The organism is Anaerocolumna sedimenticola (genome assembly GCF_009931695.1).
Lineage (GTDB): Bacteria > Bacillota > Clostridia > Lachnospirales > Lachnospiraceae > Anaerocolumna > Anaerocolumna sedimenticola.
In genome coordinates, this window is the sequence record NZ_CP048000.1 from 2,973,257 (window position 1) to 3,088,599 (window position 115,343).

Annotated in this window: 103 protein-coding genes and 1 other annotated feature (2 of these 104 running past the window's edge); of the genes, 74 read left to right on the forward strand and 29 right to left on the reverse strand. The window is 36.0% G+C overall.

What is annotated here, in order from left to right:
* The 3 genes from Ana3638_RS13185 to Ana3638_RS13195 form a co-directional block, all read left to right on the forward strand.
* Nucleotides 1-53 carry the 3' portion of a MarR family winged helix-turn-helix transcriptional regulator gene (locus Ana3638_RS13185; RefSeq protein WP_161838439.1) on the forward strand. The gene continues 511 nt to the left of window position 1, outside the view, so the window shows 53 of its 564 coding nt (coding positions 512-564); its start codon lies beyond the left edge, outside the window; its stop codon occupies nucleotides 51-53.
* A 231-nt stretch (nucleotides 54-284) separates the two neighbouring features.
* Entirely contained in the window at nucleotides 285-1,829 is a 1,545-nt protein-coding gene (locus tag Ana3638_RS13190) for a glycoside hydrolase family 32 protein (protein WP_161838440.1), read from the forward strand.
* Nucleotides 1,816-2,844, forward strand: coding sequence for a LacI family DNA-binding transcriptional regulator (locus tag Ana3638_RS13195; RefSeq protein ID WP_246240203.1), 1,029 nt, complete (start codon nucleotides 1,816-1,818; stop codon nucleotides 2,842-2,844). The genes Ana3638_RS13190 and Ana3638_RS13195 overlap by 14 nt, the downstream gene beginning before the upstream one ends.
* A gap of 100 nt (nucleotides 2,845-2,944) precedes the next feature.
* On the opposite strand, the gene Ana3638_RS13200 is transcribed toward Ana3638_RS13195, so the two are convergent.
* Both Ana3638_RS13200 and Ana3638_RS13205 read right to left on the reverse strand, forming a co-directional pair.
* Nucleotides 2,945-3,385, reverse strand: coding sequence for a C40 family peptidase (locus tag Ana3638_RS13200; RefSeq protein ID WP_246240206.1), 441 nt, complete (start codon nucleotides 3,383-3,385; stop codon nucleotides 2,945-2,947).
* Between the two features lie 352 nt (nucleotides 3,386-3,737).
* Nucleotides 3,738-4,592, reverse strand: coding sequence for a helix-turn-helix domain-containing protein (locus tag Ana3638_RS13205; RefSeq protein WP_161838442.1), 855 nt, complete (start codon nucleotides 4,590-4,592; stop codon nucleotides 3,738-3,740).
* Between the two features lie 467 nt (nucleotides 4,593-5,059).
* Between Ana3638_RS13205 and kduI the strand changes: the two genes are divergently transcribed.
* From kduI to Ana3638_RS13245, 9 genes are all read left to right on the forward strand, one after another.
* Complete coding sequence (gene kduI, locus Ana3638_RS13210) at nucleotides 5,060-5,923, forward strand: 5-dehydro-4-deoxy-D-glucuronate isomerase (protein WP_161838443.1); 864 nt, start codon at nucleotides 5,060-5,062, stop codon at nucleotides 5,921-5,923.
* Between the two features lie 71 nt (nucleotides 5,924-5,994).
* On the forward strand, nucleotides 5,995-6,798 hold the full coding sequence (locus tag Ana3638_RS13215) for a gluconate 5-dehydrogenase (RefSeq protein ID WP_161838444.1): 804 nt from the start codon (nucleotides 5,995-5,997) through the stop codon (nucleotides 6,796-6,798).
* A gap of 20 nt (nucleotides 6,799-6,818) precedes the next feature.
* A complete protein-coding gene (locus tag Ana3638_RS13220; protein ID WP_161838445.1) occupies nucleotides 6,819-7,613 on the forward strand; it encodes a DUF7402 domain-containing protein in 795 nt (264 codons plus the stop codon).
* A gap of 206 nt (nucleotides 7,614-7,819) precedes the next feature.
* Nucleotides 7,820-8,260: a DUF3788 domain-containing protein gene (locus Ana3638_RS13225; RefSeq protein WP_161838446.1), complete on the forward strand. Its 441-nt coding sequence runs from the start codon at nucleotides 7,820-7,822 to the stop codon at nucleotides 8,258-8,260.
* 114 nt (nucleotides 8,261-8,374) lie between these two features.
* Complete coding sequence (locus Ana3638_RS13230; RefSeq protein ID WP_161838447.1) at nucleotides 8,375-9,421, forward strand: FAD:protein FMN transferase; 1,047 nt, start codon at nucleotides 8,375-8,377, stop codon at nucleotides 9,419-9,421.
* Between the two features lie 238 nt (nucleotides 9,422-9,659).
* Complete coding sequence (locus Ana3638_RS13235; protein ID WP_161838448.1) at nucleotides 9,660-9,923, forward strand: CD3324 family protein; 264 nt, start codon at nucleotides 9,660-9,662, stop codon at nucleotides 9,921-9,923.
* Between the two features lie 416 nt (nucleotides 9,924-10,339).
* Nucleotides 10,340-10,894, forward strand: a complete 555-nt coding sequence (locus Ana3638_RS25725) for a serine hydrolase domain-containing protein (protein WP_281352822.1) — start codon at nucleotides 10,340-10,342, stop codon at nucleotides 10,892-10,894.
* On the forward strand, nucleotides 10,834-11,523 hold the full coding sequence (locus Ana3638_RS25730; RefSeq protein WP_281352823.1) for a serine hydrolase domain-containing protein: 690 nt from the start codon (nucleotides 10,834-10,836) through the stop codon (nucleotides 11,521-11,523). The genes Ana3638_RS25725 and Ana3638_RS25730 overlap by 61 nt, the downstream gene beginning before the upstream one ends.
* A gap of 167 nt (nucleotides 11,524-11,690) precedes the next feature.
* Entirely contained in the window at nucleotides 11,691-12,242 is a 552-nt protein-coding gene (locus Ana3638_RS13245; RefSeq protein ID WP_161838449.1) for a GNAT family N-acetyltransferase, read from the forward strand.
* Between the two features lie 85 nt (nucleotides 12,243-12,327).
* Here Ana3638_RS13245 and Ana3638_RS13250 read toward each other — a convergent pair whose 3' ends face one another.
* Entirely contained in the window at nucleotides 12,328-13,059 is a 732-nt protein-coding gene (locus tag Ana3638_RS13250) for a 4Fe-4S binding protein (RefSeq protein ID WP_202621494.1), read from the reverse strand.
* Nucleotides 13,060-13,252: 193 nt separating this feature from the next.
* Here Ana3638_RS13250 and Ana3638_RS13255 point away from each other — a divergent pair, with 193 nt between their 5' ends.
* The 17 genes from Ana3638_RS13255 to Ana3638_RS13330 all read left to right on the forward strand — a co-directional run bounded on the left by Ana3638_RS13255 (nucleotide 13,253) and on the right by Ana3638_RS13330 (nucleotide 35,612).
* Nucleotides 13,253-14,752, forward strand: a complete 1,500-nt coding sequence (locus Ana3638_RS13255; RefSeq protein ID WP_161838450.1) for an extracellular solute-binding protein — start codon at nucleotides 13,253-13,255, stop codon at nucleotides 14,750-14,752.
* Between the two features lie 152 nt (nucleotides 14,753-14,904).
* Nucleotides 14,905-16,671: a sensor histidine kinase gene (locus Ana3638_RS13260; RefSeq protein ID WP_161838451.1), complete on the forward strand. Its 1,767-nt coding sequence runs from the start codon at nucleotides 14,905-14,907 to the stop codon at nucleotides 16,669-16,671.
* Nucleotides 16,672-16,690: 19 nt separating this feature from the next.
* Entirely contained in the window at nucleotides 16,691-18,277 is a 1,587-nt protein-coding gene (locus Ana3638_RS13265) for a response regulator transcription factor (RefSeq protein WP_161838452.1), read from the forward strand.
* Between the two features lie 414 nt (nucleotides 18,278-18,691).
* On the forward strand, nucleotides 18,692-20,206 hold the full coding sequence (locus Ana3638_RS13270; RefSeq protein WP_330587561.1) for a sugar ABC transporter ATP-binding protein: 1,515 nt from the start codon (nucleotides 18,692-18,694) through the stop codon (nucleotides 20,204-20,206).
* A gap of 1 nt (nucleotide 20,207) precedes the next feature.
* Nucleotides 20,208-21,173 (forward strand): ABC transporter permease, encoded by a 966-nt coding sequence (locus tag Ana3638_RS13275; RefSeq protein ID WP_330587562.1) that lies wholly within the window; start codon nucleotides 20,208-20,210, stop codon nucleotides 21,171-21,173.
* Nucleotides 21,174-21,237: 64 nt separating this feature from the next.
* Nucleotides 21,238-22,266: a sugar ABC transporter substrate-binding protein gene (locus Ana3638_RS13280; protein WP_161838453.1), complete on the forward strand. Its 1,029-nt coding sequence runs from the start codon at nucleotides 21,238-21,240 to the stop codon at nucleotides 22,264-22,266.
* A 237-nt stretch (nucleotides 22,267-22,503) separates the two neighbouring features.
* A complete protein-coding gene (locus tag Ana3638_RS13285) occupies nucleotides 22,504-23,544 on the forward strand; it encodes an NAD(P)-dependent alcohol dehydrogenase (RefSeq protein ID WP_161838454.1) in 1,041 nt (346 codons plus the stop codon).
* 336 nt (nucleotides 23,545-23,880) lie between these two features.
* Nucleotides 23,881-24,276 carry a LacI family DNA-binding transcriptional regulator gene (locus Ana3638_RS25220; protein WP_246240209.1) on the forward strand — a complete coding sequence of 132 codons (396 nt, stop codon included), beginning with the start codon at nucleotides 23,881-23,883 and terminating at the stop codon, nucleotides 24,274-24,276.
* 17 nt (nucleotides 24,277-24,293) lie between these two features.
* The gene (locus Ana3638_RS25225) at nucleotides 24,294-24,869 is read left to right on the forward strand and encodes a substrate-binding domain-containing protein (RefSeq protein ID WP_330588034.1); all 576 of its coding nucleotides are present in this window, start codon (nucleotides 24,294-24,296) and stop codon (nucleotides 24,867-24,869) included.
* A 77-nt stretch (nucleotides 24,870-24,946) separates the two neighbouring features.
* Nucleotides 24,947-26,689 carry an ABC transporter ATP-binding protein gene (locus tag Ana3638_RS13295; protein ID WP_161838455.1) on the forward strand — a complete coding sequence of 581 codons (1,743 nt, stop codon included), beginning with the start codon at nucleotides 24,947-24,949 and terminating at the stop codon, nucleotides 26,687-26,689.
* Nucleotides 26,637-28,505 (forward strand): ABC transporter ATP-binding protein, encoded by a 1,869-nt coding sequence (locus Ana3638_RS13300; RefSeq protein ID WP_161838456.1) that lies wholly within the window; start codon nucleotides 26,637-26,639, stop codon nucleotides 28,503-28,505. The genes Ana3638_RS13295 and Ana3638_RS13300 overlap by 53 nt, the downstream gene beginning before the upstream one ends.
* Nucleotides 28,502-30,220, forward strand: a complete 1,719-nt coding sequence (locus Ana3638_RS13305) for an ABC transporter ATP-binding protein (RefSeq protein ID WP_161838457.1) — start codon at nucleotides 28,502-28,504, stop codon at nucleotides 30,218-30,220. The genes Ana3638_RS13300 and Ana3638_RS13305 overlap by 4 nt, the downstream gene beginning before the upstream one ends.
* Before the next feature lie 2 nt (nucleotides 30,221-30,222).
* On the forward strand, nucleotides 30,223-32,073 hold the full coding sequence (locus Ana3638_RS13310; RefSeq protein WP_161838458.1) for an ABC transporter ATP-binding protein: 1,851 nt from the start codon (nucleotides 30,223-30,225) through the stop codon (nucleotides 32,071-32,073).
* 183 nt (nucleotides 32,074-32,256) lie between these two features.
* Nucleotides 32,257-33,096, forward strand: coding sequence for a DUF5685 family protein (locus Ana3638_RS13315; protein ID WP_161838459.1), 840 nt, complete (start codon nucleotides 32,257-32,259; stop codon nucleotides 33,094-33,096).
* Nucleotides 33,093-33,722 (forward strand): J domain-containing protein, encoded by a 630-nt coding sequence (locus Ana3638_RS13320; RefSeq protein ID WP_161838460.1) that lies wholly within the window; start codon nucleotides 33,093-33,095, stop codon nucleotides 33,720-33,722. Before Ana3638_RS13315 ends, Ana3638_RS13320 begins: the two co-directional genes overlap by 4 nt.
* Nucleotides 33,713-34,249, forward strand: coding sequence for a hypothetical protein (locus tag Ana3638_RS13325; protein ID WP_161838461.1), 537 nt, complete (start codon nucleotides 33,713-33,715; stop codon nucleotides 34,247-34,249). The genes Ana3638_RS13320 and Ana3638_RS13325 overlap by 10 nt, the downstream gene beginning before the upstream one ends.
* Before the next feature lie 223 nt (nucleotides 34,250-34,472).
* Complete coding sequence (locus tag Ana3638_RS13330) at nucleotides 34,473-35,612, forward strand: aldo/keto reductase (protein WP_161838462.1); 1,140 nt, start codon at nucleotides 34,473-34,475, stop codon at nucleotides 35,610-35,612.
* A 218-nt stretch (nucleotides 35,613-35,830) separates the two neighbouring features.
* Here Ana3638_RS13330 and Ana3638_RS24710 read toward each other — a convergent pair whose 3' ends face one another.
* A complete protein-coding gene (locus tag Ana3638_RS24710) occupies nucleotides 35,831-35,992 on the reverse strand; it encodes a CPC_1213 family protein (protein ID WP_202621495.1) in 162 nt (53 codons plus the stop codon).
* A 459-nt stretch (nucleotides 35,993-36,451) separates the two neighbouring features.
* Here Ana3638_RS24710 and Ana3638_RS13335 point away from each other — a divergent pair, with 459 nt between their 5' ends.
* The gene (locus Ana3638_RS13335; protein WP_161838463.1) at nucleotides 36,452-38,236 is read left to right on the forward strand and encodes a phosphoenolpyruvate carboxykinase (GTP); all 1,785 of its coding nucleotides are present in this window, start codon (nucleotides 36,452-36,454) and stop codon (nucleotides 38,234-38,236) included.
* Between the two features lie 364 nt (nucleotides 38,237-38,600).
* A complete protein-coding gene (locus Ana3638_RS13340) occupies nucleotides 38,601-40,034 on the forward strand; it encodes a serine hydrolase domain-containing protein (protein WP_161838464.1) in 1,434 nt (477 codons plus the stop codon).
* Nucleotides 40,035-40,127: 93 nt separating this feature from the next.
* Here the strand turns inward: Ana3638_RS13340 and Ana3638_RS13345 are convergent, their stop codons facing one another.
* Nucleotides 40,128-41,585 carry an MFS transporter gene (locus Ana3638_RS13345; protein ID WP_161838465.1) on the reverse strand — a complete coding sequence of 486 codons (1,458 nt, stop codon included), beginning with the start codon at nucleotides 41,583-41,585 and terminating at the stop codon, nucleotides 40,128-40,130.
* A gap of 14 nt (nucleotides 41,586-41,599) precedes the next feature.
* A complete protein-coding gene (locus tag Ana3638_RS13350) occupies nucleotides 41,600-42,031 on the reverse strand; it encodes a MarR family winged helix-turn-helix transcriptional regulator (protein WP_161838466.1) in 432 nt (143 codons plus the stop codon).
* 361 nt (nucleotides 42,032-42,392) lie between these two features.
* Between Ana3638_RS13350 and Ana3638_RS13355 the strand changes: the two genes are divergently transcribed.
* Nucleotides 42,393-43,646 (forward strand): ammonium transporter, encoded by a 1,254-nt coding sequence (locus tag Ana3638_RS13355; protein ID WP_334297115.1) that lies wholly within the window; start codon nucleotides 42,393-42,395, stop codon nucleotides 43,644-43,646.
* A gap of 41 nt (nucleotides 43,647-43,687) precedes the next feature.
* Nucleotides 43,688-44,026, forward strand: a complete 339-nt coding sequence (locus tag Ana3638_RS13360) for a P-II family nitrogen regulator (RefSeq protein WP_161838468.1) — start codon at nucleotides 43,688-43,690, stop codon at nucleotides 44,024-44,026.
* A gap of 157 nt (nucleotides 44,027-44,183) precedes the next feature.
* Here the strand turns inward: Ana3638_RS13360 and Ana3638_RS13365 are convergent, their stop codons facing one another.
* Together Ana3638_RS13365 and Ana3638_RS25735 are read right to left on the reverse strand one after the other, a co-directional pair.
* Nucleotides 44,184-45,392 carry a sodium ion-translocating decarboxylase subunit beta gene (locus Ana3638_RS13365; RefSeq protein ID WP_161838469.1) on the reverse strand — a complete coding sequence of 403 codons (1,209 nt, stop codon included), beginning with the start codon at nucleotides 45,390-45,392 and terminating at the stop codon, nucleotides 44,184-44,186.
* Nucleotides 45,393-45,444: 52 nt separating this feature from the next.
* On the reverse strand, nucleotides 45,445-45,573 hold the full coding sequence (locus tag Ana3638_RS25735) for a hypothetical protein (protein ID WP_281352824.1): 129 nt from the start codon (nucleotides 45,571-45,573) through the stop codon (nucleotides 45,445-45,447).
* 222 nt (nucleotides 45,574-45,795) lie between these two features.
* On the opposite strand from Ana3638_RS25735, the gene Ana3638_RS13370 reads away from it, so the two are divergent.
* The 4 genes from Ana3638_RS13370 (at nucleotide 45,796) to Ana3638_RS13385 (ending at nucleotide 50,438) form a co-directional block, all read left to right on the forward strand.
* Entirely contained in the window at nucleotides 45,796-46,689 is an 894-nt protein-coding gene (locus Ana3638_RS13370) for a LysR substrate-binding domain-containing protein (RefSeq protein WP_161838470.1), read from the forward strand.
* 85 nt (nucleotides 46,690-46,774) lie between these two features.
* Nucleotides 46,775-47,305: a phosphodiesterase gene (gene yfcE, locus Ana3638_RS13375; protein WP_161838471.1), complete on the forward strand. Its 531-nt coding sequence runs from the start codon at nucleotides 46,775-46,777 to the stop codon at nucleotides 47,303-47,305.
* Between the two features lie 160 nt (nucleotides 47,306-47,465).
* The gene (locus tag Ana3638_RS13380) at nucleotides 47,466-49,448 is read left to right on the forward strand and encodes an alpha-glucuronidase family glycosyl hydrolase (protein ID WP_161838472.1); all 1,983 of its coding nucleotides are present in this window, start codon (nucleotides 47,466-47,468) and stop codon (nucleotides 49,446-49,448) included.
* Nucleotides 49,449-49,562: 114 nt separating this feature from the next.
* A complete protein-coding gene (locus tag Ana3638_RS13385; RefSeq protein WP_330587563.1) occupies nucleotides 49,563-50,438 on the forward strand; it encodes an AEC family transporter in 876 nt (291 codons plus the stop codon).
* Nucleotides 50,439-50,654: 216 nt separating this feature from the next.
* Here the strand turns inward: Ana3638_RS13385 and Ana3638_RS13390 are convergent, their stop codons facing one another.
* Nucleotides 50,655-52,532 (reverse strand): right-handed parallel beta-helix repeat-containing protein, encoded by a 1,878-nt coding sequence (locus tag Ana3638_RS13390; protein WP_161838473.1) that lies wholly within the window; start codon nucleotides 52,530-52,532, stop codon nucleotides 50,655-50,657.
* A gap of 378 nt (nucleotides 52,533-52,910) precedes the next feature.
* On the opposite strand from Ana3638_RS13390, the gene Ana3638_RS13395 reads away from it, so the two are divergent.
* A complete protein-coding gene (locus Ana3638_RS13395) occupies nucleotides 52,911-53,615 on the forward strand; it encodes a hypothetical protein (RefSeq protein ID WP_161838474.1) in 705 nt (234 codons plus the stop codon).
* A gap of 110 nt (nucleotides 53,616-53,725) precedes the next feature.
* Nucleotides 53,726-54,589: a lipase family protein gene (locus tag Ana3638_RS13400; protein WP_161838475.1), complete on the forward strand. Its 864-nt coding sequence runs from the start codon at nucleotides 53,726-53,728 to the stop codon at nucleotides 54,587-54,589.
* Nucleotides 54,590-54,710: 121 nt separating this feature from the next.
* Here the strand turns inward: Ana3638_RS13400 and Ana3638_RS13405 are convergent, their stop codons facing one another.
* Complete coding sequence (locus Ana3638_RS13405) at nucleotides 54,711-55,880, reverse strand: MFS transporter (protein ID WP_161838476.1); 1,170 nt, start codon at nucleotides 55,878-55,880, stop codon at nucleotides 54,711-54,713.
* Between the two features lie 398 nt (nucleotides 55,881-56,278).
* On the opposite strand from Ana3638_RS13405, the gene Ana3638_RS13410 reads away from it, so the two are divergent.
* Nucleotides 56,279-57,085, forward strand: coding sequence for a MerR family transcriptional regulator (locus Ana3638_RS13410; RefSeq protein ID WP_161838477.1), 807 nt, complete (start codon nucleotides 56,279-56,281; stop codon nucleotides 57,083-57,085).
* Nucleotides 57,086-57,385: 300 nt separating this feature from the next.
* The gene (locus Ana3638_RS13415; RefSeq protein WP_161838478.1) at nucleotides 57,386-59,395 is read left to right on the forward strand and encodes an FAD-dependent oxidoreductase; all 2,010 of its coding nucleotides are present in this window, start codon (nucleotides 57,386-57,388) and stop codon (nucleotides 59,393-59,395) included.
* Between the two features lie 43 nt (nucleotides 59,396-59,438).
* On the opposite strand, the gene Ana3638_RS25740 is transcribed toward Ana3638_RS13415, so the two are convergent.
* Nucleotides 59,439-59,561, reverse strand: a complete 123-nt coding sequence (locus tag Ana3638_RS25740; RefSeq protein ID WP_281352825.1) for an NUDIX hydrolase — start codon at nucleotides 59,559-59,561, stop codon at nucleotides 59,439-59,441.
* Between the two features lie 82 nt (nucleotides 59,562-59,643).
* Complete coding sequence (locus tag Ana3638_RS26790) at nucleotides 59,644-59,733, reverse strand: NUDIX domain-containing protein (protein ID WP_161840555.1); 90 nt, start codon at nucleotides 59,731-59,733, stop codon at nucleotides 59,644-59,646.
* 162 nt (nucleotides 59,734-59,895) lie between these two features.
* Here Ana3638_RS26790 and Ana3638_RS13425 point away from each other — a divergent pair, with 162 nt between their 5' ends.
* Nucleotides 59,896-61,911, forward strand: a complete 2,016-nt coding sequence (locus Ana3638_RS13425; RefSeq protein ID WP_161838479.1) for a putative bifunctional diguanylate cyclase/phosphodiesterase — start codon at nucleotides 59,896-59,898, stop codon at nucleotides 61,909-61,911.
* A 78-nt stretch (nucleotides 61,912-61,989) separates the two neighbouring features.
* Here the strand turns inward: Ana3638_RS13425 and Ana3638_RS13430 are convergent, their stop codons facing one another.
* Together Ana3638_RS13430 and Ana3638_RS13435 are read right to left on the reverse strand one after the other, a co-directional pair.
* On the reverse strand, nucleotides 61,990-63,840 hold the full coding sequence (locus Ana3638_RS13430) for a right-handed parallel beta-helix repeat-containing protein (RefSeq protein WP_161838480.1): 1,851 nt from the start codon (nucleotides 63,838-63,840) through the stop codon (nucleotides 61,990-61,992).
* Between the two features lie 184 nt (nucleotides 63,841-64,024).
* Nucleotides 64,025-64,318 (reverse strand): hypothetical protein, encoded by a 294-nt coding sequence (locus Ana3638_RS13435; protein WP_161838481.1) that lies wholly within the window; start codon nucleotides 64,316-64,318, stop codon nucleotides 64,025-64,027.
* A 352-nt stretch (nucleotides 64,319-64,670) separates the two neighbouring features.
* On the opposite strand from Ana3638_RS13435, the gene Ana3638_RS13440 reads away from it, so the two are divergent.
* The 17 genes from Ana3638_RS13440 to Ana3638_RS13515 all read left to right on the forward strand — a co-directional run bounded on the left by Ana3638_RS13440 (nucleotide 64,671) and on the right by Ana3638_RS13515 (nucleotide 83,255).
* Nucleotides 64,671-65,843 carry a helix-turn-helix domain-containing protein gene (locus tag Ana3638_RS13440; protein WP_161838482.1) on the forward strand — a complete coding sequence of 391 codons (1,173 nt, stop codon included), beginning with the start codon at nucleotides 64,671-64,673 and terminating at the stop codon, nucleotides 65,841-65,843.
* A 129-nt stretch (nucleotides 65,844-65,972) separates the two neighbouring features.
* Complete coding sequence (locus tag Ana3638_RS13445) at nucleotides 65,973-67,778, forward strand: ABC transporter ATP-binding protein (protein ID WP_246240215.1); 1,806 nt, start codon at nucleotides 65,973-65,975, stop codon at nucleotides 67,776-67,778.
* Nucleotides 67,768-68,871, forward strand: a complete 1,104-nt coding sequence (locus Ana3638_RS25230) for an ABC transporter ATP-binding protein (protein WP_246240218.1) — start codon at nucleotides 67,768-67,770, stop codon at nucleotides 68,869-68,871. Before Ana3638_RS13445 ends, Ana3638_RS25230 begins: the two co-directional genes overlap by 11 nt.
* A gap of 20 nt (nucleotides 68,872-68,891) precedes the next feature.
* On the forward strand, nucleotides 68,892-69,539 hold the full coding sequence (locus Ana3638_RS25235) for an ATP-binding cassette domain-containing protein (RefSeq protein WP_246241138.1): 648 nt from the start codon (nucleotides 68,892-68,894) through the stop codon (nucleotides 69,537-69,539).
* A 184-nt stretch (nucleotides 69,540-69,723) separates the two neighbouring features.
* The gene (locus tag Ana3638_RS13455; RefSeq protein ID WP_161838483.1) at nucleotides 69,724-70,356 is read left to right on the forward strand and encodes a hypothetical protein; all 633 of its coding nucleotides are present in this window, start codon (nucleotides 69,724-69,726) and stop codon (nucleotides 70,354-70,356) included.
* A gap of 139 nt (nucleotides 70,357-70,495) precedes the next feature.
* Nucleotides 70,496-71,482, forward strand: a complete 987-nt coding sequence (locus tag Ana3638_RS13460) for a LacI family DNA-binding transcriptional regulator (RefSeq protein WP_161838484.1) — start codon at nucleotides 70,496-70,498, stop codon at nucleotides 71,480-71,482.
* Between the two features lie 227 nt (nucleotides 71,483-71,709).
* On the forward strand, nucleotides 71,710-71,889 hold the full coding sequence (locus tag Ana3638_RS13465; protein WP_161838485.1) for a hypothetical protein: 180 nt from the start codon (nucleotides 71,710-71,712) through the stop codon (nucleotides 71,887-71,889).
* An 89-nt stretch (nucleotides 71,890-71,978) separates the two neighbouring features.
* Nucleotides 71,979-73,049, forward strand: a complete 1,071-nt coding sequence (locus tag Ana3638_RS13470; protein ID WP_246241141.1) for an ABC transporter substrate-binding protein — start codon at nucleotides 71,979-71,981, stop codon at nucleotides 73,047-73,049.
* A gap of 173 nt (nucleotides 73,050-73,222) precedes the next feature.
* Nucleotides 73,223-73,975, forward strand: coding sequence for a carbohydrate ABC transporter permease (locus Ana3638_RS13475; RefSeq protein WP_246240221.1), 753 nt, complete (start codon nucleotides 73,223-73,225; stop codon nucleotides 73,973-73,975).
* A gap of 143 nt (nucleotides 73,976-74,118) precedes the next feature.
* Nucleotides 74,119-74,961 carry a carbohydrate ABC transporter permease gene (locus Ana3638_RS13480; RefSeq protein ID WP_161838486.1) on the forward strand — a complete coding sequence of 281 codons (843 nt, stop codon included), beginning with the start codon at nucleotides 74,119-74,121 and terminating at the stop codon, nucleotides 74,959-74,961.
* 18 nt (nucleotides 74,962-74,979) lie between these two features.
* On the forward strand, nucleotides 74,980-76,503 hold the full coding sequence (locus tag Ana3638_RS13485; RefSeq protein ID WP_161838487.1) for an alpha-N-arabinofuranosidase: 1,524 nt from the start codon (nucleotides 74,980-74,982) through the stop codon (nucleotides 76,501-76,503).
* 40 nt (nucleotides 76,504-76,543) lie between these two features.
* Nucleotides 76,544-77,515: a glycoside hydrolase family 43 protein gene (locus Ana3638_RS13490; protein WP_161838488.1), complete on the forward strand. Its 972-nt coding sequence runs from the start codon at nucleotides 76,544-76,546 to the stop codon at nucleotides 77,513-77,515.
* 189 nt (nucleotides 77,516-77,704) lie between these two features.
* Nucleotides 77,705-78,832: an ROK family transcriptional regulator gene (locus Ana3638_RS13495; protein ID WP_161838489.1), complete on the forward strand. Its 1,128-nt coding sequence runs from the start codon at nucleotides 77,705-77,707 to the stop codon at nucleotides 78,830-78,832.
* Nucleotides 78,833-79,073: 241 nt separating this feature from the next.
* Nucleotides 79,074-79,700 (forward strand): DUF4867 family protein, encoded by a 627-nt coding sequence (locus tag Ana3638_RS13500; protein WP_330587564.1) that lies wholly within the window; start codon nucleotides 79,074-79,076, stop codon nucleotides 79,698-79,700.
* A 99-nt stretch (nucleotides 79,701-79,799) separates the two neighbouring features.
* A complete protein-coding gene (locus Ana3638_RS13505) occupies nucleotides 79,800-81,275 on the forward strand; it encodes an L-fucose/L-arabinose isomerase family protein (RefSeq protein ID WP_161838490.1) in 1,476 nt (491 codons plus the stop codon).
* A 188-nt stretch (nucleotides 81,276-81,463) separates the two neighbouring features.
* Entirely contained in the window at nucleotides 81,464-82,264 is an 801-nt protein-coding gene (locus tag Ana3638_RS13510) for a polysaccharide deacetylase family protein (RefSeq protein ID WP_161838491.1), read from the forward strand.
* A gap of 202 nt (nucleotides 82,265-82,466) precedes the next feature.
* Nucleotides 82,467-83,255 (forward strand): TIM barrel protein, encoded by a 789-nt coding sequence (locus Ana3638_RS13515; RefSeq protein ID WP_161838492.1) that lies wholly within the window; start codon nucleotides 82,467-82,469, stop codon nucleotides 83,253-83,255.
* A gap of 94 nt (nucleotides 83,256-83,349) precedes the next feature.
* Here Ana3638_RS13515 and Ana3638_RS13520 read toward each other — a convergent pair whose 3' ends face one another.
* The 4 genes from Ana3638_RS13520 to Ana3638_RS13535 form a co-directional block, all read right to left on the reverse strand.
* Complete coding sequence (locus Ana3638_RS13520) at nucleotides 83,350-84,297, reverse strand: DMT family transporter (RefSeq protein ID WP_161840559.1); 948 nt, start codon at nucleotides 84,295-84,297, stop codon at nucleotides 83,350-83,352.
* A gap of 98 nt (nucleotides 84,298-84,395) precedes the next feature.
* A complete protein-coding gene (gene serS / locus Ana3638_RS13525; protein WP_161838493.1) occupies nucleotides 84,396-85,673 on the reverse strand; it encodes a serine--tRNA ligase in 1,278 nt (425 codons plus the stop codon).
* Between the two features lie 87 nt (nucleotides 85,674-85,760).
* Nucleotides 85,761-85,968: a binding site (T-box leader), on the reverse strand.
* 212 nt (nucleotides 85,969-86,180) lie between these two features.
* The gene (larE, locus tag Ana3638_RS13530; protein WP_161838494.1) at nucleotides 86,181-86,984 is read right to left on the reverse strand and encodes an ATP-dependent sacrificial sulfur transferase LarE; all 804 of its coding nucleotides are present in this window, start codon (nucleotides 86,982-86,984) and stop codon (nucleotides 86,181-86,183) included.
* Nucleotides 86,985-87,225: 241 nt separating this feature from the next.
* A complete protein-coding gene (locus Ana3638_RS13535) occupies nucleotides 87,226-87,651 on the reverse strand; it encodes a CBS domain-containing protein (protein WP_161838495.1) in 426 nt (141 codons plus the stop codon).
* 303 nt (nucleotides 87,652-87,954) lie between these two features.
* Here Ana3638_RS13535 and Ana3638_RS13540 point away from each other — a divergent pair, with 303 nt between their 5' ends.
* Together Ana3638_RS13540 and Ana3638_RS13545 are read left to right on the forward strand one after the other, a co-directional pair.
* On the forward strand, nucleotides 87,955-88,788 hold the full coding sequence (locus Ana3638_RS13540; RefSeq protein WP_161838496.1) for a sugar phosphate isomerase/epimerase family protein: 834 nt from the start codon (nucleotides 87,955-87,957) through the stop codon (nucleotides 88,786-88,788).
* Nucleotides 88,789-88,818: 30 nt separating this feature from the next.
* Complete coding sequence (locus Ana3638_RS13545; RefSeq protein WP_161838497.1) at nucleotides 88,819-90,168, forward strand: MATE family efflux transporter; 1,350 nt, start codon at nucleotides 88,819-88,821, stop codon at nucleotides 90,166-90,168.
* A gap of 153 nt (nucleotides 90,169-90,321) precedes the next feature.
* Here Ana3638_RS13545 and Ana3638_RS13550 read toward each other — a convergent pair whose 3' ends face one another.
* A complete protein-coding gene (locus Ana3638_RS13550; RefSeq protein WP_161838498.1) occupies nucleotides 90,322-91,227 on the reverse strand; it encodes a metallophosphoesterase in 906 nt (301 codons plus the stop codon).
* Between the two features lie 273 nt (nucleotides 91,228-91,500).
* Here Ana3638_RS13550 and Ana3638_RS13555 point away from each other — a divergent pair, with 273 nt between their 5' ends.
* On the forward strand, nucleotides 91,501-92,385 hold the full coding sequence (locus Ana3638_RS13555; RefSeq protein WP_161838499.1) for a radical SAM/SPASM domain-containing protein: 885 nt from the start codon (nucleotides 91,501-91,503) through the stop codon (nucleotides 92,383-92,385).
* Nucleotides 92,386-92,605: 220 nt separating this feature from the next.
* Here Ana3638_RS13555 and Ana3638_RS13560 read toward each other — a convergent pair whose 3' ends face one another.
* Entirely contained in the window at nucleotides 92,606-92,977 is a 372-nt protein-coding gene (locus tag Ana3638_RS13560; protein WP_161838500.1) for a DUF2512 family protein, read from the reverse strand.
* A gap of 332 nt (nucleotides 92,978-93,309) precedes the next feature.
* Here Ana3638_RS13560 and Ana3638_RS13565 point away from each other — a divergent pair, with 332 nt between their 5' ends.
* Nucleotides 93,310-94,944, forward strand: a complete 1,635-nt coding sequence (locus Ana3638_RS13565) for a glycoside hydrolase family 18 protein (RefSeq protein WP_161838501.1) — start codon at nucleotides 93,310-93,312, stop codon at nucleotides 94,942-94,944.
* 198 nt (nucleotides 94,945-95,142) lie between these two features.
* Here the strand turns inward: Ana3638_RS13565 and Ana3638_RS13570 are convergent, their stop codons facing one another.
* Nucleotides 95,143-96,060, reverse strand: coding sequence for an aldo/keto reductase (locus tag Ana3638_RS13570; RefSeq protein ID WP_161838502.1), 918 nt, complete (start codon nucleotides 96,058-96,060; stop codon nucleotides 95,143-95,145).
* A 241-nt stretch (nucleotides 96,061-96,301) separates the two neighbouring features.
* Between Ana3638_RS13570 and Ana3638_RS13575 the strand changes: the two genes are divergently transcribed.
* The 5 genes from Ana3638_RS13575 (at nucleotide 96,302) to Ana3638_RS13595 (ending at nucleotide 100,284) form a co-directional block, all read left to right on the forward strand.
* Nucleotides 96,302-97,108, forward strand: coding sequence for a DUF2935 domain-containing protein (locus tag Ana3638_RS13575; RefSeq protein WP_202621496.1), 807 nt, complete (start codon nucleotides 96,302-96,304; stop codon nucleotides 97,106-97,108).
* Nucleotides 97,109-97,393: 285 nt separating this feature from the next.
* A complete protein-coding gene (locus tag Ana3638_RS13580) occupies nucleotides 97,394-97,984 on the forward strand; it encodes a TetR/AcrR family transcriptional regulator (protein WP_161838503.1) in 591 nt (196 codons plus the stop codon).
* A 46-nt stretch (nucleotides 97,985-98,030) separates the two neighbouring features.
* Nucleotides 98,031-98,876: an ABC transporter ATP-binding protein gene (locus Ana3638_RS13585; RefSeq protein WP_161838504.1), complete on the forward strand. Its 846-nt coding sequence runs from the start codon at nucleotides 98,031-98,033 to the stop codon at nucleotides 98,874-98,876.
* Entirely contained in the window at nucleotides 98,873-99,556 is a 684-nt protein-coding gene (locus Ana3638_RS13590; protein WP_161838505.1) for a fluoroquinolone export ABC transporter permease subunit, read from the forward strand. Before Ana3638_RS13585 ends, Ana3638_RS13590 begins: the two co-directional genes overlap by 4 nt.
* Nucleotides 99,553-100,284, forward strand: coding sequence for an ABC transporter permease (locus tag Ana3638_RS13595; protein ID WP_161838506.1), 732 nt, complete (start codon nucleotides 99,553-99,555; stop codon nucleotides 100,282-100,284). Before Ana3638_RS13590 ends, Ana3638_RS13595 begins: the two co-directional genes overlap by 4 nt.
* 73 nt (nucleotides 100,285-100,357) lie before the next feature.
* On the opposite strand, the gene Ana3638_RS13600 is transcribed toward Ana3638_RS13595, so the two are convergent.
* From Ana3638_RS13600 to Ana3638_RS13620, 5 genes are all read right to left on the reverse strand, one after another.
* Nucleotides 100,358-100,867, reverse strand: a complete 510-nt coding sequence (locus Ana3638_RS13600) for a hypothetical protein (RefSeq protein WP_161838507.1) — start codon at nucleotides 100,865-100,867, stop codon at nucleotides 100,358-100,360.
* Between the two features lie 234 nt (nucleotides 100,868-101,101).
* Entirely contained in the window at nucleotides 101,102-101,593 is a 492-nt protein-coding gene (locus Ana3638_RS13605) for an NUDIX hydrolase (RefSeq protein ID WP_161838508.1), read from the reverse strand.
* 103 nt (nucleotides 101,594-101,696) lie between these two features.
* Nucleotides 101,697-102,272, reverse strand: a complete 576-nt coding sequence (locus Ana3638_RS13610) for a P-loop NTPase family protein (protein ID WP_161838509.1) — start codon at nucleotides 102,270-102,272, stop codon at nucleotides 101,697-101,699.
* Between the two features lie 16 nt (nucleotides 102,273-102,288).
* Nucleotides 102,289-102,735, reverse strand: a complete 447-nt coding sequence (locus Ana3638_RS13615; protein WP_161838510.1) for an HIT family protein — start codon at nucleotides 102,733-102,735, stop codon at nucleotides 102,289-102,291.
* Between the two features lie 339 nt (nucleotides 102,736-103,074).
* Nucleotides 103,075-103,983: a potassium channel family protein gene (locus tag Ana3638_RS13620; RefSeq protein ID WP_161838511.1), complete on the reverse strand. Its 909-nt coding sequence runs from the start codon at nucleotides 103,981-103,983 to the stop codon at nucleotides 103,075-103,077.
* Between the two features lie 251 nt (nucleotides 103,984-104,234).
* Between Ana3638_RS13620 and Ana3638_RS13625 the strand changes: the two genes are divergently transcribed.
* The gene (locus Ana3638_RS13625; protein ID WP_161838512.1) at nucleotides 104,235-105,455 is read left to right on the forward strand and encodes an OFA family MFS transporter; all 1,221 of its coding nucleotides are present in this window, start codon (nucleotides 104,235-104,237) and stop codon (nucleotides 105,453-105,455) included.
* Between the two features lie 201 nt (nucleotides 105,456-105,656).
* Here Ana3638_RS13625 and Ana3638_RS13630 read toward each other — a convergent pair whose 3' ends face one another.
* Both Ana3638_RS13630 and Ana3638_RS13635 read right to left on the reverse strand, forming a co-directional pair.
* Nucleotides 105,657-107,369 (reverse strand): WG repeat-containing protein, encoded by a 1,713-nt coding sequence (locus tag Ana3638_RS13630; protein ID WP_161838513.1) that lies wholly within the window; start codon nucleotides 107,367-107,369, stop codon nucleotides 105,657-105,659.
* A 195-nt stretch (nucleotides 107,370-107,564) separates the two neighbouring features.
* Nucleotides 107,565-108,371 (reverse strand): AraC family transcriptional regulator, encoded by an 807-nt coding sequence (locus tag Ana3638_RS13635; protein ID WP_161838514.1) that lies wholly within the window; start codon nucleotides 108,369-108,371, stop codon nucleotides 107,565-107,567.
* A 121-nt stretch (nucleotides 108,372-108,492) separates the two neighbouring features.
* Between Ana3638_RS13635 and Ana3638_RS13640 the strand changes: the two genes are divergently transcribed.
* The 5 genes from Ana3638_RS13640 to Ana3638_RS13660 all read left to right on the forward strand — a co-directional run bounded on the left by Ana3638_RS13640 (nucleotide 108,493) and on the right by Ana3638_RS13660 (nucleotide 114,945).
* Nucleotides 108,493-109,569, forward strand: a complete 1,077-nt coding sequence (locus tag Ana3638_RS13640; RefSeq protein ID WP_161838515.1) for a Gfo/Idh/MocA family protein — start codon at nucleotides 108,493-108,495, stop codon at nucleotides 109,567-109,569.
* 112 nt (nucleotides 109,570-109,681) lie between these two features.
* Nucleotides 109,682-110,398, forward strand: a complete 717-nt coding sequence (locus Ana3638_RS13645) for a sugar phosphate isomerase/epimerase family protein (RefSeq protein WP_161838516.1) — start codon at nucleotides 109,682-109,684, stop codon at nucleotides 110,396-110,398.
* 413 nt (nucleotides 110,399-110,811) lie between these two features.
* Nucleotides 110,812-111,267, forward strand: coding sequence for a MarR family winged helix-turn-helix transcriptional regulator (locus tag Ana3638_RS13650; RefSeq protein ID WP_161838517.1), 456 nt, complete (start codon nucleotides 110,812-110,814; stop codon nucleotides 111,265-111,267).
* A 50-nt stretch (nucleotides 111,268-111,317) separates the two neighbouring features.
* Nucleotides 111,318-113,048, forward strand: a complete 1,731-nt coding sequence (locus tag Ana3638_RS13655; RefSeq protein WP_161838518.1) for an ABC transporter ATP-binding protein — start codon at nucleotides 111,318-111,320, stop codon at nucleotides 113,046-113,048.
* A gap of 1 nt (nucleotide 113,049) precedes the next feature.
* Nucleotides 113,050-114,945 (forward strand): ABC transporter ATP-binding protein, encoded by a 1,896-nt coding sequence (locus Ana3638_RS13660; protein ID WP_161838519.1) that lies wholly within the window; start codon nucleotides 113,050-113,052, stop codon nucleotides 114,943-114,945.
* Nucleotides 114,946-115,091: 146 nt separating this feature from the next.
* Here Ana3638_RS13660 and Ana3638_RS13665 read toward each other — a convergent pair whose 3' ends face one another.
* Nucleotides 115,092-115,343 carry the 3' portion of a flavodoxin gene (locus tag Ana3638_RS13665; RefSeq protein ID WP_330587566.1) on the reverse strand. The gene runs 228 nt beyond the window's last position, so the window shows 252 of its 480 coding nt (coding positions 229-480); its start codon lies beyond the right edge, outside the window; its stop codon occupies nucleotides 115,092-115,094.

Below are 115,343 nucleotides of genomic sequence, written 5' to 3' on the forward strand. Positions count from 1 at the left end.
ATAAAAAGCAACAGGAAAGCAGACAGAGCAACATGCCTTCCTATTTGTTATAACGTAATTTCTCAATTATTTATATTCAGTTTAAATATCATTGATATTATATAGGGTATTATTTTGCGTTACGCCCTCATTTTATTTAGTCGGAGCTGCTCTGGGAGAATGATTGACTTAATAATTGCAGTATAGTAGTATGTATGAAACGATTCATTTTTTATCAGAGATAAAAATAAATCAGTGAAAATAAAAACGGGAAACAAATATCTTTTAAAATGGGAGGCTTTAGCTTGAATTTAAAAGTTACAAATCAATTTTTATGGTTGCCGGTATCCGTAAATTCAAAACAGGTTAAGCTGCATTTTTATGCAGAAGGGGAAAAGTTTCAGGAAATAGATATTTGTTTAGGAAACAGGGAATGTGATTTTTACGTTTCACTGGAGGTATCTAAGTGGATAGGTAAGGAACTCACTATATTAAGTGAAAATGGGGAAGTATCTGCCGGATCATTTCTTTTCAGAGAAGAAAAACCGGATTACTCTTATGCTTACCGCCCGAAACTTCATTTTACACCGGAGATAGGATGGCATAATGACCCCAATGGACTACTTTTTGCAGACGGTCTTTACCATTTATATTACCAAAGGAATCCCTATGGTGTTGTCTGGGGCAATATGCATTGGGGACACTCGGTAAGCAAGGATTTAATTCATTGGGAACATAAACCGGTAGCCCTTTATCCGGACCACAATGGTACAATCTTTTCAGGAAGCGGTATTATAGATAGTTCTGATAAATTAAGTTATGGCAAAGATGCACATATTTATTATTATACGGCAGCCGGAGGGACTAATGAATGGTCTAAGAAAAAGGATATTCCATTTACCCAGAGAATGGCATATTCTGTAGATGGCGGTAACACCTTAATAAAATCAGAACGTTTTTGTATGGATCACATCATAAAGGAAAACAGGGACCCTAAAGTATTTTATCATAAACAAACCGGTGCCTATATTATGGTGTTGTATTTAGATGGTTATGATTTTGCTGTTTTCCGTTCCAATGACCTGATTCAGTGGGAAGAAACCCAGAGACTACATTTTGATGGAATGTGGGAATGTCCGGATTTATTTGAACTGCCGGTGGATATGACTTCCAAAACTAAATGGGTGTTCTGGTCAGCTGATGGTTATTATGTATTAGGCGTTTTTGACGGTTATACGTTTCAAGCGGAAACCGGAGTCTTAAATGCATACGGTACAAAGTTGGCTTATGCGGCTCAGACTTATTCCGGAACCAGGGATAGAGTTATCAGTGTAGCTTGGCTTCGGATGAAAAATCACAGGGGAAATTACTGTGGCTTAATGTCCCTTCCTATGGAATTATCTCTCACTGAAACGTTTGATGGAATACGTTTAAAATTACAACCGACCAAGGAATTTAAACGTTTGGAGGGTACGTATCAGCTGCTTAATGAAGAGGAAGTATTATTAAAAGGAATTCCGGCCTGTATTAAGTTTTGCTGGGATAACTCTGCGGAAGGAGAAACAAGACTTCAAATCGGTAATACCGAGATAACCATACAGTTAAAATTAAACCGGTTAATGATTAATACAAAAGAGAATGACAGTGAAGTTACAGTCATTTCTCTTGGCAGAAATGTGAAACAAGAGCTTACATTAATCCTGGATCAAGAGGTTATAGAATTCCTTTGTAACGACGGAACGGTGTACGGTGCGGTGGAAGTGGAAGAAAATATACTTGGAAAATCTGTAAAAATAATGGAAACCGGAAATGGTATTACAAAAGAGATGTGTAAACTTGCAGCAGACTAAAGAGATGGGGGTTCGTAATGTGATTACCATAAAAGATGTTGCTAAAGATGCCGGCGTTTCCGTAGGTACCGTATCCAAAGTACTTAATAATATCTATGTTACTGTTGCCAATAAAGAGAAAGTGGAGCAGTCAATTAAGGGGTTAGGATATCAGGTCAATACTTATGCGAGAGGATTAAAAGCACAAAGGACCAATACGGTTGCAATAATTGTTCCCGATCTGATCAGCCCTTTTTTCGCTTTGCTGGTAAATTACGTGGAACAGGCACTTTCGGAAATGAATTATAAATTACTAATTTGTAATTCATATTGTAAGAAAGAAAAGGAAATCGCTTATATTAATATGGCAAAGCAAAATAAAGTGGATGGACTTATATGTGTAACCTACAGTAATAGTGATGAATATTTAAGAGATGATTTACCCATTGTCTCCATCGATCGTCATTTTAAGCCGAAAGTCTGCTGCGTTGCCAGTGACAATTATCGTGGCGGCAAAATAGCCGCAGAAAAGTTAATTGAAACAGGCTGTAAAAATATTGTCTTTATAAGAAACGGTTCCAACATTAACGGTGAAACCTTAAAAAGAGGAAAAGGTTTTATAGATGCTTGTGAAAAAGCCGGAATCGATTACTGTACTAAGGAGTTCGGGGAAGAAACTACGCTTGAAAAGGGCGGAGAGACGGAACATAAAGTCTGTTGTTTTCTGGAACAATGTATGAAGAATGGTAAATTTTTATATGATGGAATTTTTACAAGTTCAGATTCCTTAGGACAGATTATAATCGAAAAATTAAAGAAAATGGGTCTTAATATTCCTATGGACGTCCAGATAATCGGATATGATGGATTGAGAGCTTTAAATGTAGGAGCATATCAATTATCCAGCATTAAACAGCCGGTAAAAGATATGGCCGTTACCAGCGTAAATCATTTGATGAAATTAATCAATAAAGAACCTGTAGATGAACTTACAATCTTACCGGTTTCCTTTGTAGACGGCGGAACTACCAGATAAGAGCCTATGAAACAAATAGTTCTATATTTTATCTGTATGGTGGGGGATGTTGCAAAATTAACAGCCGGATAAGGCTATTTTGTAACACCCTCTTGTTCTGTCAGTCAATATAGCTGACTGCTTTATAAGGTTTTCTGTAATTATAATCTAATACCCGGATACCTGTACTTGGACTGCCGGCGGAAATTACTTTGCTGTCTCCGATATATATTGCAACATGATTAACAACACCGTTTTTCTTATAAAATAATAAGTCAGCAGGTTTTATATGGGAAAGTGAAATATCTTTCCCTCCTGCTGCCTGCATTTTTGATGTCCTTGGTATAGTAATCCCTTTATCTCTAAAAACGGATTGCGTAAATCCGGAACAATCAGATCCATTTGTTAAACTGGTTCCTCCCCATACGTACGGATTACCTACAAATTGCAGTGCATAAGCCACGATTTCTTTACGGATGCCGGAGGAATCATTCTTTGTCATTTCAGATGCGCTGTAAGGAAAGATAAAACAAGTCAAGGTATTGATTTTACTAGATTTCAATTCATTTTCACTCTCCTTTCTTATCTTAATACAGCCAGGTAATTGCAAAACTATATAGTTTTCCGAAAATCCCATACAATTAATAACTGTTTCACAAATTCCTGTCTTTTTAGCCCATATGAATATTTTGTTTAAAAGAAAAGAAATAATATAAATTGATAAATCACCACTTATAGCCTTGCCTTTTTACGTAGTTCGGATATCTTATATTATTTCAATTTATCTTATGTTTAAATGTCGAAAGTTGTTACAATGTGGCAGAATAGCTTGTTTCTCGTTCATATGAAAATGTTCTTTCCATAAAAGAGTTATACCATAAAAGAGTTATATTAAAGTACCTTAATGCAGGTTATTATAAAGTAAATCTGGCATATTTCTTAGGGGTTATGCCGACTGCTTTAGTAAAGGATTTCAAGAAATTACTGTAATCATTAAATCCGCACATTTCGCTTGCTTCATTCACGGTGTAACCCTCTGACAGGAGGGACTTGGCAATGGTAATACGTTTGGCCGTAATATATTTGTTTATAGTAGTACCGGTAGCCAGTTTAAAGATACGGCAAATATAAGAAGTACTAAGGAAGAAATGTTCGGACAATTCATTAATGGTAAGAGGTGCCTGTATATTTTGATTAATGTATGTAAGAATCCGGTCAACCTGTTCGTGATACAGGGACTCGTCATTGGAATCATACAATTTTTGCTTACTCCGGAATAAGCAGTTTAAAAAAACCATTAACTCTACAAAGGCGGATTGTTCGATTAAATCCGCTCCAAAGCCATTTGTGCTTAAAATTTTATGTATATAATATAAAAAGCGTTTTTGATCCTGCGAGCTTAAGGTGAGTTTATGCAGCTCGGTTAAGTCTCTGGAAAAGCAGTAATTCAAATCTGTTTCTGAAGATGATAGGGTTTTTAAATAATCGGGATATACGGAAAGAACGATCCTTTCATGTATTTCCTGGTCGATCTGTATTAAATGGTGGCTTTCGTATTGGTTTATAAAGAAAATATCTCCGGGCTGAATATTATAAAACCGGTTATCAATTAAAAATTGTTTACCACCGGATATGGAATAATAGATTTCATAGCAGTCATGAATATGCATATTCATAGGTTTTTCGTCATTATATAAATGAGCGATTGCAAAGTTTTTATTTTCGATACAAGAATCCATTGCTGCTTTACAGGTACTGTATGCTTTCATTTCTTTTTCCTTTCTTAAAACAATAATTTCTTAGGTTATTGCGAAACTCGAAGATTATTTGAATATACCATACAATTAATACAAGTTTCATAGCATCAGTTACCTTCAGGGGCAAAATTCAGCTCTGAAATTGTATTAATGCATGGCATATAAATACAATAATCTAGTTTCGTAATTACCTGGCAATAAATTCTGGTTTTTGGGTACAAATGACCGTACGTCAGAAATCAATCCGAAAGACTTGATTACCGTTTGAGTCTTTTATTTTTATATTCAGTCCAATAATTACACTATGAATAATTCCAGTATATCACACTGTTCAATATTTGCAAGATTTTATGTAATATATTACAAGAAAGAGAAAATATCATATGCTATAATTGGTTTATAAGGAATGGAAATTCCATAATAACTCGCAGCAAATAGATATATAAATCTGGTTATCGAAACATACAGGAGGTATTAAAATGGAAGTTAGAACAGCAGTATCACCAAAAGACATAAAGACTTACACAACGGACCGGCTAAGAGAAGAATTCTTAATTCAAAATCTGTTTACAGCGGATGAAATCAAAATGGTATACAGCCATATTGACCGCATTATTACAGGAGCAGCTACGCCGGTAAATAAAATCTTGGGTTTATCTTCCGGAAAAGAACTTCACTGTGAATACTTCTTAGAAAGAAGAGAGCTTGGAATTATTAACATCGGGGGAACGGGAACTGTTATGATCGACGGCAAAAAATACACAGTCCGTTTTATGGAAGGATTATATGCAGGTATGGGTTCCAGGGAGATTTCCTTTACCAGTGAGGATAGAAACGATCCGGCAAAATTCTATTTTAACAGTGCGCCTGCACATAAATCTTATCCCACTGTATTGATTAAAAGGGAGGGGAAAGAGGAAGACGGCGTTGTTATTATCAAAGAGGAAAATAAAGTTGAACTGGGCAGTCTGGAAGAATCCAATCACCGTGTCATATGCAAATATATTCTGCCGGGGCAGGTTAAGAGCTGCCAGCTGGTTATGGGAATGACCTCTTTAAAGCCGGGCAGTGTCTGGAATACCATGCCATGTCATACCCATGACAGAAGAATGGAAGTTTATTTATATTTTGGCATACCGGAAGATGCCTTTGTTATGCATTATATGGGAGAACCAACAGAGACAAGGCATATTGTGGTAAGAAATGAAGAAGCTGTTATTTCACCAAGCTGGTCCATTCATAGCGGAAGCGGATCCAGAGCATATACATTTATCTGGGGAATGGTTGGTGAGAATCAGGAATTTGGCGATATGGATGCAGTAAATAACCGCGATCTCAGATAAGATAAAATCAGTTTATGGGTTTTATTATGCAACCAACAGTTATTATGATATAACGTACAATGGAGGTAAATATGAGTATATTAAATCAATTTTCTTTAAAGGGTAAAATAGCTTTAATTACAGGAGCGTCCTACGGAATTGGTTTTGCAATCGCCAGTGCATATGCAGATGCCGGTGCGGTTATTTGTTTTAATGACATTAATCAGGAATTAGTGGATAAAGGATTAAAAGCATATAAGGAATTGGGTATTGAAGCTCATGGTTATGTTTGTGACGTTACAAATGAAGAACAGGTACTTAAGATGATAGCAGCCATTGATAAGGAAGCAGGCGTGATTGACATCCTGGTGAATAACGCAGGAATCATTAAGCGTATTCCCATGTGTGAAATGACGGCAGATCAATTCAGGCAGGTGATTGATGTGGACCTGAATGCACCGTTTATCGTATCGAAAGCAGTCATTCCCGGTATGATCAAAAAAGGTCATGGTAAAATTATTAATATCTGTTCCATGATGAGTGAGCTGGGCCGTGAAACAGTTTCCGCTTATGCGGCAGCCAAAGGCGGATTAAAAATGCTGACTAAAAACATTGCTTCCGAATACGGTGAGTTTAACATCCAGTGTAACGGTATCGGACCGGGTTACATAGCTACGCCCCAGACAGCACCGCTGCGTGAATTGCAGGCAGACGGCAGCAGGCATCCTTTTGATCAATTTATTATTGCCAAAACTCCTGCTGCCCGCTGGGGAACAACGGAAGACTTAGAAGGACCGGCAGTGTTTCTGGCATCGGATGCCTCTAATTTTGTAAACGGGCATGTACTTTATGTTGATGGCGGTATCTTAGCCTATATTGGAAAACAGCCTCAATAATTAGATATAGGGAGAAAAATATGCCAGAATTTGTACTAAAAGTATTAGACCGGGAAAATAGCATTATCGCCAGTAACCAGGGCACAGGTGAAGTAAACCTTTTTTGTCAAAGGGAATATTGCCCGGGAGATAAGTTAATCTTAGAAACTTCCAAAGAAAATATTTATGTATGGCTTCAATTTGATGATGCATTGGGTAAATCACTTACCTTTATAACCGGTGAGGTTTGTTACGAAATACCGTTTGGAGAAAAACGTTTTAATTTATCCCCGAAAGCATTTTTGGGTAATAAACACTTATTAACCGTAAAAGCTGCAAAAGAGTTCGAATATAAAGCTTACCGAAACCTGGCAGTTAATATATACGATCAGCATGGTACTGTAAATTGTTATCCCCATGCATCCGCTAATGTTGAGACCCGAGGAGAGTCAGTATTTGCAGCTAAAAATGCGATTGACGGGATTACGATAAATGACAGTCACGGAAATTGGCCTTATGCTTCCTGGGGAATAAACAAACAGGAGGATGCGGCTATTAAGGTGGAATTTGGCAGGACTGTGGAAGCAGATTGTGTTTTACTTTATACCAGAGCAGATTTTCCTCATGATAACTGGTGGAAATCGGTAACCTTAACCTTTTCCAATGGAAAATCTATTGTTGCCGAGTTAGATAAAAGTGACCGCCCTCATGAAATCCGCTTTGAAAAAATGCAGATAAGCTGGGTACAATTATCCGAATTAATCAAATCGGAGGATCCGTCGCCATTTCCAGCTTTAACTCAGATTGAAATATACGGTACGGATATTTCAATCTGAGTTAAAGTAATAGAACTTTAAATATATAAAATAATCTAAAAATCCAGGGCAGTTGCTTTGGATTTTTTTATTCTTGTGTTATAATCTAAATAATTGGTAAAAAATTGATATATAGAATAATCATTTATACACAGTATTATTTCGAATTTCAGAATTTCATTACTTTAGTGGCCTTTAAAGCCTGTAGATTTCTGAGGAGGTATCATATGGAATGGAGTATATTATACGGTTCGGATAACCAACCTGCTTTCAAGCAGATAGATGAATATGTAAATAATGAATTATGGCAGGGTTTAAATACTTATTTACAGGAGGCTTATGATATTTTTCCTAAATTATCATACAGCCGCTGCTCGATGCAGCCGGGGTGGAATGTAAAATATCAAAAAAGCGGTAAATCTTTATGTACCCTTTATCCTATGCAAAATAGTTTTATAGCTCTTGTTGTAATCGGTAATAAGGAAGCAGTTGAAGCCGATATGCTCATTCCTTCCTGCAGTGAATATACAAAAACCATATATCAAAATACCGCATTTTCATTAGGCGGACGATGGCTGATGCTGCAGGTATCGGAGCAATCTGTTTTACAAGATGTGATTAACCTGATACAAATAAGGGTAAAACCAAAAGAAAACAGTAAGAGATAACGTTAACAAAAAAAACAGTAAGAGATAACGTTAACAAAAAACGTTGGAAATATAGTTACAGACCTCCTAAGTATACAGAAAAATGGAGAGCTTACATGGAATTGGAGGATATAAATGTTAAAAAGGATATATGCTATTGGGTTAGGTATGATAATATTGATTTTATTTACTGCCTGTTCCAATGAATGGAAAGAAGCAGAGAAACAAGCTTTTAAAATGGACACGATTATGGATATCAAGGCCTATGGCCCTAAAGCAAATAAAGCAATCGATGCTGCTTTTCAGAGAATTGATGAAATTGAAAAAATGGCCAGCGCTTCTATAGAAACGAGTGATATCAGCATGATAAACAATGCATCCGGTAAAGAGTATGTAAAGGTACATCCGGAAATCATAAATATGATTAAAACTTCAATCAAGTATTCAGAGTTAAGTGAAGGAGCCTTTGATATAACAGTCGGTCCCCTGATTAAACTGTGGGGAATTGGTACAGAGAACCAGAAAGTACCAACAGATGATGAAATTAAAAAGGTTTTACCACTTGTAGATTATAAAAATATAAGTATTAAAGAATCGGATAACAGTATAAAGCTGTTAAAAGAGGGAATGTCAGTTGATCTTGGAGGAATAGCCAAGGGATATGCGGCAGACGAAGCAGTAAGGATCTTAAAAGAGTATGGAGTAAAGAGCGCTATAATAAATCTTGGCGGAAGCAGTGTTTATGCGCTGGGAGAAAAGCAGGACAAATCCTTATGGGCGATTGCCGTACAGCACCCAAGAAAGGATGACAATAAAAATTATACGTGTATTATCCGTATGCCGGAACAAGCACTCTCTACCTCCGGTGATTATGAACGGTATTTTATCAAAGACGGTAAAAGGTATCATCATATATTAAATCCATTTACCGGTTATCCGGCAGATGCGAAAGTGATGAGCGATACTATTGTAATCAGCAGTGATATACCAAACTGCAATATGTTGGCGGATATCCTGACAAAGGTTACTTTTGTATCCGGAATGGAGAAAGGGTTTAAGATTATAAATGGTATACAGGGAGTGGAATGTATCGCTGTTACAACCGATTATAAAATTTATAAATCTTCCGGCTGGAAAGAAGAAATGGAAGATATCAGTCCTGAATTTACTTTAACCAATTAATAAAATCAGTATTGAATTTTTATAATTCCTTAATGTAAAATATAGAAAGTAACTCTATATTCCAGGTACAAGTTAAGTATAATGAAATTTGTAACAACCTATTATAGAAAAATATTGGATTAATTTTGAAAGTTATGTTATACTTGTTTTATATAAAAAATTTTTAAGGAGGTGGCTTGCATGAGAAGCTTTGATTGTATCAGTTATGGCAGCAATATATATTGGGAGGGAATGCTATTTGAAATACAAAAAAGGTGCAGATGTATTGCCGGACCGCCTGTTGAAAGAAATACAGGAATATGTGGAAGGATCCCTGATCTATATTCCTAAAAAAAGCAATAAGGCAGGCTGGGGCTACTTAAGCGGTACCCGTCAATTTATTGATATTAGGAATAAAAAGATAAAGTTACAATTTGAACAGGGAGATTCAGTGAAAGAACTGGCAGAACGATTTCATCTTGGTGAAGATACCATACGTAAAATTATTTATAAAAAAGCATGAAAATTAGTAAGTAAAACATAATTAAGTAAATAATAAGAAAAAATAAATATAACGGTTCAATTCCTTTTCTTCTTTCTTAAACTGTGAGATAATACATTTGACCGGTCAATTAAGTTTGAAAGGGGATGGTTAGATTGAAAAACTTAGAGGTGTTTGACTTTTAATACCCTAAAAGGAGTGTCGCGAAATAGCTGATTTTTAGTTATGGAGCGATGCTCCTCTTCTTTTTGTACATTTGTTTCACAAACAGGATACTCAAAAAAATGTATATGTTCCTGCAATTTGTTAATTACATCCAAAAGTACATTTATTTCTTTCGTCATTGATGTTATAATAAAGCTTAATCATGTGGTTAAAATGCTTTATTTTTATTCCACTTAAGTAAAGAAAATAGAAAATTAAATGGGAGAATAGTTATGTTTGATTTAACAGAAAGTGACCAGTTAAAGAAAGTATTAAGAAACAGTATCAATCAAAAGGAGATAGCCGGTGGTAATTTATTGGTTATAAAAGAAGGAAAAGAAATCTTTTATCATGAGGATGGTTTTGCGGATATTGATGCTAAAACACCCATTAAAAGAGATTCCATTTTTCGATTATATTCCATGAGTAAACCGGTGACAGCGGCGTCAGTAATGATTCTCCTGGAACGCGGGGTGATAGACCTTTATGAACCTGTCAGTAAGTATCTGCCCGGTTTTAAAAATCAAATGGTGGTTAGCAACGATAAGCTGATTCCAGCAGAACGGGAAGTGACTATAAAAGATCTCCTTTCCATGACTTCCGGTTTGGTTTATGGAGGAGCGGACCAGGCAGGACAGGATACGGAAAACTTATTTAAAGAGATAGATGACAGGCTGTTTAGTGATTCACCTATGAGTACGATAGAAGTGATAAATAAATTGGGCAGGTGCCCCTGGCTTATCAACCGGGTTCTTTCTGGCAGTACGGGACTTCCGCTGATGTATTAGGTGCCGTTGTAGAAGTAGCAAGTGGTAAGTTCTTCGGAGAATTTTTAAAGAAAGAGATATTTGAACCTCTTGGAATGATGGATACCGGATTTTGGGTTCAACCGGACAAAAGAAGCAGACTTGTAAAGACTTATGCAAATAACGGTGAGGGCGGATTAAAACTTTATACCGGTAATCATTTGGGGATAATCCAGCAGATGGACAGAGAGCCTGCTTTTGAGTCCGGGGGTGCCGGTCTGGCTTCGACTATAGATGACTATGGGAAGTTTGTGAATATGCTTATGAATGAGGGCAGCTTAAATGGTGTATCTATATTAAAGCCGAGAACTGTCAAATATTTAACCTCAGCCACTTTAAATGCAGCGCAGCAGAGAGGTTTTGATCTCTGGCAGACTTTATGCGGACATAGCTATGGTAATTTAATGCGTGTAATGACAGACTGCAGTAAAGCCGGGGATATCGGGTGCCTTTCCGAATATGGATGGGATGGCTGGCTTGGAGCTTATTTCTGCAATTGTCCCAAGGAGAAATTAACCATTCTTTTTATGATGCAGAAAACGGATACGGGGACAACCTCACTTACCAGAAAGCTTCGTAATATTATTTTAAGTTCTAAGGAGATAGTGTGAATAGTCTCGCAAAAAAATGCGAGCCATTAGAAGAATAGCAAAAGCAGCTATTCTTCAGGATTTATGCCAGGAAAGCATGGGTGTTAGTGTGAATAGTCTCGCAAAAAAATGCGAGCCATTTGTGCTGACGCCCAAATTCGCGGGTATCGGCAGCATGGAGGATTTATATGATTATAGATAAAAAGGAATATCATATTCATGGTTTAAACTATGTGATACGGTCTGCCATGCAATCGGATGCAAAACAATTATCCGGGCTGAGAGTGCAGATTGATGGAGAAACTGAGAATCTGGACCGGGAAAAAGGGGAAGCCTTTATTGATGAAGAAGATTTTAAGCAGTTAATAAAAGAGGATAGTGAGAAAGCCAGAAATCTGTTTTTGGTTGCCGAAGCAGATAATAAATTAGTTGGTTTCTCAAGATGCGAGGGTAATTATCTGAAACGTTTTTCACATAAAGTAGAATTCGGAATATGTATTCTTAAAGAATTCTGGGGGTATAAAATAGGGAAAAATCTTTTAAATGAATCTATCAATTGGGCTGATTCCAACCATATTAAGAAAATGACCTTAAATGTTTTAGAAACCAATGAAAAGGCAATTTCCCTATATAAAAGATTGGGTTTTGAAGTAGAAGGAATATTAAGAAAAGATAAGATTTTATCGGACGGTAAGTACTATGATACGGTCATTATGGGCAGATTTTTAGATAATCAATAATTTTTATAACAATCAGGGATGCATTAAATTAGAGGGCAGGAATATTCATTCTGCCCTCCTGTTCTAAACTTCTTGAATCAAAATTTCATATATTCTGTTTGAATGTTAATCTTATGGCCTTTTTCGGGCAGTTATCGACACATTCTCCGCAAAGTATACATTCTGCATTATCCAGCTTATTTGCTTGTACCATCCGGGCTACTTCAAGACTCATTGGGCAATTTTTAGAGCATATACCGCAATTCACACAGTTTGATGGAGTAGAATCCAGGTGAAGGGAGGGAAAATGTAGTTTATTTTTCAGTTTTGTCCCTATAATCATAAAAGGGGCCATCCAGCAGATGGAATGACACATACCCCGGCGCCCCAGTGTAAGTGCAAGCAAAGTAATAAGTATTACTACTAAGTAGTATGTAATTAATCCCGGCAGACTGGAAGCTGAAATACCATGGTCGGTCATATAAAAGAAATTAACGGATTTAATTCCGCCTGCTGACAGAAAGGAAAGAACAATTCCAATCAGCCAGGGAACCCAGATCATAAATTTAATCCGGTCTATTTTCTTGCCGTTTACTTTTTTATCAACCGCTGACATACAACATTCCTGAAGTCCACCGGCAGGGCATAACCATCCACAGAAAGCTCTTCCAAAAATCAGTGATAAAATAAATAAAGCTGCAAAAAAAATCAAACTTCCGGTAATAATACCTGCAAAACCACCCTGTATAATCAGATAGGGGGATAAGTAATAGAGGGTAACCGGAAATAATAAAAAGGAAAGAAGTAAAAATAATTTTCGTATTTTCTGACGTTTCATAAGCAGATTCCTTTCTTTTGATGAAGTAATAAACATTTATTTTTAATTTAACTATATCATCTTGATATAGATATGTCAAGATGGAGGTTATTCCGTATAAAATAATTTGTATTAACGTTTATTTCCGGTAGATAATAAGTTATAATTATAATTAGTAAATTATTTTTGTGAATCGGGACAGGGAGGGAAACGGATGCTTTTCAAAAGAAAACTGAGAATTTATTATGTCGGGATGATAACCGTTGTAATTATACTTTTATCCACCGCCTGCTCCAATAAAGAATACAAGAAAGAAGAAGCTACAGCTCCAGATAATATCAATTTGAACGGAACCAATTTTGAAAACATTAAATTACCGGAAAATTATAATATTAAGCAATATGCAGGAATTACTCTTAATTTTATAGTGGAGAATAATCTGTATGCCAATATCCTAACACATGAAAGTGAGGAATTCTCAGAAGTAACGGGTATTAATATAAATATACGGCCCGTAGATTTTGATACACTGATACAGAAAGTAAACCTGGATTTTATTACCCAGGCTGGCAAATATCAATTAGTTTATGTAGATCCATATCAGACATTAAATCGTTTTTATAATTACCTTGAAGTTTTAAATCCTTATAATTTGGCTCAGGGGCAGCCGCATATGGAAGATTTTATGAGTGATTTTATTGATTTTCAGACGGAGGTATGCTCTTATTTTTTAAATAAAGACCAGGTCTATGCAATTCCTTTTGACAGTACTACTATGATTATGTTTTATAGAAGGGATATATTTGAGCGTTATAAAGAACAAATGAAAAAGGAACTGGGTTACGTTCCGGTGCCGGGGGCAGCGGATTTTACCTGGGAAAGGTATTGTGAAGTGGCTGAGTGGATTAATGAAAATGTTCCTGATGAAGAAGTAAAATATGGGAGCGGTTTAATGGCTCAGGAGCATAATTCTATTTTCTGTGAATTTTCCAATATATTGGCTGCATATGGCGGGGATTATTTCCTGGACGAAAATATTAATACAGTAGGTACACCGCGCTATAAACTGGTTAATGCATTAAATAACAATTTTATTCAGGCGTTGGATGTATATAAGAAAGTTGCAAGTGTTTCAGCTCCGGAAAGTGTAAATTGGAACTGGGCAGATTCTGCGAATGCATTTCGAAACGGTGAAATTGCGATGATGGCAAATTGGGATGAAAATTATACTTATTTAGAAGATTCCGTACTTTCAAAAGTTGCAGGCAAAGTAGGGTATTCCATATTACCTTACGGGGATGAGAAAAGCAGTAATATATACGGCGGCTCCGGGATTGGTATTAATAAATATGCAACGGAAACAGAGAAAGAGGCAGCCTGGTTATATATTGTATGGGCAACTTCCAAGGACATGCAGTTAAAGGTATTGAGACATCCGGAAGGAGGAAGTCTTCCAACAAGGAATTCGGCATACGAAGAAATAAAAAAACAACAGCAGAATGAATTCGATACAAATGCGGACACAGAAACTATGAAAAATTTTATGAATGCGGTGCAAACTGCCTGGAATCCAGAGAATATTTATCTAAGACCTAAAACCTCTGATTTTTATGACGTAGAAAAAAATCTGATTCATAATTTACATCAAATGTTAGTCAGTAATCTGGACAGCCATGAAGTAAGAATGAAAATATATACGGATTTGAAGCAATAAAAATTAAATTAACAGGATTCGGGTGTCAAAAGCCAATTTTAGCCTTTGAAGCCAGATTCAGTTCTGAAATTGTATTACTTGCACGGTATATAAATACAATAATTCAGTTTCGAAATTACCTATGGATAATTAACATAACGGGGAGACGAACAGTGAAAAAAATAAAATTTTATAATGCACTAAGGGTCAAGCTTGGTATGTTTGCCATTATTCTAATTGCAATTCCGGTAATAGTAATTGCCATATCTTATTCCAAAACGGTGAAAAAGATAATCCAAAATAAATACACGGAATCGGAAACCCAATCGGTTTACGAAGCAGGAGAGAAAATTGATTTTTTACTGGATGACCTGGAGGAGTTTTCTACACTTATTATCTCAAACAGTACTTTGCTTAAAATGCTGGAGCATCAGAAGCAATATTCACAGGATGAGTTTAATAATGTATTAAGGACGTTCATAACATCAAGAGATGATATTGAAGCCATCGATTTGATTCTGGATCACAAGTATTATTCTGCCGGTGTCAATAAAATAGGAACTGCGGTTCAGATAAGCTCCGAACTGGCTAAATCAACCGGACAGCCCATATGGCTGCCTACCACTCATAAGTTAATTGAAATCCTGTCCGGAAAGTTTGATAAGTTATATTTTACTCTGGGACGTAAAGTCATAGATTTTAACACACTAAAAGATTATGGATATTTACGTTTTGATTTAGAGGAAGCTATACTGCAAAATGCTTATTCCGGGTTGGTGGAAAACGGTCCTGAAGAAGATACCGAAGTATTTATATGTGATAACAGGGGCAGAATTATAAGTCATCCTAATAAGATACGGATAGGGCAATCCATTAAGGAAGAACCTTATGCCAATCAGGTAATGGGGGATAAGGACGGGCATAATTATGTACTTTATAAAACAGGTACGGATCAGATAGCTATTTATTCCACAATACAAAGCAACGGCTGGAAGATAATTAAGACGCTGTCTACTAATTATCTTTATCAGGAGATTAATCAGATTCAAACCTACCTGATATTGGGAGGGGTTATCTATGTAGCGGTTATTCTTCTTTTTATGCTCATATTTTCCATCCGGTATACGGAACCTATGATGAAGATGATGGCGGTTATAAAAAAGGTAGAACAGGGAGATTTAACGGCCAGAACGGAAATCCAGTCAAAGGATGAGGTGGGACAGCTAGGAATCAGTTTAAATAATATGATTGGAGAAATGCAGGTACTTATCGACAAATTAGTAAAAGAGGAGCAGGAGAAAAAAGAAGTGGAATTAGAAGCACTTCACGCACAGATCAATCCTCATTTTTTATATAATACCTTAAATACTATTAAATGGATGGCTAAAATACAAGGGAATACCAGTGTAAGCAAATCCATCACGGCTTTGATTAAATTGCTGCGTATCAGTACCAATCTGGGCAGAGATATGATTACTCTCAGGGAAGAGTTAGATTACGTTGAAAACTATATTATTATACAGAAACTGCGCTTTAATCAGGCAATTAGTTTTTCCAGGTCAATTGAGGAGGAATGTCTTGATTTATCTGTTCCGAAATTAATATTGCAGCCAATTGTTGAAAACTCCATTATTTATGGATTAACAGATGAAAGACAGGAAATCGATATTAAGATATCCGGTTTTATCAGCGATAACCGGCTTATCATAGAAATTCAGGATGATGGACCTGGTATTGAAGAAGAGGTTCTAAATAAAATTTTATCAAATTCCACAGATAAAAATAAATTCAGTAAAGTAGGCCTCAACAATGTTAATCACAGGATCCGTTTATATTGCGGTAATGAGTATGGAATAAATATTAAAACAAAATTGGGAGAAGGTACGCTGGTACAGGTCATATTATCTGTAAGTAAAATGGAGACTGCTCCTGTACCTTAGAAAGCTAGGGTGTTTAACTATGTATAAAGTAATGATAGTTGATGATGAAGTGCTGGTAAGAGTGGGACTTAAAACGACAATTAATTGGGAAGCAGTCGGTTTTACCATAGTTTCGGAAGCGTCTAATGGTGAACAGGCTTATGAGAATTATCAAAAATTTAAACCGGATGTCATTATAACGGATATTAAGATGCCAAAACAGGATGGGCTTTGGTTAGTGGACCAAATACGTAAAGATAATACGGAAGCCCAGATTTTAGTTTTAACCTGTTACGATGAATTTACTATTGTAAGAAAAGCATTGAAAGCAGGCGCTAATGATTATATTTTAAAATCTGAAATTGAAGATGAAGAACTGGTAAAACTTATGGCTTCTGTCAAAGAAAAACTGGATTCCCAAAGTAAAAATGAAGCAGATAAGAGGAATGAGCCGAATCTGGAGGAACTAAAACGTAGTCTGGCTGCAGATTTAGTCAGGAAAGGTTTTAATTTGGATGACCGGTTATATAAGTCTCTTAATAAAGTGGACTTCCCGGTTACTGATTCAACATTTTCTTTTATGGGTATTACTGTAGTACCGAATGCGGATGAACAAACTGATTTGACACAGGTAGGTTTTGCTGTTATGAACATCCTTTTTGAACAATTTCATCAAAATGAAATAACCTTCATCGATGTCCAGCCAAGCAATATGTATCTGCTTTTTATAGCTTCTCCTAATTTAAGGGCGGCTGAAATAAAAAGGATGTTTTCTGCTGCCGATAATGGGGCAATGCAGTACTTTAACATATCTTTAAATGCAGTCTTTTCTCCGGTATTTCGTGAAATAGAACAGGCAGGAGAGGTATACAGGGATTTTATAGAAAAATCATCCGTACTATTTTATCGGTTGAAAAATCCTAACCGGATACTGTCTGTGGATACAATTAATTTTAGTGAACCCAACGTATCAGATTTAAAAAAGATATATAATAAAAACTTTATTGAAGCCATAGGTCATGAAAATGTAGATAAAGTCAAAGAAATGATTGAGGAAATCGGACAGTACTTCGAAGATAATCAGGTATCCCCTATGATTGTTAAAATATTTTATTCAAATCTGATCGGTGACATATTTGGCAGTTACGGCCTTTATCTTGCCGACCGGGAAGTATTTGAAACCCATAAATCCTACCATTATCAGATAGAACAATCCGACCAGCTAAAGAATATTAACAGACTGCTTCAGGATTTAACGGAGAAATTGATTAATGAAATCCGGAAAGTCAGAAATTATAATTCAAAATTCATGATTAACCAGGCACTTAATTATATAAATTATCATTATATGGAAAAAATCTCACTGGATGATGTGGCAGATGAGATGAATGTTTCAAAGCATTATTTAAGCAGCATTTTCAAGAAAGAAACCGGTGAGAATATGTCACTGTATATCAACAAGTTAAGGATAGAAAAAGCAAAACAATTATTATTGGAATCGGATATCAAGATAAAGGAAGTATTTGAGAAAGTGGGATATTCCGACCAACAATATTTCAGTAAAGTATTTAAAAAAATAACCGGCAAAACCGTTGTAGAATATAAAGAGGGGATGGGAAAGAAATAAATAGATTAAAACCCTGTGAAAAAGCTGTAACATAGAAACCTTACTTTACTTCCGTAATATGACTTGTGAAATACCAATCATCATAAAAATAAAATAACTCAGATTGAAAAAACCTGAATTCAGAAAATTGATTCGGTTTTTTCATCTGAGTTTTTTATTTCCGCGAAAGTCTTTGTTCCTGGCTGAACCCATTCATCTTAATTTAGTACAAAAGAATCGTAATCCGGTATAAAACTTTTCACTCATACAAGTAAAATAATTCGATTTCGGGTAAAAAATTTAGACATAAAGTAAAATTGTACACAAAACACTTAATTCATTTCATTTTTTTGTTCAATATATTCGTGTATCATTGTACATACAGAAAGTAACCAAGTAAAAATGCCTAAAATAGTTAGAAAGGAGAAGCGATTTATGATTAATGCAGATATTAAGCTAAGAGTATCCAATATTGATAAATCCTTTCCGGGGGTAAAGGCATTAAATCAAGTCAATTTTGCAGTAAGAAAAGGAACCGTCCATGTATTATGCGGTGAAAACGGAGCAGGTAAATCTACATTAATGAAAGTCATTAATGGTATTTACCGGCCGGATGCAGGTGAAATTCTCATTGATGAGAAACCTGTGGATATTAAAAATCCGATTCAGGCAAGAAGTCTTGGTATATCAATGATTTTTCAGGAGCTTAACTATATACCGGAAATGACCATTGAAGAAAGCCTTTGTGTGGGAAACTGGCCCAGGGACCGGTACGGACGTATAAACTGGAAAGAAATCAGAAAACGGACCAAAGAACTTCTAGCTAAGGAGAATCTGAATTATAATCCGGAAACAAAGTTAAAAGAACTAACCGTATCGGATATTCAGATGTTAGAGATTTTAAAAGCCATCTCTTATAACTCGGATATTATCATAATGGATGAACCTACCTCAGCAATTACCAATAAGGAAGTGGAGGTATTATTCCAAAAGATTAATGAAATTAAGAGCCGGGGCGCTTGCATTATTTATATCTCACATAAAATGGATGAAATATTCCGGATTGCGGATGAAATAACAGTATTCCGTGATGGCTGTGTCGTAGATTCAAGACCAATAGGGGAATACGATTTAGAAACCGTAATATCCCAGATGGTAGGCAGGAAATTGGAGAACAATTTTCCCAAGGAAGAAATTAAACTTGGCGGTGAAATATTAAAAGTCCAAAGTCTTACCCAGAAAGATAAATTTGAAGACGTCAGTTTTCACGTAAGAGAAGGTGAAATAATTGGCTTTGCAGGCTTAATGGGAGCGGGCAGAACTGAAGTTATGAGAAGTCTGTTTGGGCTTGATCCGTATGAATCCGGTGAGATTTTTATTAAAAACCAGAAAACAGTGATCAAAAATGTTAAAAGCAGTATTGATAAAAAGATGGTTATGCTCTCCGAAGACAGAAGAAGATTTGGTATTATTCCGGTGAGAAGTATTAAAGAAAACGTTGCGCTGGCAAGCCTTAGAAAATTCATTTACAGCGGAAGACTTCACGAAGAGGAAGAAAATAAAGCAGTAAAAGAATTTTGTGAAAAGATGAATGTAAAGGCTCCTGACTTTGAAACAAAAATTGAATCTTTAAGCGGCGGAAACCAGCAAAAAGTCATACTTGCAAAGTGGATGGTTACGGATCCGGATATCTTAATTGTGGATGAACCTACCCGTGGAATCGACGTAGGTGCCAAATACGAGATTTATAAATTAATGACTGAACTGGCCAAACAAAAGAAAGCCCTCGTTATGGTTTCTTCCGAACTGCCGGAGTTGATTGGAATGTGTGACAGAATCTATATCATGTCAAAAGGAAAAGTCACCGGTATGTTAACCAGGGATGAATTTACCCAGGAGAGCATTATGGCTTATGCAACCGGTACAAAAATCCAGAAAGAGGTGAAATAAATTGAATACCAAAAGTTTGACAGGAAATAAGATGTTCGCAAACATCAAAAGTAAATACAGTATCTATTTCGTTTTAGTAGCATTATTTATATTCTGCTGGCTGGCAAATAAAAACTTCGTATCCGTAGCCAATCTGCAGAATATATCGACACAGATTTCAGTAGGTACCATTTTAGCGTTTGGGCAAACCATTCTTATTATATCGGGTATGCTTGATTTATCTTCCGCTTCGGTACTGGCATTAGCAGGCGTCCTTTCCATTTCTTCCTATACTGCTACAGGTTCTTTAACAATCAGTTTTATCGTAGCGGTACTGGTGGGTGTGGGATGTAACGTTTTAAACGGTCTGATGGTTACCAAATATAAAACACCTCCCTTTATAGCAACCTTAGCTATGATGGCTATGGCAAGAGGGGCCGCCCTCCTTTATACCAACGGTCAGAATATTTACCAGATCGGTGACTATGTCAAATTCGGCCAAGGTAAGATATTGGGTATCCCGACACCCATGATCTTTCTCGTAGGTACTCTTATTGTTACCTGGTATCTCTTAAGACATACCGTCTTTGGCCGCTCCATTTATGCAATCGGCGGTAATGAAGAAGCAGCCAATGCCTCCGGTATTAATGTTAACCGGATTAAAATGAGGGCATTTATTATCAACGGTATCTTGGTTGGTATTGCCGGAGTATTATTTATGTCCCGTGTTAACGGCGGTATGCCAAACGGAGCCATCGGTTATGAATTTAAAGCACTTACCGCAGCTGTTATCGGCGGTACGAGCTTCTCAGGCGGTATCGGTACTGCATCGGGAACACTTGCAGGTGCCTTTATCGTTGGATTCTTAGACAACATCATGGTATTGGTAGGTGTTAACTCCTACTTACAGCAGATTGTCCGCGGCGCTATTATAGCACTTGCCGTTATATATGATATCTGGGCAAAAACCATGAGAAAAAAACGTTAAACTTTTAAACTGTCTATGATAGGGTAAGCCCTATTTAGAATAATAAAAATCAGGAGGAAAAGGTATGAAAAAATTGTTGGTTCTAACAATGGTAGTAGCATTAATGGCTTCATTATTTACGGGGTGTACCGGACCAAAAGATCAAGGTACAAAAACCGGTACCGAACAGACCGGCGGGGAAAATACGAAAACAGAGGATCAGGGTAACGGAGAAAAAGTATATCGTATTGCCTATATTGCAAGAGCACAGGCAGACTCCTTTGCAGCATGGTTGGCCAATGCAGTGACTGAAGAAGCTGCAAAATATCCCAACGTTAAGTTAGACGTATTTGACGGTCAGGCATCTGATGATACGGAAAACTCCTTAATTGAAAACGCTATCACCAACAAATATGATGCAATTATTGTACAGCCTAACAATGGGGAAGCACAAAGACCTTATGTGGAAAAAGCTGTTGCAGCAGGTATTGTGACGATTACAACCAATGCACGTATCAGCGGTATTGAGGGTGCATCATCCGTTGACGCAGATCCATACGCACAGGCAGCCGTTAACGCAGCATTAGCTCTGGAACAGGTTCCGCAAAATGCTAACGTAGTCGTACTTTTAGGACCTCCCGGAAACTTCCATGCTGATCAGAGAGAACAAAGCTGGCAGAAAGAATTTTTCGACAAGAGGCCTGATGTAAAAATCGTTGGTAAAGAAATCGCTAACTGGAATAAAGACGAAGCTATGAACTACATGGAAACATGGGTACAGGCAAATGATAAAATCGATGCAATTATCGCTATGAATGATAACATGGCAGCAGGTGCCTTAGAAGTTGTAAAAGATGATCCGAAATTTGCTAATATTTTAGCTTACGGTGTTGACGGTACTGCAGAAGCTTGTCTGTTAATTAAAGACGGAAAAATGACTTCTACAAGCTTACAAAGCGCATATGACCTTGCTACTTCCTTACTTGACACTGCTAATAAATTATTAACCGGTGAAGAAACTCAAATTGATATTGATATTGAGTGTCCTTTAATTACAAAAGACAACGTAGACCAATATATCGAAATGCACAAAAAATCCGGTGCAATAAAGTAATAAGGCTCAACAATATTATTTGGTAAGAATTACTTGAAGAATTACCTGGGGTTTATACAGAATTCATAATGATATGAATTTCTTAAAAAATATGGGTTGTATTCATAAAAATAATAGTAATACAACCCATATTTATAAAATAAGTTTCAATACAATGAACGCTTAATACCCAATGAGATACAAAAATTGCAGATTTTTACAAAGGAAGAGCTTCATTGATTAAAGGAGGATTTTAATATGACAAATAAAGCAATATTTATGCATGGTACCAATGATATGATTTGGAAAGAAATTGACATGCCTGTCGTTCATGATAAAGATGTTTTAGTTAAAGTTGATATCGTCGGAATCTGCGGTTCCGATGTTCATTATTACCAGCATGGAAAAATCGGTGATTTTGTGGTAGATGGTGATTTCATTCTTGGACATGAATGTGCCGGTGAAGTTGTAGCTGTGGGTAAAGAGGTAAAAAATCTGGCAGTTGGTGACAGAGTTGCCTTAGAACCTGGTAAAACCTGCGGTAAATGTGAATTCTGTAAGTCAGGACAATATAATTTATGCCCGGATGTTGAATTCTTTGCAACTCCGCCTTATCATGGCGTATTTGCTAATTACGTTGCCCATCCGGAAGATATGTGTTTTAAACTGCCGGATAATGTATCAAACCTGGAGGGTGCACTTGTGGAACCTCTTGCCGTTGGACTTCATGCAACCGGTAAAGGTAATGTGAAACTGGGAGACACCGTTGTGATATTCGGAACAGGCTGCATCGGTCTGGTTACCCTTTTATCCAGCAAAGCTAGAGGGGCAGCTAAAATAATCGTTGTGGATGTGCTGCCTAACAGACTGGAAACAGCAAAAAGACTTGGAGCTACCCATGTAATCAATGCAAAAGAAGAAAATGTACTCTCTAAAATAGATGAAATAACAGATGGACAGGGAGCACACGTTGTAATAGATACGGCTGGGGCTGAAATTACCGTTAAACAAACAGCGGATGTGGTAAAACGAGGCGGTACCATCGTACTTGTGGGAATGACTCCAAAAGATGAAGTGGAATTTAATTTTATGAAACTGATGGGTAAGGAGGGTGAGCTAAAAACCATCTTCAGATACCGTAATTTATATCCGGTAGCAATCAATGCGATTGCAAGCGGAGCAATCAATGTAAAAGATATCGTAAGTCATGAGTTTGATTTCGAACAAACCAAGGAGGCTTTTGATTTTGTTGTAAACAATGCGAAAGATGTAGTAAAAGCTGTCATTAAGATCAACTAAATAATACAACCTGCAGCTATTGGAAAGGGCTGTTTCAAAACTAATTGAAAAATTAGTGGAGAAACAGCCTTTTTTTATCAATAAGGCATGTCCGGCTAAGAAGGGATACACCACTCAGCGGAAGTTAGATTGTGACAGAAGCAAATGAAGATTAACGGTTACTTATAAATTATTATTAAAATAACGATGTGTATTGAAAAAAAATAACGTTTTGTTATATAATGTTATAACGATACAAAAAGATAATATTGAAAGGAAATATGATTAAGAAAGGAATGCCATAATCGTGGCCGTATCATTTCTGTAAGCCGATTGATATGTAACGGGTAAATTTTAATGAAAAATGATAAGATTAAACTCACTGATATAGCACAGGCACTGGGAATATCCAGTATTTCAGTCAGCAGGGCACTTTCCGGCCAGGGTGGTGTCAGTGATGAATTAAGAGAAAAAGTAACAGCGAAAGCAAAAGAAATGGGTTACCTAAAGGCAAAAAGTATGGAACAGAAAAGGGTGCTGGTGCTTCATCAGAAACCTTTTATCCAGGATAACAGTAATTTCAGCCATATCATGCAGGGGATGGAAAAAGCCTTACAGGATGCTAACCTGGAATATGATATGGAATTTACGGATAAGAAAAGTCAGGCTGACTTAATTCTTCCGAATAAAATGCAAAAGGGCCCTAATTATGACGGACTAATTTTTATTGGGGGTTTTGATAACCCTATATAGATTTTATAACAAAAAAAATCAGGAACTATGTATGTTATACCGGTTATTCCCCTTCCAAAGACAGTGATTGCATCTGGTATAACTTTAATAACAGCAGCTATAAGCAATGTGAGTATTTGATACAAAAAGGCCACAAAAAAATCGGTTACCTGGGTAATAACCATGGGTATGTCAGCAGAGAAAAAGTACTGGGGATCAGTTCTGCCTTAGAAGATCATAACCTGACGGTACAGGAGGAATTTTTCTATTATTCGGAAGAAGAGTATGATAGGATTCTGAATCTGATCCGGCAGAACAAGGGACCGAGTGCAATTATCTGCCAGTGGGATTATACGGCTATGAAATTAATAAAGCATCTCCATGACAATGGAGTGAAAGTACCGGAGGATATCTCCGTCATGGGATATGGAAATACGGAGATGTCTGCTTTATGTATTCCTGCTCTGACAACCATGGAATTATACATCGATTATGCCTGTGAATCTACTGTTGCCCTGCTTTTAAAAAGGTTTGGCCGGGCTGATAAACCTTACGAGAATATTTTGATACACAGTATTTTAATTGAGCGGGATTCTGTAAAATCTATAGGGTAATAGATACAGACCCAAAATAATCGGAGTGACCTTTTGACTCTATTTTGCATAACACTGATATGAATGGGGGACAACGAATGGAGAAAAATATTTTAATTGATTTTATAAAGAAGCATAAACATTCCTATATCATAGGATTATTGTTTATGTTTCTTTCCTCCTATGTACAAACGTTATTTCCAAAAGTTCTGGGAAATAACGTTGATATTTTGAAAATTAAGGGGTTTCAAGGGGATAGGGTATATTCCAATATCGGTTATATCCTGCTAATTGCGGCAGGTACCTTTGCATTTACCTATATTTGGAGAAATTTGGTTATCGGCAATGCAAGGAAACTGGAATGTCATTTAAGAGAAATACTGTTCGATCATTTTCAGATACTTACTCCCGAATTTTACAGCAAAAGAAAAACAGGAGATTTAATCGCTTATGCAATCAATGATATTAATGCGGTAAGGCAAACTTTAGGGCCTGCCCTTTCTATGGCGATTAACGGGATTGTAGTCTGTGTTATATCCATATATTCCATGTCTCGTGCAGTTAACTGGCAGCTTACGCTTTTATCCCTGCTTCCGGTTCCTGTCATGGTATACATCATGATCTACATTGGAGGGCTTGTTAAAAAACGCTTTAAGCGGGTACAGGAGACATTTGCTGCAATTTCTGACCGTGTAAATGAAAATATTAACGGTATGCGGGTTATCAAGGCTTACGTACAGGAAGATAAAGAAGTGGAAAAGTTTGAAAAACTGAATAACCAAATGGTTGAAACCAATCTGAATATGATTCATGTTTCTGCTTTTTTAGCACCCTTAATTGAAATATGTTTTACGGTCAGTTTTGTATTTAATTTAATCTGGGGCGGGAATATGGTACTTAAGGGGAGTATTTCACTTGGAGATTTTATTGCTTTTAACGGATATCTGACCATGATATTAGCTCCAGTACTTTCCATCGGCCAGGTAACCACCATTTTTCAAAGAGGTATGGCCTCATTTAACAGGCTCAATGAAATACTTTGTGTAAAACCTCAAGTAAAAAATGACGGTACCATCTGTGATTTACCAAAAGCTTTGATTAAAATAAATAATTTGTCCTTTACATATCCGGGAGCCAAAAAAGAATCCCTTAGGAATATAAACCTGACAATTCCTAAGGGTCATACCCTGGGAATCATAGGCAAGACCGGTTCCGGTAAAAGTACACTGATTCATCTGCTGCTTAAATTGTATAATGTAGAAAACAACTGTATTTATTATGGAGATGCGGATATTAATAAGTTTAAGCTGGAGGCTATTAAGAATGGAATAGGATTGGTTCCCCAGGATAACTTTTTATTTCATGCATCTATTTCGGATAACATCCGGTTTTTTAAAGATATTTATACGGAGGAAGCAGTAGAAGAGGCGGCAAGAAATAGTTGTATCTATGAAAATATCATAGATCTGCCGGATCAGTTTAATACCATTTTAGGAGAGCGGGGCGTTAACATATCCGGAGGACAAAAGCAGAGAATATCCATAGCACGTGCGCTTGTAAGGAATCCTGATATCCTTGTACTAGATGATGCCCTTTCAGCAGTGGACACGGTGACGGAATCCAGGATTCTTAATAATTTACGAAGGTTAAGAAGAAATAAAACTACGATTATTGTTGCCAGCAGAATTTCTGCAGTGATGCAGGCTGATGAGATACTTGTCCTGGATAAAGGTGAAATAAAAGAAAGGGGTACTCATACACAGCTGATAAAGAAAGGGGGCATCTATAATGAAATCTACCAATACCAATTTGGAACCGGAAACTTTGGGACTGACAGTTAAAGGTGCTTATAAAAAGAAAAGTTTCAAGCGGCTTATGTTACTTAACCTGCCTCATATAAAGAAAATTATAATAGCCGCAGTTTGTGTGCTGTTAGTTAATACGGCTATGCTTGTAAAACCATACATTCTTAAAATAGTAATAGATGATTTTCTGACTAAGAATACACCTCAGAAAGGTTTCTATTCCTTGACAGGTATGGGTATCCTTTATTTTGCGGTAGTAATACTTGGCGGTTTCTTAAATGTTATTCAAATTAACATAATTAATAAGGCCGGACAGGAAATCTTGCGTACCTTACGAGGTCAGGTTTTCAAAACGATCCAGTTTCTGCCTCTTAAGTTTCTGGATAAAACCTCCTCAGGCAGCCTGATTACAAGAGCTACCAATGACGTGGAGGCGCTCAGCCAGTTGTATACCGATGTGTTCATGAATTTCTTCCGGGATGTATTTTTAATTATTGGAATCGTTCTTGCCATGTTTATTATGGACGTACGGCTTACTCTTGTTTCTTTTAGCGTTATTCCCATCATGTTTTTGTTTATTTTTTTATTAAGAACTAAAATAAAGCAAAATTTCAGAAAAATGAAAACGCTGATTGGAAGAATCAATGGTTTTATGGCTGAAAATCTGTCAGGAATGAAGCTTATTCAGATTTTTAACGGAGAAAAAGAAAGAAAAGCGGACTTTAAGGAACTGAATGACGGATATTATAAAGTAACCTCTTTCCAGGTCTGGATGAACAGTTTTTTAAAACCGGCTGCAAATGTATTCCGGAATATTACCGTGGCCATCTTAATCTGGTACGGTATGGATAAAATATCAAATCAGACTTTACAGATAGGTATTCTTTATGCTTTTACTACTTATATTCAACAATTTTTTGAACCTATTTCGGATCTGGCCGATAATTATACCAATATCCAATCCGCTTTTGTTTCCGCCGACCGCATTTTTGAACTACTGGATCAGAAAGAAAATCTGGAGGATCTGGACCAGGGAATAAGTATGGAACGGATGGACGGAGATATTGAGTTTAAAAATGTATGGTTTTCTTATAATGAAAAAGACTGGATACTAAAGGATGTTAGTTTTACCGTCCCCGCAGGCCAGACAGCTGCTTTCGTAGGTCAGACAGGAGCCGGAAAGACAACCATCATCAGTCTTATCAGCGGATTTTATAAGATACAGAAAGGCGAAATTCTGATAAACGGTATCAATATAAATGAAATTAAAAGAAGGGATTTAAGACATAACATTGCTGTTGTTCTTCAGGATGTATTTTTATTTTCTGATACCATAGGAGGAAATATCTCTCTGAATGACGATATTGAACCGGCGGTTATAGAGGAGGCCGCAAGAGCTTCCTATGCCAAGGAATTTGTGGATGGTTTTCCGGGGAAAATCCATGAGCCGGTTATGGAAAGAGGAAATACGCTTTCTGCAGGTCAAAGGCAGCTGATATCTTTTGCCAGAGCGATTGCACATGATCCTGCGGTCATCGTTTTAGATGAAGCAACTGCCAATATTGACTCTCAAACCGAAGTCCTGATTCAAAAAGCAATCGAAAATATGGCAAAAAACAGAACAGCTCTTATCATTGCCCACAGGCTTTCCACGATACGTAATTCGGATAAAATAATTGTACTTGCCGAAGGCAGGATAGTAGAGAGCGGTAATCATGAAGAGCTTATGAAAAAGCAGGGGTATTACAGCAATATGGTCTTAGAGGGAAGAAAGTTTCATAAGAACAAACATGATACGAAAGCCTGGGCACTTAATAGTTATTGGTTAAAGAAAGGAATTTTTAAGATATGAAATTGTACGGTAAATATTTCAAAAAATATAAATTTCCGTTTTTGGTGGCAGTTTTTTGCGTAGCTTTAGAGGCGGTCTGCGATCTGCTTGGTCCTACCCTCATGTCAAATATCATTAATACCGGAATTGAACAGGGATCCTTAACCCATGTAACCTATTGGGGAATCCGGATGTTACTTGTTACATTAGTGGGAGCCTGTTTTGCTGTTACAAGAAATATTCTTGCCAGCAAAGTGTCGCAGCGGATGGGAGCGGATTTAAGGTATGATCTTTTTGAAAAAATAGTATATTTTTCTGAGGATAGTGCAGATAAAATTGAGAGCGGTTCCCTTATCACCCGTATGACAAATGATACCGCTCAGATTACACAGTTTGTAAACGGGATTATGCGTATTTTTCTGAAAGCACCCATTACCTGTATCGGCAGTATCGTACTTGCCACTCTTTTAAATGTAAAATTAAGTCTGATTATCTATATGGTAGTTGCAGTGGTTGCAATTTTTATCATCATAAGCATGAAGCTAAGTTATCCCAGATTTTATCAATTACAGAAAGCTATGGATAAAGTAAATCTAACCGTTCAGGAATATCTCATAGGAGTACGTTTCGTAAAGGCTTTTGGAACTTATGATAAGGAAACGGAACGGTTTGAAGAGACAAACACAAACCTTATGCAAAAGGGCATATCTTCACAAATTGTAATTACTTTAATAGCTCCTTTAATGACACTTACGGTGGGGATTGGTACGGTAATCGCTATATATCTGGGGAGCAGGCTGTTTACCGTAAATCTGGCAACACCCGGAGATATAACGGCATTTACCATTTATATGGCACAAATACTTACTTCATTGATTATGATTACCAATATATTTAATACATTTGTACGGACTAAGGCATCAACCTTAAGAATTAAAGAAGTATTCGACTGTGGCGGGGATTTTACCGAAGACGGGGAACGGAAAGAATTAAACGGTTCCATTAAATTTAAAAATGTAACCTTTGCCTATCCGGGCGGCAGTGGTGTACCGGCAATCAAAGATTTATCTTTCTCCGTGGATACTGGACAAAGCCTTGCAATCATAGGTCCAACCGGCAGCGGTAAATCCACAATTGCCTGGCTTCTTCTCCGGTTTTATGATGTGAACAGCGGTAAGATTTTAATAGGCGGATATGATGTGAAAGAACTAAATATTAACTCACTTCGGGATAATATTGCAATCGTACCTCAAAAACCTATGTTATTTTCCGGTACGGTGGCTCAGAATATCAGATGGGGAGATTCTGATGCGGATGAAGATATGCTTCATATGGCAGCCGATAAGGCACAAGCCGGATTTATCAGGCAGATGCCGGAAGAATTTGACAGTGTTTTAGGAAGTTCAGGTGTTAATATATCAGGCGGGCAGAAGCAGCGTATCTCTATTGCCCGAGGTTTACTAAAGAAATCTTCCATACTCATACTGGATGATGCAACCAGCGCGCTGGATGCGGTAACCGAAGCAAAAGTCAGGGAAAATATCGATGCACAAGCCAGAAAACAGACCATAATTACCATTACCCAACGATGTGGTACCGCTATGTCTTCAGACAAAATACTGGTAATGGATAATGGAGTAAAGGTCGGATTTGGTACACATAAGGAACTTATGGAGAATTGTGAAATATATCAGGATATATACCGTACACAGATTGAAAGCAGCAAGGAGGGGTAAACATGGCACAGGAAATAGTTAAACAGGAAGCTAAAATACCGTCAATTGGAGGTAGATTTGGCGGAGGCGGAAACCGTTTTGCTCCCGGGGCTAAACCGAAAAATGCAAAAGCTACCCTTATCAGAATAATAAAAATCTACATGCGCTGGGCAAAAACTATTTTTCTTGCAATGTTTCTGACTGTGTTTTCTTCTGTTATATCCGTTGCAATCCCCTATTTTATCGGCAAGACATTTAACACGTTTCATATTACGGCCCATACAGTAGAAACAAAAATACTCCTGGAACTGCTTGCGATTATCGTTATTCTCTATTCAGTTAATTGGATACTTACATGGATGAACGGTATGATTATGCTTAAGGTTTCCCAAAAGCTGGTATTTACGTTACGATCCGAATTTTTTGATAAAATGCAGAGGCTGCCTCTGAAATTTTACGATACCCGTTCCCATGGGGATACTATGAGCAGAATAACCAATGACGTGGATAATATCAGCTCCACCATAGCACAGACTACAACCCAGTTAATATCCAGTGTTTTAACCCTTTTGGGTTCCTTTATTGTGATGATTACTTTGAATATACCCCTTACTTTTGTCGTATTACTGTGTGTACCGTTAGTAGTAATGCTGACAAAGATGATCGCTTCAAGAAGCCGGGTTTATTTTAAATCCCAACAGCAAAACCTGGGACTCTTAAATGGTGTCATAGAGGAAAATATATTGGGACTTAAAATGGTAAAAGCTTTTGGAAAGCAGCAGGACATATTAAAGCAGTTCCGGGAAATTAATGAAAGTTTAAATGAAAGCAGCAGTAATGCGCAGATCTGGTCCGGTTATATGATGCCGCTGATGAATGTAATCAATAATTTTATTTTTGCAGTTGTTGCAATTGCAGGCGGGGTTTTATCCGTCGGATACGGTCTGGCTGTGGGTACCGTAGTCAGTTTCTTAAGTTATTCCAAACAATTTTCCCAGCCGCTTAATGCGGTCGCCGGAATGTTTAACACCATACAGTCTGCTTTAGCAGGTGCAGAACGTGTATTTGAAATACTGGATTATGAAGAAGAACCGGCAGATGATAAAGATGCGATCCCAATGGAATATCCAAGAGGTGAGGTTACATTTGAAAATGTTTATTTTTCTTATAATCCTTCTGCACCGATACTTAAAGATGTAAGCTTTCATGTTGGGGCCGGAGAAGTGGTTGCTTTAGTTGGCGAAACCGGTGCTGGGAAAACTACGATAGTTAATCTCCTTACCCGGTTTTATGATACGGATGCAGGAAGGATTTTAATTGATCAGGTACCGATTATGAAAGTAAAACGGAACAGCCTCCGTAAGTGTTTTTCCGTAGTTTTGCAGGATACCTGCCTTTTTACCGGAACCATTATGGATAATATCCGTTATTCCAGGACCGATGCGACGGAAGAACAGGTAATCCAGGCAGCAAAGATAGCACGGGCTCATGATTTTATAGATAAATTGCCAAAGGGTTATTATACGAAAGTTTCCGGAGCAACGGATAATTTAAGCCAGGGTCAACGCCAGCTGATTGCAATAGCAAGAGCGGTTTTATGCGACAGCCCGATACTGATTCTCGACGAAGCCACCAGCAGTGTGGATACAAAAACAGAAAAAGATATTCAGCGTGCTTTATTAAACTTAATGAAAAACCGTACCAGCTTTTTAATTGCACATCGTTTGTCCACAATCCGGGATGCGGATAATATCATGGTAATTGGCGACGGCAGGATTTTGGAAAGCGGAAATCATAAAGAACTTATGGCGAAAAAAGGGCGGTACTTCAATATGGTAATCAGCCAGATGGGAAGACTACCGGAAATAAATTGACTCACCAGAATGGGGCACGGCCTTAGAATATCTGCTTAAACTTACTGCATTGATATAATGAATTAGCAATTTAACTTTTTTATAAAGATATAATATTTCTTAAGGATTGATTTATGCTTTTCCATTTTATTTTTAACTAAACTATGATATACTATATAAATTCTTAAATACTTTGGAGGATTTATGTTTGGTTATGTAAATATTTATAAACCTGAACTGAAAATGAAGGATTTTTATAAATATAAAGCATATTATTGTGGTTTATGCAAGACTTTAAAAGATAGATACGGACGATTAGGTCAGATGACTTTGTCTTATGACATGACATTTCTTATTATATTACTGACATCTTTGTATGAAAGTAATACGGTAAGACAGCAAAACCGTTGTATGATACATCCGGTAAAAAAACATGATACCTTATATAATGAGATAACAGAATATGTAGCTGATATGAATATTGCTTTATCCTATTATCATCTTCTGGATGACTGGCAGGATGAAAAAAGGATAACCGGACTTGCAGGCTCCAAGGCATTAAAAAAAGCATATAAAAGAATCAGGAATAAATACCCGAGACAATGTGAAGGAATAAAGAACAGTCTTCACCGTCTTAATGAGTATGAGAAGAATCAGGAGACCAATATCGATATTGTTTCCCGGTGTTTTGGTGAACTGATGTCAGAATTATTTGTATACCGGCAGGATATGTGGGAGGAAAACTTACGAAAGGTTGGGTTTTACCTCGGCAAATTTATTTATATTCTGGATGCTTATGATGACCTTGAGAAAGATATAAAAAACAAAAGTTATAATCCTTTAATTACAATAAGTAAAACATCATCCTATGAAGAAAACTGCTTAAATATGTTAACGATGATGATGGCAGAGACGACGAAAGAATTTGAAAAATTACCGTGTTTACTGGATATTGATATACTTCGAAATATATTATATGAGGGAGTATGGACTAAATTAAATACCAAAAACAAGAGAAATGAAAAGGAAGGAACAAAATTATGATACCGAATCCATATAAGGTACTTGAAGTTTCACCAAGTGCGACCAATGACGAGATTAAAAGAGCATACAGGGAGTTAAGCAGAAAATATCATCCAGATTCCTATGTAAATAATCCTCTTGCCGGCCTTGCTGAAGAAAAGTTTAAAGAAGTTCAGGAAGCTTATGATCAAATCATGAAAGAACGTGAAAATGGATACAACAGTGGATACAACGGAGGAAATACTTCATATGGACAGACTGCCTACAGCAACGGCCCGGAAGAAGATAATGTCCATATGACCGCTGTGTATAACTATCTGGCGGCAAGGCGTTATAACGAAGCTCTTAATGTTCTTTCCGGAATTTCAAATCGAACAGCAAGGTGGTATTATTACAGTGCAGTAGCGAATGCCGGAATGGGTAATAATCTGATTGCTTCCGATCATGCCAGACAGGCAGTAAATATGGAACCGAATAACCCTGAATATAATAACTTTTTAAATCAGTTTCAATGGCAGAATCAAAGATACCAGACTAACCGCACCAATATGGGAGGTGGTTACAATATGGGAAATTTCTGCTGTGACCTATGGTGTGCGGACTCGTTATGTGAATGTATGGGAGGAGATTTGTGCTCATGTTTCTAAATGCAAAAAAACTGTCTTTTTTAGGACTTTTACTTGCATGTGCCGTTTTACTTGTAATCTTAAGCGGCGTATTAGAATTCAATACACTTTTTCTTTTAGCGGGAGCCTCTTTCGGTGTCGGGATCGCTATAAGAGAATGCGGACTTAAATTTGGATTTGGTTTTTATATCGCCAGCATCCTGCTTAGTTTATTCCTTGCACCGAATAAATTTTACTGTATTACCTTTGCTGCTATGGGATTTTACTTGATAGCGGCAGAATTTGTTTATCATAAGCTGTCTTATGTGAAATGGGAAACCGGTAAACGGCTGCTCTTTTTTTGGATTGCAAAATTTTTGGTTTTTAATATCATGTTTGTACCCATGTTAATTTTTATGCCCAGATTATTTTATCAGGGTGAGATAAATACACTGTTATTTACCGCGTTTATTTTTATCGGGCAAATCATATTCGTTATTTATGAGAAAGCCTATAGTTATTTTCAGAAATTCATTTGGGGAAGAGTTAGGGGTAAATTGCATTTATAAAGCGCTGGTTATGGATTTTCGTTCTATTTATTGAAAACACCCTGTAATAGGAAAAATTTGAGAATTTTAAAAAAAACTATTGCCTTATAGTTAACTCGAAGGTATAGAATAGTAAGGTAACAGAGGACATATCCGTATGCGTGGGAAAAGCGTATTACTTTGGTTCGAGATATACCGGCATATTGGGATATTTCTGTAATTAATCTATATTGGAGGAATAATAATGCAGTACAGAAATTTTGGTAAGTTGGATTTTAAAGTATCAGCATTGGGATTTGGTGCAATGCGCCTCCCTACCCAGGAAAATGAGAATAGTGAGAGTATTGATGAGGCAGAAGCAATAAAAATGATACGTCATGCAATTGATCAGGGAGTGAATTATGTAGATACTGCATACGGCTATCATCAAGGAAACAGTGAAATATTAGTGGGGAAAGCTTTACAGGATGGATATCGGGATAAAGTAAAACTGGCAACCAAGTCACCGGTATGGCTGATTAATAAGCCGGAGGATTTTGAAAGACTGCTGGAAGAACAGCTTGCTAAACTGCAAACTGATCATATCGATTTTTACCTGCTGCATGCTTTATCCAGAGACAGGTGGAGGAATACCATTTTAAAACAGGATGTGCTGAAGCATGCTGAGGCTGCTAAGCAGGCCGGCAAAATCAGACATATCGGTTTTTCGTTCCATGATGATGAAGAGGCATTTTTTGAAATTATTGATGGATATGATAAATGGGAATTTTGCCAGATACAGTACAATTATCTGGATATTAATGAGCAGGCAGGTATGAAAGGTTTAAAACATGCAGCTTCCAAAGGTCTTGGCGTAGTTGTTATGGAACCTTTATTAGGTGGAAGACTGGCTAATCCACCGCAGGATATTATGGAAATCCTTGATGAAAATGGAATTAAGCGTTCCCCGTCTTCCTGGGCTCTTCAGTGGTTATGGGATCAACCGGAAGTCTCGGTGGTATTAAGCGGTATGAGTAATTTACAGCAGGTAGAGGATAATTTAGTATCTGCCAATCAGTCTGGTGTTGGTCTTTTTAATGCAGAGGATCAGAAAGTAATCGAACGTGTTAGAACAAGATACAGTGAGAGAGCGGCCATACCCTGCACCGGATGCAGTTACTGTATGCCATGTCCGAATAATGTAAATATTCCGAGAAATTTTGAACTATATAACGGTAGTGTTATACATGATGATGTGGAAGGATCACGTAACACCTATAATAACTTCTTTGATGAACAAAATCGTGCATCTTCCTGTATTGGCTGCAGAATTTGTGAGGAAAAATGTCCTCAGAAAATTGTTATCAGTGATTGGATGCCAAAAGTGCATAGTGCATTAAAATAAACATAATGAAAACCTGTTATTAGTAAATTTACAATTGTTCTTTTGTTATTCTATAGAAAAAGTGTACAGAAATTCTGATGAAGAATGAATTGTGTACACTTTTTTTATTTCCGCGAAAGCAAAGTGAGAATTAGCAAGCTTGCTTGCAATAATTCGAACGCGCACGCGAACCGAAGAAACACGCAAAGCGTGTTTCTTCCGGTTTCAAAAGTAAATATTTACCTGCTTCTGTCACTGCCTTTATTGATAGGATTATCCTCTTTCAGACCAAACACAGCCCGTGCGCTTTCTGCCTGTGGATCATGTTTTATATGTTTGGAATGAAATGTCCCATCTTCTTTTTTATGGTTCTTAGTGCTTTTCATCTGATTATGTGCCATTTTAGTTCTCCTTAAAATTTTTTTCCTTACAAGTATGTCAACTTTTGACTTTTTTATACCGGAATGCTGTTGTCATAAAATGTCGGATTTCAAAACCAAGGGTTTTATAAATAAAACATAATTTTTAAAGTCGAATAAAAATATGACGTAAAGTTGAAACTATGAAAAGTGGCTTTCTATAACCGCGCAGGAACCGGAATGGTGTAAATGTAATGCTTTTGGAGAATTATATTTAGGATTATTAATATAGTGTCAAAAAATGCAGTTATTTAGATTGAAACATTAAAAAAGTATGAAATATAAAAAGAATGGTTGATATTTTCCAAATTATCTGATAGGATATAAAATGAAGAAATTTTTTGAAATTAATACTTTATTTACTAAAAGTGTTGGTTTATATATGCTTTGCTATTGCAATTTCGCAATAACATAAATTATTAATCTGAAGGGAGAACTTTTATGACAGAAAACAAGAAGTTGCAAGAATGGGTAAAAGAAATGGCTGAAATGTGCCAACCAGATGAAATTTACTGGTGTGACGGTTCCGAAGAAGAGAATGAACGCCTGCTTAAGCAGATGGTTGATTCTGGTATGGCAGTACCTTTGAAAAAACGCCCAGGAAGTTATTTATTCCGCAGCCATCCATCGGATGTTGCGCGTGTAGAGGATAGGACATTTATCGCTTCAAAGACAAAAGAAGAAGCAGGACCTACCAATAACTGGATTGATCCGGCAGAATTAAAAGCGACTATGAAAGAGCTTTATAAGGGATGCATGAAGGGAAGAACCATGTATGTTATTCCATTCTCCATGGGACCTATCGGTTCCCCAATTTCTAAAATTGGTATTGAATTATCAGACAGCCCTTATGTAGTAGTAAATATGCGTATCATGACACGTATGGGTAAAAAAGTTCTGGAAGCTCTTGGCGATGGAGAATTTGTACCTTGCCTTCATTCCGTAGGTGCTCCGCTGGAAAAAGGACAGAAAGATTCATCCTGGCCATGTGCCCCGATTGAAAAGAAATATATCAGCCATTTCCCGGAAGAAAGACTTATCTGGTCTTATGGTTCCGGTTACGGCGGAAATGCATTATTAGGTAAAAAGTGCTTCGCACTTCGTATTGCATCCGTAATCGCACGCGATGAGGGTTGGTTGGCTGAACATATGCTTATTCTTCGTATTACCGATCCTAACGGTAATAAGAAATATATTACAGGTGCTTTCCCTAGTGCCTGCGGTAAGACAAATCTTGCTATGCTTGTTCCTACTATTCCCGGTTGGAAAGTTGAAACAATCGGTGATGATATTGCCTGGATGAAATTTGGTAAAGATGGCCGTTTATATGCAATTAATCCGGAAGCAGGTTTCTTCGGTGTTGCACCTGGAACATCTTATGATTCCAATCCTAACGCTATGCACAGCACTGAGAAAAACACTATATTTACAAATGTTGCATTAACGGATGACGGTGATGTATGGTGGGAAGGTATCGGAACAGATGCTCCTGAACATTTAATAGACTGGAAAGGTAATGACTGGACTCCGGATTCTAAAGATCCTGCAGCTCATCCAAATGCTCGTTTTACCGCTCCAGCAGAACAATGCCCTGCAATTGCACCTGAATGGGAAGATCCTGCCGGTGTACCAATTTCTGCAATATTAATTGGCGGACGTCGTCCAAGTACAATACCTTTAGTACATGAAAGCTTTGATTGGAAACACGGTGTATTCATGGGCTCTATTATGGGTTCTGAAATTACAGCTGCAGCAATCTCCAATAATATCGGACAGGTACGTCGTGATCCATTTGCAATGCTTCCTTTCTTTGGTTACAATGTTTGCGATTATTTACAACATTGGTTAAATATCGGAGAAAAATCAAGCGAAGATAAATTACCTAAGATCTTCTATGTTAACTGGTTCCGTAAAGATAAAGACGGTAAATGGTTATGGCCAGGATTTGGTGATAACAGCCGTGTTCTTAAATGGATTGTTGAAAGAGTTTCCGGAGAAGGTAAAGCTGTTAAAGCTCCTATCGGATACATGCCTACAACGGATGCACTTGAACTTTCAGGTCTTGATGTAAGCGAAGATGATATGAAAGAATTACTTAAGGTTGATAAAGACGAATGGTTAAAAGAAGTTGCTTCCATCAGAGAACACTATGCTAAATTCGGTGAAAAACTCCCGAAAGAACTAGCTGCTCAGCTTGATGCTCTTGAAAGCAGATTAAAAGCTTAATATTAATATCATATATTTTCCGGCATATAGTAGACTATATGCCGGTTTTTTATTGCCGAGAAAGCAAAGTGCAAATCCGCAAGCTTACTTGCAATAATTCGAACGCACACGCGAACCGGAGAAACTCGCAAAGCGTATTTTTTCCTGTTATGCACATTCAATTTCATATCCCAAAGTAAATCTAAAAGATAAGCGAAGATAAAATATTAACGTATTTTTTATTTAATTGTATGTCAATATATGGTAAAATAAATTTAACGGTAAAAATTGTACAAGCAAATATTAGCAGCTGTACGTTGCCGGTTTTTACCGCTCAGGTATAAAAAGAATAAAAGGTATTAAATTATAATTGGAGGTTTACATTATGAATGGGTATCAATTTAACTTTAGCACACCGGAACAGCAGGGAGTCAAATCAGAAGCAATTTTAGAATTCTTAGAAGCAGTTTTGCAATGCAGAACCCAGAATATGGATCAGGATTTTCATAGTGTTATAATAGCAAGACATGGAGCAGTGATAGCAGAAGGCTGGTGGAAGCCTTATGCGAAGGAAATGCAACATATGTTATTTTCTCTAAGTAAAAGCTTTACTTCTACAGCAGTTGGATTAGCTGTTTCCGAGGGGCTTTTGACTGTGGATGACCTGGTTACCGATTATTTTAAAGATGAGTGTCCTGCTCCAACCGGTTATTTGGCCCAGATGCGTATCAAACATTTACTTAGTATGTCTACCGGACATATAGTAGATACGATGGGATTTTTACAGGAAAGAGAAGATGGTAATTGGGTTAAAGCTTTCTTAAACGTACCGGTAGAAAAGGAACCCGGTACACACTTTTTATATAATACAGGTGCAACCTATATGTTATCCGTAATTGTTCAGAGGGTTACCGGATTAAAATTAATCAATTATTTGCAGCCGCGGTTATTTGAACCCTTAGGTATTATAAATCCGACATGGGAAGAGTGTCCAATGGGATATAATACCGGTGGATTTGGATTAAGTATACGGACCGAAGACATTGCTAAGTTTGGTCAATTATATTTAAACCAGGGTATCCTTAATGGAAAGCAGATTCTTCCGAAAGAATGGATTGCAGAAGCGACTTGCTCCCATATTAGTAACGGCAGTGATTCAAATAGCGACTGGTGCCAGGGGTATGGATATCAATTCTGGCGCTGCCGTCATAATATTTACAGGGGAGATGGTGCTTTCGGACAATATTGTATCGTAATGCCGGATTATGACATGGTTGTGGCTATTACCAGTGGATTAAAGGATATGCAGATTCCTCTCAACCTTTTATGGGATCATTTACTTCCGGGAATATGTGAGGATAAATTACCGGAGAGTGCAGCTTATCAGGAACTTATGGATAAGTTAAATTCTTTAAAAGTTTTACTACCCGAGGGAGATGGTACTTCTGAGATAACAGAAGAGATTGCCGGCAAATGTTTTACCCTGGATGAGAATGAAGATCATATGGAATCAATCTCTTTTACATTTGAAAAAGATACCATACACTTACATATTACCGCATGTGGTAAAAAACAGACATTAAATGCAGGTATTGGAACATGGGCTGCCGGTTATCTGGAAAGTTTTGATAAAAAAGTGCCTGTCAGGCTTACAGGTACCTGGCAGAGCAGTACCACACTTTTAATACAATGCCGGCTCGTTGAAACTCCTTTTGCGAAACAATTCCGATTTACATTTAACAAAGAGGGGCTAATAGTAGAAACGAAAGGGAATGTTGGCTTTGAAGAACCCGGATGGAATAGAATCTTAGGAAAATAGATATATGTTTCATGAAAAAACCTGCCCTTTTAAGGTACCTGATACCAGGGCAGGTTTTTAATTTCCGACAACGCAAAGGGAGAATCAGCAAGCTTACTTGCTATAAATCGAACGCTCATACTTCTCTTTTCTTCTGGAAAATAACCGAAATGCGGTAATAATTACGCCTACCAGGCAGACAGAAGCAGCAGAAACATAAACTACCCGCATACCAAAGATAAAAACACCGCTTTCGCCTTCAACAAAATCCGTTACTCGGTATCCTAATTTACTGCTCATACAGCCGTATAAAAGGGTGGTAGCTAAAGTTATACCGCAGATCATACCCAGATTACGTACAAAGGCATTGATACCTCCGCCGATTCCCAATTTATTTTTGGGCAGTGTAGACATGATAAGTGAGGTGTTGGGGGATTGAAACAATCCATTTCCCAACGACATAATAGCTACAAAAATACCCATGGCAACATAGGATGGATGTTCATTTAAGGTGGACATGAGAAATAGTCCCAAACTTGTTAGTGTCAGACCAACTAATGTTAAGATTTCAGAACCGATTTTATCGGACAAATACCCGCTTACAGGGGCTGTCAGCGCTAAAACCAAAGGATATATGGATAAAAATGCTCCTGCCTGTCCGGGAGTAAACGGCAGTATATCCTGTAAATAAAACGGCATGACAATATTGGAACAGAATATAGCCACAAAACTGATAAAACCACATATAATACTTACGGAAAACCATTTGTTACGAAACAGTTTTAACTCAAGTAAAGGCATTTGCGATTTATTTTCAACCACAAGAAAAAGGATAAATAAAACTATTGTAATTAAGAGACATACCCAAATTACTGGGGATTTAAATCCAATATTTTGAATTTGACCTAATGCAGTAAATAAAAGAACAATCGTAATAATAAATAATATGGCTCCTAATACATCAACTTTCTCATCCTGCCTTTTAACTGAACGGGGCAGCAGTTTAATTCCTAATATAAATACGATGATACCAACCGGAACATTAATCCAGAAGATATATTCCCAACTGGTATAGGCTACGATCATACCACCTAAAGAAGGTCCGGCCAAAGAACCTAAGGCTACAAAGGTACCGCTTAGCCCTAATGCTCTGCCACGTTCTTCTGCGGGGAAAACCTGTGTTATTATACCCTGGCTGTTAGCCATCATACCCGCTGCTCCAATTGCCTGAATAACACGGGCTATAAGGAGAACTCCTAAAGAATACGTTACTCCGCAAAGTAAAGATCCTAAAGAAAATAATGCGATACCGAATAAAAATATAACCGTCTTTCCTAAAATATCGCCCAGTCTGCCAAATAGCAGCATAGTTGCTGAGATTGCTATAAGATAAACGCTTACCACCCAGGCTATGGCAGCTGATGTAACCCCTAAACTGTTTGCCATGGTAGGCAGTGCAACATTAACTATACTGCCGTCTAATGCTGACATAAATATTGATAAAACAATAATTAATAAAATACTCCATCTTTTACTGGTATGAATTGTACTTTCTGATGTGATAATATCCATAACTAACCACCTTTTTATATTTTTTTTACTTTTGCTCTGGTTAAAATTTTTTCTAACATGGTATCCAGCAAATCAATTTCTTCCCGGGAAAGATCCTGGGTAATATCACTAATCCACAGATGAATTTCATCTTTAATGATTGGGATTACCTCTTTCGCTTTATCAGTGAGGAAAAGCCTGCATGCCCTGCAGTCTTTCTGATCAGACAGCTTTTCCAAATAACCCAGTTCAATGAGCTTTTGAATATTACGGGTTGATAAAGCCTTATCTACTTTTATTTCTCTGCTTATTTTTTCTAAATTAATTCCTTCATTCTGCCATAAAGCCAATAAGAAAGGATAAGTTCCGCTGCTTAGATTATATGGTTTTAGAACTTCGTCCATGTGGAATTGAGTGTATTTAGAAATATGTGCAATTCGCTTTGTTAAAAGTTTCCCTTGATTCATGTACAGCCTTCTTTCAAATTTTTTCATAAAAGTTGATACGTCAACTATTATAGCTACAATTAATTGACCTGTCAACTATTTTATTTGTGTACTATTTTTATTTTAACCTTACATGTAAGTCCCCCGTTTCTTAGCTTAGTGTAAACGGTTGGCTTGGCACTTATTTGTTTCAGAGTAGGTGCTCGGACTGAATGAAATAAAACAGAATGAAATAAAAAAATATTAAATAAATTAAAAAAAATAATTGACATATAGCAAAAAACATATATAATACTCTTATGTCAAAGGCGATGTATCTTTGTGTGATTCACATGAAGATATGACGCCTTTTTTTTACCTAAAAAACCATAGAAAGGGTTGCATGATTATGGAAATTAACTTAGCAAACAGCGCATTTGTAATTATGAGTACTGCATTCGTTTTTCTTATGACACCGGGACTGGCATTATTTTACTCAGGAATGGAGAGAAGAAAAAATACTTTGAATACTTTAATGTCTTGCTTTTTTATCTGTGGAGTAGGATCTCTCTTATGGATTATAGTCGGGTATTCTTTATCTTTTGGAACAGATCACGGTGGAGTGATTGGTGATTTAAGTCATGTATTTTTTAATGGAGTTGACGCAGATCCCAATGCAGCCTATTCAAGTACGATACCGGAAACCTTGTTTGCAGCATTTCAGATGATGTTTGCAATTATAACTCCAGCTTTAATTTGCGGTTCTATTGCCGGCAGAATGAGATTTAAGGCATTGTTTATATTTATTATCTGCTGGTCTGTAATCGTTTATTATCCTTTAGCACATATGGTGTGGGGGGACGGAGGATACCTTAGAGCAATTGGTTCAATTGATTTTGCCGGCGGTAATGTAGTACATATAAGTTCCGGTATATCTGGTTTAATTGCGTGTATCATGTTAGGGAAAAGAAGAGAGTATGGAGTAGTTTCCTATAAACCCCACAATATTCCGGTTGTTATTCTTGGAGCAGGCCTTCTTTGGTTTGGCTGGTTTGGTTTTAACGGAGGAAGTGCATTAGCTGCGGACGGTTTGGCAGTACATGCAATACTTACTACAAATACATCGGCTGCAACGGCTTTAATATCCTGGCTGGTTTTGGAAAGAGTGATACATGGAAAGGCAACTGTTTTGGGTGCTGCTACAGGAGCAGTTGTAGGTTTAGTAGCAATTACGCCGGGAGCGGGATTTGTTCCAATTTGGGCTTCCATAATTATTGGTGCCTTGGTAAGTCCAATTTGTTATTTTACAATGACGAAAGTAAAAGCAAAATTTGGTTATGACGATGCCTTGGATGCATTTGGATGTCATGGTATCGGTGGTATCTGGGGCGGCATAGCAACCGGGTTATTTACACAAAAGTCAATAAACTCCGTTGCACAATGGGATGGATTAGTCTTTGGAAATACGAAATTGTTTATAGTTCAGATAGTCAGTATTGTGATTACTATAGCGTTTGCAGCAATTGGAACTTTTATCATATTATTCGTAATGAAAAAATTCATGGCAGTACGAGTAACGAAAGAGGAAGAAGCTTTGGGCCTGGATTTAACACAACATAGTGAATTGGCTTATCCTTCTTTTAACGGATTAGATTAATTATTATTAATTATATTTTTATTCTAAAGGGGGATAAGATAATGAAGAAGATAGAAGCGATTATCAGACCGGAAAAGCTGGAACCATTAAAAGATGAATTACTGAAAATGAAAATCAATGGCATTACAATTAATCAGGTATTTGGGTGTGGAAAGCAATATGGCTTTACTGAGTATATCAGAGGGAACACCATAATTATGAATACCTTATCTAAGATTGAAATTAAAATAATTGTACCGGATGAGAGATTAGATGAGATTATTGATACCATTATATCCGTATCGGAAACCGGTGAATTTGGTGATGGTAAAATATTTGTATCCGATGTACTGGATTGTATTCGAATCAGAACCAAAGAACGGGGAAATAATGCATTATAAGATGAAAGTAATATAGGAAACAGAATATATAATCCATTTATAAAAAAACGACGTTCTTATGAGATATAACAATATGTTTTATTATAACAATATGTTTATTATAATATCACTTTAGTTACTCTATAAGAACGTTATTTTTTTATTATTTATATTAAAACTACATTTTAGATATTAATGTAACATAGATACCGGTTAATATTGCAGTTGTGATTACACCGCAAATATTAGCACTGAGGGCATACTCCATAACGAAGCTCATCTTATTAGCTTTAGATACTTCTTTTTGTGCTACTTTCGCTGTTGTTGGTACACAGGATACACCGGCAATTCCAATTACCGGATTAAAATTCTTTTTCGTAAACAAATAAACTATGTAACCACCCAGAATTCCTCCGATTCCTGATAGTAACAGTGCAAGCATACCTAACAGTAATAATTTAAGTATTTTAGGATTAAGAATTGTATTTGCATCACATAAAACACCCAACATTAAACCTAAAAAGAAAGTAGATGCATACAGGAATATATTTTCAATTAATACAGTATATTTTTCAAGGCCTGACTCACGTATCGCAATTCCTATAAAAAAGCTTAAAAACAAAGGAGCAGCTACTGGAAAGAGCAGACATAAAAGAGTATTAGCAGCTACAGCGAAAACGAGTTTTTCCCTGGAGGTAATTTTACTTACCTTTGTTGATTTATTAACAATAACTTTCCCACGGAGATTTTTAGGAATAAGCAACCGTATCAGGAATGGATAACCGCCGTATGTTAAGCTCAAGTAAAGATATGCAACGATGGTTATAGGTACAAATAAATCTTTTGCTAATGTGAGGGATGTAAAAAGTACCATAGGACCATCAGCACCACCGATGATGGAAACTGCAGCAGCTTCACCATCCGTAAAGCCCATTAACTTCGCAATAGGGAAAGTGGCAACGGTTCCAAGCTCAGCGCACATGGCAATTATCATACCAATAAAGGGATGTGCCAATACCATGCCAATATCGGTTATTACACCGATTCCCATAAATACGAGGCAGGCAATAAGACCATTACTGAAAGTAAAGGTATAGATTGGCTGCAGAAAATCAATCTGCATAATATTCATTAAAGAATCTGTATTGGTAACAAGCGGATCTATAAATAAATTTCCGATTTTTCCTGCTTCTAAAAATAAAACGCCGGCATTAATGGCAGACATACCAAAACCCATAGGTATCATAATAAGAGGTTCCAATATTTTTTTAGCACCAAGGTAAACTAACAGGATACCTAGTAAAATAAGTAGGATTCGGAATATAACGACATCGGCATCTTGTGAAAACATAGTGCCGATTCCCTGAAATAAATCAAAAATGCTCATGAGAAATACCTGTCTTTCTTTTGCTTAATATGATATAATTTAAATTATAAGATCAGTTTTGTGAATCTTTGGAAAACATTTTTATTGCATCCAATAGAACCTTAATTAAAACAGAAATACCCATAGAAATAACAAAACCAAGACCAAATACTTTTAATGGTATTAATATTGCAGCTGTCATAATAACTATCTCCTTTCGTTGCTAAAATAAAAATAGGTAATTGAGAAACGTTTCCCAATTGCTTATTAAAATAAAAATTACGTCATGATAATTATACTATGAATATAAATACAATACTAATATATATTATAAAACGGTCAGATAAATAAAAGTTATTATTTGGAATACAATGACAAAAAATTAACAAGAAAGTTACAAAATATTTTCATAGGGTGAACATTTATGGAATTACATTATCTTAAAATATTTAATACGGTGGCACAATATAAAAGTTTTAAAAAGGCATCGGAAATTCTTCATATAAGTCAACCGGCGCTATCTATTCAGGTCAAGAAATTAGAAATCCAAATTGATTTGAAACTTTTTTATAAAATGGGCAATCAAATATACTTAACTGAAGAAGGGGATATGCTTTATGAGTATACGAAAAAAATCTTTCACATCATAGATGAAATGGAATTTGATATATTAAAGCAGAAGAAAGAAATTGGAGGAATCATTAATCTTGGTGGAAGTAACACACCAGGAACCTATATTTTGCCAAAAGTTATAGGAGAAATGAAGAGAAGATATCCTGCGGTGACGGTTAACCTTCATGTAGCTGACACGTCAGAAATAACCAAATTAATTGAAAACGGAACCCTAGATGTAGCAGTAAACGGAGGCAGCTGTGTTTACAATTCCAATATTTACGCAGAAGAATTAATTCACGACAAATTGATTTTTGTAGCTTCACCGGATAACCTATTATGTGAAAAGAAATATATCGAAAAAGAGGATTTGAAAGGTTTTAGCTTTGTAGTTCATAGTAAAACTTCCCAATTATATACGTATTATAAAAATATTATGGAAGAATTTAATTTACCGGAAAATATAAGTATGTATTTTGGAAGCATAGATGCAATAAAATCTGCTATTTATGCTGACTTGGGACTTGCACTGATGCCTTATTATTCTGTTAGATCGGAGATTAAAATGGGTCTTATTAAGGAATTGAAAATAAAAGATGTTACTATAGATTATCCTTATAGTCTTATATATAATAAGAACAAATACTTATCAGTAACCGTAAAGAAATTTATGGAAGTATTAGAGTTAGTATGTAACTCTTATTAATGTAAAAACCTAAGTGAGATTAATTATTTGGGTGATCTAATTTAAAATTACCACAGTCAGGTCTGCGGTTTGAAAGGATTGAAGTATGAAATTAATGATTGCATCGGATATACATGGTTCAGCTTATTATTGCGGTAAAATGATTGAAGCATATAAACGTGAACAGGCAGATAAACTGCTTTTATTAGGAGACTTGTTATATCATGGACCAAGAAATGATCTGCCGAAAGAGTATGAACCCAAAAAGGTGATTGAAATGCTTAATGGCATAAAGGAAGAGTTATTATGTGTAAGAGGTAACTGTGATACGGAAGTGGATCAGATGGTTCTGGAATTTCCTATCATGGCAGAATATTGTATTCTTTATCTGGGCTGCCGTATGATCTATGCAACTCATGGACATAAGTTTAATCAGACGGACAAACCTATGTTAAAAAAAGGTGATATTCTGTTAAACGGACATACCCACATCCCGAAATATGAAGATATGGGAGATTATATTTATATCAACCCTGGCTCAGTATCCATACCGAAGGATAACAGTGCCCATAGCTATATTATATTGGAAGAAGAATTTGTATGGAAAGATCTTGATGGTAAACCATACAAAATATAATGAAGGCAATATGTGATAGGTGAAAAGCAAAATTCAAGAAGAGAGTGTCATTCAAATGCTGTATAATAATCCTGATTAATTAATATGGCAGGCAATTGAGGAACAAGAATGACATAACTCAATTAACCTGTTTCAATCAATAAAAACAGGAGGGGTTATTATGGCATATGAGATGGCATGGTTACATTATCATAAAATCTCTGAGAAAGATTTTCTAAAGTTTCTTACTGCTATACATGTTGAGTATGAGGATAGTATCATCCAATCGGCGGCAGAGGAGATAACATCAGCAGTTAGGGACATGTTTGGGATTTATTTGCCTTATGAAAAAGGGGAATCCAGGGAGGGTATACTGCTTAAATTATCCAAAAAAGATGAATTGGGTAAAGAAGGATATCATATTTATCCCTCCGGTAAAGCATTTGTTATTGAGGCAAATTCATCATCGGGTATCTTATATGGTGCTTTTCAGATGATCCGCCTATTACAGTGCGGATATCGGGCAGAAAATATGGAAGAAATAAAGGTACCGGATAATCCCTTAAGAATGATAAATCATTGGGACAATATGGACGGCTCCATTGAAAGAGGATATTCCGGAAAGTCATTTTTCTTTCAGGATAACGAAATAATTGTAGACAAAAGAATAAAAGATTACGCACGCTTAGCGGCTTCCGTAGGTATTAACGGAGTAGTACTGAACAATGTAAATGTGAAAAACCATGCAACGGAATTAATAAGCAAAAAGTATTTTAAACAGCTAAAGGAGATACAGAGAATTTTTGCTTCCTACGGTATCAAGCTTTATTTAAGTTTAAATTTTGCAACACCTATAGAACTTGGTAATCTTAATTCAGCTGATCCTCTTTCTACAGAAGTAAAGAACTGGTGGAAAGATAAATTAAATGAAGTCTATCAGGAACTTCCCGGATTTGGCGGGTTCTTAATTAAGGCGGATTCAGAGGGAAGACCCGGGCCATTCACATATGGAAGAACTCACGCGGATGGAGCTAATATGCTTGCTGAAACCATAGAACCATATGGCGGGATTATCATATGGAGATGTTTTGTGTATAACTGTGAACAGGATTGGAGAGATAAAAAAACAGATCGCGCCAGGGCAGGGTATGACCATTTTAAGCCGCTTGACGGGACATTTGCCGGTAATGTAATTCTGCAGATTAAGAATGGTCCTATGGATTTTCAGGTTAGAGAACCGGTTTCCCCATTATTCGGGGGAATGAAGCAGACCAATCAAATGCTGGAAGTACAGATTGCACAAGAATATACCGGTCAGCAAAGACATGTATGTTATTTAATTCCCATGTTTAAAGAGGTACTAAACTTTAGAACTTATTGTGAAAATAACAGGGATAAAGTTAGTGACATAGTAAGCGGAAAGACTTATGGATGGACGAATTGCGGTATGGCAGCAGTTGCTAACACCGGAGATGACGATAACTGGTTTGGACATGATTTGGCAGCAGCTAATTTTTATGGCTTTGGAAGGCTTAGCTTTGATACCGGTCTATCTTCCGAGAAGATAGCGGGAGAATGGATAGCCATGACATTTGGTACTCATCCTAAAGTACAAAAAAATATAAGGGATATATTAATGATCTCCTGGCCGGCATATGAAAATTACACTTCTCCTTTAGGAATCGGATGGATGGTTAATCCACACAGCCACTATGGCCCAAATGTAGATGGATATGAATACGACAGATGGGGAACATACCATCGGGCAGACCACTTTGGCTTAGGGGTGGATAGAAGTACCAAAGGTACCGGGTATGCAGCTCAATACCATAATCCCAATGCCTTAAATTATGAAACGGTTGAAAACTGCCCGGAGGAATTACTGTTATTTTTCCATTATGTAAAGTATACCCACCGATTAACAAACGGAAAAACCTTAATACAACATATCTATGATGCACATTTTGAGGGTGTGGAGGAAGTAGAGGTTATGCTTAAGATGTGGATAGAATTAATAGATTACATAGAAGACAGTGTATACCAACGGGTTCTTAAAAGATTGGAATACCAGCTTGAACACTCCAAAGAATGGAGAGATATAATCTGTTCTTATTTCTATAGGAAGTCAGCGATACCGGATGATAAGAATAGGGAGATTTTTTAATTTAGGTTATAAAAATAAATGTATGCTTGCCAAAATGATGTATTTCCATTATAGTTATTTTTCAGTTACAATAAAAGTATGTCACTAATATAAGGCGTCTAAGGGGGAACTATAATGGAATTTAGTAATTTGATTAATTTACAGGGAATGCTGTTTTTATTGGTTGCGGTGGGAGTAATATTAAGGAAAGTGGATGTTCTTCCCAAACAGGGAACGGCAATTCTGACTGATTTAGTCATTTATTTAGTACTTCCCTGCAATATTATAAATTCTTTTTTTATTGAATTTAATCTGGAAGTATTAAAAAATTTTATCATTATACTTCTGATTTCCTGCTTAATACAATTCGGCTGCCTGATACTTAGCAATACTTTGTATAACAGGCAAACACCGGGGATTAAGAAAGTACTGCAATACGGAACGGTATGTTCCAATGCGGGTTTTATGGGAAATCCTATTGCGGAAGGGGTATTCGGTTCCAGTGGCCTGTTATTGGCCTCTATTTATTTAATACCGCAGAGAATTGTTATGTGGTCTGCAGGTGTCTCTTACTTTACGGAAAGCCCGGATAGAAAAACCGTAATAAAAAAGGTAGTCACACATCCTTGTATCGTTGCAGTATACATAGGCCTTTTGATTATGATATTTCAGATACCTCTGCCGGTTTTTATGGAAAATACCATAAAAAATATAAGTGGCTGTACGACTACCTTATCCATGATATTAATCGGTACCATCTTAGCAGAAGTAAATATTAAAACAATAATGAACAAAACAACGGTATATTATGCTTTTATCCGTCTGATATTGATACCATTAATGGTTTTTGCCGCCTTAAGAGTATTTCAGATCAGTTCCCTGTTAACAGGAGTATCTGTTCTTTTAGCCGGGATGCCTGCAGGAAGTACAACTGCCATATTGGCAGCCAAGTATGAGGGGGATTCTATTTTGCCACCAAATGTGTGGTATTTACTACTTTACTTTCTCTGATAACAATACCTTTATGGTGTCTTATCATATAAAATAGAAGTGGCTGCCAAAAAATCTTTTCGTATACTTAACTTGACCATTCGCAAGTTTATACTCTAAGAATTTTTGGCAGCCATTTTTTAGTTCCCGTAAAAGCAAAGCTAGAATCAGCAAGCTTACTTGCAATAATTCAAACGGGTACGCGAACCGGAGAAACTTAAAACGTGTTTCTTCCGTTTATAAAGCCTGCATATCATCTTCGGTTTGGATATCTTCATATTCATAAGTGGAGTCTTCAGAATCCTCTGTATACTCAGAATCTTCAGAATCTTCTATATACTCAGAATCATCAATATCCTCCGATTCATCATAAATTGTCCCGCTGCCGTCACTATTGTCGGTCACATAAACTGCGTTTTTTGCAGTATTCGAAATAGTATTACTTCCCACATAGCAATTTAGTGCACTATCAATAAAAATTCCATATCGTTTTGTTGTTTCAATATAATTGTTTTCTAAAGCATAATTACTGGTGGCTTCATTATTGCCTGTCAGATGGATTCCATCCTGGCTTCGGCCCAACTTTCCATAAATTTCGTTGGAAGTTACTATGATGGAATTAATCTTTGAGGTATATATACCAAATTTATTATAATCTTTAATTATATTGTTCATGATGGAAGATTCATTACATTCACTGTATAACGCTATACCGTTATTTTTAGCCTGGGTAATCGTATTATTGGTAATAGAACAGGTATCACTGTTATTATACAGATAAATTCCATCCTTGGCAGGTGAAGAAATTGTATTATTGGATACGGATACGTTACTGGAAGCAGATAACCCAATTCCTCCTGCCGGAGAGTTTTTTAAATTACCCGATTGCACCAGTTTATTACCTGAAATTTCGGAATAGTTACAATCATTGATGAGATAAATACCGCTGTTTGATGTAGATTTTATAGTATTATCGGTAACGAAACAGCTTGGTGACTGCTGCATTAGGATGCCATACCGTTCAACATCTGCGATGGTATTGTTTTTAATCGTTACTCCATATAAAGGCCTGGAAGCAACACCTATAGTACGGATAGCTTCACCCCAGGAATAGGAAGCACCGGTTTTAAGCTGTAATATATGATAAAATATATTATTTTTAATTACAATATTATAGTTCGTTGGAAGAGGTTCCTTTTTCGTATCTTTCAATGCAGGCAGATAATGGGCACTTTGATTACTAAGATAAGTATAAACCAGAACACCAACGCTTGAATTACTTATTGTATTATTACTTATTTCAACATTTTGGTAATTATATAGTTTGATAGCTGCTTCTCTCAGGTTATGTAAATTATTGTTAGTTATTTTAATGTTCTTATGAAAAACGCCTTTTATAGATATGTGGGAACCGATAGCTCTTGGATAGTCATGAATATCGCAATTAGTTATCCGAATTCCGTCACAGGCTAAATCATCATACTTAATACTGGCGGCCTGCATGGATGGTACAATAGTTTTGTCGTGAACGATATCAAGCTGTATTGCTTCTTTGGCCATAGTACCAACATAACCGTATAATTTGCAATTATCCACAAGGCTATTCTTTACTCCTGCAAAAGTAATCAAATGACTGCCATTAGGAACATTGCAGATGGTAGCATCCTTAATCGTAATATTGGAAGCATGAATAAACCGAAAACTTTCCGTTCCCTTATTCATTCTGGAAATGCTGACAGAATCCCAGATACCGCCTGTTATGGTAACATTCTCCGTAGTAGTATAACCGCCCTCATCCTTGCTTAAATCATTGGTTATGATGGAGCCTTTTTCATGGTTTTTATTTAATTTTGCGTTTGGGTCGGCATTAATTGTCGTGTTACTGTAAATAATTAGTTCACTTCTAAGGTCATACGTTCCTGCAGGTATAGTTACAGTCAGATCATACGATCCGTCTTTATTATAATCAAGTAATTTTTGAAGATCAGCCGAAGTAGCACCTGCTTCTGCCGAAACTACCATTTCTTTACCAGCTGCTTTTGCCTGTTTTGTTTGTTGAAATAAAAGAAAAACTGAAGTTAATAGTATAAAACAATAGAAAAATTTTTTGTTCATTTTTAATCCCTCTCGTATCACTGCAAGTTGCCATTTTCTTTTTTTATGACATAATATGATATTTTGTCTTAAAATATCTATTTATGTCATTGATTACATATTAGTTTACCTTATTATTACTTTAATGTAAATATAAACTATAAAAAATTAAGATAGTATTTATTACCTGTTAAAGTAATTTAAAGTTAATGTGTATGAAGTACAATTTTGCTTTGCAATTATCCAAATTTTTCATAAGAAAGGTTTTCTTTCATTCGTAAAGTTTTTAATTTTAAGTATGATTCGTAATAATTTTTTTAGAATTCCTGTTTCTTATGAAGCATATTATAAACCAAATAAGGTATAAACCAGTAAGAAAATTCTTAAGGAGTAAGTATAGTGGACCAGGAATTTAATGGTGAAAAAGAACAGGGAGCAGTACATAAAGCGGAAAATGCATACTGGGCGGATAAGACGAAAGATGTGAGTTACGTCAATCATTTGCATTTCAAGGGGGATAAGAAGTGGGAATCCTGTGTAGTGGTAGTGAGAGGGACTATGAAATTTCAGGAATTTTCCATTATGATAAAAGCCGGAAATAAAATAATTGCTTATGAAGAATTCAGTTTACTGGAAAATGAGATCAAAGTTCTGGAGAGAAGTATTGGTAAAGCTGAATGCATCGATGTGACAGGACAGCTTAAAAGTGATGGTTTCTTTACCGCAGGAGGGAGTATTTATGTTACCTGTACATATGATCCCCAAGGTCAATATAAAAGCAGTACGGCCACCTGGGAAACGGATACGGATAACAGAAGCAGTATAGATAATTTATTCTTAGATGACAACCAACTTTGGGACAAATGTGAGATATACATAGAGGGGCATAAGGATAAAAGTACGGGATGTCTGTTTACACTGATTTCTAACGGTGAAATTCATAAAAATGGTATGGTAGACTGGATGGAATTATATGATACAGAGTCCGTTACTTATACTTTTGAAATAAAACAGAAAGTTTCTTTAATTGTGGCAGGGTATATTTCTAACATTTCGTTTTCAGGAGCAGGGGCAAGGATTACGCTAACAGGGTATTATCAATAGAGGAAAGCTTAGGGGAATAGTCCCGCGTAAAGATGCGAGGCAAAAGAATAGCAAAGACGGCTATTCTTCAGGAATTATGCCCATAAAGTGTGGGCGTTAGGGGGAAAATTATGGTTGACAGAAAAATAACAGGTAATAATCTGATGAAAAAGTGCTTATGGGCAGCTTGTAGACTGGCTTACAGTATAGTTGATGGCAATCTACCAATAGATTATAAGACCAGAATTGATTATAAGATCGGTGATGTAGAGGATAACAGTTATCAGAGGGCAGGATTTGTCGGGGATGTCTATTCCTTTTCCGGAGGAGTTGAAAATATTAATGCGGGGTTGGTTGGTATCTCCAAATCCGGTATTATTATTTCTTTCAGGGGAACGAATGGAAATGATACGGAAATAGGAAGTTTCTTGGATTGGCTTAATAATTTTCTGGCTGTTCCGGTCTCTTTTTCTCCTTATGGTAAAGGCAGCGTACACATGGGTTTTTTCAATTCGGTTCAAAGTATACAGGACTTACTTATAAGAAAAACCTTGGATCTGGTTTCGGAAGTAAAAAAGAATAACATACCACCTGTCATATACATAACTGGTCACAGCAAGGGTGGTGCAATGGCTGCCATTATGGCAAAAATTTTACAAAAATATGTTCAAAATAGGATTATAGTTTACACTTTTGGTGCTCCGAGAGCCGGAGATAATGAATTTAGAAAAGACTATAGGATTACTCATTACCGGTATGAATCTTTCTTAGATATTGTAAGTCATTTATCCTTATCGAGGCAGGAATTAGAATTAATTCCAAGGATGGGAATTCTATATGAAATTCTATCCCCCTGCTTATATTTCCTGCTTATGCATCGGTGGGAACAGGGATATGTATCTATAAACCAAGAGAAATTTATGGAAGACTTCCCTGGTATACCTACAATAATTCAGAAGAAAAACTTAATTCCTTCTGTGCAATCGAGCAGGTAATAAGAGGCGGGGAATATGAGATATTTTATGATGCACATTCATTTGATTATTACGAAAAACCAAATGATATTATTTTATAATCGAGACGATTCAGTCTTTGGTTCTGACGAACAACATTTTCTTATTCAGAAGTTAATGCCGTCATATGATAATAACATACGGCTATCATACTTCCCATAAAAGCGAAACCGGCAAGTATGAAATAAGCAGATTTCATTGAAAACATATGTACAAAATTACCGGTAAAGACAGGAACCAGGGTCATACCTATAGCATAAACGGCCTGATAAAATCCCATTGCCGTAGATTTTACACCAGGTGCGATACCTTTCATTGCTTCCGATGTAAGGTATGAGAATAATATTCCTGTTGCCAGGCCCGGTAGTATTTGCAGGAATAAAAGGATAGGAACAGGTCGTATTGTAGGAATTAGGAAACAATAAACTGCCAGCAGGGTAAAAACAACCGGAATCAGGAATGCCGGGCCCTTTTTTGAAAACCATGAAAAGGATGCCAGACCGGAAAAACCTACAGCTGACAACATATAAATAATGGAAGATAAACCTATAAGGATCGAGGATGCACCAAGGTCTTTTAAGATCTGTATTGTAAATGACATGGTTGTGGACATCTGGATCCCCTGTTGTATAAGAGCCAGGCAGGCAAACAGGATAAGTCGTTTATTCAGGCATACTTTTAATGTTTTTAAGGGAGAGCCGGCTGGATGTTGCTTTTCTTTGGAATCACAAAGCGGTAACGATATGATTGTTCCTGCAAAAGCAGAAAAGGTACTAAGTAAACACAAGAAAGACATTCCAAAGATTTTATAAAGATATGTACTGCTGATAAAGCCCAAAAGTATGCCAAGATTATTAAACAGGATAATCCGGCTGGTTGCTTTCTGCTGTTCTGCTGCAGGAAAAAATCCGGTATAAAGAACCATAAATGAAATCCACATAGCAGAAGCAAACCCGGAGAATAAGTTGGCAATAAAAAAACCGTTGCCTCCCGGCATATTAATCCTGATTACGGAAGCCAGCCCTGCTGCAATGGTACCGGCAAGGATAAATCCTCTATGCCTGCCGATGGAATCTGCCATAACACCGACCGGAATCCGCATAACCAACTGGGCAATACCATAAGCCCCAAGGATTCCTCCAATATAAGCTTCGGATACTTCTCTAGCAGTAAGATAAGTAGTCTGAAAAGGTATGTATACATACTGTGCAAACCAGAATAAAACGACTGCGGTGAGTAACAGACCTTGTTGTTTTTTTGTTCCGTATCCCATAAATTACCTCCAAGTAAATATAATAATGAAATTATAGTACCTTAAGTAAAAAAAGACAAGGAATTTAGTTTCATTTGACCGGAAGAGCTAAAATGTATAAAATATAGTAGGAAATACATATTTCTCAGGGTTTCGCCATGCAAAGACTGCAGCTATTGTTTGGGATTTATACCTATAAGGCATGGGCATTCGTATAGAAATATGATAATAAAATCAGAGGACTTTATTATATTTCTCCTGATTTTCATGCAATATTAGCGGCCGGCGTGCGGCCTATGTTGCGATAGTGTGAAAGAAAATATAGTATAAGAAAGGTATGCCGCATATGGATTCTTTCACCCTTTTTATAAGTGGCAGTAACACATCTGTGGGCAGAGGTGTTATACAATGGGAGTAATATGAAATATACCATTAGTGAATTCGCGGAATTACTGGGAGTAACCGCAGATACTTTAAGATTTTATGAAAAATATGAAATTATTAAACCGTTTAAAGATAAAAAGAATAACTATCGATATTTTAATGATATGGATGCAAGAAATCTGCTGATGAGCCGTTGGTACCGAAGTTTGGATATACCGATTCAGGAAGCTTCCTATCTGACCAGAAAGGCTTCCCTTTCCGATATAATGGATACGATCCAGGCAAAACAAAGGGAGTTAGATGAGGAGATCAGAGTAAAAACTATGCTGTTAAACAAAATGAAGGAAATAGCAACAGATCTCGTGGAGGCAAAAAACAAGCGGAACCTTTGCTTAAGAAAAGATCTGCCGGGAATATATCGGCTTAGGCAGACCGACAAAAATGACCTGTTAAAAGATGTAACCTTAACAAATAAAGTGGAGGAATGGATGAAATTATTACCTTTTACTTTTTTCTCCTTTCGCATAAATAATCAGGATATTTTAACAGAGGGTACTTCCTTTGATTATAACTGGGGACTGGCATTATTTGATGATGATATTCGGAAATTAAATATTAAAATAGATGAGTCAACGGAATATATAAAACCAAACAGTTATATCTCTTCCGTTATAATTTCCACCGGCGAGTATATGAAAAGAGATTCCCTGGAGTTTATGTTTTCCTATATTAAAGAAAAGCAGTATACGGTAAACGGTGATATTTTTGGCAGAATCCTTACTGCTGAAAATAAAGGAACAGAAAGGCGGTTTTATCTGGAAGTATATATACCTGTAATTTAATAAATGTAAAATAGAATTCTCGCATAGGCTTGTATCTTTTAAACTTCTTTACTTTATTGTGTCTTTCATAGTTTGTTATTTAACAAACTATTGACTTTGGTGTTACACCAAGGTTTATGATACAACTGTAAGTTATGAGAGGCTTACTATAAGTACTTACGATAGATTGTAAGGAAAGGAGAAAAAATAAACTGGTTATAGAAGGCTTATATAGCAATATATTTCAGTGTTATTCGTAATATTTATAGTTTAGCAAGTAGTTTAGCACTTTAACAATCAAAAGTCTTATGGAGGGAATTCATGAAAAGGAAAAAATGGAATAAACTTATTGTAATGGCAGTATGTCTATCTTTGTTTGTGCTGCTGTTAGGAGGATGTAAGCAAAAAATATCAGACCAGGAAACGTCTAATGTAAATACCAATAATACGGAAAACAGTGCAGAAGATACAACTTCAAGCAATTCAGAAAGTACAGACAGTATTATAACACAGAAATATAAAGCAGGAACCTACAAAGCAAAAGCGCAGGGAAAGGACGGGCTAATCCAAGTAGAAGTTACCTTTAGTGATACAAAGATTACCGATATTAAGATATTAAGTCAGACGGAAACCGCAGGATTAGGCGATGATGCACTAATTACAATCAAAGGTAAAGTCTTAGAGGGACAGACTTTAGCTGTGGATGCGGTATCAGGTGCAACTGAATCCAGTAATGGCTTACTGGCAGCAATCGAAGATGCTGTAAGACAGGCAAACGGGGATGTGGATGCCTTAAAATCAAACATAGTAACGAAAGAAAATGAAGGCAAAGTTGAGAAAATGTCAGCAGATGTGGTGGTTATCGGTGCCGGAGCTTCCGGTGTATCCGCAGCAGTGACAGCAGCTGATAAAGGAGCAAAAGTAATTATTATTGAAAAAACAGCTGTTATCGGAGGCGCAAGTAATTTATCCTGGGCAGGAAAATTTTATAATTCCTCCGCTGCACTGGATAATGGTGTTAAAGTTGAAGTGGAAAAAGAAATTGCCAATTGGATTGCCAATAATCACTGGAGAGTTGATGCAGCTACCATAAGGCAATATGTCACCAAATCGGGAGAGACCTATGATTGGCTTGCTGATAAGGGGTACCAGACCACTTTCATGAATTTCGGAGGGGAACAGCTTCATCTGCTACCTCCGTATGAAGACCGTCAAAAATTACTTAAGAATATGTTAAGTGAATCAGTTGTGAAAGGCGGAGGAGAAGTTCTTACCGAAACTACGGGTAAAAAATTATTAACCAATGATTCCGGCGATGTTGTTGGTGTCAGTGCAGAAAAAGCAGACGGAACAACATTGGAAATAACCGCAAAAAGTGTAATAATGGCAACCGGTGGTTATGCAGCGAATGCAGAAATGGTGAAAGAGTTATTTGGATTTGAAGGAGTGAACGGTGGTTTAGGACAAAACATCGGAGAAGGATTAAAAATGGCTTGGGCGGTAGGGGCAAAAGTACCGGATAATATCGGCGGTCAGATGCTGCATCAGACTCTTGCAAGAGCTACAGCTGATCTTAAGAAAGAATTTGATTCCTTTAAAGCAAGTTATCCTCTTATGACTGCTTATCTGCCTAATTTTATGAATGTTGGCCCGTCCGGAGCAAGATTCAGAGATGAAGCAGCCACTTTGACAGCAGTAGCTGCAGCAAATACAAGCGCTTTTAACGGGCCTTATCATTTGGTTATCGTATCCAAAGCTCAGCTGGACCTTTTGAACAAAAAAGGTATGAGCGGTGTGAAAGCGCCTCAGCTGCCCGGTATGCCCCCGGAATTTTATGAAGATTTTAAGGATCAATTTACTTTAGATAATCCATGGACGGATGCCCAGAAAGTATTTGATGCTATGGTTAAAAACGGAGACGGCTATAAGGGAGATACGATCGAGGAGTTGGCCAAAAATGCAGGAATGGATGTAGAAACTTTCACGGAAGAATATAATAATTATATGGAAGCCGTAAAAACCGGAGTTGACACGGAATTTGGCAAAAGTGCGGATTATTTATTCTCTATGGGTGAAGAAGGTCCGTATTATGCAGTTATTGCGGAAATTAATAATTTAGGTTCCGTAGGCGGACTACTGGTTAATAAAGACTTTAAAGTATTAGATGACAAGCGAGTGCCGATCAAAGGTTTATTTGCAGTTGGTCTCGAATCGGAAGGAGTTTTATTTAACGATACCTATGTTGGAAATGGAGTCGGTATCGGATATTCCTTTACATCAGGACGGCTTGGCGGCGGAAATGCGGCTGACTATGCATTGGATGAGAAATAACAACTAAATAAGGTTTTATGAGGATATACTAAAATGGATTAGCCTATAAAAGTTTTATCACGTATAAATCAGCGGGAAGCCAGTTCAGGGTATCCGATTCATCCTTACTTAACCATTTGGCATCATTATGCTCCATAAGTGTAATGATGCCTCTTTTTATGTGCATAAAAATATATCCATGGTAAGATGAAAAGGGGGGAATCATATTCTACTCTTGTTATTGAATTTTCAGGTATTACTTCTATTTGTCATTCTTCTTCTATTTCTCTTATAAGTGCGTCCTCAGATGTTTCCCCTGATTCTATATTTCCACCAGGAAACTCCCGCCATCTGAGCAGTTATACAAAAAATGAAAAATAGAAGAATTTACCTTTTAAAATCATTAAAAAATAAGTCGGATTAAGTTGAAAAATGGAAAATTAAAGCGTATAATGTAAATCAAATAGTATGGTAATTCACTAAGGTGTAAGGCAAATATTACACAGAAGAGGGGTAAATTAGTGAGGAGAATATTAAAAATTAAGGATAATAATGTACCTACTAAACGAACTGACGGGGATGAACCAGATAGAAACCAAAAGAATAAAAATTATAATATTTTTCCTATTAAAGATGCTTGCTTTATTGCGAGTATTTATGGGACAATAGGATTTCTTTGGGTAATTCTATCGGATGAAGTATTAATCAAATTTTTTAGAGATGCAAAACATTATCAGCAAGCTCAAACTTATAAAGGATGGTTTTATGTAATTATTAATGTTATTGTTTTGTTTTTATTGGTAAAACAGCGTTCGGTACGTATGAAAAAAGCTTTATCGGATTTAAACCGTATCTATGAAGAATTACAGAATACCTGCAGTGAACTTGTATCTATGGAAAGAGAACTCTCGGACCAGAAAGTTTTTAACGAAAAAATTTTTACAGAGTCTCATGTAATAATGGGAACCTGGGATGAAAACGGAATTATAAAAAGACTTAATCCCTATGCCCTGGAGTTATTTGGTTACTGTGAAGAAGAGATTATCGGCAGAAACTGGAGGGATTTTCTTTCCGGCGAAAATAAATCTGAAATGGTAGAGGTTTATGAACTGATACGAAAAGGAAATCATATAAAAAACCATGAAAGCCAGTTTATTACACATGATAAAAGAAGGCTTGATATTATATGGAACAGCGGTTTATTAAAATATAATAAAAATACAGAAATTTTATCAGTTGGTACAGACATAACGGAACGGAAGTTATTAGAGGAAAAATTAAAAGAAGCCGCTTATTATGATAATTTAACAGGGTTGTATAACCGTAACATGATTGAAGAAGAAGCGAAAAAGCGGATTCAGAATAATGAAGAATTTGCTCTGATTTATATGGATATTGATAACTTTAAGCAGGTAAATGATACACTGGGACATACTGCCGGTGATAAATTCCTGCAATATCTTGCTGATAAGCTAAGAAACACGATTAAATGCAATCAGAGAATAGCAAGACTTTGCGGTGATGAATTTGCGATTATCTATCCATTTGCCAATCAAGAAGATATTGAAAGAGAATTACAAATATTAACGAATGACTTCGGAAAGTCGTGGGAAATTGAGAACCACGAATTTTTCCTAACGGTAAGTACCGGTGTATCAATATATCCTAAAGATTGCAGCGATCTTATAACTTTATTCCGAAATGCTGATATTGCAATGTTTAAAGCAAAAAGAGAAGGAAAAGGGCGTTATGTTTTTTATTCGGAAGATATTATGCAGTTATATGCGGAAAACAACAAGTTGGCTAACAAGTTAAAATATGCTTTGGATAACAGTGAACTGATATTGAATTATCAGCCTCAGTACAATCTTGAAACCGGTAAGATAACCGGTCTTGAAGTACTTGTCCGCTGGATACATGATAATAAATTTATTCCGCCCTCAAAGTTTATACCAATTGCTGAAGAAACCGGTCAAATATACGAGATTGAATATTGGATTATTGAATCTTCCCTGCGGCAAAAAAAGATTTTTGAAACTATGGGAAACTATGACATGACCATATCCATTAATTTATCCAGCAAGTCATTATGCAGTGATATTAACTTTAATAATTTAGAAAAGATATTTCTATCTTATGATGTGGACTATTCCCATATCATTGTGGAGATAACGGAAACTGCAATCATTTCGGATATTCATTTTGCAGTAAACAGATTAAAAAAACTAAGAGATCTTGGCGTTAAAATTGCCTTAGATGACTTTGGTACCGGTTATTCCTCCTTAACTCATTTAAAAGAACTACCCATTGATATAGTCAAACTGGATCGGAGTTTTATTCAAAGTATTGAAGAAGACGGAAAAGATGCCATGATTATTAAATCAATTCTATATCTTGCCCTGGATTTAAACTATGAAGTGGTTGCTGAGGGGATTGAAACGGAAGGACAATTGGAATTTTTGAAAAAGTATAAATGCCAGACAGGTCAGGGATTTCTTTTAAGCCGTCCTGTTCCAATCGAAAGTATAGTATTTTAACCTTACAAGTAAGTCCCCCGCTTCATAGCGAAGCGTAAGAGGGGGACTTACTTGTTTCAGTCGGAGTTCAAGCTCCGTTTAAGGGTTCAATTTATTTTTATCTACATCTGCACTTATTTCTTTGGCCAAACCGATGCCGTTTTTTAAAGGCCCTAAGTTTCCGGCATTCGTAATATTGTTATGATAGATTTTACTTCCGTAACTTCCGGAACCAATATAGATACCATAATTAATTGTACTCAAGATTGTATTACCGCCTACATAACATTCCGGGGCTGTATTTACATAAATTCCGTTCCTGTTCGTAGTTTTCACATAGTTTTTCTTTAATATAAATGGTTTATCTGAACTTTTATCACCGGTTATATGAATTCCGTCATCACTTTTTACTTTAGTTGAACCATTAATTTCATTATCAATCATTGTAGCGGAACCAATTTGATAAGCATAAATACCATAACGTTTGTAACCGGATATTTTATTACCGGTAATATTGGAATCATTACTCTGCTGGTATAAGGCAATCCCATTATCTCCGGCAGATGAAATAATATTACCGGTTATAATACTTTTACGGCTTTGGTTATATAAGAATATACCGTTTTTACAGGGAGAAGAAACTTTGTTTTTGGAGATAGTAATATACGAGGAGGCAGATAAGCCGATTCCGCCTGCGTTACTATCTTTTTTACCGTTTTTTGTTACCGAATTACTTATGATTTGAGAGGAATCACAGCCGTTTATAAGATAAATTCCGTTTTTGCCTGTGAGAGTAACATTATTATTAGTAATTTTACAATTGGATGTTCCCTCTAAGAACATTCCGTAACGGTCGGTACCGCTTACTGTATTATTGGATATGGTTACTCCGGATAATGGCCGTTCTTCATTACCTATCGTACGGATACCGTCTCCCCATAATGGTCCGGTACCTGATGGTATTTCTTTAATAGTTTGTATCGTATTATTTTTAATTAGAATATTATAATTATCGGGAAGCGGTTCTTTTTGTGTTTTGCTTAAAGCTTCCAGATAGTACTGATTATTTATATAAGTATAAACTAATATACCGATACCGGAATTTTTTATAGTATTATTACTGATTTCTAGATTAACATAATTAAAAGCCTTTATGGCAGCTTCTGCCAGATCATGCAGATTATTATCAGAGATTCTAATATTTTTATGAAAAACTCCCTTTACGGAAGTATGAGAACCGATTGCTCTTGGATAATTGTGGATATCACAATTAGTAACAGTAATTCCATTACAGGGCAGATCATCATAAACCAGTATTTTTGACTGCATGGACGGAAGTATGGTATCATTATGGACAATATCGATTTGTATCGCTTCTTTTGGTGTGGTACCAGTATATCCATATAAAGTGCAGTTGTCTACCACACCGTTTTTTACGCCTCCGAAAGTAATGAGGTGGCTGCCGGTTGGTACGTTGCAGATGGTAGCATCTTTAATTGTAACATTAGTTGCATGGATAAAACGAAAGCTTTCCGTACCTTTATCCTTGTTAGCAATTTTATAGGAATCCCAGATACCTCCGATAACACTGATATTCTCCGTGGTAGTATAACCACCTTTGTCATTGGTTAAATCGTTTGCCAGTATGCCGCCTCTTTGATGGTTTTTTAATAATTGGGCATTGGGATCAGCAATAATGGTAGTATTACTGTAAATCCTTAATTCTTTACTTAGTTCGTAATTACCTGCAGGGATTTTTACTGTTAAATGATACGTATTATACTTATTATAATCCAGGAGTCTTTGCAAATCAGATGCATTATCCCCCGCATGTGCGGTTACTACTTTATCTTTACCGGTTATTGCATTTACATATATCTGACTGTAAATAAATATTATTAATGGTATTAATAGAATTATTAAGGCTGGATATAGTTTTTTCTTTTTCATAAGTCATCCCTTCTTTGCTGGCTTAAAGGTCTTATCATATTTTAGTCTACCGTATTATAATTTAATTGTAAACACAATGGGATAATTTTAAAGAGGTATATATTGTTAGTTTTATTAGAAAAAGGGGCTGCTGCAAAATTCAAAATATAACTTTGACTATTTTGCAACTGCCCCTTATCAATTCTTAATTTTTACTCTCAGTTTGTTTAAAGGTTACTTCGTATGTACCCATTGAAGCCATTGTGACGATGACTGCATTAAGCATAATAAGTATAGTACGTTGGAAGTTTAATTTTCCCGTAAATAATTCTACAAAAAATAATAGAAAAAATGCGATGAAATAAACCACATATCGTGTATGTATTTTCCATACTTTATCCAAAGGAATCTTTAAAAACTGTACTATTAAAGTTGTGGCGGCGACTGCTCCGGCCATTGTGCCGAGAAAATTCCAGGTCATAAAATCATTAATAGGCATAGCATTACATAACTCCTTTCATAAGCAGAATGAACCATAATTTAAAATTGGCTTTTTACACGCAATCCTAATTAGGTTTTATTGTATACTTTTATTATACAACCTTTCCAAAAATTTACAATCATAATTGCTTAAACGATTTGTTTTCTGCCAATTCTACTATGCTTGTATTCTACATTACTTTTTAGCATAAGAATAATTAGAATCGTGATTTATAAAGATATAAAAAAGCAGAGATATTTTAAACAGGGAATTGTCATGTAATTAACAATGTATTACAATAAAATTAACTAACTATTTAAGAAAACAATGGGAGTTTTTGGATGATAAAGAATTACAATTAGGAGAGGTTATGAAAAATATAACAGGTCTGCAAATAAAAATGAATAGGGAAAAAATGGGGTTTAAACAGGAGTATTTATGCAAAGGTATCTGCGCTGTTTCCTATCTTTCTAAAATAGAAAAAGGAAGCATTATACCAAGTGATGATATAATTAAAATGCTTTTTAAGCGTTTGCATATTGAATTTTATCAGGACGAAGTATTTATAAAAGAGGGTAAGGAGGAGTTTGAGAAGCTTTATCAGTCCCAATATACCGGATTACCTGTGGATTATAAAAAAATCATAGAAATAAAAAGTGAGAAAGAAAAATATCTGAATTCGCCACTTTACATAGATTATCAACTTTTTGAGCTGAGTGAAAAACCGAAAGATAGTACACAGATTTTAAACTTGAAAGAATATATGGATACAGAACAGCTTTATAAGGCATACTATTTTGCCGGATTAGTATATGGTGATATGAATCTGCTTTTTGAGGCAAAAAAATTAAAATATGCACCTGAAGTGTTATATGGTATGGGTTATGTAAAATGGCAGGAAGGTAAATATTATGAAGCCATAGAATTATTACTGGAGTCACTTAATTTAGCTTATTCCAAGGGATATATTAAGCTTCAGATGATTATCTGCTTAATACTCGGACATATCTATATGGATTTTCATTTACCTACCATGGAGAAATATTATGAGAAAGTTCTTTTATTATCAAAATTAGTGAAAGACGATTCCATGGATTACTTATTGCATTATCATATTGGAATTGCTTATACGGCGAAGAATTTCACGAAAGCGGAAGATAATCTGCAAAAAGCTATTGAAACTTGTCCCGCTGATGAAAAGGATGGGTTGGAAAAGATATATCAAAAACTTTGCTTCTTGTATGTCAGATATAATCAAATGGAAAAAGCAAAAGATTATTATAAGAAAGCAATCGATATCAACCATTTTGAGTCTGTAAACGAGCTTATTAAGATAATGGTGGAAGAAGAGGATTATATCCATCAAAAAAGTTATATCAATCAGCTGTCTGCAATTTACAAGCAGTCTAAAAAACATAACATATTTTCTAACACTAAATATTACGGTGATTTTTTAATCGAAACATATAAAGCAAACCGTAGATATAAAGAAGCTCTTGAGGTAACGGAATATCTCTATGCGTTTTTAACTCAGGATAATTAATTTCTTATATATAGATGAAAAAATAGAGCTAAGGCTCTATTTTTTTTTAAAATTTTCCCAACTTCTTTTTCTTTTCCCCGGTATATACAAAATGATATAATGGGGAAAAATGGTAAACAAGGGGATGTTATGAAACAGCCAAGAAAAAGAATTTTAAGTAACTTATTATTTATTCTAAAATATGTTTACAGGTGGAAAAAATCTATATTTATATCTATTTTACTATATTCCTTATTTTACAGCATTTCCCCTTTTATATGGATTTATGTTCCGAAATTTCTGATCGACGAACTACTTGGAGAGCAGAGAATTGGATATATGGCATTTGTCGTATGGGGTGCATTTATACTTGCTTCCCTGACCGGATTTTTAACTGAATTTCTTCAGGGAAACTTTCGTATGAAGATGAATGATGTAAGATATCGCTTTATCCGAATGTTAAGCGAGAAAACAATGGATATGGATTTTCCTTATACGGAAGATCCGAATACATTAAATGATATAAAAACAGCCATAAAAACGATACAAAGCCCGGTTAACGGAATTGGCCTTATTATTCTTAAATTATTTAGTATACCCGGAAATCTGATTGGATTCTTTGTATTTTCTGTAATTTTATTTCACTTGAATCCGATTATTTTAATCATACTTATGGCAACGGTTGTTTTGTCCTACTTTATATTGTTAAGAGCAAATCATTATGAACGAAGCAGAAAAGATGAGTTAGCGGAGGAAGAGAGAAAAGCTTATTATGCCTCTGCCACCTTATCAGATTTTCTATACGGCAAAGATATCAGGGTTTATGGATTAAAAGGCATATTACTTCAAAAAAAGAAAGAATCTTGTGAACACTTGATTCATATAATCAGCGAAATACAAGGTAAAATTCTAAAAGCAACGGTAATGGAAGCATTTTTGATTTTTATAAGAGAGGGAGTAATCTATTGTTACCTTATTTATCAGGTAATAGAAAATGGTTTATCCATCGGGAATTTTGTTATGTATTCCCTTGTTATGAACAGATTTGCTGATTGGATGGATACCACTATGAAAGATATAGCTACTATAGGAATTCAATCTATGTATGTAAGTGACTTTAGGGATTTCCTGAAAAAAGAAGAACCTATCCAGGTTAAGAATCCTAAAAAAATACCGGAGAGTGACCAATTCGAAATTGAACTTAAAAATATCAGCTTTCAGTATCCGGGAAGTGATAAATATATATTGAAAGATTTTTCCCTTAAGATAAAAGCAGGCCAGAGGATAGCTCTTGTGGGAATTAACGGTGCGGGAAAAACCACTTTGGTGAAGCTGCTGACACGGCTGTACCGGCCTACTGAGGGACAGATTCTGTTAAATGGAATTGATATAAATGAACTTGACAGAGAGGAGTATACAACCCTTTTTTCCGTTATTTTTCAGGATATTAAGTTATTTGCTTTTAATCTTGCGGAGAATATTACTTTTACGGATAAGGAGGAAGAAGAGAATATAATTTATCAGGTCCTTAATCAGGCAGGGCTTAGTGAAAAGGTAAATTCCCTGGAGCATGGAATTTATACCAATATGCTTAAGGTCCTGGATGAAAATGGGATAGAATTATCAGGCGGTGAAAACCAAAAGCTTGCTATGGCCAGGGCTTTATATAAAGGAGGTAAAATAATCATTATGGATGAGCCTACGGCTGCGTTGGATGCATTGGCTGAATCCCAATTATATAAAAATTTTGATGAGCTGATACAGAAAAGGACAGCAATCTATATATCCCACCGGTTATCCAGCACCAGATTCTGTGATGTAATAGCTTTTATAGAAGACGGAGAAATAAAAGAATACGGAACCCATGAGGAGTTAATGAAGCTTAATAAGAGCTATGCCAATATGTTTCAGATTCAGGCCGTTTATTACAGGGAGGAGGAAAGACATGTTTCTTAAAAACAGTAAAACACTAATCTATTTCTTTCGTCTTACTCACAGGCTGTCAAACGCCTATATGATAAAGTCTGTTTTAGCATCCTTTTTTAAGGCCTGTACTCCCTTTATCAACATTATAATTCCAAAGTTAATCATCGATGAACTGTTGGGTGGACGGGATATAAGAAATCTGCTTAGGTATGTTGGGATTTTAACGGCAGGAAATCTGCTGTTTAAAATTATTAACCAGGCTTTTGTAAAAATCATGGCGCTTGCATCTGCGGAGCTGTTTAGCAGTCTGGAGGCCTATCTGGGTGAAAAATGTGTGGACATGGAATTTGAAAATATAGAAAATCCTGAAATATTGGATTTAAAAGAAAAAGCCTACTTTGCTATCTATAATGAAGCAGCGGTGGCAAGAACAGTGGAAAATGCCACAATAATAATAAATGATATTATAACAATTCTTGGATTGGGATATATCCTGGCCATATTAAATCCTGTGATTATATTGGCCATATTAGGAATTGTGCTATTAAATTCCATATTTTTTAAAAAGATAGAAAGACTTCGTTATGAAGATAATCAGAATTCCATATCCGATAACCGGGCATTTGGATATTTTTTAAGATTAACTTCGGATTTTACCATGGGAAAAGACATCAGGCTTTATAATGCAAAGCCGTTGATCTTAAAAAGAATGAAATATTTTATGGATAATTTACTTCAGATCTATTCCAGGCAGTTTACTATGATTGGTAAATATTCCGGAATCAGTAATATCAATGTTCAGCTTCAAATGACATTAATCTATGTTTACTTAACCTATAAGGTGGTAAATAAGAGTACCGGTTTGGGGAGTTTTACCATGTATGCCAATGCAACAGCAAATTTCAGTACGTCCATCATGTCCTGCATTAATGCATTGATAGAGATCAATCAATTATGTATGTATCTTGAATTATTTCAGAAGTTTAATTCTATAGAAACAAAAGATAATAAAGGAATATGGTCGGCACAGGAAATTACAGATTATACAATTACATTTAAAAACGTAAGTTTTAAATACCCTAAAAAAGAAAACTACACTTTAAAAATATCTCAATACGTATAAATCCCGGAGAAAAATTATCCATAGTAGGACTAAACGGTGCGGGTAAAACCACTTTTATTAAACTGCTTGCAGGGTTGTACGAACCTACCGACGGAGAGATACTTTTAGGAGATGTAAATATTAAAGAAATCAAATACGAGGAATATATGAAACTATTATCCATTGTATTTCAGGATTTTAAACTGCTATCCTTAACCATTCGGGAAAACCTGGCTTTAGATAAATCCATCGATGAGGATAAGATACTTAAAAGCCTTGATAAAGCGGGCTTTCGAAAGGATTTTGAAAAACTGGAGCAAGGCCTTAATACGAATATCTATAAAAGTTTTGATGAAAAAGGAATCGAATTTTCAGGAGGCCAGTCCCAGAAAATTGCAATTGCAAGGGCTTTGTGCAAGGAAACTCCCATTGTCATTTTAGATGAACCTACTTCCGCTTTAGATCCCATAGCGGAATACGAAATATACAATAGCTTTAATCAATTGGTAAATGGCAAAACAGCAATTTATATATCTCACCGGCTTTCCAGCACAAGGTTTTCCGACTGCATTGCCGTTTTTAAAGATGGGGAAATCGTTGAGTACGGAACCCATAAGGAACTATTACAAAGGGAAAACTCATTATATGCAGTTATGTATCAAACCCAGGCAAAATATTATATGAGTTAAAAAAACCTATGGTTAGGATTAGCGGAAGTGAACAATACTATATGCTTTTGTTTTTGTTTCACTTAGCCCAGTTTTCATTCGATTAAAAATACTAAATTAAAAAAAACAATATAGGTATTTGGAATTAGAGATTAGTCCGATAATCATATAAAGAAATAATAACAGAAAACTATAGGGTGATCGGATGTTAATTGATATAGATATTAAAATAGCAGATAATGAGGGTAAATTAATTCAGCATTTCTCAAAGCGGTTTGACGAGAAGCTTAACATACCGGAAAACGTTGAGAAAAGAAGTGGGATAAAGAGGGAATTCGAAGAATTTCTTGCGGAGTATTTAACCGCCAGCGGCCGTACTGTCCGCGAAAAACTGATTTACAGCCCATATATACCTGATTTTCCTCAAAGCACTTTTGCCTCAGTTACGGGTAATGGTTTGCTGGCAGAAGAAGAACCGGCATATGAATTTACAAACAATGAGATGGAATATAAGATCCGTATTGGGAAAAATCAGGTAATTACAGGAACAATACCATTTGAAAGAATAAGCAGATTAGGTAAGATAGCAGATGTCTTAGAAACCATAGATTCTCATAAAGAGGCTATATCGGGCAAGGCTGGACAATTCATGAATTCCGGGTATGAAAAAAAATTAAAATCCGAGATATCCTATACTATGAATCCAAATGATATTGGTGAGGAATTAGAAAGAAAAGCAGCGGATATCGAGCGGAACCTCAAAAATATAATGCTTCAGGCAGTGGAAAAATATGAATTGAATTTTTACCATATAAATGAAGAAACGGAAAATTATTGAGAGCGATGCCTAATATTATAAAAAAGATTTAAAATTAATGGGACTAAATAGTGATTAATTTTTAGGTTGCAAGAAGAGGAAATTTATAGTTTAATATTAAATAGTAGTGGAAGTAGCGAAAAATGAGGGAGGAAATGTTATGGCAGTAACAACAAAAGATTTAGCCAGAATCTGTGGAGTATCAAGAACTACTGTAACACGAGCTCTGCAAGGTACGGGGAGAATAAGTCAAAAAACAAAGGACAGAATATTACAAACAGCAAAGGAATATGATTATCAACCGGATTTAGTTGCCAGAAGTTTAGTAAAAGGTAAGACAATGATGATCGGGATTATAGTAGTAGATTTAAAAAACCAGTATTTCCCCAAGATGATTAATGCTATGGAAAACTGTGCTAAAAAGCATAAATATTTATTAAATATAACATTACATGAAGGGGACAGGCAAACGGAGATTGAATTAATAAAAACTTTAGTGGGACATCGGGTTGACGGATTGATTTTATCTACTGTTAATCAGGGTAAGGATTTTGAGAAGTTACTTGAGAATTTGGCTATACCTGTAATATTAATCGGCCATGATCAGGCAGAAAACATACCTTGTGTCGGAACAGATGAATATGCCGCTACAAAAGAGGCGACGGAATTTGTAATCAGTAAAGGTTATAAAAAAATTATTTTTGTTCTTCCACCTATGATTTCCGATCAGACGGTAGTTCCGAAGGGCCATCAGCAGCGTTTAAACGGGTTTGAAGATTGTATCAGAGAACATCCACAAATAGAAATGGGTATTATCTGTCATGAGAATTATGTTAAAAAAGCAGAGGAATTTATAAGGACTTCAGAAAAGAAGATTGCATTTATCTGTTCCGGTGATACTTTTGCCATTAATATCTTAATTAAATTAGAAAATGCCGGCCTTTATGCTCCGACAGATTATGGGGTAATGGGATTTGATAATATTAATATATTCAAAAGCAGGCATCCCCATTTAACATCAGTGGATAATAACATTGATGAGATAGGTGAACGTATTATGGAATTATTAGTAGATATGATTGAAAATAAAAGTCCAAAGGAAAGCCAGGTGATTCAACACACAATTGTGCAAGGTGAAACAATCTAGTGGGAGAAAGTTGTATATTTATAACATATTGATGTAAAAAATGAAAAATAAATAAAAAAGCATTGACATATTGTGCAAATAGTATTATATTAAAAATGTAATTAGTGTTCTCGTGTACGCAAAAATGAGAAAGTAAAAATTATATTAATGTATTTACTCTTGTACACGTGTAATGCTTAAATTTTTACATATGTGCGTACACGTGTACACAAAAAAGAAGGAGGATTTTGCATGAAAAAAGAATGAAGAAAATGTTGGCTGTTTTATTAGGTACAGTAATGGCAATCGGTATGCTTACAGGATGTAATACAAAGGCACCCGTACCGGCTCAAAGTGAGACGTCAGACATCGGTACTGGAGATGGTACGGCGGAAACATCATCGGCTGAATCGTCTGCAAAGGGGTAACAATTCAGTTCTGGAACGCTTTTACAGGTTCCGACGGTGACATATTAAGGGAAATCGTAGACCGGTATAATAAAGAAAATAAAGACGGCATAACCATCGAAATGGATATAATGCCGGGTGCGACCTTAACAGAAAAATTGGCACCGGCTATAGCAACCGGTAATGCGCCGGCGATGATCTTAGCCGGTAATATGGATTTAGTAAACTATGCAAAGACGAATTCCATTCTTTCCATGAATGACTTTTTTGATGTGACTAAAGCGGATAAAAGTGATTTTGCACCTGCTGCCTTGGAAAGCTTACAGTATAACGGGGAGCAGATGATGATTCCAATGCAGTGGTTTACCCAATACTTATATTATAATAAGGACTTGTTTAAGGCTGCCGGTTTAGATCCGGGAACACCTCCGGCAACCTGGGAAGAGGTAAAAGAATATGCGGAAAAAATTACGGATCCGGATAAAAATATTTATGGTCTTGGTATCGCGGTAAGTGGTGCAGTATGCTGGTTTGATTCCTTATTCCTGTCTAATGGCGGAGAAATCCTTGATGCAGCTAATAAGAAATCCCTTATAGATAATGAAGCAAACTTAAAATCGTTACAGTTCATACAGGACTTAGTTAAAAAGGGATATGCTACAAAAGGTACGACCGGTGCCGACCTGGATAACATAATGATGGCAGACCAGCTGGGAATGGTTGTTAACGGTCCCTGGATGGTAGCAGGTTTAAAAGAAAACAAAATTAATTTTGGAGTAGCCGTACTTCCTGCTGGTTCTGCAGGAACAGTCGGAATTGCGGAAACTACCGGTTTTGCAATTCCGGATGGAACCTCAGACGAAGAAAAAGCTGCAGCATACAAATTCATTGAATACTGGAATACTACGGAGATAGGTAAAGAATGGTCTATGAGAAATGGTTTTCCGCCGTATCTGAATTCCGTAGCCAATGACCCGGAAGTAAAAGCAAATGAATTAGTAAGTGTATTTTCAGCAATTTCTGAATACGGTCAGGCATTTGGTGCAGGTCTGTCCTCAGCAGCTTCCATCAATACCGATGTGTTATTCCCTATGGTTGAAAATATTATAGCAGGAAATGACTGTCAGGAAGAATTGACAAAAGCATCGACTGAAATTGATAGACTATTAGGAACCGAATAATTTATTTCCTAAGTTAAAACCCGCCTCCGGGTATACCAAAAACGGGGATTAGGATTTGAACTTACAGGGAGAATTTAAGTCTCCCTGTAAGTTCAAATAAACTGGGGAGCAACTAAACCAGAGAATTGAAAGCCCACGGTAAAAAAATTAATCATAAGGCAGAGGAGGATTATATGTTTAAAAGAATATGTGTATATTGGAACAAACCAGCAAAAGCTGCATATTTATTTCTTTTGCCGTCATTGCTAACTTTGTTTATGTTTGCAATCATTCCATTATTCGGGTCCGTAATTATTAGTTTTATGAATTTGGATATTTACTTTTCTAAAACCGGTTTTACAGGAATACATAATTTTATTAAAGCTTTGATGGACGACAGATTTTGGAATGCATTAAAAAATACTTTGATATTTGCATTCGTTGAAGTTCCGCTTCAGATTGTAATCGGACTGTTAGTTGCAAATGCTATTTCAACCACTTCTTTTTTCAGTAAAATGTCAAGAACTATATTTTTCCTGCCGGTAATATGTTCCATGGCAGCCGTAGGTATTATGTGGAGTATTCTATTTGACGGGACAATCGGTTTTATTCCTTATGTTTTAAAACAGCTTGGATTTGAAGGATTGACCTTCTTCAGGGACCCGGATATGGCTATGGGAACCGTAATTGCCATGACTGTCTGGAAGAATTTTGGCTATACAATGTCTATCTTGGTTGTAGGTATTCAAAGCATTTCTACCAGTTATTTTGAAGCGGCAAAAATCGATGGTGCTTCAAAAGTGAATCAGTTTTTCTATATTACAATTCCTTGTATTATTCCGAATTTAGGATTTTGTCTGATTACGAACTTAATCGGATCTCTTCAGGTATTTGATCAGGTGTATGTAACTACTCAGGGGGACCTCAATACAGAACCGAAACATTAGTTCAGTATATTTATAAGACAGGTTTTTCCCATCCGTTTGATTTAGGATATGCATCCGGAATGTCCGTATTAATGTTAATCGTTATATTGGCATTGTCATTGCCGCTCTATAAAAAGGCTTTTATGCCAAAGGAGGGGTAGAGTATGAGAAAGAAATTTACCAGTGAAAATATTATCCTGGGGTTTATGAAATACATAGGTTTATGCTTATTAATCGCGGCTGTATTATTTCCTTTGATTTGGCTGTTTGCCGGCGCATTTAAGATAGAAAAACAGATTTTGGCATATCCGCCGACTATTATCGGTACAAAGCACTCTCTTAAATCCTTTGCCAGAATTTTCAAAAGTATACCTATGGCTGTCTACCTGAAAAATACGGTTATTTTTTCCGTATGTTCTACGTCATTGGCGCTTTTATTTGACACCATGTCCGGTTATGCCTTTGCCAGACTGCAGTTTAAAGGTAAAAATATCTTGTTTATTATTATATTAATGACTATGATGGTTCCATTTCAGGTTATGATGATTCCTTTATTTTTAGAATCACACTTCCTTGGAATTTTAAATACTTATCCAGGTCTGATTCTGCCTAAAATGACAACTGCCTTCGGCATTTTTATGATGAGGTCCTATTTTTCACAGCTTCCGAAAGATTTAGAAGAAGCGGCCAGGGTAGACGGACTGAATGAAGCCGGTATTTTTTATAAAATTATGGTACCGTTGGTAAAACCTGGTTTACTGACTCTTGGTATCTTTCATTTAATGAATACATGGAATGACCTTTTATATCCTTTAATGATGACAAGTGATGTAAAGATGCGGACGCTGGCGGCAGGTTTAGCTTTATTTGTCGGTGAGAGGGCGACCACATATTATGGGCCCCAGCTGGCAGGAGCCGTTATATCAATTATGCCGTTGTTAGTACTGTATATATTTTTCCAGAAGTATTTTGTAGCCAGTGTGGCAACCTCAGGTATAAAAGACTAAAAAAAGGATGGATAAAGTATGAAGAAAGCAAAAATTATTTTGGATAAAGATTACGTAATTGGAGAGATTGACCGCAGGATGTTCGGTTCTTTTGTTGAACATCTTGGAAGATGCGTATATAAAGGAGTATACGAACCGTCCCATGAAACGGCAGATGAACAGGGATTCCGTAATGACGTGAAAGAATTAATTAAAGAATGCGGTATTACTGCAATACGTTATCCGGGCGGGAACTTTGTATCCGGTTACAATTGGAAAGACGGTGTCGGCCCGAGAGAAAAACGTCCGGCAAAAAAGGATATGGCATGGAATGTAATTGAAACCAATGAAGTTGGTACGAATGAATTTGCGAGATATTTAAAAGATATGGATGTTGAATTGATTATGGCTGCCAACTTAGGTACCGGAACACCGGAAGGATCAGGTGAATTCGTTGATTACTGTAATACGGAAAAAGGTACATACTGGAGTGATTTAAGAAGAGAACACGGTGTAAAAGAGCCTCATAATTTTAAAGTATGGTGCCTTGGCAATGAAATGGACGGAGAATGGCAGATAGGTATGCTTAAAGCAGAGGAATATGCCAGGAAAGCGAAAGAAGCGGCTAAAATTATGAAATGGATGGACACTTCCATTGAATTGATTGCATGCGGTACCTGTACCAATGAAGAAGAACATAAAACCTTTGGTGAATGGGACAGGATTGTATTAGAAGAAACCTATGATTACATCAATTATATTTCTATACACCGTTACTATAATTATGATCCGGCCAAACAATTATTTTACAAAATGCACGATGATATTACCGATATACCTTTCTTTTTTAAAGATATGCAGAATTACCTGGATACGGTAATCAGCGCAGCAGATTTTGTAAAGGGTAAATTACGTAAAGATAAATCCATAAATATTTCCTTTGATGAATGGGGTGTGATTACTAATACAAGTGCAGCTCCGGGCGGTACGGCCCAGGAATATGGATATGCCAGCTTCCGCCTGTTAGATGCAGTGATTTACGGAGGTATATTATGTACTTTCTTAAATAATGCAGACAGAGTTAAGATTGCCTGCCAGTCTTTATTGGTGAATGAAGGCGGAATGATTTCTACCGATCCGAAAGGCAAAGCAATACGGCAAGCCACTTTCTATCCGTTTATGCATGCTGCAAAATTCGGCAAAGGTGTTTCTTTAAGACCGATAACCGAATTACCAAAAAAGGCCACAAACCATCACGGTGAACAAACCACAATGACAGTTTCGGCAGCATATGAGGCTGAATCAGGTAATTTAAATATATTTATTATGAACTGTGACTTGGAATCCGACGTAGAAACAAGCCTTGATTTAAGATCTTTTGGCCAGTTAAAGGCTTTGGGTCAGATTGTTTTATATCATGAGGATTATTTTGCCGGTAATACATTTGAAAATGAATTTAATGTTATGCCACAGGAAAAGGAACTGTCGGATCCTATTGATGGTAAATTAAATATAAAAATTAAAAAACATTCCTGGAATGTTTTGCGTTTTAATGTAAGATAGCTTTGAAAAAAACTCAAATCGAACTATATTTGGAGGTTACATGAATAAGGACGACTATAGGAAAACAGAATTTAATAATCCATTTATAGAGCAGAGAGCAGATCCTTATATATATAAACACAGGGATGGCTATTATTTTACTGCATCCGTACCTGAATATGACCGGATCGTATTAAGACGGTCAGCCACACTGGAAGGACTTAGAACTGCCGAAGAAAAGGTATTGTGGAAAAAGCACGATATAGGTATCATGAGTATTCACGTATGGGCTCCGGAAATTCATTATATTAATGGTGTATGGTATATTTATTTTGCAGCAGGAGATAAAGAAGATATCTGGGCAATCCGGCCTTATGTCTTGGAATGTAAGGAGGAGGATCCCATGGAGGGATGCTGGACAGAAGCTGGTCCCTTACAGGGTGCAGATGATTTTACATTTAAGGATTTTTCTTTAGATGTTACTGTTTTTGAAAACCGAAATAAATGGTACTGTATCTGGGCAGAAAAAGTAAGCGTTGGCAAAAAAATTTCTCACTTGTATATAGCGGAAATGGAAACTCCGATTAAACTGAAAACCCAGCAGAAATTGCTTTCATCCCCTGATTATGAATGGGAAAGAGTAGATTTTTGGGTTAATGAAGCACCATCAGTTGTCAGGCATGATGGTAAGCTGTATGTAACTTATTCTGCAAGTGCGACAGGTGAATGTTACTGCATTGGTATGCTAAGTATCCCGGATGAACAAGATTTATTAGATCCTCGTACCTGGACGAAGAAACGTTATCCAATGTTAAAAACAGACTATGATAAAGGATTATTTGGACCGGGTCATAATTGTTTTATACGGTCGGAGGATAATAAAACAGATATTATGGTATACCATGCCAGGCAATATAATGAAATTACAGGTGATTCGTTATATGATCATAACCGTCATACCTATTGCATGAAGCTGGTATGGGATAATCAAGGAGAACCGATATTTAGATACGAAAATAATTTATACCAATAGGGCTTAGAACTTTGGTTAAGGGTAAATGTATACATTCATATTTTCTGTCACCCGGAGGAACATCAATAATTTAATCATTTATATGCCAGTAATTTTAATTAGTATATAAAATAAGATTAAAATCTTGCCATAATATATACTATTAGTTATAATACGTATAAAAGATCAGTTTTAACAGGTGGTGAAGAGTTGACAGGAAAAAAGATTACGTCCATCGAAGTCAAGAAAATGAATAAAAACCGTATATACCGGCTGATATATAATAGCAGGGAAATTGCAAGGCAGGATATAGCCGCAAGGATGTCATTAAGTCTTCCTACGGTTAATCAGAATCTAAAGGAATTGACTGAAGAAGAATTGATCGAATACGGCGGGAATTTTAAGTCTACCGGCGGAAGAAAAGCCCAGGCGATTAATCCTGTCCATGATGCCAGAATAACCATAGGACTGGAAATCAGAAAAAATCATGTCAGTATTTTAGCAATCGATTTATATGGTACGGTATTAGATTATGAAAAATACGTAAAAACCTTTTCGGAAGAAGAGGAATACAGCCGGTACTTAGGGTATCTGGTTCATAATATCATTGAACACAATCATTTTGATAAAGATAAGATTCTTGGAGTCGGGATTGCCGTGCCCGGAGTTTTTGACCAGGAGAAAGAATATATCATAAAAGCACCGTCTCTGGGAATAAACCGATATCCGATCAGTAAATTAACACAGGCAATCAATTATCCATGTATCGTTGACAATGATGCGAATTCCGGAGCTTTCACGGAATTATGGAATAATTCCAAAGGAGAAGATAAAGCATACCTTTCTGTGGGAAAAGGTGTAGGCGGTTGTATCATTAAGAAAGATGAATTATATAAAGGACATCATCACAGAGCAGGGGAATTCGGCCATATGACCATCTCACCCGGGGGAAGACTTTGCAACTGCGGGCAGAAAGGCTGTCTGGAAGCGTATATATCAACAGCCCGGGTTTCCGATGATTTAGGATGCCAAATAGAAGATTTCTTTTCTGAACTGGCGGCAGGAAATGAGGAATATTTAAAAATCTGGGACGAATATTTGGAATATTTATGTATAGGTATTAATAATATTTATATGGTATATGACAGCGATGTAGTTTTAGGAGGTGTACTGGCCCAGTATCTGGATCCTTATCTTGAGGAGATTAAAAGGCGTTTGGCAGAACGGAATTTTTTTGAAAAAAGCGGGGAATATTTTAAACTTACCGGGTATCAGAGCAGGGCGACTGCCATAGGGGCGGCACTTCAGCTTGTGAATAAATTTATTGAATCCATATAGTACTACAAGGGCTGTTGCAAATTCTTTGATTATAAATTTGTGGCAGCCTCTTTTCTTAAAAACTATTGACATGTTGTTTAAAATAAATTAGAATGATAATATACTTTTAGAAAAGCATTTTATAAAAGTTCGGATCATGCCCCGAGTAACCAGATCAATGCAGAGGTACCTTGCAATCTCTTTGTTATAAGGGAATGATCATGAGCATTGAGTTCAATTTTAAGAAAGAAAGGAATGAAGTATGAGCGTGGAAATTAAGAACATAACCGACGAATCTTTTGGTAAATACGGCCGTATACTGACCAAAGATTATGACCTAAAAGATTTGTTAACAGTAATGGAAACAACACCGATTCCGGAAGGTGTCATTTATGAGCCGTCGGTAAAGGCTTTGGAAAGTATTCCGATTATGAAAACTCTTACGGATAGTGTATATGGCGGGCTTCCGATTCAGATCGGATACTGTAACGGACATAACCACCTGTTAAATGCGGCAGAATATCACAGGTCATCCGAAATTAATGTTGCTGTTACGGATTTAATTTTATTAATCGGTATGCAGCAGGATATTACTCCTGAATATACATATTCTACCGATAAAATCGAAGCTTTCTTAGTACCTGCAGGTACTATGATTGAAGTATATGCCACAACCTTGCATTATGCACCCTGCGGTGTAGATGGAAAAGGTTTTAGGTGTACGGTAGTATTACCGAAAGATACGAATTTGGATTTAGAAGTAAAACCTATGGGGGCAAAAGAAGATTCTTTATTATTTGCAAGAAACAAATGGTTAATTGCACATTCCGATGCTAAGATTGAAGGAGCATTTGTGGGATTAATCGGTGAAAATATTTCCGTATTATAAATTTAATTAATACCCTGAGTAATCGGTATAAGAACAGAAAAGTAGCGTGGCGGACCTATAATATTACCGCTATAACTTAAATAAGTGGAGGATAATAAAATGAAAAATTTACCTGAAGTTAAATTAGGTATTGTTGCAGTAAGCCGTGACTGTTTCCCAATGAGCTTATCTGTATCCAGAAGAAAAGCAGTAGTGAAAGAATTTACAGAAAAATATGGTGAGATTTTTGAATGTCCAACCTGCGTTGAAAATGAAATCCATATGAGAACTGCATTAAAAGAAGTAAAAGAAGCAGGATGTAATGCATTGGTAGTATACCTGGGCAACTTCGGACCGGAATCAGCAGAAACTTTATTAGCAAAAGAATTTGGCGGACCGGTTATGTTTGTTGCAGCAGCAGAAGAAACCGGTGATAATTTAGTCGGCGGCCGTGGTGATGCTTACTGCGGTATGTTAAATGCAAGCTATAACTTAAAACTCCGTAATATCAAAGCTTACATACCGGAATATCCGGTTGGCACAGCAAGCGAATGTGCAGATATGATTGGTGAATTCTTACCAATTGCCCGTGCTATCATTGGTTTAAATAACTTAAAGATTATATCTTTCGGACCACGTCCTCAGGATTTCTTAGCATGTAATGCACCAATTCAGCAGCTTTATAATTTAGGTGTTGAAATTGAAGAAAATTCAGAGCTTGATTTATTTGAAGCATTTAACAAACATGCCGGTGATGCAAGAATTCCGGAAGTTGTTAAGAGCATGGAAGAAGAACTTGGAAAAGGTAATTTAAAACCTGAAATTTTACCTAAATTAGCTCAATATGAACTTACATTATTAGACTGGACAGAAGCTCACAAGGGTTCCAGAGAATATGTTGCAATTGCCGGAAAATGCTGGCCTGCATTCCAGACTCAGTTCGGTTTTGTGCCATGTTATGTTAACAGCCGTTTAACAGCAATGGGTATTCCGGTATCCTGTGAAGTTGATATTTACGGTGCATTAAGCGAATTCATCGGTACGGTGATCAGTAAAGATGCCGTTACTTTATTGGATATTAACAATACCGTACCTGCTGATATGTATGAAGCAGATATTAAAGGTAAATTCAACTATACCCATAAAGATACTTTCATGGGCTTCCACTGCGGTAATACAGCAGCAGGTAAATTATCTTTCTGTGCTATGAAATATCAGATGATTATGGCTAGAAGCCTTCCGGAAGAAGTTACTCAGGGAACCTTAGAGGGAGATATTATACCTGGAGATATCACTTTCTACCGTTTACAAAGTACTGCAGATGCTAAATTAAGAGGATATATTGCACAGGGTGAAGTTCTTCCTGTTGCAACCCGTTCCTTTGGAGCAATCGGTGTATTTGCAATTCCTGAAATGGGAAGATTTTACCGTCATGTATTAGTAGAAGGCAATTATCCTCATCACGGAGCAGTTGCATTCGGACACTTCGGCAAATCCATTTATGAAGTATTCAAATATTTAGGAGTTGCAGTAGAAGAAATCGGCTTCAATCAGCCGAAGGGAATGTTATACAAGACAGAAAATCCATTTGCATAAATAAAATCAGGAAATGAGTTAAATAAGAAATATTTAGCACAAGAATAAACTGAAATAAGTAACTAAAAAGATGCCTTGAAGATTTCTTAAATCATTCAATGGCATCTTTTTTTCGCAGTGTATTTTCCTAAGGTTGTGCGTAAGGCAAAGTTTGTACGAAAGCAAAGTAAATTTAAGGAGGGTTACATATGGAACTGCAGTTTCTATATCCGGAGAGTAAAACCAAAGCATTAACGTTTAGTTATGATGACGGGCAGATCTATGATAGAAGATTAATTGATCTATTTAATCGATATGGTATAAAAGGGACGTTTCACTTAAATTCCGGGATGCTGGATAAAGAGGGGTTTGTGACCGGAAAAGAACTAAAACAATTGTATCACGGTCATGAAATTGCCTGCCATGGTGTGAATCACGAATACTTAAACCATTTACCAAAAGAATTATTAGTACGGGAACTATGGGACGACAGGAGAAAACTGGAAGAATTATCCGAAAGAATTATATTAGGTATGTCCTATGCCTTTGGAGAATATTCCGAAGCGGTAGTAAACTGTCTTGATTTAATTGGAATAAAATATGCCAGAACCGTTGAATCCACCAAACGGTTTGGAGTACCTTCCGATTTTCTTAGATGGAAACCAACCTGCCATCACAATGATGATGTTTTAACAAAAGCTAAAAGTTTCCTAAATACACCGGGTTATATGAAATTACCGCTATTTTATATCTGGGGACACAGTTTTGAATTCGAAAGAGAAAATACCTGGGATATCATTGAGGAATTATGCAGTATGGTTGCAAATAAGGATGATATCTGGTATGTTACGAATATAGATTATTATACTTATATCACTGCAATGAAAAATCTAATATTCAGCATAAATCGTGACAAGGTTTATAATCCGTCTTCTATTGCCGTATGGTTTAAATTGGGGGAAGAAGTGATCAGCATTCAGCCTGGAGAAACAAGGAAGTTAGGAATATAAAGACTGAATATAAGGACAGTGTATTAAGATAAAATATAAGGGAAGAAAAATATACAAAGAAATATATAGAAAGAAATATATAGTAAGGAATATACAGACAGGAATATACAGAAAGAAATATACAGACAGGAATATACAGGTAGTAATATATATAGGCAGGAAACAGTATATCGGTATAAAACTTATAGTTCGGGGGTAATCTATGAAATTTGATGCTTGTATTGATATGGTTTTTCAAGGAGAGATTTTTTCTAAAGCTTTGGAAAAAACAAAAGAAGCCGGAATAACCTCCTATGAATTCTGGAGTTGGTGGGATAAAGACATTGAAACCATTTTGGAAAGCCAAAAAGCGCTGAATATGAAATGTATTAGTTTCTGTACAAAATTTGTCACTTTATTAGACCCGTTAAAAAGGCAGGAGTATATAAAAGGTCTGGAAGAAAGTATTAGGATGGCGAAAGACTTTGGTGTAAATATACTTATCAGCCAGGTGGGAAATAGAATACCGGAAAAGTCCTATAAAGAACAGTGGGATAGTCTGGCTACAGGTTTAAGGGAATGTGATTCACTCCTGAAGAAAAATGATATAACGTTAGTTGTAGAACCTTTAAACTTGATGGATCATCCCGGTTATTTCCTGACTGATTCTAAAGAGGCCTTTAGGCTGATAAAGGAAGTAGATAGTAAGAATGTTAAGATCTTATACGATATTTATCATTTTCAGGTATCCGAGGGCAATCTTATTCAAACCATTACGGAACATATATCAGATATAGGGCATTTTCACTGTGCAGGGAATCCGGGCAGAGGAAATGTCACAGAAGGAGAAATCAATTATTCCGAGGTATTTCGTAAGATCCAGAAATTGGGTTATGATGGATATATGGGATTAGAAGGTAAGCTCTTAGAGAAACGGATCGAGGGTTTAAAAGATGCCAAATTACTATTTGATACCAGTATTGCAAAAATAGTAGGAAACAAGGTACAGTAATATTACAGGAATTTAACAGACTAATTTATATTATAACAGGCGGGATACTGCATTTTTAATAAGAAACGAATTTATAGAGAAGCAGTGAGCCCGCCTATTTATGTATGTTTATAAAAGATTTGTTCAGAATAGGAATCTGCTCAATTTTTATCTTGGATTTACTCTCCGAGAAGATTAACCCTAATAAGGTGAGTAATATACCAAATGCGGAAACTACGGTAATTTTCTCATGAAGAATGAGGAAAGATACAATTACTGTTATCACCGGAACTATGTAAATGTATACGCTGGCTTTAACAGCTCCCAATAATTTGGCAGCCAGATTCCAGGTTACAAAACATAGAGCAGAAGCACCAAAACCCAAATATAAAATATTAAGCAAATTAATCGGTTTCAGAAACTGATTCCAGGTAATGTCCACATTAAAATAAAATAGTGACGGAAGCATAAATAATAAACCGTAGAAAAAGATTTTTCTGGTAGCTGTTATAGTAGGATAACCTAAACTGCTTATTTTTTTTGAAAAGATGGAGTAAAAACCCCATACAAAAGCCGCTAAAATTGCAAGAATATCTCCCAAGGGATTTAGTTTTAATTCGGTGCTGCCATTATAACTGATAAGAAATATACCTGCCATTGCTATTAGAAAACCGGCAAAAAAGGATGGTTTCAGTTTTTCACCGTCTAAGAACATATGGGCTAACACAGCCGTAAAGATTGGAGCAATGGATACGACGATTCCTACATTAGAGGCAAAAGTATAAGTTAAAGCTATATTTTCCAGAAGAAAATATAGGGTAACACCGCTTAAGCCTGCACCGATAAATAAGAGTTCATGCTTATTATCTTTCATCTTTACTCTGTGGGGAGATAAGAGAAACAGGACCAGATATCCAATGGTAAACCGAATAAAAAGAATTTCAACAGGAGTAAAAGTATTTAACAAGACCTTGGTTGATATAAAGGTCGTTCCCCAGATAATAACCGTAAATATGGCCGTTATATGGCCTGCCAGGTTACTATTTGCCTTAAAAGATGTCATAATATATTCCTCATATCTATTAAGCACCCCAACCATAAAGGAATCTGTATTATCCATGGTAAGTTTCCTGTCAATCAGATCGGGGTGCTGTTATTATTTTATTTAATTATTGTCTTTCCACCCATATATGGCTGTAAGGCAGCAGGAATATTTACGGAGCCGTCCGCATTCAAATTGTTTTCCAAGAAAGCAATAAGCATTCTTGGAGGAGCAACTACAGTATTATTTAAGGTGTGCGCAAAATATTTACCGTCTTCACCAACTACGCGGATTTTAAGACGCCTTGCCTGTGCATCACCTAAGTTGGAACAGCTTCCCACTTCGAAATATTTTTTCTGTCTGGGAGACCAGGCTTCTACGTCTATAGATTTAACCTTAAGGTCTGCCAGATCACCGGAACAGCATTCCAGAGTCCTTACAGGAATATCCAGGGTGCGGAATAAATCAACGGTGTTCTGCCATAACTTATCAAACCACATTTTACTTTCTTCCGGTTTACATACAACAATCATCTCTTGTTTTTCAAATTGGTGAATGCGGTATACACCTCGCTCTTCCAAACCATGGGCACCTTTTTCTTTACGGAAGCAAGGAGAGTAGCTGGTCAAAGTCTGAGGAAGGGAAGTCTCCGGTAAAATGGTATCTATAAACTTACCTATCATGGAATGTTCACTGGTTCCGATTAGGTATAGATCTTCTCCCTCGATTTTATACATCATGGCATCCATTTCCGCAAAACTCATAACACCCGTGACAACGTCACTTCGAATCATAAAAGGCGGTATGCAGTATTTAAAACCGCGTTCGATCATAAAATCCCTAGCATAAGAGATGACTGCCGAATGTAATCGTGCAATATCTCCCATCAAATAATAAAAACCGTTTCCTGCTACTTTTCTTGCACTGTCCAGATCAATTCCTTCTAATTTTTCCATAATGTCGGTATGATAAGGAATTTCAAAATCAGGAACCGCAGTTTCTCCGTAACGTTGAACCTCAACATTTTCACTGTCATCTTTGCCGATTGGTACACTTGGATCAATGATGTTAGGAATGGTCATCATTATTTTTTTGATTTTTTCTTCCAGATCACTTTCTTTTGCTTCTAACTCTGCTAAATGCTCTGTATCCAAAGTAATTTGCTTTTTAAGTGCTTCCGCTTCTTCTTTTTTTCCCTGTGCCATCAGGCCGCCGATCTGTTTGGATACTTTGTTTCTTTCGGAACGTAAGGAATCTGCCTCTTGCTTTGCATTTCTGCTTTCTACATCCAAAGCAATTACTTCATCAACGAGGCCAAGTTTGCTGTCCTGAAATTTATTTCTGATATTCTGTTTTACGATTTCAGGGTTTTCTCTGACAAATTTTAAATCTAACATAATTTCCTCCTTAAAAATGTAAATAAGTTTTTCGTTTAGCGAGGTAAGGAATTAAAGTCAAAAAAAAATCCTTCCACCGCATATAAAATATGGGACGAAAGAATTCCGCGTTGCCACCCAAATTGTTAATTCCAAAAGAACTAACCTCTCGATAGTAGTAGGATAGAGGGTACTAACCTTTCGGTTTATCACCGACAGCTCCAAAAGTGGAAAGGCTTAATCTTTCACCGGTTCACACCGACCACCGGCTCTCTGAAGAAAATTTATAAACCGAAGCTTTTATCATCACTGTTTACAATATAACTTTTCCTTATTATATACCATTATTTATGATTTAACAAGTTATTATTTTTTATTAAATAATAAGGTGTAAAACGATATAGCTTGGTAAGACTTAATTTTAATCCAATGAAAACCGCCCAGAGCATTTAACCTTGCCAGTAAGTAGAGTTAGCGGATATAAGAATATCCGCTTTGACTCTTAATAAAGTATAACGATATAATATATTACAGAGTTTCATTCATACTGCCGGTTCTATAACCTTTTAAATCCAGGGCAGTGTATGCAAAACCGATTTTTTTAAAGCTTTCATTAATATGATTAATAAAATTCAGGTCAAAGAATCTCTGTAGTTCATTTTGTGAAACTTCGATTCTGGCAATATCTCCATGATGCCTAACACGGACCTGTCTAAAACCTTCATCCAGCAGAAGCTGTTCAGCTTTGTCTACCATTTCTAGTTTCTCTTTTGTTATTTTCTGACCGTAAGGAAACCTGGAGGATAAACATGCGAATGACTGCTTATTCCAGGTTGGCAGGCCTAATTCTTTGGATAAGATGCGAATTTCTTCCTTGGTTAATTCCGCCATTCTAAGAGGACTAATGACATTATGCTCTGAGATAGCTTGAAGACCCGGACGGTAGTCACTTAAATCATCATGATTAGATCCCTCTGCAACGTGAAGAATACCATGCTTATAAGCAATATCACCGATTTTATCAAAAAGTTCATTTTTGCACAGATAACAACGATTAACCGGATTATCAGAAAAACCTTCTACTTCAAGTTCTTCCGATATAATGATTTCATGGGATATTCCATATTTTTCAGTAAATTCTTTAGCTTCTCTGAATTCCCTTTCAGGATATGTAGATGAACGGGCTGTTACTGCAAGAACATTTTTTCCAAGAACATCAAAAGCTGTTTTGAGGAGAAAAGTTGAGTCTACTCCTCCTGAAAAAGCAACAGCAACCCCTTCTAATTTACGTAAATTCTCTTTTAATAAATCATATTTTTCGTATAAATCCATTTATTTCCGCCTTTCTGTCATTAATCATACGAAATGACTTCTCATGGTATCATAATACAATCATAGTAATTCTATATGAATAATAAAGCATTATTATTATTCTGTCAATATAGAGTTTACGCAAATTAGTAAAATTAATTTAAATGAATTTACTTGCATAGAATGGTGGGTTATTAGCAAAATTAAGCGAAATTAACCCACATTCTGAAAGCAAGAAAATATAAATATAGAAAAGAAAAAATTAGAAAGATTTATTTGGCTTTGAAATATCTTTTAAAGCTTCTTCTGCGTTATCAGAGTAGGATGGCTCTAATGAGATATCACCTAATGCTACAATTCCTACCAGACTGTTATTCTCAACGATGGGCAGACGGCGAATCTGCCTGTCGCTCATAATTTGAGCAGCATCATTTACATTCATCTCAGGACTTCCCACAGTAGGGTCTGTAGTCATAATATCACGGACTTTTTGTTTCGTGGCATCCTGACCGGCGGCAACTGATCTTACAGCAATATCTCTGTCTGTAATAATACCTACTATTTTATCCTGGCTGCATACCGGGATGGAACCAACATTATATTGTTTCATTAATCTGGCAGCACTTGCGATAGAATCATCTGATTTAACACTTGCAATATCTTTTGACATAATATCTTTTACTTTCATACGATTCACCTCCAAACTTAGGTTGCCCATGAAAAAAGTTTTTTATCATATTTTATGTTTGAATTATTATTGTAACAATTGGAAAATGTAAAGTGAACTCCTATTGTATAAATCAACTGCCAGCAGTTGATTTATGCCTAACAACATAAGATGTCGTTGTTTAATCAGGGTGTGAAAGGTAATGGATAAGTTAAGCATAATAATGTAGTATGTTATATAGTTTATTATAGCTTATTGACTGGGAAAGAATTTGTGTTTATGCTTAGGTTAATTGAAAATTATTCTGAAAAAAGGTGGTATTTTATGAAAAATGTAAAAATCGCAGCTCCCTTATATATTTTGAGGGAGGAATGTGAAAAGGATCTTTTTTCCGTATTGGAAAAATTAAAAGAAATAGGCTTTGATGGGATTGAATTTTTGGGCTTTTTCGGAAAAACACCTGGCGATATCCATGATAATTTAGAACAGTTGAATCTAAAAGCCGTGGGCAATCATGTGGATTATTATGAATTTATAAAAGACATTAATACCACCATTAAAATTCATAAAGAAATCGGCTGCCAATTTATTACCGTTGGCGGTTTACCAAAAGAACAACTGGCAGACAGTACTTTAGTTTCAAAATATATTAAGGATACAAAAGAGATAGGAATGCTTTGCAGTGAGAATGGAATTACACTGCTATTTCATAATCATGACCGTGAATTATCCGGTAAAATAAATGATAAATATTATCTGGAAGAGATTTTGGATAGTATTCCCGAAGAGGTTCTTTCTTTTGAACCGGATTTAGGGTGGATTGCTATTGGTGGAGGCAGTCCTGAATATTTTCTTGATAAATATCAGAATCGTTGTCCGGTGATTCATTTAAAAGATTTTTATGCAAAAGATATACCAGGAATAGGTAATGTTTTTGAATTAAATAATCAGAAAGGGGACGCTTTGCACAGCCATTTTGAATTCAGACCGGTAGGTTACGGTGTTTTAAATATACCGTCACTGATGAACCGGATTAAAGCCTGCAACCCTTCCTGGCTTTTGGCGGATCACGACCTTGCTTATGATCGGGACAGCTATTTTGATTTAAAAATTAGTTTGGATTATATAAAGAATTTACTTTTGCTGCAAGATATATAGAAATCAAAAGAATGGAAGGTCTAAAATACTATGGTGGATAGAGCTTTTTATAAGAGGTTGTTTATCCTGGCAATTCCTATCGCTTTACAGAATATTGTAACGTATTCCGTAGGACTTACGGATAATGTAATGGTAGGTTCATTAGGGGAAGTAGCTATATCAGGGGTTTATCTTTGTAACCAGATACAGATTATATTACAGATGCTTGTTGCGGGAATCGGGGCAGCACTTATTGTGTTAGCGGCACAGTATTGGGGTAAGAATGATAAAGAAAGTACAAAAAATATTATGGGGATCGGTTTAAAGATTGCATCAGCCTGTGCGGTTATATTTTTTATACTGGTATTCTTTTTTACAGACCAATTCCTCAGTTTATTTTCAGATAACACGATGGTAGTAGCAGAAGCCGGCAAATATGCGAAAATTATCTGCTTTACATACCTGTTTTTCTGTATCAGTAATGTTTTAAACGCTACCTTAAGATGTATTGGTACAGTTAAAATCGGTTTGTATCTTTCCATCGTATCGTTCTTTTTGAATGTAACTCTTAATTGGGTATTTATTTTTGGAAATCTGGGCGCACCTGCACTTGGAATAAGAGGTGCTGCTATTGCCACCTTGATTTCCAGATTAGTAGAGTTCAGCTGTTATATTATTTATATGAGATTCATGGATAATAAATTGAAGATGTATTTTAAAGATGTTTTACATACTAATATGGAATTAGTAAAAGATTTTTTCCGTTACGGCTTACCTGTTATAATGGGTGATGTGTTATGGGGAATTAATTTAGCAGTTCAAGGAGCGATTGTCGGCAGGCTTGGAGCAGATTCCATAGCTGCCGTAAGTATAGCAAATATCGTTTTTTCCGTGGTCAGTGTCGGTGTCTATGGGATTGCCAGTGCTTCAGCCGTAATAATTGGAAATGCAGCTGGGGAAGGTGATTTACAGAAAATAAAAGCATATACAAAGAAACTCCAGGCTGTATTTCTGATAGGCGGTATATGCACCGGATTATTCTTATTTCTAATTAAAGATTATGTCTTGCTTTTATATAATGTATCGGAGGAGACTCTAAATATAGCAAAAGCACTCATGACTGTATTATCGGTAACGGTTATTGGAACGGCATATCAGATGTCTACGTTAACCGGTATCGTAAGAGCAGGAGGAGCAACCCATTTTGTATTAATCAATGATATTATTTTTGTATGGTTCATTGTAATACCTCTTTCTCTTATTATGGCTTTTGTAATAGGAGCACCTACCTGGGTAGTATTCTTATGCTTAAAATGTGACCAGATATTAAAATGCGCAGTTGCTGTAGTTAAAGTTAACCGTTTCGATTGGATTAAAAAGCTGACGAAAGAATTTGCATAAGCAGTAATAAACGAACCTGAGGAAATACTGCAATCTCCTCAGGTTCTTATCAAGCAATTTCCGATAAGTGACATCATGGGAACAGAACCCGTGTTCCTATAATCAGATGCACGGCGGAAAAAGCACCGCTTTCGGAAATAATATCTAAATTGATTAGTAAGGATAATTTCGTAAATTATATTTCTCAATTGGTTCCGGTCCCCGCATTACAGTTCTGACAATTTCAAGACCGCCTTTCTCATCTGCGCGTATACGCCAATCAACCATTAAAATCTTACCGTCTATAATTTCAATTCCGGTTATCCCTTTGGTATGGATACTGCAGCCGGTATTATAGTAGGGCAGTTCACCGTTTTTCGGAAATCTTGGCCTGTGGGTATGTCCGCAGATTAACATTCTTTTATGTTTCCGTATCCATTTCTTGTAAGTTCTTTCTATTTTATGTCTTTTATATAAATTTTTAGCAGGGCTGGCAGGGTTTTGAAAGCCCACAACATGGAGGTATCGCCAGAAATACCTTAACATAAACATGGAAATCGGCCAAAGCTGATCATTCATCAGATCGCCCTGATGCCCATGTACCACAAAAATTTCCTGCTTGGTTTTTTTATTTTTTAAGACCATCGCTTCATGGATAAGAATGTCCCTAAAAAGTTCCTGTTTGTTTTGATTATATTCATCATAATAATTAAAGTAATTATGTTTCACATAAGATTTATTTTTAAGGTAAATATTATGATTTCCATAAATGATACGCATCCGCTTATCGTCATAAAATTTTTTAAGTCCTAAAAATACATCACTGTGAGCTAAACGTATTACTTTAAAATCCGGATATTCCCACAGTTCATCCCCATCTCCGACTTCTACATAAGTATATTTATTGTTGTTATAATATTCCAGTGCTCTAAGAAAAACAATCTGATTTCTGGCAAACTCATCGGACATGCTGTCATCACCTCTATGGCAGTCACTGAAAAATATATATTTAGAATTTTCGTCAAAGTATTCTATTTTAGCTTTTTTAAAAGCACCTGTTAATCTTCGATCCGTAAACATATGATTCACCCCGTAAAAAATTAATTTTCTGTTTTATATAAAAAAAAACGGTTATTCCGGTAATTTACCCCATTTATATTATTTGCTAATAATAATATTATTATGTAACAGTGAAAAAGCGGAGATATAGGGCAACTGAATAATAAATCAATTGAATGTTGATAATTTGAGATATATTTGATACTCTAGAATAACAGTTTGTTCCTCAATATATCTCTAAACGGATTCAAAATTAATGACGCAACTATTTAAAATACAATAAAGGAGAGCAGTTTGAGAAAATTCAAAAAGTTTTATATAGAAATCACGAATGTATGTAATCTGGCCTGCAGTTTCTGCCCTGAGACGAAACGACAGGCCGGGTTTATGAATAAAGAGACATTTACTAATATATTAGATCAGATAAAACCATATACGGAATATCTTTATTTTCATGTGAAAGGGGAACCGCTTCTGCATCCGGAACTGGATTTGTTTTTAGATATTAGTTATGAAAAAGGGTTTAAAGTAAATATTACCACCAATGGTACACTTATTAACCAGGCAAAACACAAATTACTGTTAAAACCGGCCTTAAGGCAGATTAACTTTTCCCTGCACAGTTTTGATGGAAATACTATTAACGGTAAAGAAGTTTATATTAATAATATTCTTACCTTTATCAAGGAAATTCAAGAAAAGCAAAATATTATATTATCACTGAGGTTATGGAATTTAACAAAAGATAATGATATTAATATAAAAGAGAATAAAAATCGTATTATTTTAGAGATGATAGAAAAGGAATATAATTTATCTGAACCAATAAAGGATATGGTTACTGCAGTCAGAGGAATTAAACTTGCGGATAACATATATTTAAATCATGAACATGAATTTAGGTGGCCTGATTTAAAAGAGGCAGAAGATGACGGTATAGGCTTCTGTTACGGTTTAAGAAATCAGGCAGCGATACTGGTTGACGGAACGGTTGTACCATGCTGTCTTGATGGTGAGGGTATTATCAACCTTGGTAATATACATGACACGCATTTTTCTGAAATATTAAAGTTTCAAAGAGCAGAAGATATTTATAAGGGATTTTCTGAGCGGGTAGCGGTAGAAGAATTATGCAGAAAATGCGGATACCGAAAGAAATTTGGTGTAAATGTGGTTTAATTAGTTACAGCGAATTTGAATAATCCGAATCATAAAGATTATTTATTTTATAAAGGGCTGTTAAAAATTTGAGGAAATTTTAAAACAGCCTTTTATATTTCCGCGAAAGCAAAGTGAGAATTAGCAAGCTTGCTTGCAATAATTCGAACGCGCACGCGAACCGAAGAAACTCGCAAAGCGTGTTTCTTCCGGTTATATAAGGCAACCTTTTGCTTAAGAATTAAGCATCATTTCCTTCTTTGGGGGTATTGGGGAAAACTTTATTGGATACAAATTTATGGAAAAACCATTCACCTACGCCGATAATTAATGATGTGATAAATGCATCACCAAAGGATATCATATTGGTAGTCCATAAAAAGTTAAATAAATATATAACAACCAGTGCAAGAACAAAATCGGAAATGGTTGCTACAATGTTATTCGTAGCTGATAATATTAATAGATCTCCAATAATATAAGCTAAAATAGTAACTGCAGCAGAGATATATAATATATCCCCAAATGTTAAAGGTGTAAGAGTTCCCAGAACAATCCCGCATATGATTGTAATCATAACGAACTTTATTAACAACGCATAAATATGTTTCATCTTTTCATCTCCTTTGAAAATTTAAAATTAATTCTTCTATATTAGTGTTCCTAGTGGAGAGAAGTTTATGTATCCGGTTTTTAATTTAATAAAATGTAAAATAATTTATTTAATTAAAATCTATAATTAATATTAATATCCGTGCCAGATATACGGATAAATTACCAAAATATACTATGTGTGTAATCACCTAAATTCATTGACAGAGTTCTCCAAAGTTGTTAACATTATTGTATAATAGCGAAATATATTACCGGTGTATAAAATAGTTATTTATTTTTTTCCTGCTTTTTCAAATCTTAAATTAAAATAACAATAAGGATGGGCTCTGTATGATGAAAAAGATCTTAGAGGAAAAGCAAATATACATAGTAATATTAGTTATTATTTTCATTGCAACGAATTCTTATCATTCCAATGTTTTAGCTGCTAAAGCAGATAGAACGCCGCCTACTGTACCAACTAATTTAAGAGCCGTTACTATTTCTGATCTATCGGCTTCTTTAACATGGAATGCATCCTATGACAAAATCGGTGTAATAACTTATAACATTTATAAAAATAATGTACTTATCGGTAATACTTCTGCAACAACCTTTACTGCAAATGGTTTAACACCTTTGACAAGTTATCAATTTTCAGTGAAAGCCAAAGATACGGCAGGTAATCTTTCAAGTTCCAGTAATATTCTAACTATAAAGACCTTATCTGCAGCAACGACACCGACCCCCACCCCAACCTCAACTGCAACCCCGATACCAACGAATACTCCGACACCGACGATAACGCCGACCGTTTCCGTGTCCCCCTCTCCAACAGTCACACCCACCCCGACTATAACTGTTTCACCAACACCGACCCCCACTGTAACCTTGGCTCCAACGCCCACAGTGACCCCAACACCTGGAATACCGCAAAAGAGATTAGTAGGTTATTATGCAGCATGGGCAGCTTATTCCGGTTTTTATCCGGATATGGTGGATGGGAATAAACTGACTCACATCAATTATGCATTTGCCAATATCGGTAGTGATTTGAAGATAACTTTAGGATATCCGGATGTTGATTTAATTAATTTCAGTAAGTTAAATGAATTAAAGAAATCAAATCCCGCACTTAAAACAATTATCTCTGTTGGAGGCTGGTCTTGGTCAGGCAGATTCTCCGATGTTGCCCTGACGGATACGTCCAGAACCATATTTGCAGACAGCTGTGTGGATTTTATAACGAAATATGGCTTTGACGGAGTTGATATTGACTGGGAATACCCGGTGAGTGGAGGATTAGCCACCAACGTATGGCGTACCACGGATAAACAGAATTTTACCCTTTTAATGCAAAAGATTCGGGAAAAATTAGATGCAAGGGGAGTAGCAGATGGAAAGCATTATATTCTCACCTTTGCAGGGGCAGGCTCATATTCCTATATTAATAACACAGAATTAAATCTGCTAAAGCAATATGTGGATTATGGAAATATAATGACCTATGATATTCATGGTACCTGGGATACTTATACGGATTTTAATGCACCTTTATACTCTAATACGGATACTTCACTGCAATATAAATGGAGTGTGGACGAGAGTGTTAATTTATGGTTAAAGGCCGGTTTCCCTGCTGATAAGATAGTTATGGGCGTTCCCTTTTATGGTTATGTTTATAGTTTGGTTCCTAATCAAAATAACGGATTATATCAAACTTACGGCGGAAGTTCTTCCATCAGTTATGGAAATATTGCCGGTTCTTACTTAAATAACCCTGCTTATGTCCGGTATTTTCATACCCAATCCAAGGTACCCTGGTTATTTAACGGTTCGGTATTTATCAGCTATGAGGACGAACAATCTATTAGTTATAAAGCGCAGTATATTAAATCAAAAAGTTTAGGCGGAGCAATGGCCTGGGAGTTAAGTCAGGACCCAAACAGAATTTTATTGAATTCTTTATATAACGGATTACAGTAAGGAATTATAAGACCCAATAAGAAATAACGGAAAAAGCAGAAGAGAAACCTTTAATAAAATTTAATCGATTAAATTATGAAGTAAAAGCAGCATATTAGAGCCCGCCATGAAACCAATTAAAGTAAACGATGTTTTAAGGCCGGCTCTTAGTTAATGTATTTATAAAAATTACTCTATACCATAAAAGTTAAGGGATATTTACGGCAGTTTATTACCGGCTGCTCTGTAAATTTCATACCATTCCTGTCTTGTTAATTCCACATTGGAAGCTTTGCATATATCTTTCAGACGTGTTGCGTTGGTTGTTCCTACGATGGTTTGTATTTTAGCTGGATGCCTTAATATCCAAGCCACAGCGATAGCAGAATTAGTAACACCTTTTGCTTCTGCAATTTCATCTATTTTCTGATTTAATTCAGGGAATTTATCATTATTTAAAAATACGCCTTCAAAGAACCCATATTGGAATGGAGACCAGGCCTGAATCGTAATATTTTTTAAACGGCAGTAATCAAGTATGCTGCCGTCTCTTACGATGGAGCGGTCGATTTCCATATTTACATTAAGTCCGGCATCAATCATCCCTGTATTCGTAATACTTAGCTGTAATTGATTCGCTATGATTTTTTGATTTAAGTAACGGCTTAAAAGTTCAATCTGCATAGGATTTTGATTACTTACACCAAAATTACGAACTTTTCCGCTGCTGAGCAATCGGTCAAATGCTTCAGCAACTTCTTCCGGTTCTACTAAAGTATCCGGTCTATGAAGCAGCAGTACATCAATATAATCGGTATTCAAACGTTTTAAGCTGCCATCTACTGCCTCCAAAATATGTTCTTTCGAAAAGTCAAAGAAACCTGGCCTGATACCGCATTTTGTCTGTATTATTAACTTTTCGCGGTCAATTTTATTCATATTTACTGCTTTTGCAAATATTTCTTCCGATTTACCACCTGCATAGATATCGGCATGATCAAAAAAATTAATTCCCTCATCAAGTGCAGTTTGAATTAAATTAGCAGCTTCTTTTTCAGATAAATCAGCGATTCTCATACATCCCAAAGAAATTTCAGAAGCAAGAACAGCTCCGTTTGACATACTTATTGTTTTCATAATATACCTCTTTTCCTGGATTATAGTTTTATTACAAATATGTTTTTCATATTTTTTTATCCATAACCTGATTATATATCCTAGAGATAGCTCTAGGTCAAGGGTTTTCGTATTATATTTTTTATTTCGATAGGGATATTATATATTTTTAATTGAAGAAATATAAATTTTATTATTTCTAATATTCACTTTATGGAAATACAGCATATAATAGTAACAAATTTAAGATGTGGGGTATTCCTTGGTAAACATTATGTTTACAAATGAGGTAGTTTTCGAGCACCGGTTTTGGCTGCAGATTTTGGGAGATCATGCAAGGTTTATTTATTATTCTCTTGCTCCCAATGAAGTCGAAGCTATAAAAGAAGCAAAACAATTTATGGATAAATATGATGAATTACTGGATAAAGCAAGAGAGCAGCTTTCACAATCTGAACTGGATCAATTAAACCAAAAGGCCTATGAACTTACATACGAATTTCGCCAATTTAAATTAGAACTTATGGCGCTCACATTGACTGCAAAAATAAAAGTACATTTATCTACTTCCTTTTTTAATCATATGATTAATGAATTGGAGGAATATTTATTAGTGCTTATCGCAGCTTCGGAAGGAGAAAATCCAATCTTTCATCCAATCCATTACCATCTTAGATGGTTATCCGATGCAGTGGGGCATGCAGCCGGCGTAGCTGCAAATCTGGATGAAGTCGAAAAGGACATGATAGAAGAAAGTAAATGGTACGAGAAAGAATTTACCGATTTATTTATGAAATCAGTTCAGGTAGAAGGATATCTTCGTACCGGATTAGATAATTTTCCATCATTAGAACGATTAAATGAACAGGCAGTCAATATTATGGTACCCTTTAAGGAACTATTGGAAGATATTATGGTATTACGCTCAGACAGCCGGCTGTTAGGTACTTTAATGCCACTGATGGCTGACCATATGGCAAGAGAAGAATGCTATTATTTAATAAAATTATCTCAGACAGCAAAAACAGCTAAACCGGATTGTAATCCGGCTAAACCAAGGATGGAATAGTGAGGGAAATTACTATATTTTGATACCGTTGTAAGGCGTTCAATATGAACGCCTTTTTTAATGCCTCCGAACTAAAAATAAATTCCCTGCTTAGCTGATGGTCAGATTTCCCGAAAGTTAAGTGAGAATTAGCAAGCTTGCTTGCAATAATTCCAACGCCCGCGTGAACTTTAGAAACTTGTAAAGCGTATTTCTTTCGGTTTCTTTGTTGACAAGGGGATAGTTTTGATTTATAATGACTAAAAAGATATATATGGTCAAATAGTTTAAAAAAGGAGAAGGAACATGCCCAAAACTTATTCGGATAAAGAAAAAGAGTATATTAAGATACAATTAAAAAAAGCAGCTGTTGAGTGTATGACATTATATGGAGTAAAAAAAACAACAGTAGATGAACTGGTTAAGAAAGTGAATATTCCCAAAGGAACTTTTTATCTTTTTTATGATTCGAAAGAATTATTATTGTTTGATGCAATCAATGAACTGCATAATGAGCTGGAAAAACAGTTTTTACAGAACCTGAATTTATTATCCGATCAGATGGATGTTGATAAATTAACAGACCTTTTATGTGACATGATAAGGCAGGTGGATAATACTTATCTGTTAAAGATTTTGACAAGTGGAGATATGGAATTGATAATGAGAAAACTGCCGGATGAAGTAGTGGAAAAACATCTAACACAAGATGATTTTAATACGGAGAAGTTATTTTCTTTTATACCAAAAGCAAAAGATAAAAATGTTGAAGCTTTCAGCGGTGCTCTTAGAGGGGCTTTCCTTACCTTGCTGTATAAAAGGGAGATAGGCGAGGAAATCTTTGAGAAGTCATTAAAGCTTATGATACGAGGGATTATCTTGCAGTTAATGGAATAAGAAAGTTAGAACTTAAGGGAAGCAGCAACATAAAGGAGGAATTGTAATGATTCAAGTAAAGAATTTATACTTTAGTTATTCCGAACATCCATTTTTAGAAAATATAAACTTTGATGTAGCAAAAGGAGAAATATTTGGTTTCCTTGGGCCGTCCGGTGCCGGCAAAAGTACCTTACAAAAGATATTAACCGGATTGATTAAAAATTATAAAGGTTCAGCCATGGTAAACGGGATAGAAAGTAAAAATCATAATAATCAATTTTATGAAACTATTGGTGTTGATTTCGAATTCCCAAGTTTATATGAAAAATTGACAGCAAGGCAGAATCTAAGGTTTTTTGGCTCTTTATATTCAAAAGAATTAAAAAATACAGAGGAATTATTACAGATGGCAGGTTTGTTACAGGATGGTGATAAAAAAATCTCTGATTACTCAAAAGGTATGAAGTCACGTTTGAACTTTATAAAAGCGTTACTTCATAATCCGGATATCCTGTTTTTAGATGAGCCGACAAATGGCCTGGATCCATCCAACAGCCGTAATATGAAAAATATTATTTTAGAGGAAAAAAGAAGAGGTAAAACAATCATACTGACTACCCATAATATGGAAGATGCGGCTGAACTCTGTGACAGAGTAGCTTTTATAGCAGACGGTAAGGTGAAAGCCCTGGATACGCCTCATAATCTGATAATGAGAAAAGGAGCTTCAAAAATATGTTATACATATTTTGAAGAAAAAGAGAAAACAGGAGAGTGTTTCCTAAATGAGACATCAAAGGATAAGAGACTATATGAATTAATTCAGAATAATAAAATACTTTCCATACACAGCAGTGAACCTACTTTAAATGATATTTTTATAGAAGTGACGGGGAGAGGATTACTATGAGACTGAGAAATCTAATTTTGGGTGATATTCAATTTCAATATAAATATGGATTTTATTTTGTTTATATTATATTAACCATATTATATATTTGTTTACTCAATCTGATACCAGAAGAATGGAGCAGAAATACTGCCGGTATTATGATATTTTCCGATCCGGCAGCTATGGGTTTATTTTTCATGGGTGCAATCATTTTGCTGGAAAAGAGTCAAAGGGTGATTGAATCGGTTGCAGTTACTCCTGTTAAGGTATCTGAATATATCATATCAAAAGTTTTATCCATAGGGTTAATATCTACTGTGGTAGGTATAATAATAGCGGTTTCGGCAGGGAGTGATAATCTGTACACAGTTGTATTAGGAACATTTTTCGGATCTGTTTTATTTTCATTATTAGGATTGTTGGCTGCTTCAAAAATCTCAAGTCTTAACCAGTTTCTGCTTCTTACGGTACCCATTGAATTAGTGAGTTTCTTACCGGCAATTATATACTTAATGGGATATCAGAAATCTATCTTACTGTTACATCCGGGATGTATTATCATACGTTTCTTATTAGGAAATAACAGTTATTTATTACCATTGATCATTTTGTTATTTATCTGGATAGGAATATTGTATCTTATTACCTATTATTCCATAAAGAAAATGTTCACTGAGGTTGGGGGTGTAAAGTTATGATATTCTTTTCTAAAAGTAAGATATTACTATATTCTTTCAGACAGTTTTTATATCAGATATTAAAAGATGCCATGTTAGTAATGGCATTGGCAGCACCTTTTTTAATGGGAATTTTTATCCGGTATGGGATTCCTTTGGGAGAAAAATTATTAACCGCTAAGTTTCATCAAGAAGCGGTACTAGAACCATATTACCTTATCTTTGACTTGTTTTTAGCTGTGCTGATACCACTTATGTACTGCTTCATAGCAGCGATGGTTTTATTAGAAGAAATTGATGATAAGATATCAAACTATATGGCCGTAACCCCGCTTGGTAAAAATGGTTATTTAATATCACGCCTGGGGATACCGACTGCCATATCCTTGCTCGTAACAATAATCTGTATTCCTGTATTCTCATTGACCATGGGAGTAAGCGTTTTAATGATAGGAATATCTATTTTGTCATGCCTTTCCGGATTTATTGAATCTTTAATGGTGGTAAGCCTTTCTGCTAACAAAGTGGAAGGAATGGCTGTTGTCAAATTAACCGGTATCATAACCTTAGGTATTCCGGCTCCGTTTTTTATCACCGGTAAAATACAGTATATATTATCATTCCTTCCATCCTTTTGGATTGGTAAATATGCAGCCACCAGTAATTTTTTCTACTTTATGATTGGATTTGGTATATCAGCTGTCTGGATTATATTTTTATGGAAGAAGTTTGATAGAAAGCTTATATAATGAGGGTATAAGCCAAAGAATATAAAACCGGAAGAAACAGGCTTTGTGAGTTTCTCCCGGTATGTTTATTTAATCATTTGGTAACCGCAGTTTTTCTTATTGAATAAAATTCTTTTAACAAATTTATATATTCAGGTAATTTATTAATATCAGGCTCCGGGAATTCAAAAGTAATACCATTACATTTTTCGATATAATTATTGTCTATGGTATATGTTTTTCTGAATCTGCATATTCCTCCTTTATCATTATGACAATGATTACATTTACCATATTCCCCTGTAAAAACATCTTTAATAAACTTTTGTGAATTTTCAAGATAATCACGGTGATTGTCAAGTTTATTTAAGAAAAGACGAAGTATAATACTATTTTCCCTTATATATATCCGCGCAACAACTTTTTTACTTTTAACACCGGTTTTAGAATAAATAATCATATAGTTACCCCAACAATAACCACTGCCAATATTACCTCCAAAACCATAACCGAGTTTTGTAATCTCATCATTAAAAGCTATAATAAATGCCTTATTTTCGTCTGATATAAAGTTAAATCGCTCTTCCGTTAATATAGATTTCATTTCCTCACATCCCCCTTAGATTTAAGGTTTATACTTAGTATATTGATATTACGCAAAAACATTTGTTCTTATGTGTTATATATTACCTTTATGAGTAAGTATTCCATATATTAGAATCAGATATCTTTTAGCTTAATTGGAATAAACGTTTCCATTTGTGCCCAGCCTTGAGCTTTAATAATTTCAGCCGGAGTAATAATATGGCCCATGGCGTAATGGTTCCATCGAATATAATTATTCCTGCTTATAAACAAAGTATTTAAGTTCTTGTGGCAAAGATATAAGGTCCTCTTTAATATTTGTTGGATAGACTACAAGATTTCTCATATCAAATAAATTAATCCATGAAAATTCCAAATCAATTCTTTCATTGCCAAAGTCATCATATGCTGAGAAAGAACCTTCTAATGGTATTTGTTTTTCATCACATAATGAAATTTCATAATAAAAGCTTATTTGCTGACAAGGTCTGTTTCCCCATGGCCAGAAGCTTTCACCTACCATTACTAACCTTTCAATTTTTATATCTGCATTCATTTCTTCTTTAAATTCACGAATTAGCGTTTCAGAAGATAATTCACCGAAAGCAACATGTCCACCAGGTATTGAATAACCATTATCATTTTTCGGTTTCTGTAGTAATATCTTGCCGTTTCTTTTTAGAATACCTGCTACACGGTATGAAAATATAAAATTCTCTGTTTTAAATAATATATCCTGGCTCATTTTATTACCTCCAATAAACAATATCGCTCTTTATGTATAATTTGTCCGAGAAAAAATATAAAACCTCTCTTTTTAACAATACGGATTAAGTTTAAGGAGAAGCTTATTCATCCTGTGCCATCGTCAAGTTAGAGAGTGACATAGACGAATATTGTTCTACAATATGTCCGGCGTTTTCTTCAATAGTAACAGTTCCATCCATATACAAGACAGGACAAGGTAGTGTCGACGCCCATTGTTCATGTACTCTCCGACATGGGGAGCCATCTGTGTCATAACGGCGAACACCGTCTAGAAAGTTCTTATGGGTTTCGAACATGTCACCGCCCGGGAGCATCCGCTCACCAAAACGAGCAAGTTCTCGTGCTTTAACACGTTCTACCCGCGTCTTAACAGGTGCGGATACTAACACAGCTAAGTCAAATAATGGCACGAAAGGCGCATTATAACTATCCATGGAACCGGACATGACGAAGTGTGAGAACTTGGATATATCGTCCAGTAATAGTTTAATCCGTTCCTCGCGTGGCCGCGTGACCGTGAAAGGAATCGGAGTATCCCATCGCCATAAATAGTCATCCAGATCAAAATGTTGAAAACCGAGTTGCTTGGCAACTTTCCTGCCGAGTGAAGTTGTCCCGGATCCGGGTGAACCGAATATTATAATTCCTCTTGACATTTGAACACCATCCTTTTTAGGTTAACCGGTCTATTTCTTCTCTTAATTTTACTACCATTTCTTTTAATTCTTCCGTATCAGGACGATAGGAATCTTTAAATAATTCCTCGTCAGGTAGTCTCCAAATAGGAGCGTTTGCGGGTTCGTCGCCGTGTACTCTTGGTATTAAATGCCAATGAACATGGCTGTCAAGATTTCCTAACATAGCGTGGTTCATCTTATCCGCTTTAAATGCATAAAATACTGCTTCAGCTACTATACTCATCTCTTCTAAATGTTTTAGCCTAAATTCATAAGGCATATTATGAAGCTCCGTAACGTGTTTTTTACATAAAAAACAGGTATAACCTTTATACCTCTGATGGTCTCCTAGAACTACATAACCAGTATTTAGTTCTGCTACAAAATATGGATTTGTACCATTTTTTATCATTTCAATTCTTTCACAGATAAAACAGCTCATATCCACCTTTCCTTTCAACTTTATAAGAAGATAGGTAATTGCGAAACCATATAGTTTTCCGAATTTCCTATGCAATTGATGTGAATTTCATAGCTTCAGTTGCCTTATGGGTAAGATTCGGATCTGAAATTGTCTCAATTGTTTGGGATATAGAATCAATAATTGTATTTCACAATTACCTATTAAACTATAAAATGATATAAAACAAAGTAATTATAAGAAATTGTAATACATTTTTTACCAATCATCAATACTAATTTTAAACTTACTAATTATTAGTTTAATACATAAAAAAACTACCAAGATTGCTGGTATTTTAGTTTCATAGCAGTTTAAAGCTTATCGTCTGTTTTTTATCCTGTCATACAAAAAGGAAATAGAAATCGCAAGTATAATTGCTCCAATCATGGTTTCCGTCATTACCAGCCCCCGGACTAAGGAGGAATTGGGCAGAATATCTCCATAACCTAAAGTTGTAATGGTTACCGCACTAAAATATAAAAAATCAATTAGGGGATATTTAAATTTGCTTTGGGTTTCATAATTATAGATAATATCAACCGCACTGTCCAAATAATTAATGGAGTTGGAAATGAATAGTTTTCCATAGTCCAGGGTGGCAAATTTATTGTTATTTCCGGTAAAAGTCCAATGCTCATTGGTTAAATCTAATTCGTTTTCATTGATCCAGATAAAAAAACCATGCTGCTTTTTAACTAACATGGAATAAACCTGCGGAAGATAAACCAATTCCTTGGAAGAAATAATGTCAAAAGTATCAGTAGGTATATTATAGATGCTGAACATGATTTTAACGTATTTTGTTTTATCCATTACAACCTGATTCCTTGCAAGAATTTCAGCACTGCAGAAATTAAAACCCTCGGATTTCCATTTGGCTATATAATAATTAGCCCAGGTTACTCCAATCGGTTTTATACCGGCAGAAGACAGATTAAAGGTGATAAGCGGGCTGTCATTTTTTGTTAATTTCGTCAGAATAAAATTCTTATCATAATTAAGAAATAAATCTTTTGTTATGTTTTGATTTATATTAATATTCAGTTCTTTTTGAAATTCTATATTTTTGGTTTGTAAGAGGATATCCTCCTGAAATACAAAAGATTGTCCGTTGGAATAATTAGCAATATAACAATAGAGATAACCAAATAAAAACCAGGTTATGGCATATGTAAGGATGCAGATAATTCCGCCATGATGTTTGAGTGATCCGGATAAAGTTTTCATACGGCTCCTGGGTATTTTATCATTTTGGATATGAAAAAGATACCAAATAAGATACCAAATAAGATAAGATTTATTTATATATACGGTGTGAACCAAAATTATATTAATCTTTTAAAAAGGTATGATGAGATTATTTTATTTTCAAGAAAGCTTGAAATAAAAATTTTTAAATTAATTTTCTGTGATAATACAGAATATTTCGTGTATGAGTATATAACATCTTGCAGTAAACAAAAGGAGGATAATATAAGATGCAAAATGCTATAAAGAAAAGTGAAGAACTGTATCAATATAAAAATAAAATATCAAACCACAGAATCTTATATGTAGTTTTCGGAATAATTATAATGCTTTGTTTAGGTACTGTCTATTCATGGAGTATTTTTAGACCTACGATTGAGAATGTTTTTCATATTGGATCTACCCGGAGCGGATTACCATATATGTTTTCCCTGCTTTTTTATGCTTTATTTATGTGTTTTACGGGAAAGTACATAGAAAAATTCAAACCAGGTACTATTATAATATTCGGTGGCCTATTGGTAGCCGCAGGGTGGATACTTGCCGGTTCTGCCGGAAATATTTATTGGTTAACCTTATTTTACGGTGTAATGATAGGTTCGGGGGTTGGTATTGCTTATGGCGTTCCTATGAATGTAGCAGCAAAATGGTTTCCGGAGAAAAAAGGGCTTATGATTGGTATGGTTTTAATCGGATTTGGGGGGTCACCTTTATTCACAGCGCCGTTTGCAAAGTTCTTAATGGACATTTACGGAGTAATGAGAACTTTTCAGATATTGGGTGTTATTTTTGGAATCTGTATAACCATACTTGCTTTGTTTATAAAATATCCGTCTGAGGAAATTATAGTAAACATATCCGGACAGGAAATCGCTAATCAGACAGATACTAAGGCAATGATTAAATCTACTAATTTTAAAAAGTTATATCTAACTTTTATTATAGGAACCATGATTGGTCTGATGATTGTCGGAATGACCGGAAATGTGGGAATTGAGCTAATAAGGATTTCTCCTGTTAAAGCGGCATCTTTCACTTCTCTGTTTGCAATTTTTAACGGAATCGGCAGGCCGGCTTTTGGTTGGTTTGCAGATCGGATATCTCATAAAAAAGCAATGTTAGTATCCTATTTTTTAATCCTGGTGGCAGCAATCCTTATGCTATTGGCAGGCAGCGGAGACAGTATCATTTATATAATAGCTTTCAGTTTGTTTTGGCTAAATCTTGGCGGCTGGTTAGCCATTGCTCCCGCAACTACCATGTCTTTATTCGGTGAAAGAAATTACAGCAGGAATTATGGAATTGTTTTTACCGCATATGGAATTGGAGCAATAGCAGGTGTTGCTACATCAGGATTATTAAAAGACTTCTTTCAAAGCTATCATGAAATTTTTTATCTTATTATTTTATTATGTATCATAGGTATAATGGCAGCAAGAAAAATCGATTGAGATAGAATAATCTGACAAGTTGGGCTTTTAACAGGAGAATGAGGAAGAACTTCCTATTCCATAAAAATAACTTTGTACGGCTTTATATAGCGGTACAAAGTTTCTTTTTTTAAACAACATTTATAAAGTTAATTAACACGAAGCCGAATTTCCCAAATAGATGAGGGTATCCAGGAATTAGGACGGACGATTCACAGCTTTTTAATTTGCTGTCGTATCCTGAAATGATTTCCAGAAGTTTCCGTCATAATCTATAAAATCTTTCAGCTGTTCAAAAGATATTTTAAATTCCGGAAATCCGGCAGCATACGGTGCAATTTCATATGGATAAAAGTAAATGACGAGGGAATCTTTTGTTAATCTATAATATTGATTTTCCGAAATTCCTTTGAAACTATCCGGAAATATAAAGGAATTCTCCGATTTGCTTTGTTCCTCGATCATAGTAGTAATAATTTCATTCATTTTCTTTACGTAATCGGTGTTCTTTTTAAACAAATCACTTAAATCATAAAATTCACCTGTTATTATATCAATAAAATAATAATCGCTGCTTGGCATACCGTGGGCAGCACCAAAGGGATAATCATAGCCGGTTTTATTTATAATCAGTAAATCGTTCATTAATTCTGCTTTAAATATATCCGCTACTGAAGTTGCGTCTTCTTCTTTACTGTTTGCCCTGGGTTCGGTAAAAAGTTTATATAATCTGCCATTCACGGAAGCCTGAACCGTATCATCCTTTAATCCTTCAATATAAGGATAATAAACATATACATATTTATCCGGTTTGAACTTCAATTCCTTTACGGTAATTTCCGGAGAAAGAGTCTGTGTCCGGTCATTCTGCCAGATAACGGTTCCGTCTTTTTTCATATAGATAAGGTCATCATCGATTTCCGCCTTAATAATATCTCCGGATAAAGTGAGAGTTCCTCTGCCTTCCGCTTTTGGAAGAGTGGTAACCTCTTTGCCGTTTTTATCTACAAAATAAGTATATTGACTATTTGTTGCAGATGCATACCCATTATGAAATTCACTTAAATCATATAAGATATAATCGGTTATCTGTTTTCCGGTTTTGTCAAAAATTGCTGCAGGTTCTGTTGCTAATGTTTCATAAGATTCCAGGGATGGATCTTTTATGGCAAATAAATCATTACCCAAATATTTGATCTCGTTATAAATTGGTTTAAATATTTCTTCACCTTTATAGGTCACTACACCGACTTTGCCGTCCTTACCACCGGAATAAATGATATAACCGTTTTTAAAATCAACAACAGAATTATATTTTGTATCTAACTGATAAGTTTCCAATATATTTCCGCTTTTATTTATAAGGGCGTATTTACCTATATCGGTTTCAACAAGTGCCGTATTGTCTTTTCTAAAATCATCAGCCTGCATATAGTTTGGATCAATAATTACATTTCCGTTCGTATCGATATAACCCTCTTTAAAAGTGTCCCCTGACAATTTTGAAAAAACTGCGGCACCATTGCTGTAAGGCTTTATTAAATAATCACTTTCATATATTATACTGCCGCTTTTGTCAATTACTTTATAGTCCTCGGATGCAGTGATCACTGCATATCCATCTTTAAAATCAGTGACATAAGAGTAACCCGGCCGGATAATAAATGTCCCGTTTTCATCAATAAAACCGTATTGTTTTTCTCCATTTACATACTCATATGCGGGATAAAGGTTTGTTGAACTGGAAGGAACCGGAACATCTTCAGTTTCCTGTGTTTCTATAGTCATTTCTTGTGGTGCTTCTGTTACTACTTCTGCGGATTTAATATTTTTATTTATAGAATTGGCCGGTGTATTTTGTTTGGAACAACCTTCTGATACTGCCAATACTGTTAACAGAGTAAGGGTTGCCTGAATAAATCTTTTATGTTTCATGGGTAATCCTCCTAGATGATACGTTTACATTAAACTTACCGGAAGCTGCTTTATCTTCCGATAAAGGTGCTGCTTATGCAACCTACATATGCATTATCCATTATAACATATAGATTTTCTCATAGGAGTTTATTAACTAAATTTAAGGAAATCGTATTATTTATGTAACTATTTAGGCAACCTGGTAAGAAAGCACTACAATTTTGTTAAAGATTCGTTGGGAGTACAGCCAAAACATTTCTGAAAAGCACGGTAAAAGGTACGGGTACTGTCAAATCCGGAAGCCAGTGCAATATCGGTAATGGTAGTATTTTTCTCGCGAAGTAACTCTAAGGCGTGGCGGCATCTTAAGCCGTTGATGTATTCCACTAATTTGCAGTCAAAAAATTCATTGAAAATATGAGAAAAACGGCTTCGGCTATAACCAAAATGCTCTGATATTTCTTCTAATTTCAATGGTTTTAAGTAGTTATCCTGCAGATAGATTAAAATTTCCTGGGCCAGGGAGATCATTTTCGTATCTGTTATATCAACAAGCCCAACATGATTGATTAAAAGCCCTAAAAACACATAAATATAACCCTTCAGTATGTTTTCCAAAGCGGAATGTATGATGTTTTTTGGTATATTACATAATGAATCCAGACAATGTTTTAATTCTTCTTCAAAAGGCGGCTTTTCAACCAACAGGGAAGCAAACGTTTTTTTAGAAAACGTTGATTTATAGGAAGGAATGGAATCCAGCGGTATAATGCATATGTAAGCACTAGAAAAGATGTCGGTTGCATAACTATGAATATAATAGCTTGGTATAATTAAAAAGTTACTTTGCCTTACCAGATAAACCTGACCGTTCAGTGTGACTTTTAATTCCCCTGCGGTTACGTAAATGATTTCAATACTGCTATGGAAATGGGGCCAGTAATGATTATTGTCCACACTCCAGCATGCGATCTGGTTGAAATTGTCCCGGATATATTCATAAGAAAAATTATTTTTCATAAGTCCTCCAATTTGCAGCATTTTTTGACACTGAAATACCATTAAGTGACATGACATATTTTTATAAAATTATTATAATCATAATATCATAAAATTACAATTGCAAAGTATGGAGGAAACAATGGAGAAGTTAAAAGTAGGTATTATAGGATGCGGCGGAATTGCCAACGGTAAACATATGCCGGCAATTAAAAGTGCCGGTTATGCTGATATGGTAGCATTTTGTGACATAATTGAAGAAAAAGCAGTGAAAGCTTCCAAAGAATTCGGAACAGAAGATGCGAAAGTTTTTACGAATTACAAAGAATTACTAAAAGAAGATCTGGACGCAGTTTATGTCTGTACTCCAAACCGTTCCCATGCGGCTATAACAGTTGATGCGCTTTATGGGGATAAGCATGTTTTGTGTGAAAAACCGATGGCAATTAATTATAAAGAAGCCTGCACCATGGTAGATGCCGCTAAGGAAACAGGTAAAATTCTTACGATCGGTTATCAGAACCGTTACCGCAGTGACAGCCAGTATTTGAAAAAGGAATGTGAAGAGGGTGTATTAGGTGATATCTATTATGCCAAGGCAAAAGCAATCCGCCGCCGCGCCGTTCCTACCTGGGGAGTTTTCTTAAATGAATATGAACAGGGCGGAGGACCGTTAATTGATATCGGAACTCATGCACTGGACTTAACGCTCTGGACAATGAACAACTATAAACCTAAATATGCAGTGGGTACAACTTATCACAAGCTGAATCAGGATACTGACCAGGGAAATGCTTTTGGGCCTTGGAAACCGGAAGAATTTAGTGTAGAAGACAGTGCGTTTGGTTTCATTGTTATGGAAAATGGTGCAACCATTACTTTAGAGTCCAGCTGGGCTTTAAATACATTAGATGTAATGGAAGCAAAAACCGTATTATGCGGTACCAAAGCCGGTGCCGATATGCAGGACGGTCTTCGTATTAATGGTGTAAAACATGACAAACAATTTGTGACAAAACCGAATTTGGAAGCCGGCGGAGTTGCTTTTTATGAAGGTCAAGATGCTTCCCCTCAGGTAATAGAACAAACTGTATTTGCCAATGCCATCCTGGGCAAAGGTGAATTAACCGTATTACCGGAACAGGCAGCTGTTGTAACCAGAATCCTGGAAGCTATTTATGAATCAGCTAAAACAGGAAAACCGGTATACTTTGATTAGAATTAGGCGTTAACGGTTTTGCTTGGTGATTTATCACTGGATGAAACAGCCAGCAGATGAAAGGTATTGGCCTTAATATTGTGTGCCGCTGTAGTGGCAGAGGGAGGATATTATGAAGATAGGATTACAGTTGTATACCATAAGAGATACGTATCAGAATGCCGATGAATTTAAGGCAAATATCAAAAAGGTTAAGGAATTAGGATATGATGGCGTCGAATTCGCCGGTTATGCAGGAATGGATGCAAATGATTTGAAAGCTTTTCTGGACGAAATAGGTTTAGAAGCTATTTCAAGCCATCATGGTTTAAATGACCTGGAATTTAAATTGGATGAACTGGTACAGTATAATAAAACATTAGGTTGCAAATATATGGTTTGTGCATTTGCGCCAACCGGTAATAAAGAAGAAGTGGATCATGTGGTAAAAGTAATGAGTGCCGCAAAGAAAACAGTTGCTGACAATGGTATGGAATTATTATACCACAATCATTCCCACGAATTTAAAATATTGGATGACGGCAGTTTGCCCTTGGCTTTAATAGGAGATAGCTGTAATTTGGAATTAGATACTTTTTGGGTATTTAATGCAGGAGTAGAGCCTTGTTCTTTTATTCGTGACAATAAGGATGTAATTTCATTGATACATTTAAAGGACGGAAGCTTTGAAGGAGTGCCTTGCGCAATCGGAGAAGGTTTCAACAATATAAAAGGAATCAGGGAAATGTCGGCAAGAATCGGTATGGAATGGCTTATCGTAGAAAATGATAAACCAACACCGGACGGACTTTCCGATGTAGGCAGAAGTATCCGTTATTTAAAAGGCTGATTGTTTTTGGTAAGGCCTGCTTATCTGGTTAGGTAATCGTAATTTAAACCAAAGATCTGTTGCATAATTATATTATTTTCATTTTGATTATGCAATTATATTTTTTGGAATTTATACTTAGCAGCGCGGATAAAAGCGGCAATCTATTTCCTGCCCGCTTATATCCGCGTTTATTTCCACGAAAGCAAAGTGAGAATTAGCAAGATTGCTTGCATTAATTCCAATGGTTTATTTCTTTGCATTCAGGAGAGTATAACAGAGAATATAAAACTCATTTCTCTTAATTATATCAAAAATTATTCTAGATATATCATTTCATGATTCAATTTCCCGAATTATAATCTTATAATTGACAAATAAAAAATATATGTATATATTAATTGTTAGACATCTAACAAAGGAGTGAATGAATAATGTACCAGAATAGAAAACCGGAGGATAGAGATGATAATGGAATTCTTATCCAAAGGCTTGCTAAAAATATTAAATATCTGGCAGATGAGAATTTATCAAATCATAATATTACAATTGAACAGGTTAAAATATTACGGTTTTTAAGTGAAAGTTTGGGCTCTTTTGCTTATCAGAAGGATATCGAGCAGAACTTTGCAATCAAACGGTCCTCCGTAACCAATATACTTCAGAATATGGAGAAAAGCGGACTGATTGAACGACTCGGGGACGTATCGGATGCGAGGATAAAGAAAGTTCTCCTGACAGAAAAGGGAGCAGAACTGTCTAAAACCTTAAAGGATTTTATTTGTAATCTTGAATCAGTAATCGTTAATGATATGACCGGTGAAGAGAAAGAAGTGTTTAAAAATTTATTGAAAAAGAGCCTTAATAATGTTAATGAATTATTCAGGTAAAATGGACGCTCAGGATTTGTATGCCGCCATTGCGGCAGAGGGAGGTTATTATGGTTAAAAAGTTAGCTGCCTGTATCGGTGACTATAAAAAATACGCAATACTTACACCGATTGTAATGGTGGGGGAAGTTATGATGGAAATCTTAATTCCTTTTGTTATGTCAAAAATTATCGATATTGGAATATTGGGAAATGGGGGTATCACTTATATTATTAAAATGGGAATTTTAATGATAACCATGGCACTAATTTCCCTTTGCTTCGGTGCGGTGGGAGGAAAATTTGCAGCAATAGCCGGAATGGGGTTTGCCAAGAACCTGAGAAAGAGACTTTTTGATAAAGTACAGGATTTTTCTTTTGCAAATGTAGATAAATTTTCTACCCCTTCACTTGTGACCAGACTGACTACGGATGTTACCAATACGCAGAATGCATTTATGATGCTGATACGTATGGCGGTCCGTGCACCGATCATGTTAATCGGGGCCACTATCATGGCAATTATTATGAACGCAAAGTTATCGATTGTATTTTTAATTGCAATTCCTTTTTTAGGATTTGCCCTTTACATAATTATGTCCAAAGCACATCCCAGATTTGTTGCCATGCTGAAGCTTTACGACAGAATGAATTCCGATGTGCAGGAAAATCTGGTTGGAATACGGGTCGTTAAGGCTTTTGTAAGAGAAGCGTATGAAAAAACCAAATTTCAGAATTCTGCGAACGCCGTAAGGAAAGCTCAGGTAAGAGCCGAAAAATTGATCATCTTAAACGGTCCCGTTATGCAAATAAGTATGTATGGCTGTATTCTGGCTGTTTTATGGTTTGGCGGAAATATGGTAATGAAAGGCAGCTTCGAAATCGGGCAGATATCGAGTTTTATCAATTATATCACACAGATTTTAATGTCACTTATGATGATTTCCATGATTTTTATTATGCTTGTTATCTCAAGGGCATCCATGACCCGTATTGTAGAAGTATTGGATGAAGAGATTGATATCAAAGATAATAGTACAGGGTTACAAAATAAGGTGGAAGATGGCTCGATCGAATTTAATCATGTATCTTTTAGTTATGCAAAAGATAAAGAAAATTTAACCTTAAGTGATATTAATTTTCACATTAATTCCGGTGAAACAATTGGAATTATCGGAGGAACCGGTTCTTCCAAATCCACGCTGGTCAGTCTTATCCCCAGATTATATGATGTACTGGAGGGAGAAATCAAAGTCGGCGGCATTAATGTAAAAGATTATGCATTAGAGACTTTAAGAAACGATGTTGCCATGGTACTTCAGAAAAATGTGCTGTTTTCCGGAACAATAAGGGAAAATTTAAAATGGGGTAATGAAGCTGCAACAGAGGTAGAAATAGTCAGTGCCTGCAAGGCAGCGCAGGCTTATGATTTTATAATGTCCTTTCCCGATGGTTTAGAGACGGACTTGGGACAGGGCGGCGTAAACGTATCCGGCGGACAAAAACAAAGATTATGTATCGCCAGGGCTTTATTAAAAAAACCGAAAATCATTATTCTTGACGATTCCACCAGTGCGGTGGACACTGCAACGGACAGTAAAATCCGTCGGGCTTTTAAAGAAACTTTAACAGATACAACGACAATTATCATTGCTCAAAGAATATCCTCCGTATGTGATGCAGATCGTATTCTGGTACTGGATGATGGTAAAATCGACGCTTTTGCATCCCATGAGGAATTGATGAAAAACAATAAGATATACAGGGAAGTATATGAGTCACAGCAGAAAGGGGATGAGTAAAATGCCGGGACCGATGAGAGAACTAAAACCGGGTAATAAACCTAAGAATGTAGGACGTTCCTTAAAACGTATCTTTGATTACATGGCAGAATATAAATTTCAGTTAGTATTGGTATTATTTTTTATACTTTTAAGTGCGGGTGCCCAGATTATCGGTACGTCCTTTTTAAAAGCTGTTATTGACAGATATATTGAACCGCTGGCAAGAAACTATGACAGTGCCCTGTTAAAAGGCTTTATTAAGACCCTTCTAATAATGGGGTTGATATATCTTCTAGGTGCCGTATCGACGTATCTTTTCAGCAGAATTATGTTAAATGTTTCTACAAAAACCTTATATAAAATAAGGGTGGATTTATTTGATAAGATGGAATCCTTTCCAATCAAATATTTTGATACCCATACCCATGGGGATTTGATGAGCCGGTATACCAACGACACGGATACTATTCGAGAAATGTTAAGTAACAGTGTGGCTAACTTTATATCTTCAGCAATCACTGTGACCGGCGTTTTTACCATGATGATTGTGTTCAGCTGGCAGCTTACGATTTTAGTGGTCTGTATGTTATTTATCATGTTAAAGGTAATTAAAAAAATCGGCGGCAAAAGCGGCATGTATTTTAAGGCCCAGCAGAAAAAGCTTGGTAAAGTCAATGGTTTTATAGAAGAAATGTTTGAAGGCCAAAAAGTTGTTAAGGTATTTTGCCATGAAGAAACCTCAAAAGCTCAATTCGAAAAATTAAATGATGAATTATGTGAAGCAGCTACGAATGCCAATACATTTGCTAATATTTTAATGCCGATCATGGGTAACTTATCCCATATTCTTTATGCCTGTACCGCAGTTTTCGGCGGAGTGCTTGCAGTTATGGGTTCCATATCCCTGGGTACTGTGGTTGCATTTTTACAGTATACACGAAGTTTTTCACAGCCGATCACCCAGATATCCCAGCAGTTAAATTCCGTATTATCAGCCCTTGCCGGAGCGGAAAGAATCTTCGATATGATCGATGAGAGACCTGAGGTTGATGACGGATACGTGACTTTGGTAAATGCCAGAATGGATGCTTCCGGTAACATTTCGGAAGCAAAAGAGCATACAGGAATCTGGGCCTGGAAACACCCGCATAAATCCGATGGAACCGTTACTTATACACAGGTTAAAGGTGATGTAACCTTTGATAATGTAGTCTTTGGTTACGAAGAGAACAAAACCGTTTTAAACGGAATCAGTCTGAATGCGAAACCGGGACAGAAAATTGCATTTGTAGGTTCAACCGGAGCTGGAAAAACGACTATAACGAATTTAATAAACCGTTTTTATGACGTACCGGACGGTAAAATACGTTATGATGGAATTAACATTAATAAAATTAAAAAGGATGATTTAAGATCCTCTTTAGCTATGGTTTTGCAGGATTCACACCTTTTTACCGGAACAGTTATGGAAAACATCCGCTACGGTAATTTAAATGCCGGTGATGAAGAAGTGATCGCCGCCGCCAAACTGGCTAATGCACATTCCTTTATAAAACATTTACCCCATGGATATCAAACTATGCTAACATCAGATGGTGCAAATCTTTCCCAAGGCCAGCGTCAGCTAATAACCATTGCAAGGGCTGCCGTAGCCGATCCTCCTGTACTGATATTGGATGAGGCAACTTCTTCCATAGATACCAGAACGGAAGCACTGATTGAAAAAGGTATGGATAGCCTGATGGAGGGCAGGACAGTATTTGTTATAGCACATAGACTTTCCACAGTCCGCAATTCTCATGCTATTATGGTTTTAGAGAATGGGGAGATAATTGAACGGGGAAATCACAATGAGTTAATAGAACAGAAAGGAAAATATTATCAGTTATATACCGGAATGTTTGAATTATCATAAGTTTTCAATTCTATAAATCACTTTCGAAAAGACCGGATAAGTATATTAAAAGCTAATTAAGGAACGAATTAAGCGCAAACTAAGAGAAATCCCGGTGTAATTCCTGGCCAAATCCTCTTAGTTTGCGCCTAATAATATATAAGAATTTATTTTAATTCGTACCCAATAGCCGCAAGCCATTTTGTGACCTCTTCCGGTGTAACCGCACCGTTTACAGCAATACCGGGTAGTATTATTGATTTTGAACATTCTTTTGCGATATCATTTTCAATTTGGCAAAATCCGCCGCCTCCATGTGTACAGAATGGAATCACGGTTTTGCCTGTAAAATCATGTTGTTTAAGAAAACTCATCACCGGAGGGGCTAATGTTTTAAACCAGTTAGGCGTCCCTATAAA

What these genes read in the sequence shown, in the direction of transcription:
- Ana3638_RS13205 (WP_161838442.1), bottom strand. Translation starts at nt 4,592, where the DNA reads ATGAAAGCATACAGTACCTGTAAAGCAGCAATGGATTCTTGTATCGAA.
- kduI (WP_161838443.1), top strand. Translation starts at nt 5,060, where the DNA reads ATGGAAGTTAGAACAGCAGTATCACCAAAAGACATAAAGACTTACACA.
- Ana3638_RS13215 (WP_161838444.1), top strand. Translation starts at nt 5,995, where the DNA reads ATGAGTATATTAAATCAATTTTCTTTAAAGGGTAAAATAGCTTTAATT.
- Ana3638_RS13220 (WP_161838445.1), top strand. Translation starts at nt 6,819, where the DNA reads ATGCCAGAATTTGTACTAAAAGTATTAGACCGGGAAAATAGCATTATC.
- Ana3638_RS13225 (WP_161838446.1), top strand. Translation starts at nt 7,820, where the DNA reads ATGGAATGGAGTATATTATACGGTTCGGATAACCAACCTGCTTTCAAG.
- Ana3638_RS13230 (WP_161838447.1), top strand. Translation starts at nt 8,375, where the DNA reads ATGTTAAAAAGGATATATGCTATTGGGTTAGGTATGATAATATTGATT.
- Ana3638_RS25725 (WP_281352822.1), top strand. Translation starts at nt 10,340, where the DNA reads ATGTTTGATTTAACAGAAAGTGACCAGTTAAAGAAAGTATTAAGAAAC.
- Ana3638_RS13245 (WP_161838449.1), top strand. Translation starts at nt 11,691, where the DNA reads ATGATTATAGATAAAAAGGAATATCATATTCATGGTTTAAACTATGTG.
- Ana3638_RS13250 (WP_202621494.1), bottom strand. Translation starts at nt 13,059, where the DNA reads ATGAAACGTCAGAAAATACGAAAATTATTTTTACTTCTTTCCTTTTTA.
- Ana3638_RS13255 (WP_161838450.1), top strand. Translation starts at nt 13,253, where the DNA reads ATGCTTTTCAAAAGAAAACTGAGAATTTATTATGTCGGGATGATAACC.
- Ana3638_RS13265 (WP_161838452.1), top strand. Translation starts at nt 16,691, where the DNA reads ATGTATAAAGTAATGATAGTTGATGATGAAGTGCTGGTAAGAGTGGGA.
- Ana3638_RS13270 (WP_330587561.1), top strand. Translation starts at nt 18,692, where the DNA reads ATGATTAATGCAGATATTAAGCTAAGAGTATCCAATATTGATAAATCC.
- Ana3638_RS13280 (WP_161838453.1), top strand. Translation starts at nt 21,238, where the DNA reads ATGAAAAAATTGTTGGTTCTAACAATGGTAGTAGCATTAATGGCTTCA.
- Ana3638_RS13285 (WP_161838454.1), top strand. Translation starts at nt 22,504, where the DNA reads ATGACAAATAAAGCAATATTTATGCATGGTACCAATGATATGATTTGG.
- Ana3638_RS25220 (WP_246240209.1), top strand. Translation starts at nt 23,881, where the DNA reads ATGAAAAATGATAAGATTAAACTCACTGATATAGCACAGGCACTGGGA.
- Ana3638_RS13295 (WP_161838455.1), top strand. Translation starts at nt 24,947, where the DNA reads ATGGAGAAAAATATTTTAATTGATTTTATAAAGAAGCATAAACATTCC.
- Ana3638_RS13300 (WP_161838456.1), top strand. Translation starts at nt 26,637, where the DNA reads ATGAAATCTACCAATACCAATTTGGAACCGGAAACTTTGGGACTGACA.
- Ana3638_RS13305 (WP_161838457.1), top strand. Translation starts at nt 28,502, where the DNA reads ATGAAATTGTACGGTAAATATTTCAAAAAATATAAATTTCCGTTTTTG.
- Ana3638_RS13310 (WP_161838458.1), top strand. Translation starts at nt 30,223, where the DNA reads ATGGCACAGGAAATAGTTAAACAGGAAGCTAAAATACCGTCAATTGGA.
- Ana3638_RS13315 (WP_161838459.1), top strand. Translation starts at nt 32,257, where the DNA reads ATGTTTGGTTATGTAAATATTTATAAACCTGAACTGAAAATGAAGGAT.
- Ana3638_RS13320 (WP_161838460.1), top strand. Translation starts at nt 33,093, where the DNA reads ATGATACCGAATCCATATAAGGTACTTGAAGTTTCACCAAGTGCGACC.
- Ana3638_RS13325 (WP_161838461.1), top strand. Translation starts at nt 33,713, where the DNA reads ATGTTTCTAAATGCAAAAAAACTGTCTTTTTTAGGACTTTTACTTGCA.
- Ana3638_RS13330 (WP_161838462.1), top strand. Translation starts at nt 34,473, where the DNA reads ATGCAGTACAGAAATTTTGGTAAGTTGGATTTTAAAGTATCAGCATTG.
- Ana3638_RS24710 (WP_202621495.1), bottom strand. Translation starts at nt 35,992, where the DNA reads ATGGCACATAATCAGATGAAAAGCACTAAGAACCATAAAAAAGAAGAT.
- Ana3638_RS13335 (WP_161838463.1), top strand. Translation starts at nt 36,452, where the DNA reads ATGACAGAAAACAAGAAGTTGCAAGAATGGGTAAAAGAAATGGCTGAA.
- Ana3638_RS13340 (WP_161838464.1), top strand. Translation starts at nt 38,601, where the DNA reads ATGAATGGGTATCAATTTAACTTTAGCACACCGGAACAGCAGGGAGTC.
- Ana3638_RS13345 (WP_161838465.1), bottom strand. Translation starts at nt 41,585, where the DNA reads ATGGATATTATCACATCAGAAAGTACAATTCATACCAGTAAAAGATGG.
- Ana3638_RS13350 (WP_161838466.1), bottom strand. Translation starts at nt 42,031, where the DNA reads ATGAATCAAGGGAAACTTTTAACAAAGCGAATTGCACATATTTCTAAA.
- Ana3638_RS13355 (WP_334297115.1), top strand. Translation starts at nt 42,393, where the DNA reads ATGATTATGGAAATTAACTTAGCAAACAGCGCATTTGTAATTATGAGT.
- Ana3638_RS13360 (WP_161838468.1), top strand. Translation starts at nt 43,688, where the DNA reads ATGAAGAAGATAGAAGCGATTATCAGACCGGAAAAGCTGGAACCATTA.
- Ana3638_RS13365 (WP_161838469.1), bottom strand. Translation starts at nt 45,392, where the DNA reads ATGAGCATTTTTGATTTATTTCAGGGAATCGGCACTATGTTTTCACAA.
- Ana3638_RS25735 (WP_281352824.1), bottom strand. Translation starts at nt 45,573, where the DNA reads ATGACAGCTGCAATATTAATACCATTAAAAGTATTTGGTCTTGGTTTT.
- Ana3638_RS13370 (WP_161838470.1), top strand. Translation starts at nt 45,796, where the DNA reads ATGGAATTACATTATCTTAAAATATTTAATACGGTGGCACAATATAAA.
- yfcE (WP_161838471.1), top strand. Translation starts at nt 46,775, where the DNA reads ATGAAATTAATGATTGCATCGGATATACATGGTTCAGCTTATTATTGC.
- Ana3638_RS13380 (WP_161838472.1), top strand. Translation starts at nt 47,466, where the DNA reads ATGGCATATGAGATGGCATGGTTACATTATCATAAAATCTCTGAGAAA.
- Ana3638_RS13385 (WP_330587563.1), top strand. Translation starts at nt 49,563, where the DNA reads ATGGAATTTAGTAATTTGATTAATTTACAGGGAATGCTGTTTTTATTG.
- Ana3638_RS13390 (WP_161838473.1), bottom strand. Translation starts at nt 52,532, where the DNA reads ATGAACAAAAAATTTTTCTATTGTTTTATACTATTAACTTCAGTTTTT.
- Ana3638_RS13400 (WP_161838475.1), top strand. Translation starts at nt 53,726, where the DNA reads ATGGTTGACAGAAAAATAACAGGTAATAATCTGATGAAAAAGTGCTTA.
- Ana3638_RS13405 (WP_161838476.1), bottom strand. Translation starts at nt 55,880, where the DNA reads ATGGGATACGGAACAAAAAAACAACAAGGTCTGTTACTCACCGCAGTC.
- Ana3638_RS13410 (WP_161838477.1), top strand. Translation starts at nt 56,279, where the DNA reads ATGAAATATACCATTAGTGAATTCGCGGAATTACTGGGAGTAACCGCA.
- Ana3638_RS13415 (WP_161838478.1), top strand. Translation starts at nt 57,386, where the DNA reads ATGAAAAGGAAAAAATGGAATAAACTTATTGTAATGGCAGTATGTCTA.
- Ana3638_RS25740 (WP_281352825.1), bottom strand. Translation starts at nt 59,561, where the DNA reads ATGCACATAAAAAGAGGCATCATTACACTTATGGAGCATAATGATGCC.
- Ana3638_RS13430 (WP_161838480.1), bottom strand. Translation starts at nt 63,840, where the DNA reads ATGAAAAAGAAAAAACTATATCCAGCCTTAATAATTCTATTAATACCA.
- Ana3638_RS13435 (WP_161838481.1), bottom strand. Translation starts at nt 64,318, where the DNA reads ATGCCTATTAATGATTTTATGACCTGGAATTTTCTCGGCACAATGGCC.
- Ana3638_RS13440 (WP_161838482.1), top strand. Translation starts at nt 64,671, where the DNA reads ATGAAAAATATAACAGGTCTGCAAATAAAAATGAATAGGGAAAAAATG.
- Ana3638_RS13445 (WP_246240215.1), top strand. Translation starts at nt 65,973, where the DNA reads ATGAAACAGCCAAGAAAAAGAATTTTAAGTAACTTATTATTTATTCTA.
- Ana3638_RS25230 (WP_246240218.1), top strand. Translation starts at nt 67,768, where the DNA reads ATGTTTCTTAAAAACAGTAAAACACTAATCTATTTCTTTCGTCTTACT.
- Ana3638_RS13455 (WP_161838483.1), top strand. Translation starts at nt 69,724, where the DNA reads ATGTTAATTGATATAGATATTAAAATAGCAGATAATGAGGGTAAATTA.
- Ana3638_RS13460 (WP_161838484.1), top strand. Translation starts at nt 70,496, where the DNA reads ATGGCAGTAACAACAAAAGATTTAGCCAGAATCTGTGGAGTATCAAGA.
- Ana3638_RS13475 (WP_246240221.1), top strand. Translation starts at nt 73,223, where the DNA reads ATGTTTAAAAGAATATGTGTATATTGGAACAAACCAGCAAAAGCTGCA.
- Ana3638_RS13480 (WP_161838486.1), top strand. Translation starts at nt 74,119, where the DNA reads ATGAGAAAGAAATTTACCAGTGAAAATATTATCCTGGGGTTTATGAAA.
- Ana3638_RS13485 (WP_161838487.1), top strand. Translation starts at nt 74,980, where the DNA reads ATGAAGAAAGCAAAAATTATTTTGGATAAAGATTACGTAATTGGAGAG.
- Ana3638_RS13490 (WP_161838488.1), top strand. Translation starts at nt 76,544, where the DNA reads ATGAATAAGGACGACTATAGGAAAACAGAATTTAATAATCCATTTATA.
- Ana3638_RS13500 (WP_330587564.1), top strand. Translation starts at nt 79,074, where the DNA reads ATGAGCGTGGAAATTAAGAACATAACCGACGAATCTTTTGGTAAATAC.
- Ana3638_RS13505 (WP_161838490.1), top strand. Translation starts at nt 79,800, where the DNA reads ATGAAAAATTTACCTGAAGTTAAATTAGGTATTGTTGCAGTAAGCCGT.
- Ana3638_RS13510 (WP_161838491.1), top strand. Translation starts at nt 81,464, where the DNA reads ATGGAACTGCAGTTTCTATATCCGGAGAGTAAAACCAAAGCATTAACG.
- Ana3638_RS13515 (WP_161838492.1), top strand. Translation starts at nt 82,467, where the DNA reads ATGAAATTTGATGCTTGTATTGATATGGTTTTTCAAGGAGAGATTTTT.
- Ana3638_RS13520 (WP_161840559.1), bottom strand. Translation starts at nt 84,297, where the DNA reads ATGACATCTTTTAAGGCAAATAGTAACCTGGCAGGCCATATAACGGCC.
- serS (WP_161838493.1), bottom strand. Translation starts at nt 85,673, where the DNA reads ATGTTAGATTTAAAATTTGTCAGAGAAAACCCTGAAATCGTAAAACAG.
- larE (WP_161838494.1), bottom strand. Translation starts at nt 86,984, where the DNA reads ATGGATTTATACGAAAAATATGATTTATTAAAAGAGAATTTACGTAAA.
- Ana3638_RS13535 (WP_161838495.1), bottom strand. Translation starts at nt 87,651, where the DNA reads ATGAAAGTAAAAGATATTATGTCAAAAGATATTGCAAGTGTTAAATCA.
- Ana3638_RS13540 (WP_161838496.1), top strand. Translation starts at nt 87,955, where the DNA reads ATGAAAAATGTAAAAATCGCAGCTCCCTTATATATTTTGAGGGAGGAA.
- Ana3638_RS13545 (WP_161838497.1), top strand. Translation starts at nt 88,819, where the DNA reads ATGGTGGATAGAGCTTTTTATAAGAGGTTGTTTATCCTGGCAATTCCT.
- Ana3638_RS13550 (WP_161838498.1), bottom strand. Translation starts at nt 91,227, where the DNA reads ATGTTTACGGATCGAAGATTAACAGGTGCTTTTAAAAAAGCTAAAATA.
- Ana3638_RS13560 (WP_161838500.1), bottom strand. Translation starts at nt 92,977, where the DNA reads ATGAAACATATTTATGCGTTGTTAATAAAGTTCGTTATGATTACAATC.
- Ana3638_RS13565 (WP_161838501.1), top strand. Translation starts at nt 93,310, where the DNA reads ATGATGAAAAAGATCTTAGAGGAAAAGCAAATATACATAGTAATATTA.
- Ana3638_RS13570 (WP_161838502.1), bottom strand. Translation starts at nt 96,060, where the DNA reads ATGAAAACAATAAGTATGTCAAACGGAGCTGTTCTTGCTTCTGAAATT.
- Ana3638_RS13580 (WP_161838503.1), top strand. Translation starts at nt 97,394, where the DNA reads ATGCCCAAAACTTATTCGGATAAAGAAAAAGAGTATATTAAGATACAA.
- Ana3638_RS13585 (WP_161838504.1), top strand. Translation starts at nt 98,031, where the DNA reads ATGATTCAAGTAAAGAATTTATACTTTAGTTATTCCGAACATCCATTT.
- Ana3638_RS13590 (WP_161838505.1), top strand. Translation starts at nt 98,873, where the DNA reads ATGAGACTGAGAAATCTAATTTTGGGTGATATTCAATTTCAATATAAA.
- Ana3638_RS13595 (WP_161838506.1), top strand. Translation starts at nt 99,553, where the DNA reads ATGATATTCTTTTCTAAAAGTAAGATATTACTATATTCTTTCAGACAG.
- Ana3638_RS13600 (WP_161838507.1), bottom strand. Translation starts at nt 100,867, where the DNA reads ATGAAATCTATATTAACGGAAGAGCGATTTAACTTTATATCAGACGAA.
- Ana3638_RS13605 (WP_161838508.1), bottom strand. Translation starts at nt 101,593, where the DNA reads ATGAGCCAGGATATATTATTTAAAACAGAGAATTTTATATTTTCATAC.
- Ana3638_RS13610 (WP_161838509.1), bottom strand. Translation starts at nt 102,272, where the DNA reads ATGTCAAGAGGAATTATAATATTCGGTTCACCCGGATCCGGGACAACT.
- Ana3638_RS13615 (WP_161838510.1), bottom strand. Translation starts at nt 102,735, where the DNA reads ATGAGCTGTTTTATCTGTGAAAGAATTGAAATGATAAAAAATGGTACA.
- Ana3638_RS13620 (WP_161838511.1), bottom strand. Translation starts at nt 103,983, where the DNA reads ATGAAAACTTTATCCGGATCACTCAAACATCATGGCGGAATTATCTGC.
- Ana3638_RS13625 (WP_161838512.1), top strand. Translation starts at nt 104,235, where the DNA reads ATGCAAAATGCTATAAAGAAAAGTGAAGAACTGTATCAATATAAAAAT.
- Ana3638_RS13630 (WP_161838513.1), bottom strand. Translation starts at nt 107,369, where the DNA reads ATGAAACATAAAAGATTTATTCAGGCAACCCTTACTCTGTTAACAGTA.
- Ana3638_RS13635 (WP_161838514.1), bottom strand. Translation starts at nt 108,371, where the DNA reads ATGAAAAATAATTTTTCTTATGAATATATCCGGGACAATTTCAACCAG.
- Ana3638_RS13640 (WP_161838515.1), top strand. Translation starts at nt 108,493, where the DNA reads ATGGAGAAGTTAAAAGTAGGTATTATAGGATGCGGCGGAATTGCCAAC.
- Ana3638_RS13645 (WP_161838516.1), top strand. Translation starts at nt 109,682, where the DNA reads ATGAAGATAGGATTACAGTTGTATACCATAAGAGATACGTATCAGAAT.
- Ana3638_RS13650 (WP_161838517.1), top strand. Translation starts at nt 110,812, where the DNA reads ATGTACCAGAATAGAAAACCGGAGGATAGAGATGATAATGGAATTCTT.
- Ana3638_RS13655 (WP_161838518.1), top strand. Translation starts at nt 111,318, where the DNA reads ATGGTTAAAAAGTTAGCTGCCTGTATCGGTGACTATAAAAAATACGCA.
- Ana3638_RS13660 (WP_161838519.1), top strand. Translation starts at nt 113,050, where the DNA reads ATGCCGGGACCGATGAGAGAACTAAAACCGGGTAATAAACCTAAGAAT.